The organism is Xenorhabdus sp. XBWT (genome assembly GCF_059072735.1).
In genome coordinates, this window is the sequence record NZ_CM180990.1 from 1268775 (window position 1) to 1384117 (window position 115343).

The following is a 115343-nucleotide window of genomic DNA, read 5'->3' on the forward strand; positions in this document are numbered from 1 at the left end:
TCCGAAAGTTATCGTTAAAGGCCAGCACATTTGCTGGCCTTTTTTACATTTTTAAATAACCTACCAATAAATAACCCGCCATATAGGATCTCTAATATAGGAATTAATTCAATGAACGGGCTATATTAACATTCAGATTTTTAGCTCTAATTTAGCATTACATGAATGTGCTAACTAAAACGTATCCTACCGTGCATGAACCACTGACACTAATCAATCCAGGTATAATAAAACTGTGGTTGATAATGAATTTCCCAATTTTTGTTGTACCTGAACGGTCAAAACCGATACAAGCCAGATCGCTTGGGTAAGTAGGCAAAACAAAATAACCATAGGCAGCTGGAAAGAATGCAATCAGCAGTTTGGGATCCACACCAAGTTGTAATCCCATTGGCGCTATGGCTGTTAAAGCTGCTGCCTGACTGTTAACTAATTTTGAAACTAAGAACAGCACTAGAGCGTAGGTCCATGGTTGAGTTTGGACAACATCTTCCAAGACCAGTTTTAATTCCCCTAGATGTGAATGGAAGAAAGTATCACTCATCCACGCTACGCCAAAGACAGAAAAGATCGCAACCATGCCAGCTTTGAATACTGCACTATTAGCGATTTCATTAGCCTTGACTTTGCACACCATCAACATGATGGCTCCTGCAATTAACATCATCATCTGGATCACCAGATTCATAGAGAGAGGCTTTAAAGCCCCTTTGACTTCAAAAGCTGGACGTAAATCAGTAAAGGCACCAAATAAGACTACAACTGCAATTGCAGCAAAGAAAATCCAGGTGGCCCAATAAGCCTGTTTAGGAAATACCTGATCTAATAATGTTTCTGAACTACCATAAATAAACTCACGTTGTTTTGGATCTTTGAGTTTTTCTTGGAATTCTTCATCTTTATCAAGATCTTTCCCACGATGCAAACTCCATAATGCAGAAAGGATTACCCCTGTGAGTGATGCAGGTATTGAAACCGCCAATATTTCCAAGATCCCGTAAGTTTGCCCAATCCCATGGCTGGCAGCAATAATTGACACCAAAGAAACAACGGCAACGGAAACGGGTGAAGCGGTAATTGCTATTTGAGAAGCAACAGAAGCAACTGCCATTGGGCGTTCAGGGCGAATTCCTTTTTTCAGAGCGATATCACCAATGATTGGGAACATGGTATAAACCACATGCCCTGTACCACAAAGAAAAGTTAGAGTCCAAGTTGTCAATGGTGCCAAAATAGTGATGTGTTGTGGATGACGACGCAGAAGACGTTCTGCAAACTGCATCATGATATTGAGTCCCCCTGCGGTTTGCAGTACAGATGCACAACCGATTACAGCAAGAATGGTGAGCATCACATCAACAGGGGGCTTGCCGGGTTCCAGGTCAAAAATAAATGTCAGTATAAAAAGCCCAATACCACTGATCAGCCCTAATCCCATTCCTGCATAACGCGTACCGATCAATAAGCATATAATTATTATGGAAAATTGTAGCGTTATCATATCTGTCCTTAATGAATGATTTAAAAATAAACAAAAGCTGTAATGCAGGCTTTAGAAACTGCATCACTTATACCTGTCATCGTTCAAATTGCAGCTAACAAATCTGCAATTTGAAACCTATTAGATATATCTATTCTCTATAAACATTATTTTATAGTTTCATAGAAATACTAAGAGAATACATATTAATATTATTTAAATCTGAGTATAAAAACGGGATTGAGATATAGTTTTACTAGATGATTTTAAAAAGAAATTTATATTGACTATAAATAAGATTTAGAGGGTTAATAAAATATTTATATTGTGAATGAAATTGTAAAAATCAACTTACAAAAATTTAACTTGAAAATTTATTTATATATTCATTAGTAAAATTAAACAATAATTAATTGTTTCAGAACGTACGGTATCAAAAATACAAATCTTTTATGTAAATATAAGTTTACGATAAACAGAATTAATTTACATATTTGGATTGTATTCTTTACGATGCGTGGTATGTTATCCAGCAGACACTCAAAAAACATAATATAGATATAACAAGGCAGGTAGAGAAATGATCATGCAAAAAGATGCTCTTAATAACGTTCATATTCTTGATGAACAGGTTCTTATCACTCCAGAAGAACTGAAACAGAAATACCCATTGAGTAGCAACGACCTGCATGCCATCACGAACGCGCGTAATACTATTGCGGATGTTATTCAACATCGTGATCCTCGTTTACTAGTGGTATGTGGCCCATGTTCAATTCACGATGTGGATGCTGCTCTTGATTATGCCCGTCGTTTGAAAACGCTCTCTGCTGAATTGAGTGATTGTCTGTATATTGTTATGCGTGTCTATTTTGAAAAACCTCGTACAACGGTTGGCTGGAAAGGTTTAATAAGTGATCCCTATATGGATGGTTCATTTGATATGGATGCCGGGTTACATATTGCCCGCCGTCTGTTATTAAACTTGGTCGAAATGGGATTGCCGTTGGCCAATGAAGCGCTGGATCCTAACAATCCGCAGTATTTAGGCGACTTATTCAGTTGGTCAGCGATTGGTGCGAGAACGACAGAGTCACAAACCCACCGGGAAATGGCATCGGGATTGTCTGTATCAGTTGGGTTTAAAAATGGTACTGACGGGAATTTGAACACGGCGATTAACGCGATGAAAGCAGCCTCAATGCCTCATCGTTTTATGGGCATCAATCAATCTGGTCAGGTCTGTTTGTTGCAAACTCAGGGTAATCCTAATGGGCATGTTATCCTGCGAGGTGGTGCAGCTCCGAATTACAGTGCTGAGCATGTTGCTGATTGTGAACACCAAATGATTAAAGCAGGATTAACGCCATCATTGATGATTGATTGCAGCCACGGTAATTCCAACAAAGATTTTCGCCGTCAGGGCATCGTAGTGGATTCTGTTGCAGAACAAATTATGGCTGGAAATCAATCTATTATCGGTATTATGTTGGAAAGCCACCTTAATGAAGGGAACCAATCCTCAGAGCAGACTCGTTCTGAAATGAAATATGGTGTTTCAGTAACAGATGCTTGTATTAACTGGCAAACTACGGAGCAAGTGTTAAGAAAATTGCACCAACAAATTGCACCACATTTGGTAAATCGAAGTATGATGATGGAAAAAGCAGGGTAATGAAAATGGCTGCAGAATTGTCACAATTGAGGGAACAAATTGATGAAGCAGACAAAGCATTATTGTCTTTGTTGGCAAAACGCATGAGTTTAGTCACACAAGTTGGTGAAGTTAAGAGCCAACTTGGTTTGCCTATCTACGTACCTGAAAGGGAAGCTGAAATGCTGGCTTCTCGTCGTCAGGAGGCGGAAGATATGGGTATTCCGCCTGACTTAATTGAAGATATTCTGCGTCGTATAATGCGAGAATCCTATGTCAGTGAAAACAGTAAAGGTTTCAAAAAACTTTGTACTCATTTGGGACCAGTAGTTATCGTAGGTGGTTCAGGTAAAATGGGAAAACTGTTTAGCCGTTTGTTGACGCTCTCTGGGTACGAAGTTAGAGTGCTTGAAACTGAGGATTGGAATAATGCCGAGCATATATTGGCAGATGCCGGAATGGTTATGGTCAGTGTTCCCATTCATTTGACAGAAAAAGTTATCCGACGGTTACCTCCTTTGCCAAAACACTGCATTTTGGTTGATTTGGCTTCCATAAAATACAGACCATTAAATGCGATGCTTGATGTACACCAAGGCCCTGTTTTAGGGCTGCATCCTATGTTTGGGCCTGATGTAGGTAGTTGTGCTAAACAGGTAGTGGTGTATTGTGACGGTCGTTACCCAGAAGCTTATCAGGGTTTTTTGGATCAAATATTGGTATGGGGTGCACGTTTGCATCAAATCAGCGCAGATGAACATGATAAGAATATGAGCTTTATTCAAGCGCTGCGTCATTTCACTACTTTTTCTTACGGACGACATCTTGCAAAAGAAGATATTGATTTGCAGCAATTGCTTTCATTATCGTCACCCATTTATAGATTAGAGTTGGCGATGGTAGGAAGGTTATTTGCACAAGATCCTCAGTTATACGCTGATATAATTATGTCTAGCCCTGAAAATATTGAGCAAATCCGACGTTATCACCAACGTTTTGCTCAAGCTTTGGAAATATTAGAAAATCAGGATAAATCGGCTTTCATTGAGAGTTTTAAACAAGTAAGCGAATGGTTTGGAGATGAGGCGACCCGGTTTATGAAAGAAAGCCGAGTGCTTTTGCAGCAAGCCAGTGACAGCAGAAAATAATCTATTGATAATTATACAATAAATTAAAACCGGATGAAAACATCCGGTTTTTTACTTTAGATCGGATCGATTGGAACTATATTTTCTGATGGATAACATCCCAATACTTTCAAAAAGCGCGTTATTTCTGCTAGTTCTTTAAGTGTTTGTTGCATCTTAATTGAGCGCAGATTGGTTTGCACATCAATATAAAACATTTCTTCCCACGGTTTGCCATTTATTGGTCTAGATTCCAACTTACTCATGACAATATCGTGTTTCTTCAAAATAATAAGTGCATCGACTAAAGAACCAGCTTGCTGTCCTGTTGACATGATAAACGTGGTTTTGGTGGGAACTTGCTCCGATACTTCAATCGGTTTGCGGGCAACAACAATAAAACGAGTGCTATTATTTTGCTGATTCGCTAAATCTCTTTCGAGAACTTGTAATCCATAGAGAGCGCCTCCAGCCTCACTGCCTAGTGCTGCCACTTCAGGGGAATTGAGTTCAGACACTTTTTGCATGGCGACCGCAGTGCTTTCGCAATAGATAATATTCCAGTGAGAATATTTATTGAGGTATTGATTGCATTGTTGGAAAGGCTGAGAGTGGCTATAAACCGTTTTTATCCTTGAGGTATCAGTTTGTCCGGTAATCAATAAACAGTGATTGATTGGCAGGGTTATTTCTCCGACAAGGGATAAAGGTGTATGTTGCAGTAAATCATAAACCTCATTGATTGCCCCTGAGCTGGTATTTTCCAGAGGCAGAATGCCATAATCTGCTTGCCCAATCTCAACTAATGAAAAAATGTCTGGAAACTTGTGGCAGCTGCATTCAATTAGTTGGTTAAAGTGGCGAGCCGCAAATTGACGCGCTGCAAGATGAGAATAGGAACCTTTTGGCCCTAGAAAAGTAACGCGAGCTGAGTCAAAGTGAGTCTGATTCAGATGCTGTTGTAATAACGCTTGCTGAGTAAGAACTGAATCTTCAATGATCATCTGAAATAGCCGGGTAATGTAGAATCCATCTAATCCATGGGATTTACCCTTTGTAATTAATGCATTTAGTAGTTCTTGCTCACGGTTTTTATCTCGGATAGGGCGGTGATCGAGAAGTTTTGTCTGGGCGATATTAGTTGCTAATTGTCGGCGTTTAGCGAGTAAATCCAGCAATTCAGTATCAATACTACTAATCTCTTCTCGTAAATTAACTAAATCTTGTTCCATAGCGTGTTCCTGACATTCTTATTATGGGTATAGTGTATTATGGGTATAGTCTATGGCCTGTAAAACAAAAAACCTCCCGTTAGTAGGGAGGTTTCTATTCGTCTGCTTAATTTCTTTTTAAACGAAATACCCCCTCATGAGAAGGTAAAAAAGAAAAATAAGAAAGACAGGTTGATAGCCATTTTGTTTGTTAGCACATTACTTTATGGTTTCAATAATGTACTTTAATTAACCTATTTAGAGTGGAGTGTCAACAGAAGGAGGTTGTTAACTTCATTTTTTACTCTACTACCCTATTGGTTTCAACGTATATAACTATTGTATGTAAGGACAGTTATTGGATATAAGGATAGTAAAAAACGCGCTCATTGAGCGCGTTAGATTAGAAAGAAGTGTGTTTATTATGCTTCTAAATTGAGGTTTGATTCTTTAACGCTGTTATCTGCACGTCGAGCTTCTGATTTATGTTGTACTTTATTAAGTTGGCGCTCTAATTTTGTTAGTAGCTCGTTGATGGCAGAGTACATATCTTCATGTTTTGCACTGGCAACTAATGTACCATTTGGGGTGCCAATTGTGGCATCAACTAAGAATCCCTGAGGTTCTTTTGATAGCACTATGTGTGGGTTAATTAAAGTCACTTGCCACTTATTCAACTTGCTTAGACGGTCTTCCACGTGGCTACGAATTGCGGGGGTAATTTCCATTTGTTTGCTGGTAATGTTTACTAACATATAGTTACCTCTTAATGTTACTCCGTCTTTGATGGATTCAGCATACCGCGCTTTTACGTAAAAAGAATGATCTAAATCACTTTTATTGGGTGATTTAGGACGTGAATGACAGAATTGTGACAGTCAATGAAGATGTGGAGAATATTTGTTGCGGACTGGAGCATAATGCGCCATTATCGGTCAGTTATGGTATTGTCAATTTTGTTGATAATGTCACTATGTAAACTATTTTCGATATAAAAATAACCCAAATAACCCAAATATACCAATGAGTTTCAAGATGCTGCGAGACAGTAAGGGAAGGCATTTCAGGGAAGATTGATAACTAGGTAACCTGAAAAGAGAATGATCGGAAAAAAAGGTGAGCGTTGCTGACAAAACGGCAACTTGAAAGATAATGGGTATGTCTGAATAAAAAAAACAGCAGCCGAAAGCTGCTGTTTTTGATCATAATCTTAAATTTTATTCAGGATTGGCCGCAATCAGTTTTGTCACTTTACCTGCTTCAGTTATCAGCCCTAATTTCTTATAAGCCGATTCCATATAAGAAAGTGCTTCCCGGGTTGCATGAGTATCAGGATAATCTCGTAACATTTGTTCTACGCGATTGACAACTGCCACATAAGCACTGCGTTTAGTGTAATATTTCACGACTGCAAGTTCGTATTTGGCCAAACGCTCTTTGATAAATGCTAAACGCTTAGTAGCATCGGTTGAATATTGGCTGTTTGGATAATAGCGAACGAGTTGACTGAAATCACGGAACGCGGCACGAGCATGTTCAGGGTCGCGATCCGAACGATCAATACCGAAAAAGCCTTGTAGTGCACTGTCATCCAGAGCCTGTGAGACCAAACCACGCATATATAAGACATAATCGATATTAGGGTGGGTTGGATTCAAACGCATGAAACGGTCAATTGATGCAAGAGCCAGTGGGAATTCCGCTGATTTGTAGTAGGCATAGATCAAATCAAGCTGAACCTGTTGGGAGTACGGCCCAAAAGGATAACGGTTATCAAGAGATTCCAATTGCTTGATAGCCGCTTTATAGTTACCTTCTTGCAGCTTTTCTTGCCCGACTGAATAAATTTGAGATGGTGGGATATCAGGAACAGCATCCTTATTGCTGGAGCATCCGGATAAAATCAGGCTCAATGTGGCCGCTGCCACTAGATATTTCATGCGAATCATCACGTGTTGATTATCCTCTGAGAGTTTTCTGGGAGACTGTCCGTGAAGCTCCCGGCAAAATATAGAGTTACAATAGCACACTATTTTAAATGAAACGGCTTTGCCGTCAAAACTCAACGTAAAATATAGAAGTTATATATGGCACAACAAATCCGACTCAACGCAATAGTCGCTGAATCTCAGCTTGGTCAACGTTTAGATCAAGCTTTGGCTGAATTGTTTTCCGATTATTCAAGGTCACGTATAAAAGAGTGGATCTTGGACAATAAAGTTCAAGTTAATGGTAAATTAATTAATAAACCAAAAGAAAAAGTTTTCGGAGGAGAAGAAATTTCCATCAATGCTATCATTGAAGAAGATGCTCGTTGGGAACCGCAGAATATTGAATTGAATGTAGTCTATGAAGACGACGATATTCTGGTTATCAATAAGCCACGGGATTTGGTTGTTCATCCGGGGGCAGGTAATCCTGATGGAACCATACTGAATGCCTTGTTATACCGTTATCCTGAAATAGCGGATGTGCCTCGTGCCGGCATTGTTCATCGTCTTGATAAGGATACAACGGGATTGATGGTTGTCGCAAAAACCGTACCAGCCCAAACCCGTCTGGTGGAATCTTTGCAGTTGCGTGAAATAACCCGTGAATATGAAGCCATTGCCTTGGGATGTATGACGGCAGGGGGCATGGTAGAAGAGCCTATTTCTCGCCATCCAACCAAAAGAACGCATATGGCTGTACATCCGATGGGAAAACCAGCAATTACCCATTATCGTGTTATGGAACATTTCCGGGCACATACCCGTTTGCGTTTACGCTTAGAGACGGGTAGGACACACCAAATCCGTGTACATATGGCACACATTAAGCATCCTTTGGTTGGTGATCCATTGTATGGCGGACGTCCTCGCCCTCTAAAAGGGGCATCGGACGAATTTCGAGAAGTAATGCGCAATTTTGATCGCCAAGCATTGCATGCCACCATGTTGCGCCTTTACCATCCGATTACTGGAATTGAGATGGAATGGCATGCTCCATTACCAGATGACATAGTTAAACTTGCTGAAGTAATGAAAGCGGATGCTGAAGCTTTCAAAGATGAAATGGATTGGTAAGTAAATGACTCCCCTGATTTTTCCCGATTGGCCACAGCCTGAGAATGTTGCTGCTTGCAGTACAGCCCGCGAGGGAGGTTTAAGTTTGCCCCCTTATGACAGCCTTAATTTGGGGAGTCATGTTGGGGATGAACCAGAATGTGTAGAGCGAAATAGAAAACTTCTGGTTGAATATGCTCAGTTGCCACAGCAACCAATTTGGTTGGAACAAGTACACGGAACACGTGTTATCAGGCTTGAGGGTCAGTTACTGGGAAATAATCAGGCTGATGCTGTTTACACAAATGTCCCCGGGCAGGTTTGTGCTGTGATGACAGCAGATTGTTTGCCAGTTTTGTTTTGCAGCATTCACGGAGATGAAGTTGCAGCAGCTCATGCTGGGTGGCGTGGATTATGTGACGGAGTACTAGAAAATACTGTATCTCAATTTAACGCGACACCTGAAATGATTCGTGTATGGATGGGAGCAGCTATTGGCCCTAATAAATTTGAGGTAGGCGCTGAAGTCAGGGAAGCCTTTATGTTGACCAATCCTGAACTGGAGCAAGCTTTCATACCTTATGGCGATAAATTTCTGGCAAATATTTATTTACTGGCTAAATTAAAGTTGCAGTCTGTCGGAATAACAGACATTTTTGGCGGGGCCGCATGCACTGTGACGGAGAAAGAAAGATTTTTCTCTTATCGTCGTGATGGTAACACCGGACGAATGGCAACTTTAATCTGGTTGAGATAATCTATTCCACAGGACGATCTTTGGCGTATAGCGGTAAGTTTCCAATTAACTTTTCAGAAGACCTTGAATATTTAAGGAATGACCTTATCTAATCTCCAGTAGCAAATTCTGACCAGTATTGGAGGTGTTATGCGTCTGGATCGTCTTACCAACAAATTCCAGCTAGCTCTCGCTGACGCCCAATCTCTTGCATTAGGGCGTGATAATCAATTCATAGAGCCTATCCATTTGATGTCCGCATTGCTTAATCAAGAAGGCGGCTCCATTCGTCCTTTATTGACATCGGCTGGAGTGGATACAGCGAGTTTCAATAATCAACTTAACCTAGTTCTAGATCGATTGCCGAAAGTCGAAGGCAATGGTGGAGATGTACAGGTATCCAATGAGCTTGGGCGTTATTTAAATTTGTGCGACAAACTTGCGCAAAAAGCAGGGGACAATTTTATTTCCTCCGAACTCTTTATTTTGGCAGCGATAGAGGAACGTGGAACATTAAGTGACATCCTTAAAGCTGTCGGTGTAACTAAAGATAAAATCACTAAGGCAATAGAACAAATGCGTGGTGGTGAGAAAGTGAATGATCAAGGTGCAGAAGATCAGCGCCAAGCATTAAAGAAATATACAATTGATCTGACTGAACGTGCTGAACAAGGAAAATTAGATCCTGTTATTGGACGCGATGAAGAAATTCGCCGCACAATCCAGGTCTTACAGCGTCGAACTAAAAACAACCCTGTGCTTATTGGTGAACCAGGAGTAGGGAAAACTGCCATTGTTGAAGGTTTGGCGCAACGTATAGTCAATAGTGAAGTTCCCGAAGGATTGAAAAACAAGCGTGTTCTGTCTCTTGATATGGGGGCGTTGTTAGCAGGTGCGAAATACCGTGGCGAATTTGAAGAACGTCTGAAAGGTGTTTTAAACGATCTGGCTAAACAAGAAGGTTCAGTCATCCTATTTATTGATGAATTGCATACCATGGTAGGAGCTGGTAAAGCTGAAGGTGCTATGGATGCCGGTAACATGCTAAAACCTGCTCTGGCACGTGGTGAATTGCACTGTGTGGGAGCGACGACACTGGATGAATATCGGCAGTATATTGAGAAGGATGCAGCTTTGGAACGCCGCTTCCAGAAAGTTTATGTCGCAGAACCCACAGTTGAGGACACTATTGCAATTCTGCGTGGGCTGAAAGAGCGTTATGAGCTGCATCATCATGTACAGATAACCGATCCGGCAATTGTCGCTGCTGCAACTTTATCTCATCGTTATATTTCTGATCGCATGTTGCCAGATAAGGCAATTGACCTGATTGATGAAGCCGGGGCCAGTCTGCGTATGCAGATGGACTCTAAACCAGAATCATTGGATCGCCTTGAACGCCGTGTTATTCAATTGAAACTTGAACAGCAGGCGCTGAAAAAAGAATCAGATGATGCCAGTAAAAAACGTTTAGAAATGCTAAGCGAAGAATTGGCAGAAAAAGAACGCGAATATTCTGAGCTGGAAGAAGAATGGAAAGCAGAAAAAGCTGAGCTTACCGGTACTCAGAATATCAAGGCAGAGTTAGAAAATACGCGCATTGAATTAGAAAAAGCTCGCCGTAGTGGCGACTTAGCCAAAATGTCTGAAATTCAGTATGGAAAAATTCCGGAATTAGAAAAACGTTTGGCTACGGCAACAACAGCAGAAAATCGTCATATGAAATTGCTGCGCAATAAAGTCACTGATGCTGAAATTGCTGAAACTCTTGCTCGCTGGACAGGAATTCCTGTATCCAGAATGTTGGAAAGTGAAAAAGATAAATTGTTGCGCATGGAACAAGAATTGCATAAACGTGTTATCGGGCAGAATGAAGCTGTGAATGCCGTATCGAACGCCATTCGCCGTAGCCGAGCGGGATTATCTGATCCTAATCGTCCCATTGGCTCTTTTATGTTTTTGGGGCCAACGGGGGTAGGTAAAACAGAATTGTGCAAGGCACTGGCTAATTTCTTGTTCGACAGTGATGATGCAATGGTTCGTATCGATATGTCGGAATTTATGGAGAAACACTCCGTTTCAAGACTGGTGGGTGCTCCTCCCGGATATATTGGATACGAGGAAGGAGGGTATCTGACTGAAGCGGTACGCCGCCGTCCTTATTCAGTCATATTGCTGGATGAAGTGGAAAAAGCTCATCCAGATGTTTTCAATATCTTATTACAGGTATTGGATGATGGTCGCCTGACAGATGGGCAGGGAAGAACGGTTGATTTTCGCAATACAGTTGTGATTATGACCTCTAATTTAGGTTCCGATATGATTCAGGAACGTTTTGGTTCGCTGGATTATACAGGAATGAAAAATATGCTGATGGAAGTAGTTGGTCATCATTTCAGACCTGAGTTTATTAACCGTGTCGATGAAATTGTCGTGTTCCACCCATTAGGAAAAGAACATTTGGTATCCATTGCGAATATTCAATTGCAGCGTTTATACCATCGGCTGGAAGAACGTGGTTATCTGGTTACGATGACACCTTCTGCATTGGAGAAATTGAGTGAGGCTGGTTTTGATCCTGTGTATGGTGCCCGCCCTCTGAAACGAGCCATTCAGCAAGAAATTGAAAACCCTCTGGCACAACAGATTCTTTCTGGCAAATTGATACCAGGTGAATTAGTGACCCTGGATCTGGAAAACAATAGTATTGTTGCAAAACAATAGTATTGTCTGCGTAGTAATAGCTTTTATAAGTAATCGTCTATATTTATAAGAGACTGGAAGCGGTTTTCATGACAAACAGTTTGATAATTTGTCGTGGAACAATAGAAACAGATCTTACAAAGATAAAAAGAGGTGGGAAAAACACCTCTTTTTTCTTTTTTTAGGATAAAAAAACTACAATACAAACTGTTTTGACGAAGAAGCGAGCGATTGGCGATATTTTTTAAAATAACTATTGCCACTATCATAAAACTCCCTATAATGCGCATCCGTTGTCACGACAAACACACAAATCTGTCGGGATGACAAAGTGAAAAGCCTTGAAAAATAAGGCTTGACACTGACAGAGGAAAGCGTAAGATACGCAGCCTCGCAACCCGGAAGCCACTTCCCGGTTGCCCCGCTCTTTAACAAGTTAATCAGACAATCTGTGTGGGCACTCGCAGGACTGTATCTCACGCCGCAAGGCGAAAAAGATTACCAAGTCTTGAAGAGTGAACAACAGTTAATTCATTACGAACTAACAGGATAATTCTTTGAGCATCAAACACTTTAATTGAAGAGTTTGATCATGGCTCAGATTGAACGCTGGCGGCAGGCCTAACACATGCAAGTCGAGCGGCAGCGGGAAGAAGCGTGCTTCTTTGCCGGCGAGCGGCGGACGGGTGAGTAATGTCTGGGGATCTGCCCGATGGAGGGGGATAACCACTGGAAACGGTGGCTAATACCGCATGACCTCTTTTGAGCAAAGTGGGGGACCTTCGGGCCTCACGCCATCGGATGAACCCAGATGGGATTAGCTAGTAGGCGGGGTAATGGCCCACCTAGGCGACGATCCCTAGCTGGTCTGAGAGGATGACCAGCCACACTGGGACTGAGACACGGCCCAGACTCCTACGGGAGGCAGCAGTGGGGAATATTGCACAATGGGCGCAAGCCTGATGCAGCCATGCCGCGTGTATGAAGAAGGCCTTCGGGTTGTAAAGTACTTTCAGCGGGGAGGAAGGCGTAAGCGTTAATACGGCTTACGATTGACGTTACCCGCAGAAGAAGCACCGGCTAACTCCGTGCCAGCAGCCGCGGTAATACGGAGGGTGCAAGCGTTAATCGGAATTACTGGGCGTAAAGCGCACGCAGGCGGTCAATTAAGTTAGATGTGAAATCCCCGGGCTTAACCCGGGAACGGCATCTAAGACTGGTTGGCTAGAGTCTCGTAGAGGGGGGTAGAATTCCACGTGTAGCGGTGAAATGCGTAGAGATGTGGAGGAATACCGGTGGCGAAGGCGGCCCCCTGGACGAAGACTGACGCTCAGGTGCGAAAGCGTGGGGAGCAAACAGGATTAGATACCCTGGTAGTCCACGCTGTAAACGATGTCGATTTGGAGGTTGTGCCCTTGAGGCGTGGCTTCCGGAGCTAACGCGTTAAATCGACCGCCTGGGGAGTACGGCCGCAAGGTTAAAACTCAAATGAATTGACGGGGGCCCGCACAAGCGGTGGAGCATGTGGTTTAATTCGATGCAACGCGAAGAACCTTACCTACTCTTGACATCCAGCGAATCCTTTAGAGATAGAGGAGTGCCTTCGGGAACGCTGAGACAGGTGCTGCATGGCTGTCGTCAGCTCGTGTTGTGAAATGTTGGGTTAAGTCCCGCAACGAGCGCAACCCTTATCCTTTGTTGCCAGCACGTGATGGTGGGAACTCAAGGGAGACTGCCGGTGATAAACCGGAGGAAGGTGGGGATGACGTCAAGTCATCATGGCCCTTACGAGTAGGGCTACACACGTGCTACAATGGCAGATACAAAGAGAAGCGACCTCGCGAGAGCAAGCGGAACTCATAAAGTCTGTCGTAGTCCGGATTGGAGTCTGCAACTCGACTCCATGAAGTCGGAATCGCTAGTAATCGTAGATCAGAATGCTACGGTGAATACGTTCCCGGGCCTTGTACACACCGCCCGTCACACCATGGGAGTGGGTTGCAAAAGAAGTCGGTAGCTTAACCTTCGGGAGGGCGCTGACCACTTTGTGATTCATGACTGGGGTGAAGTCGTAACAAGGTAACCGTAGGGGAACCTGCGGTTGGATCACCTCCTTACCAAACGAGCGCAGTATTGTGAAGTGCTCACACAGATTGTCTGATGAAATGAAGAATGAGCAGCGTCTGCGAAGAAGACTTGATGTCCCCTTCGTCTAGAGGCCTAGGACACCGCCCTTTCACGGCGGTAACAGGGGTTCGAATCCCCTAGGGGACGCCACATTGCTCAGGCCCTGGGTGAAAGGCGGTGCCAACGGTATTGTTAAGCGCGGCTTGCGAGCCGGTTTAGCAATATTTGCTCTTTAACAATCTGGAACAAGCTGAAAATTTGAAACGGCCCGTGATTTTACATGAAATCACGGGTGAATCTCTCAAAAACTCCATCCGAAGACACCTTCGGGTTGTGAGGTTAAGCGAATAAGCGTACACGGTGGATGCCTAGGCAGTCAGAGGCGATGAAGGACGTGCTAATCTGCGAAAAGCGCCGGTAAGGGGATATGACCCGTTATAGCCGGCGATGTCCGAATGGGGAAACCCAGTGCAATCCGTTGCACTATCCTGCCCTGAATTCATAGGGGCAGGAAGCGAACCGGGGGAACTGAAACATCTCAGTACCCCGAGGAAAAGAAATCAACCGAGATTCCCCCAGTAGCGGCGAGCGAACGGGGAACAGCCCAGAACCAGCATCGGCCCGTGCATCAGTGGAAGCGCCTGGAAAGGCGCGCAGTAAAGGGTGATAGCCCCGTACACGAAGATGCCCAGGCCGTGAGTTCGATGAGTAGGGCGGGACACGTGGTATCCTGTCTGAACATGGGGGGACCATCCTCCAAGGCTAAATACTCCTGACTGACCGATAGTGAACCAGTACCGTGAGGGAAAGGCGAAAAGAACCCCGGCGAGGGGAGTGAAACAGAACCTGAAACCGTGTACGTACAAGCAGTGGGAGCCTTGATTTATCAGGGTGACTGCGTACCTTTTGTATAATGGGTCAGCGACTTATATTCTGTAGCAAGGTTAACCGTTTAGGGGAGCCGCAGGGAAACCGAGTCTTAACTGGGCGTTAAGTTGCAGGGTATAGACCCGAAACCCGGTGAGCTAGCCATGGGCAGGTTGAAGGTTGGGTAACACTAACTGGAGGACCGAACCGACTAATGTTGAAAAATTAGCGGATGACTTGTGGCTGGGGGTGAAAGGCCAATCAAACCGGGAGATAGCTGGTTCTCCCCGAAAGCTATTTAGGTAGCGCCTCGTGAACTCATCTTCGGGGGTAGAGCACTGTTTCGGCTAGGGGGTCATCCCGACTTACCAACCCGATGCAAACTGCGAATACCGAAGAATGTTATCACGGGAGACACACGGCGGGTGCTAACGTCCGTCGTGAAGAGGGAAACAACCCAGACCGCCAGCTAAGGTCCCCAAGTCATGGTTAAGTGGGAAACGAAGTGGGAAGGCTCAGACAGCCAGGATGTTGGCTTAGAAGCAGCCACCATTTAAAGAAAGCGTAATAGCTCACTGGTCGAGTCGGCCTGCGCGGAAGATGTAACGGGGCTAAACCATGCACCGAAGCTGCGGCAGCAACATGTCAATGTTGTTGGGTAGGGGAGCGTTCTGTAAGCCGTCGAAGGTGAACCGTGAGGTTTGCTGGAGGTATCAGAAGTGCGAATGCTGACATAAGTAACGATAAAGCGGGTGAAAAACCCGCTCGCCGGAAGACCAAGGGTTCCTGTCCAACGTTAATCGGGGCAGGGTGAGTCGACCCCTAAGGCGAGGCCGACAGGCGTAGTCGATGGGAAACAGGTTAATATTCCTGTACTCGGTGTGACTGCGAAGGGGGGACGGAGAAGGCTAGGCCAGCCGGGCGACGGTCGTCCCGGTGAAAGCGTGTAGGTGGGCGGTTTTGGTAAATCCGGACCGCTGATAACACTGAGGCGTGATAACGAGGCACTACGGTGCCGAAGTGGTTGATGCCCTGCTTCCAGGAAAAGCCTCTAAGCATCAGGTCACACAGAATCGTACCCCAAACCGACACAGGTGGTCAGGTAGAGAATACTCAGGCGCTTGAGAGAACTCGGGTGAAGGAACTAGGCAAAATGGTGCCGTAACTTCGGGAGAAGGCACGCTGGCGGTAGGTGAAGGGACACGCGCCCGGAGCCGAGGCCAGTCGCAGATACCAGCTGGCTGCAACTGTTTAATAAAAACACAGCACTGTGCAAACACGAAAGTGGACGTATACGGTGTGACGCCTGCCCGGTGCTGGAAGGTTAATTGATGGGGTTATCCTCCGGGAGACGCTCTTGATCGAAGCCCCAGTAAACGGCGGCCGTAACTATAACGGTCCTAAGGTAGCGAAATTCCTTGTCGGGTAAGTTCCGACCTGCACGAATGGCGTAATGATGGCCAGGCTGTCTCCACCCGAGACTCAGTGAAATTGAACTCGCTGTGAAGATGCAGTGTACCCGCGGCAAGACGGAAAGACCCCGTGAACCTTTACTATAGCTTGACACTGAACCTTGAGCCTTGATGTGTAGGATAGGTGGGAGGCTGTGAAGTGCGGACGCCAGTCTGCACGGAGCCATCCTTGAAATACCACCCTTGAATGTTTGATGTTCTAACGCCGGCCCGTTATCCGGGTCGCGGACAGTGTCTGGTGGGTAGTTTGACTGGGGCGGTCTCCTCCCAAAGCGTAACGGAGGAGCACGAAGGTTAGCTAATCACGGTCGGACATCGTGAGGTTAGTGCAAAGGCATAAGCTAGCTTGACTGCGAGAGTGACAGCTCGAGCAGGTACGAAAGTAGGTCTTAGTGATCCGGTGGTTCTGTATGGAAGGGCCATCGCTCAACGGATAAAAGGTACTCCGGGGATAACAGGCTGATACCGCCCAAGAGTTCATATCGACGGCGGTGTTTGGCACCTCGATGTCGGCTCATCACATCCTGGGGCTGAAGTAGGTCCCAAGGGTACGGCTGTTCGCCGTTTAAAGTGGTACGCGAGCTGGGTTTAGAACGTCGTGAGACAGTTCGGTCCCTATCTGCCGTGGGCGTTGGAAGATTGAAAGGGGCTGCTCCTAGTACGAGAGGACCGGAGTGGACGCACCACTGGTGTTCGGGTTGTCATGCCAATGGCATTGCCCGGTAGCTACGTGCGGAAAAGATAACCGCTGAAAGCATCTAAGCGGGAAACTTGCCTTGAGATGAGTCTTCCCTTGTCCCTTGAGGACACTGAAGGAACGTTCGAGACGAGGACGTGGATAGGCCGGGTGTGTAAGCGTAGCGATACGTTGAGCTAACCGGTACTAATGAACCGTGCGGCTTAACCTGACAACACCGAAGGTGTTTTGGCGGGTTGTTGAGAGAGAAGACGGGGTTCAGATGACAAGAAGCAGCTTGTTCGGGATTGAAAACAGGATTTGTCTGGCGGCAAGAGCGCGGTGGTCCCACCTGATCCCATGCCGAACTCAGCAGTGAAACGCCGTTGCGCCGATGGTAGTGTGGGGTCTCCCCATGCGAGAGTAGGGCACTGCCAGACAATTATTTGCCAGAGAAGCCATCCCTTACCGGATGGCTTTTTTGCGTTTGAAGTATAGAAAATTATAGAGCATAAATTTATTTCATAGACTGATACAAACTATAACCAGTTATAGCGCCTGCTATATCATAAGCAATATCATGCCAACTCCAGCCAGTTCCAGATGGACGGCTATCATAAAATTCTTTCGCTGCCCCAAGTCCAATTGATAAAAATACACCAAATTGTGCACTGTCACGATGTTTCCAATTTTGACGATCCCCATAAGCATTTCCAGCAGCGGCCACAACCGCAGAAAATAAGAAATGTTGAGCTTTATCTTTACCGACCCAATTATCGTTAGCTTGGCGGATATTAGAACAAGAGGTATTCAATAGAAGAGGGAATATTATTAATATATTATTAATTAGGGTGGTTAAGATTTTTTTCATTGTAATTTATGCCATGATTTATATTTTGTTAAATCATAGCTATTTGATAAATAAGATACAAAAAAATCCCCTCTGCAATTGCGAGAGAGGATCAAAAATTTGATAATTATTTATCTATTTTACAGTATTCGGCTGATCAATCTATCAACCCTAATACGACGCAAACGGCGTATCAGCTTTCGAACTTTAACAGGGTAAAGTTGGATATTTTCTAATTCCTGATAATTGTTAATGATTTTCGTATGGGTACGAATGCATTCTAACTCCATAGAACGTTGGGGTTGCATTTCCTGATGAGGGTCGTGAATAAGAATAGCATTTTCCAAATCCAACCCCCATGCACGAGGATTGAGATTATTACCGGTGATCAATTGCCATTTATTATCAATCCAAATCCCTTTTAAGTGATAAGAATTGTCTTGATCTTTCCATAATCGAACGGTTAGCTGCTGGCTATCGATAAATTTTTGTAACCGACTGGTAAAACGACGCAGATTAATTTCATATAGATAAGGCAGTGCCCCGATAATCCTAAATGGTTCTTCCGGCGGAATATAAAAATCATTGGCTGTTTTGTCTCCAATGATGATTTCAACTTGTTTTCCTTGGCGAAGCAAGCGTGATATCGCTCGTACTAACACAGCAGGTAAGTTGAAGTATGGTGTGCAAATAACCAACTTATTTTCAGTACAAGCCATCAAATGACAGATTGTTTTATTCAGCAGGTTTTTCTTCCCTAAGCCAACTAGTGGAGTAACAGCTAACTCTTCGTTTGATGCTTGATTTTCAAAGTGATATTCAGCATTACGCAATGAAACACGAAATTGCCGGATTAAATTTTTAATTTCAAGATTACGGGGGCGGTTATGACTTGCTAAATTTTTTACAGCATCAGATGTAAGAATACTTTCATCTATAAATTGTTTCATGGTAGCTGCAAGTTTTGCATTATGCAGCAAATGGTAACGGTCATAACGATATTTTTCATGGCGGTGCAGATAGACATCATTAATGCTGGCTCCGCTATAAATTACCGTATCATCAAAGATAAAGCCTTTTAAATGTAAAATACCCAATGCTTCACGTGTGTTTACCGGAACACCCGAAATATGAATCTTAACATCAGGGTAGCTTTCCGCCATAGAGCAATACCAGTCTGCGTTTGTTGCCGCTGCTTTTACACCAATACGTCCACGTTGAGCACGATGCCAATCAACTAAAATTTTGATATCCAATTCAGGACGTTTTTGCTTGGCGATATATAATGCAGTCAGAACATCTCGCCCGGCATCATCGTTTTCTAAATACAATGCCGCGATATAAATATGCTTTTGAGCGTTTGCAATGTGTTCCAGTAAGGTGCTGAGGAACACTTTGGATTGATAAAGTGTCTCTATATCAGCAACTGACTGCGGGAGTTTAGGCAGTTGTGCAAGGTGTTGTTGGTGTTTTGCTTGTTTAAATTTAGACAACATCACAGTGCGTTTTTTCTCTTAGTTCAGATGGAGCAGGTTCCATCATAAGGTGTATGAATCAAAATGGTCTGGAATCATACCATTAGTTTGGCATCTTGTGAGCATGAATTAACTTTCCAGTGCTGATTGCTTTAAGTCTGTGCGATCTATCACGAAGATAGGATCTTTCGTGATCTCCAGCACTAAATTATGTTTATGCCTTATACCTTATACTAAAACTTTAATACTAAATTAACGATGCCATCTTCTAACTGAATATCAACAGTGAATCCGAGTTTCTTTGCCAGTTGGATCATATTACGATTTTCCGGCATAGTGATAGCCGTTAGTGTTTTAATACCATGTTCTCTTGTGTAATGAATCAGCTTTGTCATCAGCTGATAGCCTAACGTAATCCCTTTTAGATCTGATCGCACTAATATCGCAAATTCTGCTTCGATATTATCCGGATCAGCCATAGCACGAGCGACACCAATAATTTCGGGCGTTGTTGTCGGATGACGTATCGCAACAAATGCCATTTCTCTGTCGTAATCAATTTGGGTCATATTGGCAAGATCATCATGGGTAAACTCACTAATCTCGCTGAAATAGCGGTAATAAAGGTCTTCTTTTGTTACCTGACTGATGAATGATTTCAACAAAGGCTCATCTTCCGGCAAAATCGGGCGTAGAAGACATTTAAGATCGTCTTTTATATAGATAGTTTCTTCCAGTTCATTGGGATAAGGCCGAATAGCAAGCCGATTATGGGGGTCTCCTATTACTGGTGTTAATTCCATAACTACATCCAGTAAGGTGAATTCATTACCTGATGCAAGCAGCGGATGAATATTCATGCGAACAATTTGGGGGCAATCGATCAGGAGATTAGATACTCTGACCAACAACTGGCTGAGTGCAGGGATATCCAATGGTAACAGTGAACCACCGGATTTTATTTTGCCGCTTTTAATTGCCTGAATAACGAGATAACGGGCCAATGCCATATTGAGAGGGGGAAGAGCGACAGCGGTTTGTGTTTCACTGGTCCAATCAATTCCTCCTTCTCCGAGCATGATTAAAGGACCAAATATTTCATCTTGCTCAATAGAAATCCTCAATTCTTGTGCGCCTGCTCGGTTAGCCATACTCTGCACAAGCAAGCCATGAATTCTGGCTTGCGGGAAATTTTGTTTTACGCGTTCGATAATCGCTTGTGCTGCCGTTTTGACTTCATCGGCATTACGTAAATAAAGCATTACGCCCTGAACTTCGGATTTATGCGGAATATCAGGAGAGCGAAGTTTCAATGCCACCGGATAGCCAATTTTTTCTGCAATACTGACTGCATTATCACTGGTATGGGCAATCCAAGTTGGTAAGGTATTTAAACCGTAGGCTTCGAGTATCGGTTGCACTTCATGGGTATCCAGTTGGATATTTCCGTGATCAAGAGATTGCTGGATACATTCATGGGCACGGGCAGCATTGGAAGTCATGCCGATTGGCAGAGAGGGTGTTTCTTTGAGTTGTTTTTGGTTTCGCTGATACTCTACCATGTGCATAAACGCGGTAATTGCACCTTCTGGTGTGCGGTATGTCGGAATACCAGCTTCACTAAATAAACGTCTGGCCTCTAATGAAGAATATTCTCCACACCAATTAGTAAAGATAGTTATCCATTTTCCGCGAGGATGCTCCTTAATAGCCTGGATAACCCGGACTGCTGTAGTCTGGCTGTGGGATATGGCGCAAGGAGAATGAATAAGTAGTAACGCATCATAACCATGGTTATCTAACAGCAAATTGAGCGCTGCAATATATTGATCGGTTGAAGAATCATCACCGATATCTAAAGGATTACGTAGAAGAAGTGTTTCATGGAGTATATCAGACAATTTACTGGTCGTTTCCTCTTCCAAAACAGCGAGCTTGCCAGTTCTTCTGAGCAGCTCATCCAGTGCCATTGCCGCGGGTGCTGCGCCATTACTGACGATTAACAAGCGTTCTCCCCGCAGAGGGTGCATAAAGCTTAATGTTTCTACAGCAGAAAAAATTTCATGCGTATCTTGTACACGTAGTAGCCCTGCTCGTTGAATTGCAGCATCATAGGCAGAATCAAAATTCTGTTGTTCTCCAAGCAATTGTTGTGCTTTACGGGTACGGCTACTTTTTACAACCAGAATCGGCTTATTGCGTGAGGCACTTCGGGAAGCAGAAAGAAAACGTCGGGCATCGCTGATATGTTCTAAATGTAACAAAATAGCACTGGTCTTACTGTCTCTTGCTAAAAAATCGAGTAGATCATCAATATCAATATCAACACTATCCCCCAAAGCAATAAAATACGAAAAACCAATATTGCGATGATTTGCCCAGTCCAGAATCGTGTTTGATATTGCGGCTGACTGTGAAATAAAAGCCAGTTTACCCTTTAGGATAGGAATGGGGGAAAAACTGGCATTCAGCCCTATCCAAGGTGCCAGAATACCAAGGCTATTAGGTCCCAGAATGCGAATATGATGTTTATGGCTGTACTGTTTCAGCTCATCAAATTGTGATGGTGGTGAGGATAGAATAATAACGGTTTTACATCCGTGCTGAGCCAGCTGTCCCAGCAAAGAAAGATTACGACTGTGATGAGTGCAGAGGACAGCGAGGTCGGGGATTAATGGTAATTCATTGATGGAAGGATATGCCAGAACACTCAGAACGGAACGTCTGTTTGGTGTGACAGGAAGAATAGGCCCTGTAAATCCTCCCATCAGTAAATTTCGCATTAACATCGAACTGGCTTTTTCTGGTTTTTCAGAAGCACCAATAACGGCGATAGATTTAGGGTGTAATAACGCTTCAAGTCCGCGTTGGCTCATATCTAAAGGCTCCTTATCAGTTATCACATCAATAAACAATCGCCGTTCATCAAACAATTATCATGAATAATTTTAGCCACCATCAGTCAATTCAGTGGAAATTGTCAAGAGTTGCTGTGATTGATTACTCAGGAGAGTCCGGACGATTGGATTTTCCAGCCAGATATTGTTCACGAAAATGATTGAAATGGCTGAGCAGTGATTGTGATGCATTCAGATCTCCTGCCAATTCTAGTGTGGCAGCCGCGACTTCGGCAGTACAATGTTGCTCTTTTCTTGACGGCACTCGCAGTAAATAATCCATTTTGGCAAGATTATTAATAGATAACAGAGGAATGCCATCCAAATATGGACTTTTGCGAAACATTTTTCTTGCTTCAGGCCAAGTACCATCCAATATAATAAACAATGGTGGTTTCTGATTATCAGGAAGCTGTTGATACACCGTGCGGGGAGGCGTAGCGTAACTATCCGGAAAGATCAAATAAGGTTGCCGGGCAGAGTCACGCAACACTTCAAGCATCCGTTGATCAGGCTCGGTTCTAGACCAGAGGAAAGCGTGTGTATCCGGCAAAATATCGGCAATTAATTTTCCTGTATTACTGGGTTTCATCGGCTCAGTATCAAACATGATGAGACAGAAGCGGCTTGCCGCGTTTGCTGGTGAAATCATTTCACACAAGCATTTTTTTTGTGGTAATAAACAATGCAGGCAACGCTGCACTCGGCAACCTCTTGCCTGAAAAGGGCGGGTAGATCGGGCAAGGCGACGTTGGCGAAGCTGATAAACGGCGTTGTTATTTCTCATTTAAGAACTCAAACAGGTTCGTGGATAAAGTCAGCAAAAAATTAACGGGTATTTTAATTGATTGTCGTTGCCAGAGGTAGCTTCGGGCGCGAACATCGGGTAATCTTCGCGCCATAACGCAGTTGGAGAAACAAATGAACGATTCCTATAGTGGTAAGAACGGCAAAGTCAAAGTGATGTACGTCCGTAATGAGGACAGCAGCGATAGTCGTAAAGATGATGACCATGGTAAAAACTATGGTCGCGGTAGAAACAATGACCGCAGCAGAAATAACGATCGTCGTAAAAACAGTGACAGCCATAAAAACGATAAACGTCCATTTGGCAGAGGACGTGAGCAGGGTGAGCGTCGTCGCGACAGTGAGCGCCCAGCGTATTCAGGTGATCGTTCTCCTTGGAGAACCATTTCTCGTCAGGAGGAAGATTCTCTTCAACCAGAGCACAGTGGTATCAGTGGCAAAAGCCATATCGATCCTGAACAACTTCGTCGCCAACGTTTGGAAGAAACCCGTATTTATGGGGAAAATGCTTGTCAGGCTATGTTCAAGAATCGCCCTGATGCGATTGTTCGGGCCTGGTTTGTTCAATCAGTTACCCCGCGTTTTCGCAATGCTTTAAAATGGATGGCGGCAAATCGCAAAGCTTACCATGTGGTTGATGATGAAGAACTAACTAAGGCATCAGGTACAGAACACCATGGCGGTGTATGCTTCTTGATCAAGAAACGCAATGGCTTGGATGCAGAAACCTATTTGCAGCAAGCACCAGTAAAAGATTGTGTATTGGCATTGGAAAATGTAGGCAACCCACATAATCTTGGGGCAATTATGCGTAGTTGTGCGCATTTTGGCGTACAGGGTGTAATTTTGCAGGATACAGCAATGCTGGAATCTGGTGCAGCGGTTCGTACTGCTGAAGGGGGCGCAGAGCATATCAAAGGCATTGATGCTGATGGTTTCACAGATACGCTGAATAAATTCCGCAATGAAGGTTACTCCATTGTGACCACATCTAGCCATAAGGGTAGTGCTACACTGGCACAAGCTACATTGCCAGAAAGAATGGTCTTGGTATTGGGGCAGGAAAGTGACGGATTAAGCGACAGTACTTGGGAAGATGGTGATATTCGTCTTTCCATTGGCGGTACCGGTCGGATAGAAAGTCTGAATGTTTCTGTTGCAACAGGTATTATGCTGGCAGAATGGTGGCGTCAGAATAAGGCTTAATTTATATAATTAATGGTACTCAAGTTGCCCTAAAGAATCGTGGCTTGAAAAAAGGAGATAGTTTAATCTATCTTATTAATAAGGCTCTGACTATTTAGTCAGAGCCTTTATTTTTTCCTCCAATTTATTGAATCTGGTTTTATTGTTGTAATGAAAAATGTTTTGCCAGATTTAATAAAAATATTTGTTACTATCGTAATTTGAAATTATTTTTTGGATTTTTATAATTAGCGGGATTTTTAAATAACATATATAAAATATATGGTCGTGAGGTCGTGACATCAATTTATTGAATCATGTATAGTCTGTCTATTTGGAAAACATTCAAATGGCAAAGATTGATGTAATTTGCTCAGGGCAAACGGGTCTAAATTAACCAATGTGATTAACGTTGAACGTTCGTACCGCTAAATAGAATGAGTCGCTACTTGTGGTTTATAATCGGCTTACTTTCAATGATAACCGTAGATACTGCCATGCAAGCAACCACTCTCAGCAATGCCTTTGGGCACCTTACTGATCCCCGTGTTAACCGAACTAAACAGTATGCCCTCATCGATATTCTGACCATCTCGATTTGTGCCGTGATCTGGGGTTGTGAAAGTTTCAATGCGATTGAAGAATACGGTAAGTCCAAAGAGGACTGGTTCCGGCAGTTTCTGGCTCTGCCAAATGGTATCCCCAGCCACGATACGTTTAACGATGTGATAAACCGGCTCGATCCCCTGGAATTTGGGCAGGCCTTTACCCAATGGGTGAACAGCTTAGCCAGAATATCCGATGATATTATTGCCCTGAATGGCAAAACGCTACGGGGAACGCTCGATAAAGCTCCCGGCGCTCCCGCGCTCCACTTGGTCAGTGCCTGGTCAGTGGCGAATCAACTTTGTTTTGGTCAGGTGAAAGTCTCGGATAAATCGAATGAAATCACGGCACTGCCTAAGTTGCTGACCCTGTTGGATATTCAGGGCTCTACCCTCACGATTGACGCGATGGGTTGCCAGTACAAAATCTCGGATCAGATTGTTGGGAAGGGCGCCGGTTATGTGTTGGCGCTGAAGGGCAATCAGGGCGAGTTTCACGAAGATATCAAACTCTTTTTAGATACCCAGTTGACGAAAGATTTTAGGGGCATTGTGCACACCAGAACCCGGAGTACAGAGGGGGATCATGGTCGTATCGAACAGCGTCAGGTGTGGCTGATCAACGATGTCAATTGGTTGAAGGAACGGTATCCTCAGTGGCAGACGTTGGGCGGGATAGCGGTGTGGAGTCCTGGCGGGAAGCACAGGGAAAACCCGAAAGTTACGAGAGACGTTACTACATCACCAGTCATAGCGATAAGCCAGCCGACTTTATCGCGTATGCGATACGCAGTCACTGACATATTGAAACGAAGTTGCACTGGCAGCTGGACGTCAGTTTTGGTGAAGACAGACAGCGCCTGAGAAGTGGTCATGCCGCTGAAAACATTGCTTTAATGAATAAAATAGCGCTTAACCTGTTGAAAAATTAGAAAACGGTTAAAGTGGGTGTGAAAACCAAGCGCCAGAAAGCGGGATGGGATAATGACTATATGTTGAAAGTGCTTACGATGGGTTTTACGTCAGTCTAATTTAGACCCGTTTGCCCTGGTAACTTGCTCCTCTTGTTCCGCAGTGAAAGGGATCCATCGCAATGGGAAAAGGCTAAAATGGTGTCCGGAATTTCTTGACCATATATGGACGTCCCCCGGTTGTGCAAGCATTGAATTGATACGGTTTGCGACCATATATCCGGCGTCATTGTGGGCTGAATCACCCGCGCCATGATGTCATCCGAGCCCTGTTTCCTTATCACTACATAGGTATATGATTACCTTGGTCAAGCACAGGCTATTACAGGACGGTAGCTGTTTTCTCATCAGTGTTTGCAAACTCAGTAAACGTCTTTTTTAATCGGTTAATTCACGGCTTTCTTCATCATAAAATCAACATCATCCTTTAAAATTCGCCAGATAATACGCACCCGTTTGTTGGCCAAGGCGACGGTTGCCTTCATGAAGCCACAGCGGGCAATTAATTTTCTTAACCATCCGTCCAGAACATCCTCACGTTTTTGACAACAGCGCATCACCGCACGGGCACCGTGAATGATTAACGTTCGCAAGTGACGGTTGCCCTGTTTGGTCATGCCAGACAGACGGTTTTTTCCCCCGGAACTGTATTGGCGTGGAACCAGTCCACACCAGGCTGAAAGCTGACGACCATTTTGGAATTGTTCTGCATTGACTTCACTGACAAAAGCGGCGGCAATCAGTGGCCCCACACCGGGAATGGTCAGTAAATGGGCGTAACCCGATTGCTGGCTTGAAACGGCCTGAATGTCTTTATCCATGTTGTAAATACGGACATCAAATCGCTGCATATCTTCCTGCAACGCATGGAGAAGGCGGCGCAGAACAAAGGATAAGGCATTGTTTCCCTCTTCCAGAATATCAGGCAGGGCGTGCCATCGCCGATTTTAGCAATGAGTGTGACGTATGATAGATTTGGTTTTACAGGTATTTGGCTCTGAGGTGCGGCCCATTGATTGTCTCCACGTCCGTACTTCACCCATCCCTTAGCAACAATCGATATAACATCTCCCTTTTTGAGAATAAGCCCTGTAGGTTGACCTTTTTCGGCTTTTCCTGGCACAGCTCCAGACCAATCGTACATAGTATTACCTCCAATCATTATATTTTGAAAGTGACTTTTATCAGTCTATGAAGGCGGGTTACTTCTCCGCCAATGAACATCAATCAAATAGGTTCATCAATACTGGAGAGTACGGCTTGACTAATATTTGATAGGTAGCATGTTTTGATGGCAGGATGACATAAAATGACAGGTGGAGAATTAATCTAATTTGTCAGATCACTGATAGTATTTAGTATGTCTAAAAAAGGACAATTCTCCTCTTTAACCCAACCTCTCAATATTCCCACCATCAAAAAAACCACCATTCCCACCCTGAGCAGGAATAACACAAAATCAGCCACTTACCTAAAGGTGGGGTTTTCTCACCTTTTAACCACTCCTCCGTTTTAAGCGTAGCGATTAAATACTGATCAACCTGATGAAGTCAAAGTGAGGACCTCCAAATAATCAATGGGTTAATCAACTATAGAGCAAATCTCTATTGTGAAAATCACATGCAGGACGGCTTGAAATTAAGCGCTCATCCAAAGTGGGATATCCCACTTTGGATATGGTGATTTCCGCAATACCTTTTGTATTGTGCAGATACCCTATATGTTAAAGGGCAGGGTTCTGACTGATAGTGATTACTGTCCTGCCTTAAAATCCATCTCCATCTTTCCTATTTAACCAGTGTAAAATCTATTGTTATGTGCGGTATTGAGTACGTTTTATGTTTGTACATGGTTGTGTGCATATATTGATTTTTTAAGTTTTACAATCATATTATTCATTTGTTTTTAAAAGATTATTTTATTATCATATGTATTTACACCAAAAATTAAACGATGTTGCTTGAACCGCCTGCAAATTGCTAATAATAGACAGATGCTCGATTTATCTGATCCTGTCCAAAGCTTAAAATTTGCGGATGATTTACTTAACCCAATCGTGGTGTTTACTAATTACTCTGCAAATACTATTTAATTGGAATTCTTTGTATGAAATATTCAAAACCTCGCTGACTTAAGTGAGGTTTTTTATCCTTATGACGGGAGCATTAGCTCCCGTTGATGCGGTTATATCCAATGGACTTAATGTGCTCCTCCTTGATCTTTGCCGCTGGCAGAAAATGGTGGCTTTGCCATCCAAACCAATAAAGTTAGGATCAGGAATACAGCGGCTGACAGCCAAAAAATTTCATTGGCTGAGATAATTAACCCTTGATGAGTGATCTGTTTTGCCAGATAAGCGGAGATCTGCTGGTCATTCATACCTAACTGAGTCAGTTGGTAATGAACCTGCTGATAATTAGGATTATATGGATTGATGTACTCTGAAAAATTGGAATGGTGGATAGATTCACGGTGTGTCCACATTGTGGTTGTAATGGATGTTCCTATTGAACCTGACAATATACGGATAAAATTTGACAGGCTAGATGCAGAAGCCATTCTTTCTGGTGATAATCCTGACAATGTGATGGTTGTCAGTGGCATAAAGAAGCACGCCATAGCAAACCCCTGAACGAATTGAGGCCATGCTACAGCAGTAAAATCCATGCCTGACTCGAATGTATATGCCCGCCAATAGAAACAGGCAGTATAAATGATGAAACTGAATGTCACGAGATAGCGCATATCTATTTTATGCCCAAATTTACCGATAATTGGAGCAAACAGTAATGGTATCAATCCTATAGGTGCGGCAGCAAAACCAGCCCAAGTTGCTGTATAGCCAAAAACTTCTTGTAATAACTGCGGTAATAAGACAATCGTACCAAAATACAACATAAAGGCGAGGCTAATACTTAGCGTGCCGATACAAAAATTACGCTCTTTAAAGAGTGATAGATCGATAATTGGATGATCGTCCGTTAACTCCCAGACAATAAGAAGTACTAGTGCGAGAACGGCAATGATTGTAAGGACGATGATCTCAGTAGAGTTGAACCAATCGAGTTCTTTGCCTTGGTCGAGCATAATTTGTAGACAGCCTATGCCAACCACTAACAAAAATAATCCCACAATATCGATCGGATTAATTTCTGTTCGCGTTTCCCGGTCACGCAATAGCTGCATTACAACAAAGATAATAGCGATACCAAGGGGAATGTTAATGAAAAAAATCCAGCCCCAATGGTAGTTATCACTGATATATCCTCCAAGGATCGGTCCGCATATGGGGGCAACAACAATCATCATAGACCAAAGCGCCAGTGCCATATTTCGTTTAGCAGGCGGATAGTTATTTAACAGCAAACTTTGGCACAGGGGCAGCACGGGGCCTGCGGCTATTCCCTGAATAACACGAAAGAAGATTAGCATGCCAAGGCTGTTGGAAATACCACATAACCAAGATGAAAGAGTAAAAAGTGCAGTAGACCAGAGGAACAACTTCACTTCACCAATACGTTTAGCCAACCAACCCGTGATGGGAATGGAAATTGCGTTTGCGACCCCAAAGGAGGTAATGAGCCAAGTTCCCTGCGAGTTAGAGGCACCTAAATTACCTGCAATCGTCGGTATGGCGACGTTGGCAATGGTAGAGTCGAGAACAAGCATGAAAGTTGCCATTGAAAGCGAAATAGTCAGAAGAGCCAGTTTCGCGCCAGTAAGAGGTTCTCTTTTTACCATGATGCCCCCTTAAATGTTATTTCCTGAGTTACTATTAATAATGTCAGTAACTATTTTGTTAGCAGGAGTCATATCTACCGTCAGAGCATTGGTGTGATATGCAGGGTGTTGACGCTCAGTGGTCGCCAGAGTAAGTCCATTGGTATTTTCTGTATCCACTGTGACTTTTGTTGATAAGCCAATTCGCAGAGGATGTTGTTTTAGTTGTTCAGAAACAAGCTCAATACGGACAGGCAGACGCTGGACAACTTTGATCCAGTTGCCACTGGCATTTTGTGCCGGTAATAGAGAAAAAGCGCTGCCGGTTCCCATATCAATACCTATGACCTTGCCTGTGTAAATAACATCACTACCATAAAAGTCGCTGGTGACTTTGACGGGCTGCCCGATCCGCATGTTTGCAAGCTGAGTTTCTTTGAAGTTAGCCTCAATCCACATGTTATTGGTAGGTACGATAGACATCAATGGTGTTCCTGAATTGATGCGGGATCCGACTTGAACGCTACGGCGTGCAACATAACCATCAACAGGGCTGACAATTTCGGTTCTCTGTAAGGTGAGCCAGGCATCACGAACACCAGAAGCTGCTTTTTCTATGGCAGGTTGCTTTTCCAGAGGGGTATCCAAAATAATGGCTTGATTGCTTTTGTATTGGGCAACAGCGATATCTAAATCTGCCTGAGCAGTGGCGACAGTTTCCCGAATATGCTGTAACTCTTCTTTGCCGATTAAATCTCTGATCCCCAGAAACTCCCTCCGCTTGAGATCATTTTGGGCTTTCCTGAGCGCAATTTTTTTTAGCTCAATAGTCGCTTGATATTTTTTACTGTCAGTCATGTACTGATGAGTGGTTCGAACCGTATTAGCTAACTCATTTTCAGCTTTTTTCAAGGCTAATTCGGAGTCACGGGGATCAAGTTGTACCAGAGCCTGACCGCTTTTGACAAAATCAGTATTGTCAAAATTGACGGTAGTAACACTTCCTGCAATTTGCGACATGATCTGTACCTGATTACCTGCCACATAGGCATTGTCTGTCTCTTGGTGATGGCGCGAAAAGAGAAACCAGTAAACAGCATAAATTGTGATTGAGATAAGGAGGAATAACGTCATTAATATGGTGATATTGCGGCGTTGTCGTTTTTTATTTGGGAATTTTAGGCCCGATGGGAGTTGCGTTTTCTCATCAATACTCATAGAGAATCTCCATTTTTGCTCTTAGCTTAAATTACTATGTGGTAATTATGGGACAAAAGTGTTTCCAGTAGTGTGTTGTCACACTACTGGAAAACGAACGATATGGATTTGAATATTATCTGAAGATAATAGTTAGCCATATGAATTATCAGATGATATTGGCTAACGGAAAAGCTTTTTTAAATCATCTTGCCATAGCGTATTTCATTGATTCAAATCTGTTCGGGGCAGAGAGAATCACTTACTCAAACAATCCCCAATGCTATCTAATTGATTCAATATTTTACGCATCAATTTCTCTAACTGTTTTTTCTCCTCTTGATCAAGCGCAGACCAAAGTTTAATCAGGCAATCATGTTGAGGCGGAAGCAAACCATTCAAGAAACTTGAACCTTTTTCTGTCAGATGAAGATGGAGACAACGGCGATCGTTATGGCTCTCTTTTCTTTCTATCCAGCCCTGCTTTTCTAATTCATCAGCAATACGAGTTGCATTTGTACGGGAGGAACCCAATGCAGCGCTAAGTTCTGATGGCTGAATGCTACGACTTTCTTTGGTATCCAGAATCATCAGAGCCATAAACAAGGTTTCATTGATTCCTTGCGATTTCAGCATGTTATTGCGATTTTCCAGAATTTTACTCTGGACATGCATCGATAAGCGAGTGAGCAATATTTCTTGATAGGGAAAACTTTTTTGCTGTGCTACACGGCAATTAAGTAACTCTTCTGTGGGAGTGAATGAACTTTCCATTGTTTAGATACCTTATTAGTTTCAACCGGTAAAGTAACTTCTGTTAAAAACCATACAAATACTATATTAAAAGTTAAATTTAGCAATTGTAGTTATTTATTATCATCATATTTCTTTTGATATTGATACCTAATTCATAAATACCTTGAATATTATTCCAAAAACAATAGCACCAGATAGTGTGGAAACGATGATGCTTCGGGTTTTATAAAAGAAAAAACAGATAGCCATGCATCCGATTAGCGTTGGGAAAAATTTATGGTGCTCTTTCATTACATCAGGAATGCTTGAAATGATGAGTAATGAACAAATCGATGCGATACCAATGCTATCGAGTATGACTCCCATTTTTCCCGTTGTTCCGGCTGATGAACGATTAGCTCCCAAACGTAATGGCAGGTAGCGGAACAAAAAGTTCGCAGCGCCTACAACAAGGCCGATAAAAAGTATCTTATTATCAATCATGTTATGTTCTGTTATTTAATGGCGTGCTCTTAGTTTGCAGAAGTGCTGCTAAACAGCCGCTCATAATTCCTGTAAGAATGGCAATTGGGATTGAGAAAAAGGTAATTCCCATCAATGCGCCCGATAAAGCAGCGGTAACGCAATAGCTATTTTGTTTTTTGAAAGAGGCTAATAAAAAACTTAAAAATAGAGCTGGAAGCATAAAAGCCATGGCCGCTTCAACGGCAGGATATGAATCCAGATAACCGTTGCCCAGTACTGTCCCTGCTACAGTACCTAATACCCAAGATAGCCAAGAACATACCGAAATGGCGACCATCCAGTTTTCACTCCAGCTACGCTGGTCTTTAATCAGTTTCGTCGTCGCTGCGGCAAATACCTCATCAGTCAGGCCAAAAGCCCAAATCATGGTTTTCTTTTCCGATAATGTTTGCTTAATGCGATAACGTAACGCAGGGCCATACAAGATATGGCGAATATCCATTGCCATCACGGTCAAGGCAGAAACCCACAATGACATTCCTGCGCTAAGTAAGGCGGTGATAACAAACTGGCTGGCTCCTGCATAAATGATGCATGAGAAAAATATGGCTTCTAAGGGAGTAAAGCCCAGTTTGACCGCGCTGAGACCAAATGCAAAAGAGATAGGAATATAACCAATGGCAATAGGGAGACTGTCAAAAATACCTTCTTTAAATGAAGAGGCCTTATATGGTAGGGGGGACTCAGGTATTGATGTATCAGATATGGGTATATCGGGCACTGATCTATCTGGTGTTTGCATGGGAAATTTTGTTTTTTTGTTAACAGGTAAAACAACATTAACAAAATATGATGAAAGTGAAAATATTAAATGACAAAATTATTTAATTAATATTATTTAGAACAATAGCTTTAGTGGGTTGTGAAGGGATTTTACAGGAAGTTATGAAATTTTATTAATATCTTTATACATTCGTGTAATTGGCGAAAAAGAGTACAACTTACAAATCGTTAGACAGAAAAATGGTTCATTTGTCTTAGTGGGCCGTTTTTTTGCAGGGTCGGCTGAATTTATGATGATTTTATGTACTATTTTTTTAGTGGGAATTTGATATTGTTAATTTTAATGTTGTGTTTCCGTTAATGTTGTCGGTTACATCTGTCATGTTGGTTGTAAAGTAACTCCTGTTGGCTTCTATGCCTGTTGTTTTTCAAGTTGTATTTTTGTTGATTGCACTCGTTCATCCCGGTCACATCGTTATCTATGTGACCGGGAATTCACTTTCTTGCCACCTTGAGGCAACTCTAAATCCATTGGGCATATAACACGGTTGCAATGAAATTCTGGGGTAGGTTTACCTGCATCAGATAATTATATGAGTAAAAAGATCTTTTTCTTCAATGTTCAAATTGATATCTTTGAATACCAAAGAACACCTTTATTTTTCAAATAATCGCAACTGGTAGAAATAAGAAAGTTATTTTTTAATAATCAGAATTATAAGAAAGTATTTTATGAAAATTTTAACTTTAAGTATGATTTCTGAAAAAAACAATATTTTATTATTATTTTGTATTTTTCTGAGGGGCGTAAATTAACTCTCACTATTTTTATCTTAATTGGTTGAAAGTAAATGGAAATTAAATTTCATTGGTTTCTGAATGACAGAATTTATTGTTATGTAATGTTGAAATGACCAGTTAAATTATTTTTATTTTAATTAATCATTATTGAAAGTTAAGAAACTAAAAATTTATTTTTATTTGTTGGTTTGTTTTTTAAATCTATTTTTAGAACAATGAATGGATTTTGCTATTTTCCTTAATATAAATAAAGTTTTTTTATATTAAGGAGCATGGGAAATACTAATAATAATGAGAAAAGATAGAGTTTGCCATCATTTATAGGCGGTTTTTATCACTGCTTACTATGAAATACGATGATTAACAACGATAACTGGTTTCTTTTCATGTCATTGATTAATTGCCAGTAGTGTATACCTTTTATCTTTCAGACTGATGATTCTAATTCTAGTCACTCGATTATTAGGGAGGTTATACACATAGAGATACCCTGAAATTCGAAATCTATTGGATACATATCATTGTGTTTGCCATAAATAATCACAGATCTGGTAAAAATTCTTAGTGGTATAGAAGCTTAATAATAATAAAAACTAACATTTGTGTATTATATCGAGATAATTATTTTATGAAATAAACGCTATATATGGTTTTTATTGGTGTTTTTTTGTCTACATATGGTATTTTTACATTTTTTAAATGAGCGGCATTAAAAATAAGGTGTCATATCTTATTGGCAGAGCCATAATTTTAATTATCAGAGGGCGGTATGGTTTCTTTATCAAATTGTCAGATGTGTAACCGAATTCATCATTGCAAACTGATGAAAGAGAGATCTAGGCTAGTACAGAAATTTTTAACAATAAATTAAATGGAGGCAGTTTATGTACCATCATTACCTAAATACTCCAGAAGGATTTCCTAAGCCTTATGTACATATCACTGCGGATGATGAAGGAGTAACCAGTATTTATTTTGTTAATGAAAAGAAAGAATCGGAATCTAAAAACACGATTACGAAACAGTGTGTAAAAGAGTTACAGGAATATTTCAAAGGAAAGAGGCTGACATTTACAGTTCCTTTAAGCATGCAGGGAACTGAATTCCAAAAACGTGTTTGGCAGCAGCTCTGCACCATCCCTTATGGTGAAATGTGGAGTTATAAACAATTAGCATTAACGCTGGGGTCGGTAAATTATTGTCGTGCGGTTGGTATGGCAAATTCTCGTAATCCCATTTCATTGATTGTGCCCTGCCATAGAGTGATTGGTCATGATGGTAAATTAGTTGGCTATACTGGCGGGCTGGACATCAAAGGATGGTTGCTGGAACATGAAAAGGGCAAGAAAGCGAAAAGTAAACAAAATTAAAATAAAACGCTAATTTATTTGTGAAATCACTATTGGTGTATAAAATCAATCAGTGTGATTAAGCGAGATTTTCGTTTTTTACATTTTGTTATTATTTCGTGATCTATGTTGCAGACAGTGAACTAAATTATTTGTTGTACTGTACGTGACGCTAAGTTTGTGTCTTTTTTTATTAAAGGTAAGTTTGATGTCAAAAATTAAAGGTAATGTTAAGTGGTTTAATGAATCCAAAGGATTCGGTTTTATCACTCCGGAAGATGGTAGTAAAGATGTTTTTGTTCACTTTTCCGCCATTAAAGCTGACGGATTCAAAACGTTGGCTGAAGGCCAAAAAGTAGAGTTTGAAATTACTGAGGGTGAAAAAGGTCCATCAGCTGCGAACGTTGTCGCAATCTAATTTCGAATCACGTATTTTTAAAACCCGTCATAGAAGACGGGTTTTTTTCGTATTAATTTTTAATCAGAAAGTAAAAGTAGGCTGTTACAGTTTATTCATAACCGCAAAAGCAAGAGCTGTCATCAGTAACGAACCTATTATATTCGCCAGAATGCCTGCCAGTGCCCAACCCACTTTACCTGCTTGCAGTAAATAAACGACTTCAGCAGAAAAAGTGGAAAAGGTGGTCAGCCCACCGCAAAAACCTGTGGTTAGCATCAGTTTCCAAACGGGATCAAGGTGTGTGGCTTTATTGAAATAAGCTAAGCCCAAGCCAATAATAAACGCACCAATGCAATTAGCCGTCAGCGTACCAACGGCAATCGGGAAAGCTGGATTGTTCAGGCGGAGGCTAATGAGCCAGCGTAATACGCTACCCAAGCCACCACCGATAAATACAGCGAACATAATATTCATTATGATGGCGGTGCGACAGATTATTTAACTTCTACGCCTTTAGCCTGCAAGTCAGCATGATAGGAAGAGCGGACAAATGGGCCACATGCAGCATGGGTAAAGCCCATCTCTAGCGCGGCTTCTTTCATTTCTTCAAATTCATCTGGGCTAACATAACGCTGAACTGGTAGATGATGGCGGCTTGGTTGCAAGTATTGACCAAGTGTCAGCATAGTAACGCCATGGCGGCGCAAATCACGCATGACTTCTAAAATCTCTTCGTTAGTCTCGCCCAATCCCACCATCAAGCCGGATTTGGTTGGGATATCTGGGTGAACTTCCTTGAATTTTTCCAGTAGTTTCAATGACCAATCGTAGTTAGCACCTGGACGAACTTGACGATAAACCCGTGGTACGTTCTCTAGATTGTGATTAAACACATCAGGAGGTGTAGCAGTCAGAATTTCCAGCGCACGATCCATGCGGCCACGGAAATCCGGCACCAGAGTTTCGATCTTAATCGATGGATTTTTTTCACGAATAGCAGCGATACAGTCAGCAAAATGCTGTGCACCGCCATCACGCAGGTCATCACGGTCAACAGAAGTGATCACGACATAACGCAGCCCCATATCCTGAATGGTCTGCGCAAGCTTGATGGGTTCATTGGCATCAGGTGCATTCGGACGGCCATGTGCTACGTCGCAGAATGGACAGCGACGGGTACAGATGGCACCAAGGATCATAAAGGTGGCGGTTCCGTGGTTAAAACACTCAGCAAGGTTAGGGCAAGAGGCTTCTTCACAGACGGAATGCAACCCATTTTTGCGCATTGCAGCTTTAATGCCCTGAATGCGGCTGGAGTCTGCAGGAAGTTTGATTTTCATCCACTCAGGTTTACGCAAGAGTGCTTCGCGTTCTGTGGTGACTGTCTTCACAGGGATCAAAGCCATCTTGTCTGCGTCGCGGTATTTGACACCGCGTTCCATCTGAATTGGTTTACTCATAATCGTTGCCGGTTCCAGTTATATTCTTCAGATTGTGACTTACTGCCCGATGCTCATCACAGAAACATTGGGGCAATAAATCCATTCAAATTTTTTTGAAAAATGTTAAAAAATTATATCATCTTTCATCGATGAGTTGGAATCCCAAGATCTGACAGAATTTTTCCACCAGAACGGGTTGTACATCTTCAATGGTCACTCCGGTGACGAAGTCACTGAGTTGGATCATTTGCATGCCCGCATAACCACATGGATTAATACGTAAAAATGGCTGCAAGTCCATTGCAATATTTAGTGCCAGACCATGGAAAGAGCACCCTTTGCGGATACGCAACCCAAGCGAACATATTTTGTTACCTGAGACATAAACTCCGGGAGCATCGGGGCGGGCATATGCTTCCACGCCAAAATGAGCCAGAGTTTCGATCACGGTATTCTCAATTGTAGTTACCAACTGGCGAACCCCAATTTTTGACCGTTTCAAATCAATCAAAACATACATGACCTGCTGTCCGGGGCCATGATAGGTGACTTGACCACCCCTGTCCGATTGGATAACGGGAATGTCACCTGCTGCAAGTACATGCTCGGTTTTACCAGCCTGACCTTGCGTAAACACTTTTTCATGTTGGACAAGCCAGATTTCATCAGGTGTTTCCGCAGTACGCTGCTCGGTGAACTGATGCATGGCATCAGAAACTGGCTCGTAAGGCTGAATACCTAACTGGCGTAAAATAACGGTGTTATGTTGCAATTGGAACTTCATCATTTGTTAACAAAAATTGTCCGCCAGTATAACGCCCTAAGATGATTCCCACCAGTTTGAGAATGCTTCAATTCAATAATATTGTTAATTAGACGAATATATTTTTATTTTATATTATTATGGTTATATATCTTGATGATTTCCCTTTAATCTCTGTTTGAGTTACAGATGGTCAAAAAAAACCAATTCCTGATTGTTGGGTATCTTTGCAGCTTTCTGGTGCTTCTATACAGTTTCTCAATGTTGCTGCCTATTTTTGTGGCTCTATTTTATAAAGAAAAAAGCGTCTTTGCTTTTTTTGAAACATTTATCATAGGGTTAGTTGTTGGAGGTGGAGGTTGGTATTTAACCCGCAAAACTAAAGCACAGCCCAGTACGCAAGATGGATTTCTTATCATCGTGTTATTTTGGCTGCTGTTTTCGTTGCTCAGTGCGTTACCTTTTGTTCTCGACAAAAGTCTGAATATCAATCTGGTCGACGCAATGTTTGAGGGAATATCAGGTATTACTACTACAGGGGCAACGGTACTGAATGATGTCTCTACGTTGCCTAATTCCATTCTCTATTATCGTGCCCAGCTTAATTTTATCGGTGGATTGGGAGTGATCGTTCTTGCCGTCGCTATCTTGCCATTACTGGGTATTGGTGGAGTCAAACTGTATCAATCAGAAATGCCCGGCCCTTTTAAAGAGGAGCGCTTAACCCCACGTCTTGCTGACAGTGCTAAAAGCCTGTGGGTTGTTTATCTGTTGCTGGGAGGCCTGTGTTCGGCCAGCTTCTGGGCTGCGGGCATGTCGTGGTTTGATGCCATCTGTCACGGAATTTCAACTGTTTCGTTGGGAGGATTTTCAACCCGCAATGAAAGCCTTGGTTATTATGACAGTGCGGCCATTGAAATGGTGGGCGGTATTTTTTCGATACTGTCAGCCGTCAACTTTACCCTTTATTTTGTTGCTCTGACGCGCAGGAGCTTTAAACCGTTATTAAAGAATGCAGAATTGCAATTTTTCTTGCTGGTACTTGCAATAATAGTTGGCATTATCTGGTTGGAATTATACCGTTCAGGAATGTATGACGTGAAAGATGCCTTTGTTCACGGTTTTTTCATGACCAGCTCTATGATGACTGATAACGGTTTGGCAACCTCTGATTATGCCCAGTGGCCTCCTCATACTATCCTGCTGCTGCTGGCGGTCAGTTTTTTTGGTGGCTGTGTGGGTTCCACTTGTGGTGGCATCAAAGCGCTTCGTTTTATGATTCTGGCAAAACAGAGTTTCAGCGAAATTAATCAACTCATTCATCCGAATTCCATTTCAACGATTAAAATTGGTAAATCTGTGGTTCAGGATAGGGTGTTGCGCTCTGTCTGGGGCTTTTTTTTCCTTTATGTCTTTTTTAGTTGTTTCTTTATCTGGGCATTGAATTTGCTTGGCTATGATTTGGTAACTTCATTTGCCACTGTCGCAGCTTGTATCAATAACATGGGGATAGGATATGGGACTACAGCACAAGGTTTTGGTAACCTTGATGCGGTGGCAAAATGGATGATGTGTGCGGCAATGTTATTGGGAAGGCTGGAGATCTATCCAATCCTGATCCTGTGCTCGAAAGCATTCTGGCGCTTTTAACCTGATAACAGATAGTTGAATATGATGTATCTATATTTGACTGTCCATCTATATTAGTTACCTGAATTAATCACTAATAAAACGCTGACTAAAAATCAGCGTTAATCATAGGTATAATTACAGTACAACGCGTACCAGTTCTAACGCCCCTAATTCTTCATACAATATCTCAACCTGCTCAATATGAGTCGCGTTGATGGTAATGGAAACGGAGTGGTAATTGCCTTTGCTGCTTGGTTTCACGATTGGAGAGTAATCGCCCGGCGCATGGCGCTGAACCACTTCAATAACTTGATCCACCAGCTCAGGTTGAGCTAAGCCCATTACTTTGTAAGTGAATGAGCACGGGAACTCAAGCAGTTCGTTTAATTTTGTTTTCATGGGCGTTCCTCATGTATTTGCCACAGCTGAATGGTTAATTCACCGTGGCATGATAATTTTCTAACAATGTGTAACTAATATAAGGCTCAATGCTTGATTTTCAAGAAATTAACCAAACCAATGATGGAACATCAGTCTGATATAGTCGATCATGCGGCTGAAGAAGCCACCTTCTTTCACTTCTTGCATCACGACTAATGGACGTTGCTCAATCGTTTTGCCATCAAGCTGGAAGTTGATGGTGCCAACAACTTGATTTTTAGCAAGTGGAGCATGCAGTTCAGTATTGTTTAATACATAGCTGGCTTTCAGATCTTTCAAACGACCACGGGGGATCGTCAGGTAAACATTTTTATCAACGCCCAACTGGACTTTATCAGTATCCCCAAACCAAATTGGTTCTGAGGCAAATTCTTTACCTACTTGCAGCGGTGAAACGGTTTCGAAGAAACGGAAACCCCAAGTCAGCAATTTTTTACTGTCAGTCTCGCGGCCTTTAAAGGTTGGACTGCCCATTACGGCAGAAATCAGGCGCATGTTGCCTTCAGTCGCAGAGGAAACAAGGTTATACCCTGCGCCATTGGTGTGGCCTGTTTTAATTCCGTCGACATTCAGGCTCTTATCCCATAACAAGCCATTACGGTTGGGCTGACGAATATTGTTATAAGTAAATTCTTTCTCTTTGTAGATGGCATATTCATCCGGCACATCGCGGATCAGAGCCTGCCCAATCAGTGCCATATCACGGGCAGAACTATGCTGACCGGCAGCATCCAAACCATGTACGGTTTGAAAGTGTGTGTTTTGCAGCCCCAGGCTCTGTACGTATTTGTTCATTAAACTAACGAACGCGTCTTGGCTGCCTGCTACGTAATCAGCCATCGCAACACAGGCATCATTGCCGGATTGCAGGTTAATACCACGGGAAAGCATGGCAACAGACACCTGATCACCAGGCTTTAAGAACATTAAGGAAGAGCCTTTAAATATCGGATTACCTGTTGCCCAAGCGTCCTTACCGACAGTAACGATGTCATTCGGGCCGATTTTTCCTGATTTAATGGCTTGACCTATCACATAGCTGGTCATCATTTTGGTTAGACTGGCTGGATCACGGCGAACATCCGCATTTTTTTCAGCTAATACCTTTCCTGAGTTGTAATCAATCAGAATATAGGCTTCTGAATCCAGTTCGGGAACACCGGGGATCATGGTTTTGAAATTATCATCCGTGTTGGCGAACGTAGAAACGCTGGCAGCCAGAGCGATGCCTAAGGTGGCACTTTTAATAAAGCGGGAGGTAACTATGTATTTCATGATTGATTAGATAACATCCGTGAGAAAAGGATTAATAATAAGCTACATAATAACAAATGAAAAAAAGGCTGACATTAAACAAAATTCAGTGAGTTGAAGGTTTACACTGCTTGACCCAAACACAACGATTTTATCTACCTGCTGATAGGAATAAGAGAATTCAATATCAGCAGGCAATGATGCTATTCATCTTTGCTATAGCAAATCAGGGCACAATAATAAAAGAGGATTGATGCATCTGATCGGTTAATTGCTTTTGTAGCTCCAAAGCTTTTTGTCGGCTATTGAATGGTCCTAGTTGGACGCGATAAATATTGCCAAATTGAATAATGCGGCCTTGTACATTAAAGCGTTGGCTCAACGATTGTTGCCACTCTTTGGCTTTTTGTTCAACGCTGACAGCACCTACCTGTACCATATAATTACCCGTTAATATTGAACTTGGGGTACTTGGAGTTGATGTAGATGACGTACTTGAATCAGGTAATGTTGCCGCAGGAGGTGAAGTAACGGGCTGCTCTACGGTATTTCCAGATAGATTTTGTTCGGTAGCTGGTTGCTCCAGGGTATTTTGTTCAGGGGCATTGCCTGTCGCGGATGGTTTATTTGATGGCTGAGAACTAATAACGGGGCGGTCAGGCAAAGCATAACTCTGTTTGACGATTGTTGAGCCTTCTGTTCCCAAGCCAGATAGTGAGCTATCTGGAGCGACCTGAATACCATCCAGCTTTACTCTGCTTTGTGGCATTAAATTCAAGCGTTCTGCCGCTGAACGTGATAATTCAATGATTTTACCTGATTTATTGTAAGGACCTCTATCATTGATCCTGACAATCATCATGCGTCCGTTGCTTAAATTAGTAATACGTACATAACTTGGAATAGGTAGTGTTGGATGAGATGCCGTCAGCGAATAAGGGTTGGCTTGTTCACCAATAGCTGTCAGTTTGCCATTGGCTTCTTCCCCGAACCAACTGGCATAACCAGTTTGGGTAAAGTGAGCAAGATCTTGCACGATGCGATATGTTCGTCCATCCCTTTGATAATCCTGATTGGCGCTTGGATGATAAGGCTCATATTGAGGCTCAGCTCCCAAGACATCACGAGTCGGGACAGGGGGCAGAGAAGGTGCCCGATTATTGCCTGTTATTGTACAGCCTGATATCAGTACCGCTACGATGCTAAATATAAGCCATTGTTGATGCATGACACTTTTTCCTCATAAACTTTTGGACAATAACTTACGATGCGTATGTATCGACATAATAATGCCAAACCCCGCCATTAGGACAATTAATGCAGAGCCTCCATAACTAATCAGCGGCAAGGGAACACCAACCACGGGCAGAATGCCGCTTACCATGCCGATATTTACGAAGACATAGACAAATAAAATCAGTATTAACCCCCCGACTATCACTCGACCGAAAGTATTCTGTGCCTTAGCAGCAATAACCAGGCCACGCATAATGATCAGCATATAGAGTCCGAGCAAAACAAGAACACCTATCATCCCCAGCTCCTCAGATAGAACAGCGAAAATGAAGTCTGTATGTCTTTCAGGCAGGAATTCCAATTGTGATTGTGTGCCTTGCAGCCAACCTTTCCCAAATAATCCACCTGAACCAATAGCAATTTTAGACTGAATGATATGGTAGCCTTTGCCTAATGGATCACTTTCGGGATCAAGTAGCATCATAACGCGGGCACGCTGATAGTCGTGCATCAGAAAGAACCATAGTATTGGAATGAAGCAGGCAAGTAGTAAAACAGCGATACCGATTAGCTTCCAATTCATTCCTGCCAGAAACAGAATGAATAACCCAGAGGCGGCAATCAGGATGGATGTCCCCAAATCGGGTTGTGCTGCTACCAGCAGAGTAGGAACAAAGATCAAAACCAATGCAATGCCAGTATTTTTCAATGAAGGAGGGCAGAGATCTCGGTTCATAAAACGCGCAACCATCAAAGGAACGGCAATTTTAGCAATTTCTGACGGTTGGAAACGCACAATGCCGAGATCTAACCAACGTTGTGCCCCTTTACTTATTTGGCCGAAAACATCAACCAGAATGAGCAATATTACACACCCAATATAGAGATAAGGTGCCCAATTCTCGTATATGCGCGGAGGGATTTGTGCCATAAAGAACATGACTATGAGGCCTATGAGAACTTGCCCGACTTTACGTTCCATCATGTCGACATCCTGTCCACTGGCGCTCCACATAATAAAAAGGCTGTAGACCAGTAATGCCAGGACAAATAGTAATAATGGAATATCTATATGTATGCGGGTCCAGAAAGGAACCTTGTTTTCAGAGTCTGTCATGGCTTTGCTCAATTAGCTTGTGTTCTGGTCGCCTGTTTTCTTGTTGCGGCAGAAGAGGTGGTATTCTTATCCCTGAGTAAAATATGATCCAGGATTTGACGCACTATAGTACCGACAGGTGGCCCAGAGCCGCTGTTTTCCAGAATGATAGAGATAGCAACTGTGGGGTTGTCATAGGGTGCAAAGGCTATCATCAGCTTATGGTCACGCAGGTGTTCAGCAAGTTTGCTTGCATTATAGGTTTCATAACTGAAAACTTGGGCAGTACCTGACTTAACTGCCGCTTTGTAAGGTGTGCCAGCAAAGGATCTGCGGGCAGTGCCATTCGGGGCATTGGCAACACCATACATGCCATCTTTGGCCATTTCCCAGTATCCAGAGTGAATATCTCCAATTGGTACACTGACCGGCGGTTGGTAAGGTTGCATTTCGCCATTTACGCGTGTGTTCATCAAGAAATGCGGTGTTTTGACCTCCCCATCATTGATCAACGTCATCAGAGCTTTTACCATCTGCATAGGTGTCGCTGTCCAGTATCCCTGACCGATACCAACAGAAATGGTATCACCTTGATACCACGGTTTTTTATAGCGCTTGAGCTTCCATTCACGAGTCGGCATATTGCCTGGGCTTTCTTCTTTTAAATCAATGCCTGTAAATTGGCCATAACCGAATTTTGACATCCACTCGGACATCCTATCGATACCCATATCATAGGCAACCTGATAGAAAAAAGTATCCGAAGATTCGACAATTGATTTATGTACATTCAGTTTGCCATGCCCCCAACGCTTCCAGTCGCGGTAACGTTTTTCTGATCCCGGTAGTTGCCACCAGCCGGGATCATTTATCGTCGTATTCTTTGTGATGACATCACTGCTAAGGGCTGCAACGGCAATAAAAGGTTTCACTGTGGACGCGGGCGGATAAGCCCCTTGTGTTGCCCGGTTAATCAACGGGCGGTTGGGATCGTTAAGCAGGGACTTATAGTCCTTGCTGGAAATACCATCAACAAATAGATTCGGATCATAGCTTGGGTTGGATACCATGGCTAAAACGTCCCCTGTCCGGGGATCGGTAACAACAACACCCGCCCGACTGGTTGTCAATATCTTTTCAATATAGGCTTGTAGCTCTAAATCGATTGATAGGTAAATATCTTTACCGGCTTGTGGAGGTTGTTCATGCAACTGACGAATGACTCTGCCACGGTTGTTGACCTCCACTTCTTCATAACCCGGTCTGCCATGCAGTGTGGACTCATAATAACGCTCAATGCCCAGTTTCCCGATATCATGGGTAGCCGCGTAATCTGGCAAAAGATCTTCTTTGTCGAGCCGTTCTACGTCTTTATCATTTATTTTGGCGACATAGCCGATGACATGGGTCAGGGCTGAACCATACGGATAATAACGCCGCTGGTATCCCTTGATTTCGAGTCCCGGAAAGCGATATTGGTTGACTGAAAACCGGGCAACTTGAACTTGAGTCAGAGGCGTTTTCAGAGGAATAGAGGTAAACCGACGTGCGCGTTGGCGCTCTTTTCTGAATGTTTCGATATCTTCATCAGTCAGCCCGATGACAGAACGCAATTCCTCTAATGTCTTATCAAGATCGGAAACTTTTTGAGGTACAATTTCCAATTGGTAAATAGTTCGGTTTGCTGCCAGTGGTATGCCATTGCGGTCATAAATAATACCCCGGCTTGGAGCGATGGGAACGAGCTTAATGCGGTTCCCATTTGATCGGGTTTGGTAATCTTCGTGGCGAGTAATCTGGAGATTATAGAGATTGGCGACCAGTATCCCTATTAAAATAATCATACCAATGAACGCCACGAGTGCGCGGCGTATAAACAGGGCTGATTCAGCCGAATGATCTCGAAAAGGGGTTCGTTTATTCTTCATCCCATTGCCAGAATTCACGGTGATAGATTACTCAATTTATTCCCGGTGATAAGGGTGGTTAGTTGTTATGCTCCAAGCTCGATAGAGGCTCTCTGCAACCAGAACCCGCACAAGAGGATGTGGCATTGTCAGAGGAGATAGTGACCAGCTTTGTTCCGCTGCTGCTTTACAGGCAGGAGCCAAACCTTCAGGGCCGCCAATCAGCAAGCTGACATTCCTGCCATCCAGCTTCCAGCGCTCAAGTTGTTGCGCCAATTGTGGGGTATCCCAACGAGAGCCGGGAATATCCAGTGTCACAATACGGTTGCCTTTACCGACAGCGGCCAGCATTTGTTCACCTTCTTTTTCCAGTATGCGTTTGATGTCAGCATTTTTGCCCCGTTTTCCCGCCGGAATTTCAATCAGTTCAAAAGGCATATCCTTAGGAAAACGATTCAGATAATCCATAAAGCCGGTCTGAACCCAGTCCGGCATTTTTGTTCCTACAGCGACCAGTTGTAACTTCAAACTCAGCTCCAGAGTTTTTCCAATTCGTACATGCGACGGCTGTCTTCTTGCATCACATGCACTATGATCTCGCCAAGATCGACAACTATCCAGTCTGAAATGCCTTGCCCTTCAACACCCAGGGGCATGATTCCAGCTTGGCGGCAATCATCAACCAGATTATCTGCCACAGACATCAGGTGGCGGCTTGATGTTCCGGTACAGATAACCATGCAGTCAGTAATACTGGATTTTCCACGAACGTCTATAGAAACAATATCCTGTGCTTTGGAATCTTCAAGTTTATCAATAACAAATTGTTGTAGTTCTGTGCCTTGCAAAAGGATCACCTTTATTTCATAAAATTGGTTGAGTAACACAGCATAATAACATGCCAATATCTGTAAAAGTAAGCAACTTAGCGGCAAATCAACGCATGATTTTGTTATTGTATGTATAGCCCTTGTGAATCGATATAATTTTGTATCTCTGAAGGAAGCAGGTCATCACAGCTTAACCCTTGCTGGTGGCGTTGACGAATATCAGTTGCCGAGATGTTTAATAATGGAGTAGCAGCCAAATAAATATAACCATTTGGTTTTTGGCTCAATGGAGATGGAGTTTCAATTTGATGCCTTTCAAGCCATTTTTGCATGTCTGCGGTTGAAAGCTGGCGTTGATAACCCGGACGGGAACAGACCAGTAAATGACAGATATCGAGTAGCTCTTCCCATTTATACCATGTGTGGATAGTTTGTAATGAATCCTGCCCAATGATGAATGCCAATGGGCGTTGTTCACCGACTTCCTGACGAAAGGATTTCAATGTTTCTATCGTGTAAGAGGGGGTTTGACGCTCCAGTTCGCGGGCATCTACAGTAAAAAGAGGATTGTCTTGTACAGCCAAACGAACCATTTCCAGCCGTTGCTGTGGTGTCGCCTCTGGCTGAGGACGATGTGGCGGAACATGATTAGGCAATAAAATAACCTGTTTGAGTCCGACTTGTTTTGCCAATGCCTTTACAGGACGTAAATGACCATAATGGATGGGATCGAATGTACCGCCAAATAGAGCTTGAATAACAGGGGAATCCGTATGGGGTATTGAATGAGTCTTTTTAAAAACAGCGTGCTGATGCTCGATGCCTTGTGAATCGATATGTTGTGAGTCAATATTTTGCGAATCAATAGAATCAAGCATTCAAAAAGCTCTTTGGTAATGGTTTTCCGCATAACAGCATGGAAAGCGTTTCCAGGTCAGCCCAAATGGATTGGCTATAATCCTGTTTGACGCGCAGTTCCATCTGGGTCAACAAATGTATGGCAGATTGCAGATCTTGTTGCGATAGACGCTGTAATGCGGCTGTCAGTAATGGCCGACGGTTTTGCCACACTTTGTGTTGATCAAGCAATGTTCTCAGGGGGACGGTTCTGCTTTGACGTTTAATTATCAGCAGCAACATTAGTTCCCGCTGTATAGTACGGATCAGAATGACACTCTCTGTATCTTCCTGTCGCAGTTGTTTCAGTATATGCCATGCCCGTTTGATTTTGTTTGCCAATAAGGCATCGACCCAATGATAGGGTGAAAAATGGGCCGCATCATTGACTGCCTCTTCAACGCGGTGCAGGGTCAGCCGATTATCGGGGTAGAGTAGGGAAAGACGTTCCAGTGCTTGAGCCAGCGCTAATAAATTCCCTTCATAGCAATAGCACAATAGTTGGTTGGCTTCCTCCTCCAGTGTCAGTCCCATGCTTTTGGCTCGTTGCGATACCCATTGAGGCAGACGATTTTGTTCTGGTGTCAGGCAACTGATGTATACACCATTTTGCCCGATAGACTTAAACCACGGGCTATTTTCCTGTGCTTTGGTGAGTTTATATCCACGTAGTATCAGCAGGATATCTGTATGCAGCAATTCCGTAAGCTTGGTCAGCCGTTCTGCCATTGCGGCATTAGGGCCATTTTCCGGAAGTAGCAGAGTAAGAGACTGGCGGCTTGCAAATAAGCTGAGTGACTGACATAAGCTGAAGATTTCATCCCAATCGGTATGGTTATCCAATGAGAAAGTAAAATGTTCCATAAAACCATGCTGTTCAGCCACTTTGCGGATGCTGTCCTGACTTTCCTGCAATAGCAACGGCTCGTTACCCCATAGCAGGTAGCTATTTCGCAGCCCTTCATTGAGCTGCGAAAGGAGTTGTTCAGGATACAGTCGGATCATGGCTTCTGTGTAGCCGCCATTTTCTGTTTTTCTTTAGCTTTCAGGAGTTCTGCACTATGAACGCTCAACAATTGACGCATAAGCTGATGGGCTGCTTGTTCGCGCATTTCCTGCTGAACCAGTTCATTTTCAGCATCTTTTGCCAATGCTTCCAATGGGTTATCAAAGAAAGAACGATCAACTCTCGCCTGTAATGGATAGATGCTGCCATCCGGCATCAGAATTTGAGCATCAACATTCAGCACTAACAAACGTTCAGCCGATTTACCATCCTGAAAGATTGAAACAGTCTCTTTATGTTCATTAGAGCTTAAAAGTTTCAAGATAGGTATTGAAGCATCTCCATGGTCAATGATTCTGACATCATTCAAACGAAGTTGCTGGCGCACTGCCCGTGCCAGAGGCCCGTATGGATCACTGGTACTTAACTGTAATGTTTGAAGCTCTTTTGGTACTTGTGTTGTACCACGAAGGTGGAAACCGCAGCCAGCGGTGACCAGCACCGCCAACCCGAGCAACAACGTAAGAATACGAAGCCGCAGATTATTTTCCACCACGCTTTTTACTAAATTTTTCAGCACAAACATGGTCTCCTGTTATCAGCCAACGACCAGATTCAGTAATTTACCTGGAACATAAATGACTTTACGAATGCTGACGCCTTCAAGATATTTCGTCACGCTATATTCTTGTGTCGCCATTTCTTGAACGAACTCTTTTGTTGCATCTGCTGGTACAGTAATACGACCACGAACTTTACCGTTAATCTGGATGATTACCAGTTTAATATCGTCTACCATGGCTTGTTCATCTGATTGTGGCCATTGTGCAATATCAATATCGTTTTCGTTGCCCAGCGCTTTCCACATTACGAAACAAGCGTGTGGAGTGATTGGTGAAAGCATGCGTACAACTGCGGTCAATGCTTCTTGCATTAGCGCCCGATCTTGCTCAGTTTCCTGTGGTGCACGCGTCAATTTGTTCATTAATTCCATGATCGCAGCAACGGCGGTATTGAATGCCTGGCGGCGACCAATGTCATCGGTAACTTTTGCAATGGTTTTGTGCAGATCACGACGCAGATCTTTCTGCTCAGTGGTCAGGTTGCTGGTATCCAGCGGCTGGGTTGCCCCTTTGTTGCTGTGCTCATGAACCAGACGCCAAACGCGCTTCAGGAAGCGGTTAGCTCCTTCTACGCCAGATTCCTGCCATTCCAGAGTCAATTCTGGTGGAGCAGCAAACATCATGAACAGACGAACGGTGTCAGCACCGTATTTATCAACCATAACCTGCGGGTCGATACCGTTATTTTTGGACTTCGACATTTTGCTCATGCCGGTGCAAACCAGTTCATGGCCTTCTTTATCTGTCGCTTTTACGATACGACCTTTCTCATCACGCTCAACAATGGTGTCAGCTGGGGATACCCAGACTTTTTCTCCACTGTTACCTGTGTAGTAGAAGGCATCAGCCAGAACCATACCTTGACACAGCAGGTGTTTGGCCGGTTCATCGGAATTGACCATACCGGAATCGCGCATCAGCTTGTGGAAGAAACGGAAATACATCAGGTGCATAATGGCGTGTTCAATCCCGCCGATGTATTGATCTACTGGCAGCCAGTAGTTAGCCGCAGCCGGGTCCAGCATGCCTTTATCATAATCTGGGCAGGTATAGCGTGCGTAATACCATGAAGATTCCATGAAGGTATCAAAGGTATCCGTTTCACGCAGTGCAGGTTGGTTATTGATAACTGTTTTTGCCCATTCTGGGTCAGCCTTGATTGGGCTTGTGATACCATTCATCACAACATCTTCTGGCAGGATCACTGGCAGTTGATCTTCCGGGACAGGAACAACAGTGCCATCTTCCAGTGTTGCCATCGGAATTGGTGCACCCCAGTAACGTTGGCGAGAAACACCCCAGTCACGCAGGCGATAATTGATTTTGCGTTGACCAACACCCATAGAAACCAGTTTGTCCGCGATAGCATTGAAGCCGTCTTCGTTGCTCAACCCACTGAATTCTGCAGAATTAACCAGAGCATTCTTGTCTGTCGCTGCTGCATCCTGAATATCTGGCAGGTTGCCTTCGTTGTCCAGAATAACGGCTTTCATTGGCAGATTATACTTGGTAGCAAATTCCCAGTCGCGCTGATCATGGGCAGGAACAGCCATAACAGCACCGGTTCCGTATTCCATCAGAACAAAGTTAGCAACCCAGATAGCAATTTTTTCGTTAGTCAATGGATGGATAGCAAACATGCCTGTTGACATGCCTTTTTTCTCCATTGTTGCCATATCAGCTTCAGCAACTTTGGTATTGCGGCATTCATTGATGAACTCAGTCAGTTCTGAGTTATTTTCAGAGGCTTGTTTAGCGAGAGGATGGCCCGCAGCGACAGCAACATAGGTCGCACCCATGAATGTATCTGGACGGGTAGTGTAAACAGTGAGTTTTTCTTGGCTGTCAGCAACATCAAAAGTGATTTCAACACCTTCGGAACGGCCAATCCAGTTACGCTGCATGGTTTTGACCTGTTCAGGCCAATCTTCCAGCTTATCCAGATCGTTCAGCAGCTCCTCTGCGTAGGCAGTGATCTTGATGAACCACTGTGGGATCTCTTTACGCTCAACCTGACTATCACAACGCCAGCAGCAGCCGTCAATCACCTGCTCATTTGCCAGAACAGTCATATCATGCGGGCACCAGTTAACCGCAGACGTTTTTTTGTATACCAACCCTTTTTCGTACAATTTTGTGAAGAACCACTGTTCCCAGCGATAGTATTCTGGCGTACAGGTCGTGACTTCACGATCCCAATCATAGCCAAACCCCAGAGTTTTCAACTGGTTTTTCATGTATTCAATATTGGAGTAAGTCCATGGAGCCGGTGCGGTATTATTCTTGATCGCAGCACCTTCTGCCGGCAGGCCGAATGCATCCCAACCGATAGGTTGTAGCACGTTTTTGCCCAGCATGCGCTGATAGCGGGAAATCACATCACCAATGGTGTAATTACGAACATGGCCCATGTGTAGTCGGCCAGAAGGATAAGGTAGCATGGACAGGCAATAATATTTTTCTTTGTCATTGTCTTCTGTCACTTTGAATGTTTGCTTCTCTTGCCAATGAAGCTGGACTTGTTGCTCTATGTCTTCTGGACGATATTGTTCTTGCATGGCACCGATAATCCTATGGTGAGTAGTAAAGCTACGCCTTTAGCGAGCATTGTTTATTTATGGAATCCAAGATCGCATAGCATAGCTGATAAGGGATAGGTGCAACAACTCTTGTTAAAGGAGGAATGCTGAAAATTACTTATTTTTGAGGGGAAATTTAAAATCGGCGGTAGCTGTTGCCATCCGCCGACAGGGAAAGATCAGTGCAAAATTTTCGCCAGAAAATCACGGGCGCGTTCTGATTTAGGGTTAGCGAAGAAATCTTCTTTCTTGCTGTCTTCGACAATTTTGCCTTCATCCATGAAAATAACACGGTGTGCCACTTTTTTGGCAAATCCCATTTCATGGGTTACAACCATCATGGTCATGCCTTCATTTGCCAGCTCAACCATGACATCCAGCACTTCATTGATCATTTCAGGATCGAGTGCGGAAGTCGGCTCATCAAACAACATGGAGATAGGGTCCATGCAGAGTGCACGAGCGATGGCAACCCGTTGTTGTTGACCACCGGAGAGTTGTGCTGGGAATTTATCGGCATGGCTGGATAATCCAACTCGCTCCAACAGTTTTAACGCTTTTTCGGTAGCGGTTTTCTTATTGCGTTTTAACACTTTGATCTGGGCCAGTGTCAGATTGTCAATAATGGACAGATGGGGGAACAATTCAAAGTGTTGGAATACCATTCCTACTTTGGAACGCAATTGTGCCAAATTAGTACTATTGTCATTGACTTTCGTGCCGTTTACCAGAATTTCACCCTGCTGGACAGGTTCAAGGCCATTGACCGTTTTTATTAGTGTGGATTTACCTGAACCAGAAGGTCCACAGACCACAACTACTTCGCCTTTTTTGACCTCAGTCGAACAATCAGTCAGAACCTGAAATTGGCCATACCATTTGGATACATTTTTCAGGGAAATCATCACACAGTCCTTTTCTTTAAATAGTTAACCAGCATGGAAGCGGCAAAACTAATCACAAAATAAACAAATCCGGCAAACAGAACCATTTCAACCTGAGTACCGTCTCGTTCACCAATATTCGTTGCTGTACGGAAAAAATCCGCCAGACTCAGCACATATACTAGAGAGGTATCTTGAAACAATACAATACCTTGAGTTAATAGTAATGGGGTCATCGCTCGGAATGCTTGCGGCAGAATAACCAGACGCATATTTTGCAGATGCGTCATCCCCAGTGCCAGCGCCGCAGAAGATTGCCCACGGGAAATGCTCTGAATACCCGCCCGAATAATCTCTGAATAATAAGCGGCTTCAAAGAGCGAGAAAGCTACCATTGCAGAAATCAAACGAATATCGTTTTTCGGCGATATGCCTAGAACATTTTGTAATAAGTTAGGCACAATCAGATAAAACCATAACAGTACCATCACCAACGGAATTGAACGGAAAAGGTTAACATACAGGGCAGCAAACCAGCTCAGAGCTTTGATGGATGAGAGACGCATCATCGCCAGAATAGTTCCCCAGAGAATGCCAACAATAACCGCTATTCCGGTGATTTTAAGTGTGATCACCAACCCATTGAGGAGAAAGGGCAGGCTGGGAATAATCGAACTCCAGTCAAACTGATACATTTTTTATCGTCCCCCCATATTGCCCGGTAAACGCACTTTTTTCTCAAGTATACTCATGAGCAGCATGATAACGAGGTTGATACCTACGTAAGCCAGTGTGATTGCTGTAAATGACTCATAGGCATGAGCGGAATAGTCCAGTAACTTACCAGCCTGGGCTGCCATATCAACTAGCCCGATTGTAGAAGCAATGGCAGAGTTTTTTACCAGATTGAGCATTTCCGAAGTCATTGGGGGAATGATCACTCGATAGGCGTTTGGCAACAGAACATAGCGGTAGGTTTGTGGCAAGGTCAAACCCACTGCCAGTCCTGCGGCCCGTTGACCTCTTGGGAGAGACTGAATTGCGGCTCGAACCTGCTCACATACACGAGCGGCCGTAAATAATCCCAGACAAATGACAGAAGAAATAAAAAATTGAATATTGGGATCTAATTCCATTTTGAACCAATTACTCAAATTTTGGGGCAGAAATTCGGGTACTACCAGATACCACGTAAAAAACTGGACGATCAGAGGGACGTTGCGAAATAACTCAACATAACAGGTTCCAATCCCGGAAAGGAATTTATTCGGGACAGTGCGGAGGATACCGAATAGTGATCCGACAATAAATGCAATGATCCAGGCACAGATAGAAAGAGTAATCGTTACCTGCAATCCAGAAATAAGCCACCCCAGATAGGTGGTATTACCAAAGGGGGCAGCTTGTAAGAAGATGCCCCAATTCCAATCAACAGACATAACCGTGCTCCCTGAAGTGGGATTAGCTGTAACGCCTAAAAACGATCCATTCGTTGTAATTTATTGAGTCAAAAAATGAGCTAAAAAAATGAGGTAGGGAACGACTACCTCATACCCGTCACGCCTATAAAATCGGGATCTCTCAGTTCGTTCGTTAATTCAATGCCTTATCACTTGGAGACTTAAACAACGTCTTCATTTCATCAGTCATGGAGAAGTTCATGTTCAGATTTTTGGGTGGAATCGGTTCTTTGAACCAGCGATTAAACATTTTTTCTGCTTCACCGGAGATTTGTACTTTCGCAATGACATCATCCATCAGCTTTTTAAATTGAGGATCATTTTTACGCAGCATACAACCATAGGCTTCTTCTGATTGTGGTTTGCCGACAATGATCCACTGATCCGGTTTTTTCGCTTTTGCACGTTCGCCCGCGAGTAGCGCATCATCCATCATAAACGCGACAGCACGGCCTGATTCTAGTGTACGGAATGCATCACCATGATCTTTTGCACTGATGATGCGCATTTTCATCTGCTTTTCATCATTGAGTTTATTCAGCAGAATTTCAGAAGTGGTGCCAGAAGTTACAACGACATTTTTTCCGGCCAGATCGTCAAACCCTTTAACACCTGGATCTTTGTTGGTCAACAGGCGAGTACCAACGGAAAAAATTGTATTGGAGAATGCCGCTTGTTTTTGTCTTTCAAGGTTATTGGTAGTAGAACCGCATTCAAAATCAAATGTACCGTTTTGCAGCAGAGGGATGCGATTCTGGGAAGTAATGGGGATCAGTTTGATTTGCAGGTTAGGCATATCCAGTTTTTTCTTCACGGCATCGACAATCAAGTTGGAATAATCTTGAGAGTAACCAACGACATTTTGCTGGTTATCGTAGTAAGAAAATGGAACGGAAGATTCTCTGTGCCCAACAACGATAACGCCATTACCTTTAATTTTTTTCAGTGTTCCAGTTAACTCCTCAGCATGGGCAGCTCCTACCGCGCTAAGCAACATTATAGTTAACATCAAATTACGCATATACAGCTCCTTTATAATTTAATGATTTTTTACGAAATCGGGTTTTCTTACAGATATTTGTGTTTCTACATTTATGCATAAAACTATTTAGTAGGAACGTTTTTCTAAATTTCTTTGTTTATATACTGTAAAAAAGTAATTCATAATGTTGTTTTTTTGAAACTATAATGTTTCTGTTTCGCGACACACCTCGCACTATAAATAAACAATTTAACTTATGCATAGTAAAAATCGAATAATATTGAATCTTGTTCACAGTTTGTTCCATTTGGTTTTTTATTTTCATTTTGTTTGTTTTTTAGATTTTATATCCTGTTGTTTTTATATTTTACGGAATTTAAATGTAATATTTAGAGGGGGATTTGTTGAAATTACCTGTGTTTTTTTCTGTTTGAATTACATAAAAAGCATATAAAATCAGAGCATATTATTAATGCTCTGATTTCTTTTAGAGATATTCGCTAAGGCCAATAGAGAAAATTAAGTTTTACGGCGTTTTTTTATAAAAGCAAAGATGAGAAACAGTACTGTAGTTCCCCATACTGGCCCATTACCAATACGGAAATAAGGCGTTACACCTGTGGCGGGAGTGACTTTGGCTTCCAAGACCTGCCGGGTAAATTGTGGAATTTCAGCCTGAATGGAGCCATCTGGATTGACTACCGCTGTAACACCGTTATTCGTTCCTCTTAGCAGGGGACGACCTAGTTCAAGAGAACGCATTCTGGCCATTTGGAAGTGTTGCCATGGGCCAATGGAGCGTCCGAACCAGGCGTCATTAGAAACAGTCAGTAGAAATTCTGTGTCAGGCTTGAAGTTATCACGAACTTGTTCACCCAAAATAATTTCATAGCAAATAGCCGCAGTAATATTATGTCCGGCAACAGAAAGCTGGGGTTGAATATAATCACCACGGCTAAAGGAGGACATCGGCAAATTGAATAAAGGGGCCAATGGACGCAATATTGATTCCAGCGGAACAAACTCGCCAAACGGTACAAGATGATGTTTGTCGTAACGGGTAGAGGCTGGGTATTGGTAAGGAGTTTTATCCCCTAATACAATAATGCTGTTATAGAATTTATAGCCTTTCAGAGTTGCTCGGGCATCAACAACACCAGTAATCAGGCTGGTATTGTGCTGTCTCAGTAAGGTATCCAATTTGATGAGGAAATCTTTCTGGTTGTATTCGTAATCAGGAATCGCTGATTCCGGCCAGATGATGATAGGTGCTTTGCCAATAAAAGGACGGCTATTATCTAGATAAATATCTAGCGTTTTTTCAAGTACAGCGGGGTCCCATTTTATTTCCTGGGGAATATTGCCTTGAATCAGAGCGATATAGGTGGTTTTTTCCGGCTGTAGGGTATACCACTGATAGTCTCTCATTGGCCATGGTAACAGCAATAGGATAGTGGCAATGATGGCTGATGATAGCTTTTTGTGAACGACAGCAAAAACCAGCAGCCCACTTATCATCATAAGTATGAAAGTAATGCCTTCCACACCCAGAATAGGGGCAACAGCTTTCATTGGACCGTCAATCTGGCTGTATCCGAACTGTAACCACGGAAATCCAGTTAATACCCAACCACGTAAGAATTCTGTTAACTGCCATATTGCCGGGCTGGCAATAATAAGCCTGATGCTGCTGGAAGCCGGAAAAAACCGATTCAGAATACCCGAAAATAAGGCGGGATAAAGGGCAAGATAAGCCGATAGCAGGATCACCAAAAAGATATTAATGGCTGTCGGCATTCCACCAAAGTTGGCGATGCTGACATAAACCCAGTTTGCTCCACTGCCAAATAAACCAAGCCCCCAGCACAAGCCAATAAAGAAAGCCTGACGGATGGCTCTGTTTAAGGTAAGGATTTGCAGGCCAAAAAGAGAAATAAGTGCAGCAGGCCAGAAATCAAAAGGTGAAAAAGCCAGCGTTCCACTGGCTCCGAATAAAAGTGCCAGCACAACACGTAGCCGCTGGCAACTCAGTAATGAGGCTTTGTTCATCTAGATCCTATTATTGTTTGTCAATGCTAGGAACTTCAGCATCATCCGGTATTTTTACATGAACCTGAATGATTTTACGGCTATCAGACATTGCTACTTTGAAAAGATAGCCATTGATGGTGATGGATTCTCCACGGGAAGGCAGATGACCAAATGCCTGCATAACTAACCCTCCAATAGTATCAACCTCTTCATCGCTGAAATTGGTTGCGAAAACGTCGTTGAAATCCTCAATTTGAGTTAATGCCCGCACTGAATAGGAATGGCGGCTTAGAGCACGAATATCGTTATCATCATCATCATCGTATTCGTCTTCTATTTCACCCACAATCAGTTCAAGGATATCCTCGATTGTGACCAAGCCGGAAACACCGCCAAATTCATCAATCACAATCGCCATATGATAGCGTTGAGAACGAAATTCTTTTAGTAGACGGTCAACACGTTTACTCTCCGGCACTACAACAGCCTGACGAAGTACTTTATCAATGCTGAAAGGTTCTGCATTCGTACGCATAAACGGCAGCAGATCTTTCGCCATTAATATACCTTCGATGTGATCTTTATCTTCGCTGATCACAGGAAAGCGTGAGTGTGCCGAATCAATAATAACATCCAGACATTCGTCCAGAGATTGATTGCTTTTTAAGGTAACGATCTGTGAGCGTGGGATCATAATGTCACGCACGCGTTGGTCAGCAATATCCATTACTCCTTCGAGCATTTCTCGGGTGTCAGGATCGATCAGGTCATTCTGTTCAGAATCACGAATCAGTTCAACCAAATCATCACGGTTTTTCGGTTCACCGTGAAAAAGCTGATTAAGAAGCGCAAAGAAGCTTTTCTTAGGGCCAGGGCTATCGTTACTTGAAGGATGGTCGTCGCTCATGGAGTTTTAATGAAAGTTCCCATTAATAAAATCGTGGATTGTAATATTTAACATAAAAATGCTGTCAATGGTTATTCTTTTTCCGTCAGATAAGGATCAGGATAACCCATTATTTTTAGAATTTCTGTTTCCAGAGACTCCATTTCCTCTGCTTCATCATCTTCGATATGATCATACCCCAGAAGATGGAGACTGCCGTGAACGACCATATGTGCCCAGTGTTCTTCGACAGTTTTTTGTTGCTCTTCTGCCTCTTTTTCAACAACCTGCCGGCAGATAATTAAATCACCCAGTAATGGCAATTCAACTTCAGGTGGTGCTTCAAATGGGAAGGATAACACATTGGTTGGTTTATCTTTCCCACGATAAGTGAGGTTTAAATCGTGGCTTTCTGCTTCATCAACCAAACGGATTGTGACTTCACTTTCAGCCTGAAATTGAGGCAAAACACCTTCCAGCCAGCGCTGGAACAGGGCTTCTTCAGGAAGCCCTTCTGGGTTTTCACATGCAATTTGCAAATCTAATATGACTGAACTCATTGTGCTTCCTGTCTGCGCTTTTCGTTTAGCTCTTGTTTACGCTTCTGCTCTGCTGCTTCCCATGCTTCATAAGCGATAACAACTTTTGCAACCACCGGATGGCGGACAACATCTTCGCTATGCAAGAAGTTAAAGCTTAGTTCATCAACATCAGACAAAACTTCCACTGCGTGGCTTAAGCCTGATTTTTGTCCCCTTGGCAAGTCAATCTGAGTTACGTCCCCCGTAATGACAGCTTTAGAATTAAAGCCAATACGTGTCAGGAACATTTTCATCTGTTCGATGGTGGTATTCTGGCTTTCGTCGAGAATAATAAAGGCATCATTCAGGGTGCGTCCACGCATATAAGCCAGTGGAGCTACTTCAATAACATTTCTTTCGATCAGTTTCTCAACTTTTTCAAATCCCAGCATTTCGAACAGTGCATCATAAAGCGGGCGTAGATAAGGATCGACTTTCTGGCTCAGATCTCCCGGCAAGAACCCCAATTTTTCACCGGCTTCAACCGCAGGACGTGTCAGCAAAATACGGCGGATTTCCTGACGTTCCAGTGCATCAACCGCAGCAGCAACTGCCAGATAGGTTTTCCCTGTTCCCGCAGGTCCGACTCCGAACGTAATATCATGAGTCAGGATGTTGGAAATATACTGCGCCTGATTGGGAGTACGGGGTTTAATAACCCCCCGTTTGGTTTTGATATTCACGGCCTTGCCATATTCAGACACGCTTTCTGCTACTTGCTCCAGTATGCGGCTTTCGGTGATAGCCAAATGAACCTGTTCAGGCTCAAGATCAGGTATTACGCCACGCACAGGAGTGGTTTCGACATAAAGGTGACGCAGAATTTCGGTTGCCGCACTAACGCACAAAGGCTTACCTACCAGTTTGAAACGATTGTCACGACGGTTAATTTCGATACCCAAACGACGCTCAATTTGTTTCAGGTTATCATCAAGCGGTCCGCACAGACTCATCAAACGTTGATTGTCTAAGGGTTCCAGAAAGATTTCTTGTGTTGTTGTTTGTGGGTTTATTTGTGTCACTGATTATCTCTATAATTAGGGCCTATTAAGGCTGGTAAAGGCCGACGCCGAGTTCATCTTCCTTACGAGTACGGGCAATGACTGATTCAGGGGATTCGTGAACGCGTAGATCCATTTCATCTTCAGTTCTAATGACTTGACCACGCAGAGAGTTGGCGTATACATCAACAATTTCGACATCAACGAATTTGCCAATCATGTCAGGTGTACCTTCAAAATTAACCACACGGTTATTTTCAGTACGACCAGAAAGTTCCATGATATTTTTACGGGATGGCCCTTCAACCAGAATACGCTGTGTGCTGCCGTGCATTGCGCGGCTGAAGCTCATGGCTTGTTGATTAATACGTTGTTGTAACAAGTATAGGCGCTGTTTTTTCTCTTCTTCACTTACATCATCCGGCAAATCAGCGGCAGGTGTTCCCGGACGTGCTGAGTAGACAAAGCTGAAACTCATGTCGAAATTAACGTCAGCAATCAGCTTCATAGTTTTTTCGAAATCATCCTGTGTTTCTCCCGGGAAACCGATGATGAAGTCAGAACTGATGAAAATATCAGGACGAGCCTTGCGCAGACGGCGAATGATGCCTTTGTATTCCAGCGCAGTATGGGCACGCTTCATCAACGTCAGAATGCGGTCAGAACCACTCTGGACAGGTAAATGCAGGTAACTTACCAATTCCGGCGTATCTTCATAAACAGAGATGATGTCGTCAGTAAACTCAATCGGATGGCTGGTGGTGAAACGGACACGGTCGATACCATCAATGGCTGCAACCAAACGCAGCAGTTCTGCAAATGTGCAGATATCACCATCAAACGTCGCACCTCGGTAGGCATTTACGTTTTGACCGAGTAAGTTAACTTCACGTACTCCTTGTGCCGCAAGCTGGGCAATTTCAAACAGGATATCATCACAAGGGCGGCTGACTTCTTCCCCGCGCGTGTAAGGAACAACACAGAATGTGCAGTATTTATTGCAGCCTTCCATGATGGAGACGAATGCGCTCGGGCCTTCAGCACGAGGCTCCGGCAGACGGTCAAATTTTTCGATTTCCGGGAAGCTGATATCAACAACGGGGCTGCGAGTGCCTTTAACATGATTAATCATTTCAGGCAGACGGTGCAGGGTTTGTGGCCCAAAGATAATATCGACGCTAGGTGCGCGCTGACGAATAAAATCCCCTTCCTGAGAGGCTACGCAGCCACCAACACCTATAATGACTTCAGGATTTTTGTCTTTCAGACCTTTCCAGCGACCAAGCTGGTGAAAGACTTTTTCCTGCGCCTTTTCACGGATTGAACAAGTATTCAGGAGTAAGACATCTGCTTCTTCGGCGACATCGGTTAACTGATAACCGTGAGTGGTTTCCAGTAGGTCGGCCATCTTGGATGAATCGTATTCGTTCATCTGACAGCCCCAGGTTTTAATATATAGTTTCGACATTTTATGTTCCGGTGTTTCCAGTGGAATGATGCTTCAACACTGAAAAGCGCAATGTGTTGCACATAGTGTATTTAGCATAATTTTGTTGGCTATTGTAGTCATTTGAGATACCAGTGACCAGACTGTAACATCGGATATTCACAGCCGGAAAGGGAAAATTCCGGTACACTGCTTTAATCAATAAGTTAATAACGTGATGAATATGAATAATCCACAACAAAAATTCGATATCGTTGTCGTGGGGGCGGGCATGATTGGCGCCGCAACTGCATTGGGATTAGCGCAGGAAGGGTGGCGAGTTGCATTATTAGAACATCAGCCACCGGAACCTTATATTGCTGGCAGTGAGCCTGATATTCGTGTATCTGCAATTAGCTGTACTTCCGTGGACTTATTGAAGCAAGTGGGGGCATGGGAAAATGTATTGAACATTCGCAGTGCTCCTTATCGGAAGCTGGAAACGTGGGAACAAAATGATTCCAATGTTATTTTTGAGGCTAAGAACTTAGGGTTGCCAGAATTGGGCTACATGGTGGAAAACCGGATCTTGCAACTGGCATTGTGGCAGGAGTTTGAGCGTTATCCAAATCTGACATTGTTTTGTCCCACCACCCTGAAATCGATGCAGCGCCAGCATGAAACTAAATCATGGCTGGTGGCATTGTCAGATGGAACGGAAATTGGTACTCGTCTGATTATTGGTGCCGATGGTGCCCGTTCTCAGGTTCGCCAATTCGCAGGCATTGGCAGCAGAGGATGGCAATATCGTCAGTCATGTATGCTGATAACCGTCAAAACTGGGCAACCTCAACAAGATATAACATGGCAGCAGTTTTTTCCTTCTGGTCCCAGAGCTTTTTTGCCACTGTTTGATCAATGGGCTTCATTGGTTTGGTACGATTCTCCAGCCCGTATTCGCCAATTGCAATCAATGACAATGGCACAGCTTGAGCTAGAAATTTTTCAGGCATTTCCCAGCCGTTTGGGTAAAGTCACACCAATTGCAGCAGGTTCATTTCCTCTGGCCCGTCATCATGCCAGCCATTATGTTCAAGAAGGATTGGTCTTATTGGGTGATGCGGCTCATACCATTAATCCACTGGCAGGGCAGGGAGTGAATTTGGGATATCGGGACGTTGATGTTTTGCTTAAGGAACTGACTAAGGCTAAGGAAGTGCTGGAAGAGTGGGATTCATTGGCAGTTTTGATGCGTTACCAACGTCGCAGGATGCCGGATAATTTGGTGATGCAAGCGGGAATGGATCTCTTTCATACTACATTCAGCAGTAATTTACCGGGATTGAAAACAATGCGTAATTTAGCATTGATGGCGGCTCAACATTCAGGTTCAATAAAAAATCGCGCACTGAAATATGCATTGGGATTGTGAGTGATTCTCTCTATCGTCAAGCAACCGTGTTGCTTACTGATGACTTGAAGCGTAATTAGGATTTGAAATCATCAGCCCTTATTGGGCTGATTTTGTTGGTTTTATAAGGATATTAGCGGGAATTCCAAACATATTATTCAGGTTTCGTATCATAGGTAGTGTCAGATTACGCTTACGATTGAGAATCTCATAAACACGATTGGATTTACCAATGGCTGGTTCCAAGTCTTTAACAGTTAAACCTGATTGCTCCATTTTATATTTAATGGCTTCAATGGGGTCGGGTGGATCGATTGGATAATGTTCTGCTTCATAGGCTTCTATTAGCAACACCATAACTTCCATGTAATCAAATTCAGGTGTTCCAATTTCAGGCTGATTATCAAACAATGGAGCAATGGTTTTTAACGCATATTGATAATCTTGTTCTGTTCTAATAGGTTTAATGTTCATAGTTCACTCCGGCTCAAAGATAGAAACTATAAGTCGGTAGTCATTCCCTTTGATGTTGAATACCACACGATTATTTTTCAGGATACTTGCATTGCGGTATTGCGCTTTAATTTCAGCAGGTGTTTTCCAAGAAGCTTTTTTAGCTCCATCAAACCATGCTTTTAGTGGTTGTTCCGCCTCAGGATACTTTTCCCAAAAAGCTTTTAGTGATGCAATGGATATTATTTTCATAAACTCATGCTGGTCCCGTTTTGAGACTCATGCAAGTGATAGTATGATTTTTGCACCATGCTACTTAACGATATTTTCGTATTATTTAACCGTCATTTTTCAAGTAGCAAATATTGTATTTATTGATGATTGAAAAGTATGTAGGTACTGGGATACAGCTATAGATAATGACATGATTTTTTGGGTGGCAGAAAAACAAAAAAACCACCTTGAGGTGGGATTCTTTCCAATATATTGCTGCTTAACTCATTGATAAATATGGCTGGGGTACCAGGATTCGAACCTGGGAATGCCGGAATCAGAATCCGGTGCCTTACCGCTTGGCGATACCCCAACTTAATTTGTAAATGGTGGCTACGACGGGAATCGAACCTGTGACCCCAGCATTATGAGTGCTGTGCTCTAACCAGCTGAGCTACGTAGCCATTTACAACTTAATTGTAGATTTTGTGATAACCTTCGGTGATATGGCTGGGGTACCTGGATTCGAACCAGGGCATGCCAGGATCAAAACCTGGTGCCTTACCGCTTGGCGATACCCCACCTGAATGGTCATCATTACAACCTTCGTTATGCTTAGACTTTTAATTCAGGAACAATTGTTTTAATCAACTGTTTCATTTAAGAATGGCTGGGGTACCTGGATTCGAACCAGGGTATGCCAGGATCAAAACCTGGTGCCTTACCGCTTGGCGATACCCCACCTGAAACAACATACTAAAACTTAAAACGTTACGAATGTAAATTCTAAGTACAACCCGATAAAGAAAATGGTGCGGGAGGCGAGACTTGAACTCGCACACCTTGCGGCGCCAGAACCTAAATCTGGTGCGTCTACCAATTTCGCCACTCCCGCAAAGATGGTGGCTACGACGGGAATCGAACCTGTGACCCCAGCATTATGAGTGCTGTGCTCTAACCAGCTGAGCTACGTAGCCATCTTTTTTCGCTTTGCCTTCATCGGCGGTGCGGGGCGCATTATGCGTATATCAGACAGATGCGTCAACTGCTTTTTTAAAGAAATATGCACTAAATCGTTTGTTTGTTTGTCTTGTAATCACTTTGCCGACAAAGCCGACAGAATTGGTTGAAATTATCCTCCAAGTAGATGTTGCAACAGTACACCATTAAGCATGGCGCGTTTCGTAAGTGCGAATGCTCCAATTGCAGAGCAGTGATTTAGCTCAGAAACGACAACTGGCAGCTCTTCACGAAATGCTTTTAACACTTGTTTATTGATGCAGTTCTGAATAGCAGGAAGCAAAACCTGCTCGGCTTCCGCGATTTCGCCAGCAATAACCACTTTCTGGGGATTAAATAAGTTAATCGTTATCGAGATAGCCTTGCCAAGATAGTGCCCTGCTTGCCGGATAATTTCGGTTGCCAGAGGATCACCTGCATTGGCTGCGAGGCAGATCGCATGAATATTGCAATTATTCAAAGTGAGCTGGCTTGGAAAGCCCTGACGTAACTGATGCTGTACTCTGGACTCTATCGCTGAGTTAGATACGATAGTTTCCAGACAGCCAAAATTACCGCAATGGCAGCGTTCACCCAGAGGCTCGATTTGAATATGGCCTATTTCGCCCAAATTGCCGCGTTTGTTGAGCAGGATATTGTTATTAACGATAACACCGGCACCAGTTCCGCGATGGATGCGTACTAGAATGGAGTCCTCACAATCGCGGGTTGCTCCAAAATAATTTTCTGCTAATGCCAGACTACGAATGTCATGACCAATAAAACAGAAGGTCTTGAAGTGATTTTTGAGATTATAAACCAGAGGCCAGTTTTCCACTTTGATATGTGGCATATAGCGGATAATGCCTTCATCGGGGTCAACAAGACCGGGGATAATCACTGAAATTGCGATCAACTCCCGAATCCGACGCTGATTTTGGTCAATGAAACTATCAATGGCGGAAATAATCCGCTTTTCGACTTCCTGCTGCGTATTTTCCAGTATAGCGTAGCGCTCTTCCGTCAGCGTTTTACCGCTCATATCGAATAGTGCTAAAGTGGCATCATGGCGCCCGAGCCTAATCCCAATAGTATGGAAATGTCTGCTTTCAGTAACAATAGAGATAGCACGCCTTCCTCCGGTGGAAGCTTGGTGCTCAACTTCTTTAATCAGGCCACGTTCCAATAGCTGACGAGTAATTTTGGTTACACTGGCGGGAGCAAGCTGGCTTTCTTCTGCAATTTGAATACGTGATATGGGGCCATGCTGATCAATCAATCGATAGACCACAGCTCCATTTAATTGTTTAACCAGATCAATATTACCGATTTGCTTCTGTGTATTCTCATTACCCATCAGTTTTTATACTCACGATAGTTTGACTTCATTTCCGTTAACAATGGTCTTGCAGATTTTGAAATCGTGAGTAAATGCGGTCAGATTCGCTACCTTACCAGATTCAATCGTGCCGAAATGTTTATCAACACCGATAGCTCGGGCAGGGTACAGCGTCGCCATCCGCAACGTTTCATCTAAAGCAATACCAACGTGTTCAACACTATTTTTGATGCTACCAATCATTGTGATTGATGAGCCGCTTAGCGTTCCATTTTCGTCGACACATAAACCATTTCGATAATATATTGTTTTGTTGGCAAAGGTAAATTGCTGCATTGCGTCAGAAGCGAGTCCGGCAGGGACGATAGCATCCGTTACCAAAATCAGTTTTTCATTTTTCAATTTCTTGGAATTACGGATATTTGGCCATGATACATGCATTCCATCACAGATAATGCCGGCATAGATTTCTGATGAGTCATAAATGGCACTGATTAGGCCGGGCTGACGGCCTGAAATTGCAGGCATTGCATTATATAAGTGGGTAGAAAAAGTAATGCCGTTTTGGAAACCATGGCGTGCTTCTTCATAAGTGGCATTGGAATGACCCGCAGAAACAACAATACCAGCTTCGGCTAATTGCTGAATATATTTGCTTTCAACGATTTCAGGGGCAAGAGTAATCTTAGTAATAACATCCGCATTAAGACACAGGTAATTCATCATTTCTGGTGTAGGTTTACGGATATATGCCGGATTGTGAGTCCCTTTTTTAACGGGGTTAATATAAGGCCCTTCCAGATGTAGCCCTAAGGCCTGATTGGGGTTATTTTTGATATAAGAGCGCATTACTTCGATGGCTTTAATCATTAATTCATCGGGACCGGTAATAAGGGTAGGAAGAAAACTGGTACATCCGTAGAGCTGGTTGGTTGCCTGCATGACATGCAGAGTATCTTCGGAGATATCTTCCAACCGTTCATTAAACTGGACACCACCACAACCGTTGACTTGCAGATCAATAAATCCGGGAGCGAGGTTTGCGTCATGTAAATCGCGCTTCTCAATCTTTTTTGGCAACTCATCGACCGGACAAACCTGCTTAATCAAACCATCCGCAATGATAACTGCATGATTATCAAGCCTGTCATATCCGGTATAGATAATACCGTTGGTTAATGCGTACATATTAGTCTATTAACTCCTGAAATAAGTTCTGGCTGACGAATTCATTGATAGTGTCAGCTTCTAACTGACGGAAATACTTAACTGTTTTCACCTTTAATTCCATTGTTGCTGGTTCATCACAGACAATAAGTGATTTGGGATGCATTTGGAGACAACTGATTGTCCACATATGGTTGATATGCCCTTCTATTGCGGCTTGCAGAGCTTGTGCTTTATTCATTCCGGTTGCCAGAATCATAATTTCTTCGGCATCCATCAGGGTTCCTACGCCAACGGTCAAAGCATATTTGGGAACTTGTTTTACGTCATTATTAAAGAAACGGGAATTTGCTGTTCGAGTTTCAATAGTCAGGGTTTTGATGCGTGTGCGCGAAGAAAGAGAAGATGCAGGTTCATTAAAGGCAATATGCCCATCATTACCTACACCGCCCATGAATAAATGGATTTTGCCATATGCTTTGATCTTATTTTCATAACGCTGGCATTCAACATCAATATCTGTCGTATTTCCGTTTAACAAATTGATATTTTCTTTTGGGATATCAATATGACTAAAGAAATTTTGGTGCATAAATGAGTGGTAGCTTTGAGGGTGATCTTCCGGCAGGCCGATGTATTCATCCATATTAAAAGTCACAACGTGCTTGAAGCTCACTTTTCCAGTCTGGTACAGAGAAATCAATTCCCTATAGGTAGCCAGTGGTGTACTGCCCGTGGGTAGCCCCAGTACGAAAGGGCGCTCTGCCGTTGGATTAAATTCATTGATTTTAGATGCGATATAGTGAGCAGACCATCGACCAACATCACTTGCCGTAGTTAGGGGAATAAGCCTCATGATTACCTCTTAAAAATTTATTCATTAATTTAATTATGAGGGCTATGCACGATATACGCGATATCCGAGATATCGATGTCATGTGCGATAGCTGTAGGGTAAAAACGCACATCATACCTGTTCTGTGTCAGGCCGTGTCCCATTTCAATGGGATAAAGATATTTCATATGATAAAATAAGTTGAGTTGGGTAGCTAGCTGTTTAGCTATTTAAGCACTTGATATGGTTTCTTAATGAGATTTAAAAGACTGTTTTTTTATTTTGAAAAAAAAGTATTATGTTTTTATTTTACTTTTTTAAATGCAATTTAATGACGTGATTTTAGTAAAGGAGAAAGGAACGTGATTACGTTCCTTTTTGGAGTAGCAGATAGAATATTATTCAATTTTGTTTGCGTTGCTTGATTTTAGCTGGATTTTGACCTGTTCTGCGATGTTTTCAGCTTGTGGGCCAAGAATGACCTGAATACTCTGTTTACCTATTTTTAAGACTCCTTTAGCACCTAATTTCTTTAATTGAGCTTCATCTAACTGAGTATTATCTTTCACCGTTAAGCGGAGCCGGGTGATGCAAGCATCGACAGTACGAATATTCTGGGCACCGCCGAGGGCTTTGATGTAATGTGTGATAGCTTCTTTATCTTGAGATGCAGAGGTTGCTTTATCAGTATTTTCTTCTTCCCTACCTAATGTATTGAGATTGAAAATCCGGATCATTAAGGTAAAAGAGGCAAAATAGATAATGAAGAATAAGGCGATAAGAGGAACGAGTATCCATGGTTTTGTTGCCAGTCCCCAGTTTAATCCAAAATCGATGAGTCCGGCAGAGAAGCCGAATCCGTGTAAAACGTCCAAAGAGTTAGTGATTACCATACTGATGCCTGAAAGCACCGCATGTAAAACATAGAGAACGGGAGCCAAGAACAGGAATGAAAACTCTATGGGTTCAGTGATCCCTGTAAGGAATGATGTTAAGGCGACGGAAAACAGCATACCACCAATCTGAGGACGGCGTTCTTTCGGAGCGGCTAAATACATCGCTAAAGCTGCGCCAGGTAAACCACCCATAAAGATTAGATAGGCCCATGCCATATAAACACCCGCTTTAGGGTCACCGGCAAAGAAGCGGTTGAGATCACCACGGGCGAGTTCACTCGCTATTTGTGTGATGCTTGAACCTTCTATTCCGGGTACGGTTGCTCCAATAGTGAGCGAGCTTACTACATCTGGAGCCAAACAAATATTGTGTATCGATCCAGCCAGATCGTAAGTAATTTTCAAACAGTCGCCTAAACTGAACCAGAAAACGGAGTGCAAGATATAATGAAGGCCAAATGGAATAAGCGCACGGTTAAGAACACCATATGTAAACCATCCTGCCATCCCGCTTTTTGATACCAAAAGACTAAAATTATCAATGCCATGTTGTATATATGGCCAGATATGCCCGCAAATCCATGCAAGAAAAAGACAAATAATACCGTTTATAATGGGAACTAAGCGTTTGCCGGCAAAAAATGCCAAAAACTCCGGCAATTGAGTTTCAGAAAAGCGGTTATAACAATGCCCGGCAACGATACCGGCAATAATACCCGCGAAAAATGACATATTGATTTTAGGATCAATAACCGCAGTTGCTTTTGTTAGAATAAAAAAACCTACAACACCAGCGAGTGCAGCCGCCCCACCATTGTCTTTCGCAAGACCGACAGAAATACCCAATGCGAATAATAAAGGCAAATTTTCAAAAATTCCGCCACCCGCACTGGCAATAAAAGCAATATTGAATACATCGGGTTGACCAAGCCGCAATAGTAACGCGGCTACCGGAAGTGGAGCGATTGGAAGCATGAGAGCTTTTCCCAATCGCTGCAAGTAACTAAATATACCCATGGCGCTCACCTATTGTAATAAATATTATTGGAGACTTTTCATTATCATCATGACTTATTTTTAATTGAAAAATAATGAAAAGCCACAGGTAAATAAGTAATTGTGATCATTGTAACGATATTAGTGAAAAATGAGGAAGTAAGCAGAGAAATCACGAGATAATTTCTTTTTATCCAATTTAATTAAAATGCATATATTTAAATTTTAGGATTTTAATTTATTTAATTAAAATATATCGGAATTTAATTTCGAATTTGGTCTTTTTTGTAAATTTTACGGAGTGAAATTTGATATGAGCACATTTCTGTGCTCACTTGGTGTAACTATTTATGATTGTGATTATAAGGGGTGTTTGGCGTGGTCGGGAATTTTAATGAGATAATGCATTGAAATTTCATCATAAATTTTATTCATGCTTTGTTCAAAGATACTTTGTGACAGCAAAGTATTGAGAAGTTGTTGTTGTGTATTGGATGTAAATGACTTTTTCACATATACAGAGATTATTTTTTCTACCAGTGATGCTATGTCATACTCAAACTTATCTTTCGGTAAAAAATAAGTTGAAGCCTCTACTACATCTAGGTTTGGAACGATTGAGTAGATGCCATTTAATGCAGCTTCTAAGGGAGTAATACCCAAAGTTTCATAGCGGGATGAGCATACAAAAATAGCCTTTTTTTTGATTGCATTAAATATACCTAATAAGTCTGATTGGGGTAGCTTATGTAAAATTAAAAAGTATTTCCTGTATTCTATAGGGATCATAGAAAACAGAGCATTTCTTCTGATACTATATTGCTCATCATCACCTAAAATTAATATTTTTACCGGGATACTCTTTTCCAATAAGCTAAGAGAGGCATTAATTAATAACTCTATGTTTTTAAAATAATCCAATCGGGCAACCGCGGTGAATAATAAAATTTCCTCTTTTTTTATTTTTATGAATTCATTGATATCTTGATGTAATATACTGAATTCTTTATTTTTGCTAGAAAACATAGGTGGATTGATCTGTTTTATTTTTTCTTGGCGAACGCCTTTGCTCAATAAATAATTACCCTGAAGAGTTGAATGTTGTATAATAAAACACTCTTGATTGACTAAAGTATTAATTCCTAAAGCTTGTTGTTTATAAAGATGAACAGCCTTTTCTTTATTCTCAAACGCTAGGTAAGACTCATCTTGGGAATAATTATTTTGGAAGTCCTCGACAAAAGGCCCATGATGCGTTACCCCACAGGGTATATTTTCTGGGTGATAAGGAATAAGAGTATCTGTTTGATAATAAGTAAAAATATTTGATTTCTTTTGCATATCACCTTGGGCGAGAAGTGATAGGCATTGATCTAAGGCATCTTTAATATCTTCTGGATTCATAGAGAAATTGAAAAATAATTTAACATACTTTATGCCATTTTTTTCTAACTGATTAATTTTAGGAACTAATAGAGACTCATCTCTTTTATAGAGTATAAATCCAGCAAATAACTGCTTATCTATGAAGAAATCAGCTATTTTTATAGTGAATGATGTTGCTCCTACTTTAAAACCATCTGCATAGTGGTTTGATATGTATTTCTCATTAATGACTATCGCGATAGTCATTTTTTCATTATCTGACAATTGATGTTTCATTTGTATACTCATCTGATATCTATAGTTATTTTGATATTGGGTAGTGATAATAGTAAAGGCAAAATTCCCGGTTACGCAGATATGCTGAAAAGCATAAATATCAAGCGACAATTTGCTAAGAGCCGAATGAAATAGGCTTTTATTTTCTGGGGTTAAAGTAGACTGATAGCAATAATAGTCTTTTTCATTAAATCAATTCATTGATACTACTCATAATGAAACCATGGAATTGTTTTTTAGATATACTTATGTAACGGATGAAATTAAATTATTTTTTATATTAAAGGTGTATTTAATTTTGTTATTAATTTATTTTAAATGGTTTTCATATGTTACCATCACATTATATAATAATTATTATTTTTAATAATTCTTTAGATTATTTAATTTATATTATTCAGTGCATTATTTATTTTGGATTTTATTTGGATCTTAAATTTTTTATTTGAATTTTATTTGGATTAAGGTAATTTAATTTAAGTCGATTTGACGTAATTTTATTGATAATCTTACTTATTATTTAATAATTTTTTTTCATTGATATTAATCTTATATAGGCAGTAAAGTAAAATGTCTCAGGTGTTTTTTGTTGACAAAATGGAACAGTATTTGAAAGATTGGAATGAAAATGGATATATCATTATTGAGTCTGCTATTAGCAAGGAGATGGCAAATAAGACAGTAGATACAATATTTAATTTTCTGGAAATGAATAAAGAAAAAAACAGTGATTTTTATGATACAGAAATACGCTCTCGATCAGGAATAGATGAAATGGGGCGTATTCCTTTCTATCATCATCAAACTTTATGGGATAATCGCCAGAATCAGGCGATTTATTTGGTATATGAGAAAATATTTGGCACAAAGGATCTTTTAGTAAGTATTGACCGGGTAAATATGAATCCACCTATTACCGATAGTTGGGAATATGAAGGATTTATTCATTGGGATATTGATGTATCAATGCGGCCATTAGAAACGAAAATACAAGGTTTACTGAGTTTGACGGATGATGATGGTACTTCTGGCGGGTTTCAGTGTGTTCCTGGCTTTCATAAAGTCATTGATGAATGGTTAGCCAAACAACCCAAAGGCTATAATAGCCGGTTTCCTGATACAACAGGAATGAAAATAGAATCCATTCCGTTGAAGGCGGGAGATTATGTTATTTTTCATGGTGCATTACCTCATGGTAATAGGCCAAATACGTCTGGAAAACCAAGATTAGCTCAATATTTTTGCTATTTTCCCCGTATTGAATTGTCGGAGCAGAAAATTAGAGAACGTATTTTGGCATATAAACAAGGATTACCGACAACATCTATCACAGGTAAATCTTTTCCAAGAAAGAAAGCCGATCAACAAAATACCTCTTATATTAAACTAACAGAACTAGGTAGGCGGCTATTAGGGTATGCACGATAAGTTTTCGGCTTCCTATAATTGAGGTTTTTTTAATGGTGAAAAGGGCATAATGGATGGAGAGAAAATGATATATTACGTAGAGAATAATATTGATGTTTCAATTATTCTTCCCAGGTATCATGAATGTTATTCAGTTATTGAAAAAACAATACAGAGAATCAGACAGATTCAAAACGTATTAAAAGTGCAAATAATTATTGTTAATGATTCAAATAAAAATAGTTTTCATGATTCAGATATTTTAAAAATAAAGAAACAGTATCCAGATATTTTGGTTGTTTCTAATTGTGGGAATTATGGCAAGGGCTATAGTATTCGGCGAGGTGTTGATTTGGCAAAGGGGAAATATGTTTTCTATACAGATATTGATTTCCCGGTAAGAGAACATGATTTTTTTAACGCATACCGAAAAATTGAAAAATCTAATATTGATTTAGTAATTGGAGAACGTTTTTCAAAGAATAAATCTAAAGCGAATATTTATCGAAAAATAACAAGTAAATGTTTTTTAAAGATAGTTAACCTGTTATTAAGATGCAAAGTATCTGATTCACAATGCCCATTCAAAATGATGAAATCCGAATTGGCAAAAGAAATATTTTCTAAACAAAAAATAAAGGGATATGCCTTTGATGCTGAAGTTATTTATCTGACAAAAAGACTGACTAAAACTTTACATCAGCTTCCTGTTGTTTGGGAAGATACAAGAGAAAACTGGAATTTAATTAAAACGTTACGTAATTATGGTGTGATGATTTTTGAAGTATTTTCCATAAAAATATATTGGATTATTAATGATCCAAAGATTAGCTAACTTTGTTTTTAAATAAAAAGCATTAAATAATAAAGCGTTGAATAAAAATCCATCATAAAAACTTTAAGGAACATTATTATGAATTTCCCTCACTGGCCTTGCTTTGCAGAAAAAACGCTTAAAGATATTCAAGTTCCACTTTTGTCTGGACAAGTTAATTATTGGACTGGAAAGGAAGGCATGGAATTTGAAAATAAATTTGCCAGTTGGATTGGTGCAGAAATGGCAATTTCCTGTAACTCAGGAACTTCTGCCGTGAATATTGCAGTTGGTGCATTGAATATTGGCCCGGGCGATGAGGTGATAGTCCCTTCTTATACTTTTATTGCCACCTCTTTTGCAGTTTTACAATGTGGAGCCATTCCTGTTTTTTGTGATACGACAGAAGAGCACACTATTGATCCTGACAAAATCGAGTCGCTGATTACTTCTCGCACTAAAGCGATCATTGTTGTCCACCTTTATGGCGTGGTATGTGATATGGATCCTATTATGGCTATCGCACGCAAACATAATCTCAAAGTGATAGAAGATAGTGCGCAATGTTTGGGTGGAAAATATAAAGGACAATCAATCGGTACAATCGGTGATGTTGGAACTTTTAGCTTTTGTCAGTCAAAACATTTTACGACAGGCGGAGAAGGGGGCATGGTTGTCACCAATAATACGGAAATTGGTTGGGAATGCCGTGCCTATCGCGATCATGGCTTTGATGTAAGGAAAAAGTTCGATCTTCTCGCTTTGGAGGAGGTTTCATGGCATGTACATAACCGTATTGGTTATAACTATCGCATGACTGAAATTCAATCGATCATCGGGATTAATGAACTGGAACGATTTGATGATTGGAATATGAAAAATCGTCAGCAATATGCCAAGATTTACGATGAAAAATTAGCCGATATTGATTTGATTGATAGTTTACCTTTAAATTCTGAGGACAGATGCAATGCTTACTGGTTATATCCGATAATTTTTGATCTGAGCAAATTAGATTGTACGGCTGAAGTTATTCTGAGTGACTTGAAAAAGATAGGTGTTCCTGCGTTTAAGATCCAGTGGCCGGAAGCTTATGGAGAAAAAGTATTCCGGGAATTGCGTGGTTTTGGTTCATCGAATTTCCCTTTCCATTCTACAGAATACACCTCACCGGAATCGGTCAATTACTGTGAAGTAGTGTGTGAAACAGCACGTTCTTTATTGCCCAGAACAATCAGCCTGTATTTGCATCCTAGCTGGAGTGAAGAACATATTGTTTATTGTGCGGAGCAATTGATTACTGTATTGAACAGTCACCGAGTTGGTTGATTTTGTAGCGGGAAGGGTTTTGGCTTCCCGCTTTTACACATTAACTTTCACCATTCCGCCATTTCCCACGAACAAAGTATTGTTTATCGGTTCAGCTTATTGGATTATAGAGGATTATGTTAAAGCGCTTTTTGCATTGAGGAAAAAACGATGAGTGAGGCAGATGCCCGTCCGACAAACTTTATTCGTCAGATTATTGACGAAGATCTGGCAACGGGTAAACATACATCCGTACATACCCGTTTCCCACCTGAACCCAACGGTTATCTGCATATCGGTCATGCTAAGTCGATCTGCCTGAATTTCGGCATCGCTCAAGACTATCAGGGACAATGCAACCTACGTTTTGATGATACAAACCCGGTTAAAGAAGATATCGAGTACGTTGAGTCGATTAAAACTGATGTTCAGTGGCTGGGTTTCCAGTGGAGCGGCAATATTCGTTACTCTTCTGACTATTTCGATACTCTGTATCAATACGCCATTGAGTTAATCAACAAAGGACTGGCGTATGTCGATGAATTGAGCGCCGACGAAATCCGTGAATATCGTGGGACTTTGAAACAACCGGGTAAAAACAGCCCGTATCGTGATCGTAGTGTGGAAGAAAATTTCGCCCTATTTGAAAAAATGCGATCTGGTGAATTCGGAGAAGGTAAAGCGTGTCTGCGAGCCAAAATCGATATGGCATCTCCGTTCATCGTGATGCGCGATCCGGTGATCTATCGCATTAAATTTGCAGAGCACCATCAATCGGGCAATAAATGGTGTATCTACCCGATGTACGATTTCACGCACTGTATTTCTGATGCACTGGAAGAGATCACCCATTCCATCTGTACACTGGAATTCCAAGATAACCGTCGTCTGTATGACTGGGTATTGGATAACATCACGATCGATTGCCATCCGCGCCAGTACGAGTTTTCTCGCCTGAATCTGGAATATGCGGTGATGTCGAAGCGTAAACTGAACCAATTGGTGACAGAAAACATTGTTGATGGTTGGGATGATCCGCGTATGCCAACCATCTCTGGTTTGCGTCGCCGTGGCTATACTGCTGCATCTATCCGTGAATTCTGCCGCCGCATTGGTGTAACGAAGCAGGATAACAATGTTGAAATGGCTTCATTGGAATCTTGTATCCGTGATGACCTGAATGAAAATGCACCGCGCGCGATGGCGGTTCTTGACCCCGTTAAACTGGTGATTGAGAACATGCCGGAAGGTGAGGTGATCCTGACGATGCCTAACCATCCGAACAAACCGGAAATGGGTAGCCGTGAAGTTCCATTCAGCCGCGAACTTTGTATTGACCGTGCGGATTTCCGTGAAGAAGCAAACCGTCAATATAAGCGTCTGGTGCTGGGGAAAGAAGTGCGTCTGCGTAATGCGTATGTGATTCAGGCTGAGCGTGTTGAAAAAGATGCAGAAGGCAACATTACAACGATTTATTGCCGATATGATGAACAGACCCTGAATAAAGATCCGGCTGATGGTCGTAAAGTCAAGGGAGTTATTCATTGGGTAAGCTCTTCACATGGTGTACCAGCGGAATTTCATCTGTATGACCGCTTGTTCAGCGTACCAAACCCGGGTGCGGAAGATGACTTCCTGTCTACTATTAATTCAGAATCGCTGGTGATCCGTAAGGGCTTTGTGGAGCCTGGTTTGGCAAGCGCATTGCCGGAAAAAACCTACCAGTTTGAGCGTGAAGGTTACTTCTGTGCTGATAGCCGTCTCTCAAGTGCTGATCGTCTGGTGTTTAATCGCACGGTTGGTCTGCGTGATACTTGGGCAAAAATCTCACAGGGATAATACAGCTCAGGTTAACTCGCCTGTGACACTAAAAAAGCGTGATTATTTCCACGCTTTTTTTTATGTTTAAAAGCATTGTAATGAAAATTAACTCGTCCAGTTAAGATTAAAAGTTGCCTTATAGTCACATATTGTTTAGGGTTATTGCCTGTTCAGGTTTGTACAATATTTACCCAATGAAAAGAATAATAAATTCGGACGAGGTAATTTATGAAAACCGTTAAATTACGTACTTTGGCAGCACTCATCACGGTAGTTGGATTTATTGGAAGTTCTCATGCGGAAATGTCATCCTCAGCATCACTACGGATGTCACCACAACAAGTAGTGGATTCACTGAGCCAGTTAAAAGTTAATTTTAAAATCATTGATAATCAGGCCGGATCACATGGCACAGATTGCGCCATACTTGGTGCGGATTCGGCTGCTTGTAATCGGGTTAATATCACCTTGATTAATGGTAATCAAGCGATCCATTCTGCTGATTGGGCGATCTATTTTCACAGCATTCGCCAGATCCTGAAACTCGATAATGACCAATACAAAATCACCCATATTACGGGGGATTTACATAAATTGGAGCCGACAGAGAAATTCAATGGCATCAACGCGAATGAAAAGATTGTCCTGCCAATAATCGGAGAGTATTGGCAAATTTACAGTACAGATTTTATGCCTCGCTGGTATGCGACTTCCGGCGATGCCGTCCCTAAGATACTGGCGAATACCGATACAGAAGACATCAGTCAATATTTATCTGATCTGGAAGGTGAGCTGTGGAAACGTATCACGGAAGATCATAATACTCTGATGACACCTGAAAATCGTTTTGCGAAAAACCAATCGGTGGTAAAAGCGAGCGAGGGTAAACTGCGTGGACAGATTATCCCCACACCGAGAGAACTTTCCATTCATTCTCAGGATGTCGATTTATCCCGGGGCGTGAAATTAGAATTGGGCGGGGTGGGTGATAAATCTATTAAGGTGATCAGAGACCGTTTCAAATCCCATCATATTCCATTAGCGGATAACGGCTATCATATTGCGACTCAAATTAATGCAAACAAATTCACCGGTAACTGGCGAATAAAGGGCGCTTATTCGTTGGAAATCACAACCAAAGGAGCACAGATAGTTGCATTTGATCAATCTGGTGTCTTTTATGGTCTGCAATCTCTGTTTTCCTTATTGCCCGCCAACGGCACACCTAAAATAGCCACATTGAGGGCAAAAGATGCGCCGAGATTTGAATACCGTGGCGTGTTCCTTGATGTAGGGCGCAATTTTCACAGCAAAAAAGCCGTTTTGCGTCTGCTCGATCAAATGGCTAACTACAAGTTGAACAAATTCCATTTCCACTTGAGTGATGATGAAGGTTGGCGTCTGGAAATTCCCGGCTTACCGGAACTGACAGAAGTTGGTAGCCAGCGCTGCCATGATCTAAGCGAGACTAAATGCGTATTGCCACAATTGGGATCTGGGCCGAATAACAATAACATGGGCAGCGGTTATTTCAGTCGTCAGGATTACATTGATATTCTGAACTACGCTAAAGCTCGCCAGATAGAAGTGATCCCGGAAATTGATATTCCGGCTCATGCCCGTGCCGCTGTTGTATCAATGGAAGCGCGTTATAAGAGGTTAATGGCACAGGGTAAAGAACAAGAAGCCAGTGAATATCGTTTGCTTGATCCGACTGATACCTCAAACACCACATCCGTACAGTTTTACGATCGCCGGAGTTACCTTAATCCGTGCATGGATTCCTCCAAGAAATTTATCGATAAGGTAATAAGCGAAATTGTTGCCATGCATAAAGAAGCCGGATTGCCGTTAACTACATGGCACTTTGGTGGGGATGAAGCAAAAAATATTCGTTTGGGCGCAGGGTATCAGGATAAAGACGGTCCAATTGTGCCGGGAAAAGGGATTATTAACAAAAAAATCGAAGACAAACCGTGGGCTAAATCCAAGGCTTGCCAGAAGATGATAGCGAAGGGTGTGATTAAAGATGTTGATGAACTCGCCAGCTACTTTGCCATTGAAGTCAGTAAGATCGTCAATACTCACGGTATTGACACAATGCAGGCATGGCAGGACGGCTTGAAGCACGCCAAATCAGCCAAAGACTTCGCCACTAAACATATTGCGGTAAACTTCTGGGATACCCTCTACTGGGGGGGCTATGATTCGGTGAATGACTGGGCAAATAAAGGTTATCGGGTCGTTGTTTCCAATCCTGATTATGTCTATGTCGATATGCCGTATGAAGTTAATCCGAAAGAGCGTGGTTATTATTGGGCAACTCGGTTTAATGATGAGGAGAAAATTTTCAGCTTTGCTCCGAATAACCTGCCACAAAATGCAGAAACATCGGTAGATCGCGACGGCAATAACTTCAATGCCCACAGCAATAAACGCTGGCAGGGTGCTTATGGAATGTCAGGGCAATTGTGGAGTGAAACAGTACGAACGGATGAACAGATGGAATATATGATTTATCCGCGTTTACTGCCGTTGGCGGAACGGGCATGGCATCGAGCGGGTTGGGAGTTGGATTATCAGCAGGGAAGAGAATTTAAAGGCGGAATAACGCGTTATGTCGATATGGCTGAGTTTCATCATGACTGGGTACGTTTTGCCAATCTGATAGGGCAGAATGAACTGGCTAAATTGGATAAGGCCAATGTTTCGTACCGTTTGCCTGTGCCGGGTGGCAGAATTGTTGGGGGAGTCTTTGAAGCCAATATTGCATTTCCGGGTGTTGTTATCCAGTATTCATTGGATGATGGCAAAACATGGCAGGTTTACGATGACAGGCAGCGCCCCTATGTCACTGATAATGTGAAAATTCGCTCAGTCAGTACCGATGGGAAACGTTTTAGCCGGATAGAAGAAGTAAAATTTTAACGCATAAAGCGAACTGCCGATTAGCTTAGCTAATCGGCAATTGCTATTCAAACTAAATGAAATACCAAAAGCAAATTACATCATTACTTCTCTATTACATTTACTTTTTATGAATTTTCATCATGCAGAGCGCTATCTTTGCGACAATCACCAACAGCACAGTGACCGTATAAATAAAGGCTATGGTTTGAAAGCTTAATTTTATAACGGTCAGCAATGATTTTCTGACGTTCTTCGATAAACTCGTCATTAAATTCAATGACTTTACCGCAATCAAGGCAAATCAGATGGTCATGGTGATGTTGCTGAGTGAGTTCAAAAACCGATTTACCACCTTCAAAATTGTGGCGAGTGACAATGCCGGCATCATCGAACTGGTTCAACACGCGATAGACAGTGGCGAGGCCAATCTCTTCACCGATATCAATCAGTTTTTTGTAGAGATCCTCCGCACTGACATGATGGCATTCTGGGTCCTGTAGCACTTCCAGAATTTTTAGTCGTGGAAGTGTTACTTTAAGTCCAGCATTTTTCAATGCTTTATTGTTGTCGGTCATGCGGATTCAGTCCTGTAACTTGAGTTAAGTGAAATTATGATACTTAGGTGTATCGTGAGGGAATCATAATTCTGTTTCACGTTGCTGATTATAGGCATGGATATTCAAAATGAAAACCATGCCAGACCTGATATCATGACACATTATGCAAGAATAATCCTGCGGGAAAGGGAAACTTATGCCCCCAAAATCTCTGATAGACTCATTTCGGTCTTGATTTTCTGCACCCAAGCTTCAACTCGTTCATCAGTCAATTCTGGCTGACGATCTTCATCAATGGCCAGACCGATAAAGTGATTGTCATCGGCCATGCCTTTAGAGGCTTCAAAGTGATATCCTTCGGTCGGCCAGTGGCCTACGATAATGGCGCCATTAGGCTCAATAATATCGCGAATGGTGCCCATAGCATCACAGAAATACTCTGCATAATCTTCCTGATCACCACAGCCGAACAGAGCAACAAGTTTTCCTTCAAAGTTGATCTCTTCCAATGTCGGGAAAAAATCATCCCAATCACATTGAGCTTCACCATAATACCAAGTTGGGATGCCAAGCAGCAGAATATCAAAGGATTCAATGTCTTCTTTGCTGCTTTTGGCAATATCGCGGACTTCAGCAACATCAGCACCGCCCAATTTTTCTTGGATCATCTTGGCGATGTTCTCTGTGTTGCCTGTATCGCTGCCGAAGAATATACCTATTATTGCCATAAAATGGGTTAACCTCTTGTTTTATATGTGCATTAAGCCTATGCACATTGCGCTGAAATCAGCAGGAAAAATGTTAGTTTTAATAAAATGAAAAGCGTTATTTTGACCAAACATCCATGACAAATCTGTCAGATTTGTGTGGTGATAGCGTTTCATTGCTGTTGAGTAAAATCAGTTAATCGGCAAGGTGATTTTTTTCTGCCAGTTGAGCTAACAGCATCTGTTCAATCAGCTCACTGCGACTAATATTGCGCTGTTTTGCCAGATGATTCAGTGCATAGACAGCATCTTCGTTGAGCTTGAGTTCTACTCGACGCAGTCCTTTGACTTTATCCCGTCGCAACTGATTACGTTTATTGATCCTAAGCTGCTCATCTCTGGACAGCGGATTTGTTTTAGGTCGCCCTGGCCTGCGTTCATCTGCGAACAAATCCAGTGTGGTGCGATCAGTTTGTTCTTTTGCCATAAATTCAATTGATAAAGGGCGTGTACCAATAATATAGCGGGCAATAATACCTTAGCTGGACGCGTGTCGCTACTGGTTGATGGGGGAGATTGTTAGAATCAACATTTATGATGTAAGCATTTTTCGTATCATGCGGGTAAGAAAATCAAATCATTTATTAGTGTTGCTAATTATTTGCAAAGTGCAAAATTAGTTGGCAGAAAAAAACTTAATGGTGATATTTCTGGCGATACTCTTTTGGTGTCAGCCCATTGTAACGTTTAAATAATTCCCTGAAATAACGGGTATCTTCATAACCCACTTCATGGCTGATCTCTTCAATGGTTTTTTGGGATTTTTCCAGCCAGAGTTTTGCCTGTGACAAACGGATCTGCTGGATATACTGGATTGGTGTTTTTCCTGTGGCGATTTTGAAGCGGCGTTTCATTTGCCGCTCACAAAGATGGATCTTATTGGCTAAATCAGTGACGGATAAAATTTCAGAAGGAAAAGCATGCATCCAGTCTTGCAGTTTGTGGATCAATACATCGTCATGTTGGCGATATGGCGTAAAATTGACGGAATCTGACGATAATTCGCTGTCATTTTCACCTAACAGAAATTTTGCACATTGATCTCTGGCATATTGTCCATAAATTAACTCCACAATATTTAACATACAACTACCACCGCCGTAAGCGTTCGAGATACAAAAACGGTGATTGTCACGAATGACCTTTTTATCACTATAAAGCGGAATATGAGGAAACAACGTTTTGAATTCAGAGGCAAAATGAGGGTGAATGGTTGCACTTGCCTGCAATAATCCTGCTTTTGCCAGCATGAAAGTGCCTGAACATATTGAAACGATGGGAATGTGTTTTTTATCCATAGTCCTGAGCCATTCCATGATTTCCTGTGAACAATGCCGTGGTTCCCATTCAGGAAAACCCAATGAACCGATCAGAATGATATCGGGTTTCAGATCCTTTAAGTGGAGAGAATTGGGAAGAGGGGGGTAAAGAATACGGTGGGGAGAACTGTCGGTATCATTACGGAAGGAAGTATAATCAGCCACCATAAATAGACTATTGGTGTCATTTATTTGTGGGTTTGCAGGGGAAATAATGTTGACATGGGGAATAGCGCCGCCAATGGTGTTGGCGGCAATGGTCAGTATTTCAATCGGCATGGCAACCGATGTAACAGATGTGTGAGAAAAAACCAATGCAGTGATAGCGACTTGTTTCATATTTATATTCTCTTCCTTAAGAACATTCTGTTATATTAATTTCAGAATGAAATTAATTCTAAGGGGAAATAAGCCTTATGTCTCCAATGAATTTTCCGTCTTGATAATCACTTAGTCTGCTGATGCCAAAGTTGGGCGTATAAACCGTCTTGCTGCACAAGGGCATCGTGTGAATCTGATTCAACAATTTTTCCCTGATCCAAAACGAAAATTTTATCGGCATGGCGAATGGTATTCAGCCGATGGGCAATACTGATCACTGTTCGGTTTCGGCATATTTCATCCATATTGCTCATGATGGCAGCTTCAGATTCATAATCCAGTGCAGAAGTGGCTTCATCAAGGATCAGGATCTTTGGGTTACTCAGCAATGCCCTTGCCAGTGCGATACGTTGGCGTTGCCCGCCAGAAAGGTTATTCCCTTTTTCACCAACAGGGTGGGCGAACTTATGGGGAAATGTACTGATGAAATCAGTCGCCCCTGCTAAGGCAGCTGCCTGATAGACTTCTTCATCACTGGCATTGGGTTTGCATAAGCGAATATTGTCCGCGATGCTGCCGGAAAATAGAATGCTTTCCTGTAAGACAACACTCATGTTGCGTCGCAGCGATACAGGATCAGCAATCGCCAAATCCATGCCATCCACCAAAACCTGACCATGTTGTGGCACATATAGGCGCTGTAATAATCGGGTCAGCGTACTTTTGCCTGAACCTGACGGCCCTGTAATGCCGATAAATTCTCCGGCCTCAATTGCCAGTGACAGGTTCGCCAGAACTTCAGGTGTATCAGTATGATAGCGGAAGCGAATATTTCTGAATTCAATCTGGCCTGCCAGTTCGGGTGCCGATGCCAGCCCTTGCTTACTGTGTTCCATAGGTTCATCAAGAATATCGCCGACCCGTCGCAGGGCGATCAGCGTATGCTGAAAATCTTGCCAGACCTGAGCCAACCGCAGGATCGGCTGGGTAACGTGCCCCGCCAGCATATTGAAAGCAATCAATTCACCCGGAGACAAATCACCATCAAGCACACCTCTGACACCCCACCACAAAAGCAGTGCCGCAGCAACTTTCTGGATCAGACTGATTCCTTGTCCTGCTACCAGTCCGCTTTTCTGGGCGGAAAAACGTTGGATCAACTGTTGACTCAACACTTTTTTCCATTGGTACAAAAAGCGTTTTTCCGTTGCGGTAGTTTTGATGGTTTCGATGCCTGTAATGGCTTCGGTCAGGAAACTAACGGCATTGGCATCAGATTCATACTCTTTTTCTACCTTTCGCCGAATGATTGGCCCGATGGTGATCCAGAGCAGGAAATAGAGCGCCAGAGAACTTATCACGATCCATGTCAGCAGGGAGGAGTAATGAAACATGACTCCCAGAAACAGAATGATGAAAATCAGATCAAGCAGCAGCATAAGCGTAGAGCCAGTCAAGAACTGACGGATCTGTGTCATTTCCCGGACGCGGGAGATAATTTGGCCTGTCTGACGTTGCTTGAAATAGGGCAGGGGTAATCCCACTAAATGGCGGTAAAGCCTGCCGGAAAGTTCCGAATTGACTTGGCTGGCCATATGCCCAAACACGGTGTTGCGAAGGAAGCTGTATAAGGGTTCAGCCAATGCCAGTGACAGCATCGCCATACCGAGGACATGCAGACTAGAGATACTCCGCCCGACCAGTACCTTATCAATAACGTTTTCAAACAGCAAAGGTGATGCCAGTGCGAAAAGCTGCAACACAATGGCAAACAGGAAAATATCCCGCAATTGGTTTTTTTGCCTGAAAATGGAAGGATAAAACCAGCTCATTCCGAATTTGACCTGTTGCTTGGTCAGGGACTTATCTGCCACCAGCAGTATTTTATATTCGCTCAGTTCTTTGGGTTCACTTAGCGCTTTATGCTTTTTGGGTAAGTGATGTATTTCTTGTTTTCCGGTAGTGGGATCAAACACAGTAAATCCGTCAGAATGGATTTCTGATAATATCCACCAGCGCTGTTCCAACTCAATTAATGCAGGTAAAGGTATTGTGGCAGCAGTTGCGGGAGTCAGGCGATCAAATTTGCTGTGTAGTCCGAGCGAATCAGCGGCTTCACGTAGTTGCGGATCTGTCAGCATCAGGGAATCCAGCCCCAGCACATGGTGTATTTGTTCGACAGAAGCCACTTTGTGAAATTGTTTCCCCAAATAGGCAATGCACTCCAAAGCATGATTTTGCAGAGTGGAATCCGCGCCACTGGTAAAGGAAAAATTGTCAGTCATGATTATTTCTCCCTCAATGCTTCAGATTGATATTCCTGAATCGGGCTGAGCAGATAATCAATAACCCGCCGCTGATCCGTTTTGATTTCCGCAACGATGGACATACCTGCCGTGATTTCGACTGGTTTTCCATCCACCATAATATTGTTCTTCCTGAGGCTGATTTGGGCAGGGAAAACCAGACCCAATCGCTCATCCGTGGCGGAATCCCGTGAAATACTCAATAACTCTCCCTCAATCGTGCCGTAGCGGGTATAAGGGAAAGCATCGACCTTGACCGTGACATGCTGTCCGGCGCGGACAAAACCGACATCTTTGTTCAGGATCTGGACTTCAGCAAGCTGGACATGATCATCCGGCGCAATCACCATCAAATTCTGGGCAGGCTGTAGAACTGCACCGAGAGTATGGACACTCAATTGCTGGACTGTGCCGGTTACAGGAGAACGTACAATCTCCAGTTCTTCCCGCTCCTGTACTTTGGACATTTCCTGTTTCAGTACAGCCAATTGCATTTCGGCCTGTTTTCTTTTCTCAAACCATTCCCGCTCTTTTTGTACTTTTACACTTTTTAAACGTTCTTCCAGACTTTTGTATTGAGTGATTAGAACACTCAGATCCGATTTTTGCTGGGCGATCAGCCTTTCTGTTTCCAGAAATTCCTTCTCTTGTTCCAGATATTCCACCTTGCTGATGACCTGCTTTTGGCTCAAGGTTTTTCGCGCCTGTAAACGCTGGCTGATGTTTTCGCGCAGATTTTTCAATGACTGAATATCACTATCCCGCGCTTTCTGAGAAGTGACATTGATCTCCATTTCTGCGTAGATATTGGTGATGCTTGAATCGAATTCCTGTTTTTCGTGTTGATAATGCTTCAGGATCTTTTCCTGTCTGCCCTCAGGTTGTTGCTGGAAAAGTGGCAGGGATTTGGGATCATGTTTTCCGAGCAGGGCCTGATAGCGAATCTCTTCTTCTGTCAGATAATCACGTTGTTCGATCAGACGGGCAATATCCTGATTAACCCCCAGTGTGTGGAGTGTAATCAACGGCGCACCTTTCTCAATGTGCTGCCCATTTCCCACATGAATGGCAATAATGCGACTCTGTTCATAAGCCTGAATGATTTGGGAACGGCCAGAGGCAATCAGTTGTCCGGTTGCGGTGGCCTGTACGTCTAATTTCCCCAGACAGGCCCAGAGCAGGGCACCCAGAACTCCAATACTCAGGGTTATCGCTGTATAACGGGCGAACGGGGAAGGCGGACGTTGTGATAACGCCAAATGCGTCGGCAAAAAATCATAATCGGGGGAAGGCGCACGTAACCTTTCCATTCCTTTGCGTAACATAACCTTAGACATGGAAATGGCTTTAAGTGTGGAAATAGCCTTAAGTGTGAAAACCGTCTTAAGCGTAAAAATCGCTTTAAGCATGGGAAGGCTCCTCTTGCTTTAATTCTTGTTGTAATTGCCAAAGTTTCCGGTAGTGCTTGCCCTGTTGCAGAAGTTGTTCATGGCTGCCTTGTTCAATGATTTGGCCTTGGTGCAATACAATAATCCGGTCACATTGACGTACCGTGGAGAGTCGGTGTGCAATGGTGATAACTGTCCGGCCCTGGGAAATATCTGCCATATTGGATTGAATAACGGCCTGTGATTCGTCATCCAGCGCGCTGGTGGCTTCATCAAGGATCAGGATTTTTGGATCTGAGAGCAGCGTCCTGGCAATGGCCAGACGTTGCCGCTGACCGCCTGATAAGGACTGACCACCTTCAGCAATCACCGTGTCATAGCCCATTGGCAGCTTGAGAATAAAATCGTGTGCACCCGCGAGCTTTGCAGCCTCAATCACTGCGGACAACGGGGCATCAGGGCATGATTGTGATAAATTCTCATAGACTGTTTTATTGAACAGAAAATTTTCTTGCAGCACGATACCGATCTGCTGTCGGATAGATTCAATATTGAGATTCTGTAAAGGAATGCCATCCAACATGACGGCCCCACTTTCCGGGGCATAAAGCCGCAGCAGCAAACGTGCAAGAGTACTTTTACCCGAGCCGGAGGTTCCCACGATACCCACGGTTTCACCCGCCCGGATATTCAGCGTGAAATGGTGAATAGTGGGGGGTAAATCGGGTTGATAGCGGAAGACAATATCAGAGAGTGAAATGGCTCCCTGTAATTTAACTTGTTCATTTCCTGCTTGATATTCTGTCGGCAGGTTCAGCATATCTCCCAGTTTATCAATGGCGATGCGAGAACGGATAAATTGCCCCCAGAGCTGCACCAGTTTGGACAATGGTTGTTGGGTATGGCTTACCATCATATTGAAAGCAATCAGCTGACCGATGGTCATATGCAGGGAAAGAACTTCTGAAGCGCCAAGCCAGATAATCACGGCGCTGGTGACTTTTTGTAACATCATCACAATATGACCGGAGCGATTATCCCATTGCTGTACATCATAGCTGGTGCTGACCATCTTTTCAGTCTGGCTATCCCAGCGACGAATAAAGCGAGGTTCAGCCGCAAGGCTTTTCAACGTCTCGGCACCCGCGACGGTTTCGGTCAGGAAAGAAGTATTAATTGCTGCATGAGTGAACTGTTTTTCCACCGCCTTTTCGATTTTTGGGGTAACCCACCACGCAAGCAGAACATAAGCAGGTATGGTCAGCAGAAAAAGCAGGGTCAGCATACCGGACAGCAGGCTCATGACGTAGATAAAGACAAACATGAACAAAACATCGATACACAGTGTGAACATGGAGCCGGTTAAAAACTCCCGAACGGTTTCCAGTTCCCGTACCCGTGTCACAATTGCTCCCACTTGACGGGTTTTGAAAAACAGTAATGGCAGGCCGAACAGGTGCTGAACCAGTTTCAGTCCCAGTTTTATATCAATCCGGTTGGCGGTGTGGGCATACTGGTATTCGCGCAGCCCCTGAAGGATCACTTCAATCAACCCGGCAACCACCAGCCCAAAGATCAGTACATCCAGTGTAGAAAATGCCTGATGGACGAGAACCTTGTCCATGACCACTTGCACCACCAGAGGAGAAATAAGTGCCAGAATCTGGAGAACGAAAGAAAACAGGAGTATCTCCGTGAGGTTTTTCTTTTGTCTGACAAATTCAGGAATAAACCAACGAATATTAAATTGGCTACTTTTTTGTTTTATTTTCATCCATCTGCCACTCCACAAATTGATAAATTCTGCTTTATCTAATATCTCTGGTTTTTCCTGATAAGGTTTTTGAATCAATACCCGTTGTTCATCATATTTTGCCAGAATGAAAGGCTGACCATCAATGCCGAATAAAATAGCAGGTAGCGAAATGGCTTCTAACTTCTTATTTATAGAATATTTATTTTTAATTTTAATATGATATTCTTTTTGTATTTTGTTTAAGGCAGAAATATAATCATCATTATCACTTAAGCTTTTATTGTGTGTGTCAGTATGATTTCTATTAGATATCATTATTATTAATTTAATTAATGATATTGTTTTTCTTTCTGTTTTATTCATTAAAGGAAATCTATTTTTAATAACAATCGAATCTCCGGTTAAGGAGATAACCTGAAAATATTATGGCATTTTTTTATAAAATAAGTTAAATAAATCCTGCAAAGTACATTATCTGCTATCAAGGAGTCTATGAGTGTTGGTCATTAGGACAAAATGCAGTGGTTAAACAGACATTTTGCACTTTATGTCTTGATTTTATCAGGTGAATAGATATATTTTCGGTCAAAGTAGTCTGCAAATCATTTTATTTATCAGCGCATATTTTACTTACCATTTTGCTTTTTGATTCAGCTTATTCTGCTCAGGAAGTTGTAACAATAAAGTTAAATCATAAATGAAACCATAATAAATATGGGGTTCATTTATGATTTAATCAATTTAATTTAATGCAAATTTAACATTATATTAATATTTATTTAATTGGATAATAATATGTCTGAGAAATTCGTACAAACCATTTCAAGTGTTAATTACAATAAAGGGGTTTTCTCTCTTTATTTTGTTGGGCAAGAACCTAATAGAATGGCCAATGGTACACTGGCAGAAAGCGATCAGGAGTTACAACTGAAACAAGTTATTCACATGCCTGCGTCCGGTTTTATGTATATGGTTTCCATGGTGAAAAATATGCTTGAAGATCCGAGAATGGAAGCTGAAATCAATAAGCTGATCGCCGCTGGTTTTTTACCTGTGCCTGAACTAAATTCTGAGATAAATGAAGGAGAGGCGCCTGTCGCGGCAGAACCTGCTGTTGCAGAAACCATTGAGCCTAAAAAACGCGTAACCCGCAATTCTGAAACATCAAAATAATATCAGTAGAACGCTTATCAGGTAGTTGCTAACCTATGATGATTACACATCAACCAGCAACACTGAGTACTGCTGAGATACAGGCAATGATTGGTGGGGTGATGTTGCTTTGTCAGCACTCCCCTTTGCACCGACGCTACTTAGTTGCAGAGTGGCAACAGCGTATCTTGCCGTCGTTCCAGTTTAATCAGTTTTGCTATTACGAAGATAAACATCAACGCCCAGTTGCTTTTTGTAATTGGGCTTTTTTATCTGACCGTAGCCGGGACGTAATTCTTGCCGGAGAGCGAGAAATATCACTAGAAGACTGGTGTTCCGGTCAGCATATCTTTTTTCCAGAGATGATTGCCCCTTTCGGACATGCTCGTGCCATTGCCTGTGATCTTCGCCGGCGTGTCTTTGCGGCATGGAAAGGGCAAAAAGCCTGCACAGTCAGGGGAACTCTGGATGTTCAAAATGACCACTGTATCCGCAAAGTACAGTGGTTCTCAGTTTAATTTTTTTATCTAACACCAGGATTATTTATGGGGAAATCATCTAACCGTAGTGCGGAATACTTCTTTACGGGTAAATATGAAGATGATAACGATGGAAACGACATAACTGCTATCAATCTCTACATGGGCGGAGTTATTAACGCTTATGGCGGGAATGATCACATTGTTATCGCCAGTCTTAGCGCAACAGTCAATACAACGTGGGGAAATGACACGATTGAGGGGGGAGCAGGGTATCTCTTCGTTAATAAAACGCATAATGGCTCCGTAGAATTTACCGGTGCTGCCGGTGGGTTGGAGATCAATCACACAGGTGATAACGGTAACATCGATTATACAGGGGGATCCGGATACAACAACATTGTGCGCAAAGGCGTACAGGGTGATATTCGGTTTGAAGGTGGGGGTTTTTATAACAGCCTGTACTCTGATGTTACACATGGCGATATCCATTTCACGGGAGCCGGTGGCTATAACAAAATTACCCGCAAGGGAGCCGGCAATGACTTCAGTGGGAAAGGGCTAGAATACGCCAAAGCTGAAGAGATCATACTGAGAGAAGCGACCATGAATGGTTCATGGATTGGAAGCGACCATCAGGTAAGCGGTATTAAATCGGCACAGGAGCCGAACACCTATCTGTTTGCATTTGCGGATAATGATCATACCAAAATCAATAAAGTCCAGCTTCGCAATGATCCGGAAACAGGCCGATTAAAATATTACACCACCTCTTGGTATAAAGCGGGTAAGCACCTCAATGACCTCGAAAAACAGGATATTTCTGGTCAGGGCGGTTTTGTGGCCGTCAATCAAGATGGTGCCTATACCCTGTCAAATCTGAATGTTGAACGTCAACAAGCTGTTACGCAACATGCTGTTGAGAAAAAACTAACAGAGAATGCTTGGGTAACTTATGGCGATGGTGCCTTGGTTAAAGCATCGGATATCACGTTGTCAGATGCCAAAATGGGCGGCGATGCGATATACAGGGATGGGACAACCGTCGATGTACAAGCGGTGAAATCCAATCGTATGATGCCGAATACTTATGTGTACGCTAAGAAACTGGGCATACATACAAAAATCGTTGTGGTTGAGCTGAGAAACGATCCCAAGACCGGCGTGCTGCAATACCTTGCACGTCCTTGGTATAAGGAGGGGGATCACACGGCTAATCTGGCGAATGAAGTTATTTCTTACAGCAATGGCTACCACGATATGGGAACCGGCAGCTATTCGCTGAGTGACCTTCATTACAGTACCAATGTGGTTCTTTCTGCTTCTGCGCGTGTTGCCAATATGCACGAATACAGCGAATCAGATTTATTTGGGTCTGCGGAAGGTGGCAATAAAGAAAGTTCCGGTGATGTTCATTTTAACGGAGCGGGTGGCGGCAACGTTATTCAATCCAACGTAACACGCGGCAATGTGTACTTTAATGGTGCGGGTATTGCCAACATCATTGAACATAGTTCTGCGTTTGGCAATACAAAATTCAACGGCGCTGGTGGTGCAAACGTCATCATCAAAAAAGGTAAAGAAGGAAACCTGAGCTTCGATGGTGTCGGTATTGCTAACGTACTGCTTCACCAAAGCCAGCGCGGTGACATGAATGTCAATGCGGGCGGTGCAGCAAACGTGCTGGTCCGCATTGGAGATGGTCGCTATCTTGCCCATCTTCTGGCCGTCGGCAATATATCTATTCACAAAGGTCATGGTAACAGCCGCATCTCTATGGGCGGTGGTTTCAATACCCATACACAGATTGGTAATGGTGATGCCTTCTGGTCTGGTGTCGGTGGTGCGAATGTTCTGACCCAAATGGGGAACGGCAATGTTTCCTCAATACTGGTTGGCGGGGTAAACGTTCTGACCAAGGTGGGTGAAGGCAATCTGGAATCCGCCATGTTTGGCGGTGCCAACGTCATTACCCATATCAGCAACAATCATAGTTCTTCCGATACAAAAGCTTTCAATACAAAAGCCATTGCCTTGGGCGGTGCCAATGTCCTGACGAAAAAAGGCAGGGGCGATGTACAGGCGGTCATGGGGGGTGGTGCTAACGTACTGACACATGTTGGTGATGGCAAAACCACCGGTATCATGCTGGGCGGCGCGAATATCCTGACTAAAGTCGGCAACGGTGATACCACAGGCATTATGTTGGGTCTGGGGAATGTGCTGACCCATGTGGGTGATGGACAAACACTCGGTATCATGGGCGCTGCGGGCAATATCTTCACCAAAGTGGGTGATGGTACTACGATTGCCGCGATGGTAGGTGCAGGCAATATTTTCACCCATGTTGGTGAAGAGAATGCCTGGGCGCTGATGGGTGGTGCAGGCAATATCTTTACTAAAGTCGGTAACGGTGATGCTCTGGCGCTGATGCTGGCATTCGGCAATGTGTTCACCCATGTTGGTGATGGCATGAGTGTTGCCCTGATGATCGCCAAAGGTAACGTTGCAACGAAAGTCGGTAACGGTGATGCGCTGTCTGCCATGATTGGCAAAGGCAATATCTTTACCCAAATTGGTCATGGTTCCACTTTTGCCGCCATGATTGGCGGGGCAAATGTGCTGACCAAAGTCGGCGATGATCTGACGGCAGCCTTGATGATAGGTGAAGCCAACATTTATACCCATGTCGGAAAAGGAACCAGTATCGGTTTATTTGGCGGTTCAGCTAACATCATGACGAAAGTGGGTGATGGTACAACGCTGGCGGCCATGTTCGGCAAAGCCAATATCATGACCCATGTTGGTGATGGTCTGACGGGAGTACTGGCGTTAGGCAAAGCCAACATCGTGACGAAAGTCGGTAATGATTTCATGGGAGTAGTGGCGGCTTCCGAAGCCAACGTAATCACCCATGTCGGCGATGGCACAACGGCGACTTTATTGTCAGGCAAAGGCAATATCCTGACTAAAGTGGGCGACGGAACAACGGTCGGTTTACTGATTTCCAAAATCGGCAACATCATGACCCATCTTGGCGATGGAACCACAGTCGGGTTCGTAAAAGGCGAAGCTAACATCATCACCAAAGTGGGTGATGGATTGGGCATCAACGCGGCTTGGGGGAAAGCTAACGTCTTGACGCATGTCGGTGACGGCGATCGCTATAACTTTGCCAAAGGTGAAGCCAATATCATCACCAAAATCGGCGATGGTCAGGAAGTGACGGTCGTTCAGGGGCAAGCCAATATTGTCACTCATGTAGGCAATGGTGATGACTATACCGGAGCTTGGGGCAAGGCCAACGTGATCACCAAAGTGGGTAATGGCCGCAATGTGGTTCTCGCCAAAGGTGAAGCCAATATTGTGACCCAAATAGGTAACGGGGACAGCTTTAACGCATTGTGGAGCCAGGGCAATATCGTCACCAAAGTGGGTGATGGTATACAAGTCACTGCCGCCAAAGGCAAGGGCAACATCACAACTACCGTCGGTGATGGTCTTAGTGTGACGGCTACTCATGGCGATCTGAATATCAATACTAAAGTCGGAGATGGTGTTTCCGTCAATGTGGCGTGGGGTAAATTCAACGTCAATACCAAAGTGGGTGATGGTCTGAATGTTTCCGTCATGAAAGGTAAGGGCAATGCCAATATCCATGTGGGTGACGGCTTAAACGTCCACGCCTCTTATGCCCGCAACAACGTGGCAATTCAGGTGGGTAACGGTGATTTCTACAACCTTTCAGTAGCGGAAAGCAACACTGAGAGCAATAAACTGGACACGCTGTTTAGCAATATCAAGCAAACCTTGCTGGGAGTAGCAGGCAGCCAGGGGATCAACTACCTGGTAAATGGCGATGAAGCCAATACCTCAGGAACCCATAAGGGACGTGGTGCCATTGACCTGCCAGAAATCTCTTCCCTGAATGGTTTTAAACTGACAGAAATCGATGAAATCACTTCTGATTTGAAGGGCAGTCTGAAAGGTTCTGTGACGGGTGTTGATGCCCCAGATATTGGTAGTATCGAGAATGCACTCGGCAATGAAAAACGCCTGAATCCAAATCAGTCACGTAACTTGATCATCAATGGTGATTTTGAACAAGGGGACAAGGGATGGCAGCACACCAACGGCATTGAAGCCAGCCATTCAGCTAAGTCATACGGTCTCAGTGTTGAAGGGCATGGTGAGCGTGTCAGTGAGCTTGATGTTCAGAATAATACCAGTATTTATCAGGATATTCGTAATCTCACCGCGGGTGAATCCATCAAACTCAGCTTTGACTTTGCAAGGCGTACCAAGAGTTCCAATGATAATGGTATGCGGGTGCTATGGAATAAGAAGCTCGTGTTCTCGGATTACGCGGGTGAAGCCAAATGGCAATCCCACACATTGACTCTGACGGCACAGGCGGGCAGCAACCGATTGGAGTTTGTAGGTACCGGCAAGAGTGATGGTTTTGGTTACATTCTGGATAACATTGTTGCAAAATCTGAGTTATCGGACAGCGGTATTGCTGATCATATGAAGCAAGATAAAGCAGCACAGAATGCGTTGCAGGATAAAGCACGGGCAGAAACCGATCGCCAGCGTTTGGTACAGGAACGTGATAAACACCAGGCGTCTATCTCTGCTACACAAGCCCAACTGGAAAACACAGATCTGGATGCACTGAACGCTAACGGACAGACCCAGCGCAATGCGATTCAGGATGAAGCTCAGGCAGAAACCGATGAACTACAGGCAAAAGTCAAAGGATTGGAAGCGCTGAACAGCCATGCCATCTATCATGGAGAATCCGGTGAACAGAGTCGCGATAGGTTTGCTCATGGATTGTTGAAAAGTGTTCAGACCGAATTGGACAAAGCAGACGAGACTGTACGGAACCAATTAGATAACGCACAAAAAGCGGCAGCGGGGCGTCTGGGCGATATCAAGGATGCGGTTGCCAAATCAGAAGCGGGCAAGCTCAAAGGTGAGCAAAACCAGCAGCATGCTGAGCAGGATATTGAAAAAGCTCGCCTCCAGGCCGAAAACCGGAGAAAAGAAGCCTTAAACCATGAGCAACGGGCTAATCAGGCGGGAAGTGATGGCAAATCGGCTGCGCTGAAGGCAGAACAGCGTGGTCAAAATGAGGCTTCTGCGGCAGACAGTAAAACTGCGCAAGTACAAAATGATGCCAAAAATTCCAAGCTTGATGGCAGCTATAAGCCGAAGCGCACAGGTGCAACCGGCAGCGGCCTGTCAGGTAAAGCTTATGAATCTAATTATTCTGAACACATTGAAAAAGCAGAACAATCCAAGAGTAGTATCAATCCTGAATCGACCGTTCAGGCTAATGGTGGATTCAGTGAAAAATTGCAACATTTGGATGAAAATCTGAACGAACTTGCCGATGCAAAAAAAGCGCTGGATCGTTTACAGATCAATGCGGGAATACGGGTTAAGAAATCTATACTGACATCTGGCCATAGAGAAATGTCAGTGCATCAGCCGGTTAGCCAGCCTGCTGATGGCGTGACTGAATGGGCCAGAAGCACACCGAAAATTTCAGGGTTGGATCTCAGTGGCCTGCAAGCACTGGGCGAACCGCATGGTCAGCCAGAATCGGCTGATGGGTCAGAAAGAGCTTCTTCCACAACCGTGAGAGCAAGAGCGCAAAAAGTTGCGGATATCTACCGTTGGCTGGATAAAGGCCATAGCTGGAATAAAGACAACGGCATTGCAATCGATAAATATATCCCTGTGCCGGGATTTGATCGCATTGATACAGACATTTCGAATGATGTCAGGCAGGAGATGATTGATAATATTAAGGAATATATTAACAATCCGAAAAATAAAAACAGTGTACCGAAAGAACAGGTTGCTTCGTTGGCAGAATTGTTCGTCAATGCCACGATTGACTATGACTGGAATAAGCGTGTTGAGTTTATTTCAATGCTGGAGCGCTACGGTTATAGTTTTGAACCTGCATATGGTGATAAAAGTATTGTGTCGTTCTGGTCAGGTAAAAACCGCAAAGGTTACCGTGAAGCTCTGGATTCATCAAATCCCGACGGCAAGAAAGTGGTTTACGATACTAGTATAAAAGGTAACTCTTTTGCCCTTGAACTGAACAGGAGACTGATAAGTTGGGGCATGCAGTCCGATACGGCTAAAAAACATGACTTGCTATCTGTTGTCAGGGCTTCCGCATATAGTAATACTGGATTCTGGAGTTCACTCTATGCGACTGGAGCACGTAATGATGTGTATGTCATGTCGGAAGGTGGTATTCGTCTTGGCAATTACTTCTGGAATGTTGAACTGCCAGTATTGCGTCAATTGCAACGTGAAGGGCTGGTGGGAGAAATTCGCCTGCTGGATAAACCAGCCAGTGAATATCAGGGCGTATCGCCGGAATCTATTGGCCGCCGTCTGACCGATGCGGGTGTTTCTGTTAAAGCGCGCTTTGACTCATTCAGTTCCGACGAGCAGAAAAGACTGGAGGAATTGAATCCTGGTGAGTATCAGCCGGCTACATTGATTGATCTGAATATCACAACCAGTGCGATTGACAGCCTGCTGAATAAGGCATTGCCATTTTATAGCCTGCGTACAGAACGTAATTTGCTGGTGCGTAAATCAGAGGATGATTCAGGCTTTGAAGTCCGTCCGTGGCCGGATAATAACGGCGATGCGTTCAAAAAAATCATTGTGGAAGGCTCCGAAGGATTGGCTCAAATCAAATCCATTGAACGCTTTATCCTTGCCAACTATGACAATTACGATCAACTACCTGATGCGTTGAATCTGGTGGACGATCGCATTGTTTCCCACGATCAGGGACGTGCCTATATTGTGGCGAAAAAAGTAGAGGGTAGCTGGAGCTATAAACCGAAAGCTGAGCCGATATCTGCGGCTGAATTGCCATTTTATGATCTGCGTGAAGAGCGCAATTTGCTGGTGCGTAAATCAAAGGATTATTCAGGCTTTGAAGTCTGTCCGTGGCTGAATAATAACGGCGATGCATTCAAAAAAATCATTGTGGAAGACTCCGAAGAACCGGCTCAAATCAAAGCCATTGAACGCTTTATCCTTGCCAACTATGACAATTACGACCAACTACCCGAAGCGTTGCATCTGGTGGACGATCGCATTGTTTCCCACGATCAGGGGCGTACCCGTATTGTGGCGCAAAAAGTAGAAGGTAGCTGGAGCTATAAACCGAAAGCTGAGCTGATATCTGCGTCTGAATTACAAGAAGCGGCTTATGTTAAGGGTAAAATCCTGGGTGACAGTTACCGGAATGTTCTGGATGCACTCAAGGGTTATGAAAATACGCTGCAAAACAGCAAAGACTATGACTTGTACGCAATAGAAAAACTGACCTACTTGCATCACCAGGTTGAGGGGTATTTGTTGGGGCACCCGGATTCTGCGCGAATTCCAGTATTGAAAAACTTGCTGTCGCAGATCAATGTGCGGATGGAAGAATCCCTGATACTGGCGGAACCGACGCTGGAGAGCGCAGGAAAAGGTAATTTCAGCGAGCTTTACAACAAACTGGGTAACGCCAAACTCAAAGATTCCAAGCATCTTTATCTTGATGAGCAGGGTGATTTTGTTACCCGTGGTAAATCCAACATTCAAACTGGCATAAAAGCGGAAAGTGCAGAAAAAGCTGTTGAGCAGATTAAAGCTGCCGTGACCAGAGAATATGGTCAGTCTGTGACTGATGCAGTCTTCGCAAACCTGAATACCCGTGATTTGGCGAAAGATGGTAAGGGAATTGATGTCTCTGGCTTGAAAAAAGTACATCATGCGATTGAACAACAATTGTCTCCGGTCAGCGCAACCCTGTTTGTCTGGAAACCGAGTGATCATAGCAGCTTGGGGCATGCCGCATTACAGATTGGACAAGGACGCACCCAAATCAGTGCAGAAAATGCCGGTGAATTCAACGAGAAAAATTACGTCAGCTGGTGGCCGAAAGGGAGCAAATCTTCCGATATTCGCAACATTTTCAATGTTTCTTCTGAGCGCTATCCGGATATGAGGCTGCGTTGGCGTGATCTCAGCCAGCCTGCCCGCCAACACACCTTACTGCAGACTGATGTTGCTTTTGAGGAAGGCGATAAATTTGGCATGCAGGATGGAAGCTATAAGCTGGCGAAATTTAATAAAGAACTTGAGGTTGCCAAAGAGGGTTATGCAAGATTTGCGGATTTCAGTGAAAACACTGCCATAACGATGCTTGAGAATCCTAGGTTTCTGCAATCCGCAGGGATACCGGAGTCCATCTCCCGGTCTTTTGTGGAACGGGTGGAAGCTGGCGGCGCTGATGTGTTTGAATTAGGCAAAGAATTTGCTGAAGCACTGCGTACGGCTGCGAAACAACAACACACTCCTGAACTGGCAGAAGAACACACTGCTAATATCATTCGTCAGTTTGCAGAACATGAGCTGAGTGATATCCAAGACTTCAAAACCAGTGAGGCGGATCAGGGGCGTGTCTTCCGTATCAATCTGGCTGGATTGGATGCGGCGGCAATGCAGGCAGAATGGCAGAAAATCAGTCAGAATCCGGATGCCCGTTATCAGCTGTTAAACGGCAACTGTTCAAGTATCGTAGCTAGAGTGCTCAAGGCAGGGGGCGCTGATAAAGTCATCGGGCATACATGGCAGCCAAAATTTGGGGTTTGGACACCAACTGAATTATTTAATTTTGCGCAAAAATTACAAGAAGTGCAGCTTGAAACGGTAGCAAAAAAACAACACTACTCTCCTGTGGAGGAGTTAGCCGCGTTATCGGGTAAGAATAAGACACTAGAAACGGTCATCGCGGAGAATGATGGCACTCCATCGCTGAATGAACTTATTACTAAGGATGGCTTACGTAAAAAAGCCTCAGTTTTTGCCAAACCGATTGGTCCTTCTTATCAGACAATTCTTGATAAACTTGACCATATTCATAACCTGACTGGAAACGAGCAGTTATCAGCAGGATTCGAACTGTATCAACATATTACCCGTTACCTTAATGAACATCCTGATTCTAAACGCAATACTGCCTTGAGCGGCGTACAGACGCAACTGGGAGATATTATGTTTAGAGGTGCATTACAGGAAGTACGTAGCCCGTTGCTGGAGATCGCCCAAACTCGACCTGAAATGGCATTGCGAATCTACCAAATTGCCCGTAATGAAGCCCGTGGGGATACACCAGGACTGACAGATCTGATGGTGCGTTGGGTGAAGGAAGATCCTTATCTTGCTGCTAAGCTGGGTTATCAAGGGGAAGTTCCCACTGATCTCGCTTTTAATCCTAAATTCCATGTGGACTTGGGTGATCAGTTTGATGATTTCAAACAATGCCTGAGTAAAGCTCAAGATAAGGGATTGCTGATTAATGCCCGGATAGATGAGCAGAATAAACGGGTTCATCTTGGCTACAGTTATAATGAACTACTAGATATGACCGGATCTGAAAATGTGAAGATGGCGGTCTATTTCCTTAAGGAAGTCGCTAAACAAGCGGATCCAAATTTCGCTGGTTCACACGAAGCGATTTTACTTAATCGGTTTGCTAACCCTGCCTACTTGGTACAGTTGGAACAGGGTAGGCTGGCACAGATAGAAGCGATATATCACAGCTCCCATCAGACAGATATCACAGCTTGGGACAAACAATATTCCTCAGACGCACTGACACAACTCAACCGTCAGCTTAGTGACGGGACAGATCTGAATAGCCAGTTGTCGTTGCTGCTTAAGGATCGCCAAGGATTGCTGATCGGTGAGAGTCATGGTTCAGATCTTAATGGATTGCGTTTTGTTAATGAGCAGATGGATGCGTTGAAAACTCATGGCGTAACCGTTATTGGATTGGAGCATTTGCGTTCGGATTTGGCTCAGCCGTTGATAGATAAGTTCTTGGCCGGTGGAGATATGCCCGCTGAGCTGACCGCTATGATTGAAACCAAACATTTGTCTGTTGACTTATTTGAGCAGGCCAAAAGTAAGGGGATCAAAATCATTGCATTGGATGACAACAGCACAACTCGTCCGGTAATAGAAGGATCACAACATGGCCTGATGTATCGTGCTGGTGCGGCTAATAATGTGGCGGTTAAGCGTTTGGGACAATTAGCTGAGGGAGAGAAATTTGTTGCCATTTATGGTGATGCCCATCTGCAATCCCATGAAGGTATTGATCATTTTGTACCTGGTATGACTCATCGTCTTGGTTTACCGGCCCTTAAAGTGGATGCAAATAACCGTTTCACGGCTCAGGCGGATGATATCAGTCTGCGCAAGCATTATGACGATGTACCACAGCTTGAAAAAAATCTTTATAAGCCGAATCGAGTTGTCGGTGGAGATCTAGAAGCTCTGGGTCATTCTGACGAATCAGAAGTCCTTAAGGGCACAAAAAGCGTCCTGAAACGCTATCTTGAAGTCCTGAAGCCTGAGGAAAACCACATTCATGTAAACAACCACGATGTTGGATCCTGGGAAAATATTACGGTCAAACCACAGCCTGAAAGTGGTGATAGTCGCTTTAGCGGTCAGATTATTATCCAGACGGAAAATGATTCGGTTGCGGCGAAAGCTGCTGCAAATCTGGCCGGTAAGCACCCTGATTCCAGTGTGATTGTCCAGCTTGATGCAAATGGTCAATATCGTGTGGTGTATGGCAACCCTGATAAATTACAGTCCGGTAAATTGCGCTGGCAGATTGTGGGTCATGGTCGTGAGGAATCTGCACAGAACCACACACGCATAAGTGGCTACAGTGCGGATGAACTGGCTCTGAGACTGAAACAGTTCAGCACTGATTTCAAACAGGCCGATACGCCTGATCATATCAGCCTTGTGGGTTGCTCTTTGATTGGCGATGACAAGCGCAATGGTTTTGCCCGTCGCTTTATCTCGGCATTAGGTGAGCAAGGTGTCCGCACGACTGTATCGGCGCGTAGCAGTGAAGTGGCAGTAGACAGCATTGGCCGCAAATATACAAAAGATGCGCAGGATCAGTGGGTACACAAGCTCACGGATAACAAAATTGTCTTGGGATGGAATGATAAGGGCGAAGTCGAAAGTCACTCTGAACGCGTTCGCCGTGGTATCTCTGAGAATGACATCACCTTGTCTCGCGTGGGACACACCGCAGTTGATGCAAAAGCTCAGGGCGCTATTGCGGATAACGTGGAGACATTCCATGCACCTAAGAAACGCAATGAAAACGATGAAAATAATCTTGCCACTTCATCGAAATCAAATAAGCAGCTGAGCTATTCCGGCAATATTCAGGTACATCTTGGTGATGGAGAATTTACCACCATTAACTGGGGAACCAGCAATCTCGGTATCAAGGTCGGTATAGGCGGCTTTAAGTCTCTGGCCTTTGGTGACAACAACGTAATGGTTCACTTCGGCGACGGTAACAGCAAGCACAGTGTCAATATTGCGGGCTATCAGGCACTGGAAGGCGCGCAACTGTTTGTGGGCAACCGGAATATCAGCTTTAACTTGGGACGCAGTAACGATCTGATCGTGATGTTGGATAAATCCATTCCGACACCGCCATTGGTGAATCCATTTGATGGTGCTGCCCGTATTTCCGGGGTATTGCAGAACATTGCCGGTTCATATGATTCACCGGATTGGCTGACTGCCCAAAATCAGCAATGGACATTGGAAAGCGCGAAGAAATATGTCAGTGATCTGTCTGGTCTCGATTTGACCAGCAGTGTGGATTATGAAACCCTGACTGATCTCGACTCGCAAAATGAACGCAGTAGCCGTGGCTTGAAGAGCGATCTTGAAAGCACACTAAACAAGAAATACAACCAGTGGTTGGGAAAAAGTGGTAATACCCCTGACATGGGTAAAATCAGTCGTGCGGATAAATTCCGTCAGGCGAATGAAAAACTGGCCTTCAACTTTGCTGTTGGTGGGCAGGGTGCTGATATTCAGGTAACGACGGGTAACTGGAACTTTATGTTTGGTGACAACATCCAGTCAATTCTGGATACCAACTTGGGTTCACTGTTCGGTCTGATGACGCAGGAATACACTTCCACGGGCATGGCAAAAACGACATTTACCTTTAGTCCTAAAGACCTGCCACGTCAGATCAAAAATAAACTACTGGGTAACCTTGCTGGTGTCAGTGCGGATACCACGCTGGCGGATATCTTTGGCGTGGATTATACCCAGAATGGCGGTATTGTCTCCCGTTCAGGCCAGCCCATAGGGGGTACAGAGGCTATCGCCATTCTACGTGAAATGCTGGAAATCATCGGTGAGTTCAGCGGATCACAACTGCAAGCTTTCACCGATCCGGCAAAATTGCTCGACAGCCTGAAAGCAGGGTTGAAGACGGGAGCCGACGGTGTGAAATCTTTTGCTAAAAGCCACGGACTAAAAGCGGCAGCGCCTGATGAAAACCAAGAAGGGCATGTTTCCATCAATGAAAAAAATAAACCTGTATCGACAACCGAAGAATTACAGGCAGACCGGGCTCTTGGACTTAACTCTCTGAACCTGCCAAATCTGTTTGCAACACTATTCAGTAAGAATAAGCAAACGGAGATGAAATCTCTGGTGACTAACCTGAAAGAGAACCTGACAGCTGATTTGCTGAACATACAGGATAAAACGTTCGATTTCCTGCGCAATAGCGGTCATCTGCAAGGTGATGGTGACATCAACGTCTCCCTCGGAAACTACAATTTCAACTGGGGTGGTGACGGTAAAGATCTGGGGGCTTATTTAGGAGATAACAACAACTTCTGGGGTGGTCGTGGCGATGACGTCTTTTACTCTGTAGGAACATCAAATATCTTTACGGGAGGTGAAGGTAATGATGTCGGTGTTCTGATGGGGCGTGAAAACATGATGTCTGGCGGTGCAGGCAATGACGTTGCTGTATTGGCCGGACGCACTAACTACGCCTTCATGGGAGATGGTGATGATCAGATCTTTGTCTTTGGTGAAGGTGGCGTGATTCATGGCAACAAGGGACGCGACTATATCGTGGCTTCCGGTAACTTTAACCATATTAGTGCCGGAGAAGGTCAGGATTACGTTGTAACCATTGGCAACAACAATCAGGCAGATTTGGGAGAAGGTAACGACTTTGCCACCGTATTCGGCAACTATAACCGGATCGATGGTAATTCGGGCAATAACTCCATCAAACTGATGGGATATCACGCGGTAATCAACGGTGGAACAGGTAACGACCATCTGATTGCGGATGTAGTTTCCAAGTTCAGTCAGTTTAATGGTGGTGACGGTGATGACTTACTGGTACTGGGCGGATATCAAAACCGCTTCAAGGGTGGCTCGGGCGTCAATAGCTTCGTGGTCAGCGGTGATGTGATTGATAATGTGGTTGAAGATATCAAGCAAAGCGACAAGATTGTTTTCAACGATATCAACTGGCAAAACCTGTGGTTCCAACGCAGTGGTTATGATTTGGTTCTGTTGACGCACCGCAATATCAAAGATACCTCCGCACAGGGGCAGTTTGAAGCAATGGGTTCTGTCACCTTCAACAATTACTTCAATGGCAACCGTGCGGATCTCATTACCCAAATGGGAGATAAAGACATACAGGGCGAGCGTGGATACACATCACTCTCTGCTAATGCAGTGGATTCTTTGGTACAGGCCATGAGTGGGTTTGCGCCTAAGATGGGTGACAGTGGATTTATTGACTCGCTTGATAGCCAGATGAAATCAACAATCGTGACTGCTTGGTCGGATACAACGAATGGGAAATCCAAACTGGTTTAATTAACATAAATATAAAATTATAAATAAGTTATACTGATGAAAATGGCTCACAATAGTGGGCCATTTTTTTATGCAATTCTGAATTGATTGAGCTTGGATTCGCATGATAAGTTCAAATATCCATTTGGAATAAAAAATTAATTAAAGAAATTATTAATTATAAAAAAATATTTGAATTTGTACTAAATTTAAAAGTACTGTGTTACTTAATGATGTTTAGTTCTTCATGAATTTGATGCCCAGAAAAAATATCGCCTACTCATGGTTATTAGAAATTTATACAGGAGTAGTGATTCTGAAAAAACAGATAAATTATCGGGGTTATGACGGAAAAATATAGGTGGTATATATGATTTTCGTTACAATATTAATGTTTTCAGGGGAAGAAAATTATCAATGGAGATATGATACTCATAGTGAAGAATCAAAAAGATTATTGTATATTTTTCATGGTTTCATGAAAGGAATCAATATTGGAAATCACAAAGATAAACTAGGTTTCTCTGGAGTTCTTGTTGAGTTTGATGGTGAAACTGTGGGTGAAGCGGCTAAGTATGGAATACCTGATTCATTCTATCTATGTGATGGGTATGTGTTAAATCTATGGGAAAGTCAATATATTGCCTGTGAATTGATTGAAAGTTCGAACTTAAATGAGTTATTGAAATATGAATTAAATAAGATGATAAATAATATTAAGGAAACAGAAATTATTAAGAAAGGTACAGAGGGGTTTTCTAAAGACTTAATCGAAGATGAAGATAATCATATAATAGTAGGAAGACGTAAATTTTTACATGATGTAGGAAGTAAGGGGAATCTCGATATTAATTTCGTTAATCCTATTACTAATATTTCTTATTCTGTTCAAACTGGGTTATTCAGTAAAATGTTCTGGAATGTCCCCGGCCGTATTGAGCATAATAACTGCTATGCTTACGCGTGTAATTATGCATCCGGAACTTTCCCCAGTCCTGGCCGGTATTCTGGTAAACCACATAAAAGAACCATCTATTCTCTGATAGATGCCGTTATTGCTGATGGATTAATTCCGTTGGAAGAGTATAAAATTCAAGAAAATACTCCGAATTATGTTATTGCTCTTTATTGTATTCCTTCCACTTCCAGTGTCATTCTTGACAATATTTTTTGGGATTATCATTTTTATCGGTTGGTCGTAGGTAGGGGTAGTAAGCATTCTCAATTTTGGGGGCATAAACCAGGCCAAGGAACAGCCAGAAAAAGAGATGATAAAGGAAAAATCATATATGATCCTAACAAATGTGAACGTGGGGACTATACTGAATTTGCGGGTTATTTTATTGTTAATAATCAGGTTAAGATAAAATAAGGATTGAGGGGAATCCGAGCCTTGTCTGATCGTGAAATGCGCATAGATCGTCTCTTCTTGTTACCTACCGTGCTCTTAGTCTGGGGAGTGCATGGCGTCCTTTACGAAACTTACTTTTCAGGTTCAGCGTTAGTAATGATGGGAATTGGTTTGGTTATTGGTATCACTATTGGTTGGCTGCTTTGGAAATCCCAGCCACGGTTAAAAGAAAAAGCGGGTAGCACATTGATTATCCGTTCGGGTACTCCGTTGACATTGGTATTGATTGTGATTACGTTTGTGGGCAAATTTATTATGACGACCATGTTAAACTCTGAGCCAACATTGTTGCATTCCTTACATTATAATCTGCTGTTCGGTTTATTCAGTGGTGTTCTTGGTGGTATTTTCTGGGGCGGAACACTGAATCTTTTTATTTCATGGTATAAAAACAAGAATAAGGATAGGCAATAAATAAAATAAGAAGATGTGACCGTTACTCTGCAATACGGGAATGCGGCTGTTTTGTTGTCTGCAAAGTAAGTTCCTGTCCTGATGAAAATGGCTATGTGTCAGTTCAACTGCTTTTGGCGAGTATTCCTTATTATTCCATCTTGGAATTCTGTCTTTTTTCTTTGTCCGCGGATATACTGTCGCTTTATTTTTACCGGTTAGTTCTAAATGATAAGAAAATTACTATTACTATCTGTGTTTGCGATTGCCGGATGTTCTGCCGGAAGGGTGCCAACAGATCATCTTGTATTACTTAACAACGACAAGCTTTGTCGTGCTCTCGGAGAAAATTCCGATAACGGAGATATCACCACCAGGATATTGAACGAAATATTATCCAGAGGTGATTCGATAGATATGCAAGAATGTTATTCTATTGAAAGATTTGTAAAAAGTAGCCGAATGCCTTCGACTCATGATTTTTGGTTTAACAGTATTAACCAAATGAATACTGAGATAATGAAAAGTATAGTACAAATGAAGGCCGACGGTAAATTATAATCTGTTTATAGCGCATTCTATTCTGAATGCGCTGATTATTGTGGTGATAGAGAAAGAGTTTAAATTATAAATAAAATGAAATCCCATCCCGATCCAATCGCCTGCTCTTATCATCTACCTTATAGGTATCTATGCTTCGGCTTTGCCATCGTGCCGTAAACTTTCCATCTAATATTGCTTGTAATGAACAAGGGTTTCAATGGAAAAAGGATTTTTCATCTATGTTCTTGATCAGGTATTCCCTTAAGTCAACTTCGAAAATTATAAATATCCGCTAATTTTAATTTTATATCTGTGACTCAAATATATTTATAACTTTTTGAATAGTAAATTTTTTATTACTTGTGGGATAAGGTTTTTTCGCGTTAAAAACATCTTTTATTTATAAATAAAATAATTTAAATCTAATTTTATTGGCATTTTTAGGACATCAGTATCAAACTTTATTCAACAACAAAAAGAAATCATATGATGAAAACTATGCTATTAGAACTTGACCATCAAGACGGTAGCTTATTATGTGAATGCAAGACTGTTATTTGAATCCAGGGATTTATTTATCGACGATAATATTTTTTGTATTTTGTGATAAGCATATCCAGAAGATTAATAATTCCTGTTGCTTATTTGTGAATGAATATATTTTGGTTTTTTGTTAAATTTGTTAACTAATATTTAATTTTATATTTCATAGTTGTTTGTTTAAAATTTATTTGGTTGTTTTTTGAAAAATATTATAACTATCTGTTTGAAACATATGTTGGTATTTTCCCAGACGATAGCCTGTTGATCTGAGTAATTGAATAAAATTTAGAATTATTTCGGTATCATTCAGGTATGTACTGGCATATTTTATTAACTAATAACTTATGTAATTATCACCATTGATCTGTTTTTAGATCGAAAATGGTCCTTATCGATCTTATGGGGCGATTTTAGTCAAAAACTAACTATGCCCTATGGATTTCGAGTTGCTCTGAGGCGGGAAGGGAGTGTAGCCAACAAAGATGCAACTTGAAAGGCGATGGGTATGTGTCTGATTAATCTCAGGTAGCCGTCACAAAGCAGCGATCTGAAAAATTCAAGGCATGAATGATGGTAGGAGAGTGATATGAAATTGTTATCAGAAAATCGCAAACCAAATGACACAGAAAGTGAAGTATTGAGAATATGTCAGGAAGTTCTTCGTGTAGAATCAATGGACGTAAAGGATGACTTCTTCAGTCTTGGGGCGGACTCTATCTCGTTAGTTGAGATACAAATCTTCATTGAGCAAGATTTAGGCAAAAAAATAGATTGGAGTGATGTGCTCAGATTCAGAAATGTTGAGTCTCTTTCAGCCTTCATTGACTCAACTGATCGTCTTCCACCCCAGGATAAGAGAGAAATTGAATGGCGTGGAATAAAATATGCCTTTCGTGTAATTGGTGATATCAGCACAACAAGTGTAGTACCAAAATTAATTGTCGCTGGTGGCTTTCAAGACATGTATTCATTACCGCATCTTGAATACCTTCTCAAAGATGACGGCCCGATAATTATGGTTGATTTACCGGGAACGGGTTCAGCGGATGATATTCCAAACGATGAAAGTTTCGAATTTCTTGCCGAGTGTGTCAAACATATTTTAGATGTTATTTCTTTGCAAACTATAAATTTAATTGGTATTTCTTATGGTGGTGCTACTGCCCTAGAGTTTACTTATCGATGGCCGGAAAGAATTAATAAATCAGTATTAATTGGTACTGCATTAACCCAACCCCCTCATATTCAAGGCAGAATAAATACAGCGTTGAAATTCTTAGATGAAGGAAAATATGAGGAGTTTATAGAGACAATTATTTCAAGTATTCTCTGCCTTGAACCCGGCTCAGATGTATGGGGAAGAGATACAACATACAGACTTATAAAAACAACATTACTGGAATCAACTCTACATCAAGGAGAGCGATATGAGCATCTCCAAAGACGTTTCATGAATCAGAAGAAATATAAAAGAGCTGAAAATTTTAATAAACCTATTCTATTTACAACTGGTGAATATGATATCATCACACCGGCTGAAAATATCAAAACTTGTGCATCTATTTTTCCAAACGCAATGTTTACCACAATCAAAAAATCGGATCATCTCGTTATGGCAGAGCGTCCAGATGTGCTGGCTGATCTGCTTATTCGATTTTTCAATGGAAAAGATCTTACAAATACAGATTACTTAAATAATATTGAATATATAAATTAACAATATTTTTAAATGTTAGTTTTTGGGTATGTGCTGATAATTTTTATTGGCATATATATCTAATGGATTTCAAGATTTATAATTAAATCGGAATTCTAGTTTATCATATGTTAGTTGTTAAATAAAGAATTGTCTGGGATTTGTAGGTGAATTTTTAATTAATATATTTAATTAAAATTATAATAATAAATTTGTCAAAGGATATTCCCCCTAAAATTATAAGGGGGAATTTTGTTAAAATTCACAGATAAATCCAGTCTCCCAACAATTTTTTTGGTGAACATCCCAAAAGCCAGCAGGATAACGCTTAATGTCACTTTCTATCAGCATAGGTTTTCGCCATTCGAAGCGTTTGAATCCCGCTTTATTCATTGCACTTTCATAATATTCGCGACCCCAACCGTAAAAAATGAGTGGGCTTGGTGGATCAGTGATAAACTCAGCTTCATAACGGAATCCACCTTTCCAGGGGGTTTCACTAAGAATATCGACTTCATAGGGACGATAGTTATTACGCTTATCTAATCGATAATCGGGTTCAATCGTATAAGCAACTAATTTTCCGGAAGGCTTAAGGTTATCAGCCGCTACCCTGAACATTGCATCAAGTTCTTCAATGGATTCTGCATTACAGAATAACCAGCCTGCAACAATGATGTCGAATTTTCCAAATGACTCCATTTCACTGATATTTCTAACATGAAACTTGATATCAGCCCCCTGTTTTTGTGATTCTTCCTTGGCTATCTCTATCATTTTTTCTGATATATCGACACCTACGATTTTGGAAGCACCAAGCTTTTTGAATTGTAGTCCAAAATAACCTGTGCCACAGGCTAAATCTAAGACTGATTTTCCTTGTATATCTCCGGCTAAATCCAGAATAGTTCGCATTTCAAGTATGCGTAGTGGGCCTTTATCTGAAAAGCTATTATAACGTTCTGCAATCGGCTCATAGGAGGTATCTTTTATTTGCATTACCCTATCCTCTTTTAAATAATTTAGAATAATTATGGAATTTAAGCTATTTAGGATAAGTTAGATATAATGATTTTTGTTGATTAACTATTCTATTTATAATTGCAATTTTAATTATTCCCTTAATATTTAATATTTATTCTTAGCTGTAACCAGAGATTTATTTTCTTTAAAATCTTGCAGGAAATTATACCCAATGAATTTCAAGTTGCTGCGTAGCAAAAAACGCAGAAACTTGAAAAATTAAGTAAATACAGTAGCGTTGAAGTCACTGGTAGAAAAGGCTTATGGGAGCTGGCAGATAAGTCCGGCGTGCATACAATTTTTCTGATAATTATCCCAGAAACTAGGAGGGTAACTTTCTATATCACTTTCTAATAAGGTAGGTTTTATCCATTCTAATTGACTGAAACCAGCCTTATGAATCGCATTCGCATAAGTTTCACGACTCCAGCGATAGAAAGTTAACTGTATCGGAGGTGTGGTAATAAATTCGACTTGATGAATAAATCCACCTTGCAATGGTTCTTCAGTGAGAACATTCAGACCATAGTTATGGCAATTTCCTTTTGTTAATTGATAATCGGGTGAAGCCATATAAGCTATTAGCCTGCCAGAAGGTTTTAAATGGTTAGCAACAGAACGAAACATACTTTCGAGTTCTTCAATTGATTTTGCATAGTGAAATAAAAATGTTGCGGTGACAATATCGAATTTTTCAAATAACTGCATGTCACTTACATTGGCTACATGGAATTCAATGTTATCCTCATATAGCTTTGATTTTTCTCTGGCTAGCTCGATCATCTTTTCGGATATATCTATACCAACGACTCTTGATGCACCAAGGTGGTATAGTTCACGACCAAAATAACCATACCCACAAGCTAAATCTAGGACTGATTTTCCCTGAACATCACCAACCATATTAAATAATGCACGAACTTCTACTTTGCGTTGTGGGACAGAATTGTAGAAGTTTTCATAATTTTCTCCAATGTGATCATAGTGTATTTCTTCTTGCATAATAATGACTCCTTTGTTAATGGTTAGGATGTTAATTGTCGTTATTTTATATTCTTACACCTCGGTTAAGTACAGTAAAATAACAATCTAACATGAGAAATAATTATTTTTATTATTGGAGGAACTATTATTATTTTATAAAAAATAAAAATAGGGCTGACTAGTAAACGCGTTTTTTCAGAAAAGTGAATTTGATTATAGTAGGCTATTAGGTTGATTTAGAATTGTTAAATAGAATCTTTCTTTTATACCTGTCGTCTTTCAAGTTGCCGCTTTGTTGGCTGCGCTCACTCAACCCGGTCACATAGTTATCTATGCTCCCGGGGATTAATGAAAGGCTCCTGCCTTTCACCGGAGGCCAGCCTTTGGCTGGGCAAATTCGTTCCCGACGAATTTGTCATTCCCTTGCCGTCGCGATGCATCTTGAAATCCAATGGGTATATACCCGCCATTTTTTAAGTTTCAGTTTAGATAATTCCCCGTAGTTTTACGGGGAATTATTCTGTTAAAATTGACAAACAAGCGCTGTATCAAGGCAGTTTCGTTGAAAATCATTCCAATAACCGGGGGGTTGACTGACAATATCACTTTCCATCAGCATCGGTTTATGCCATTCAAAGTGTTTGAAACCCGCCTTATTGATAGCATCTTCATACTGTTCACGGCTCCAGCGGTACATTGTGAAAGGACTGCGGGGAGTGGTAAGAAATTCAGCTTTCACAAGCGTCGTATCTTTTACTGCCTCTTCACTAAGTACTTTTATGGAGTAATTCATGTAATTGCCTTTTTCCAATCGGAAGTCGGGTTCAAATGTATAAGCTACAAATTTACCGGAAGGCTTAAGATGATCGGCAATAACACGAAACATTGTGCTAAGGTCTTCAAGTGATTCAGCATGACAGAATAACCAGGCTGCAACAATGAGATCATATTTTCCAAATGACTCCATTTTGCAGACATCTCTTATGTGAAATTCGATACCATCGTTATATTGTTGCGATTTATTTCTGGCAATTTCTATCATTTGATCAGATATATCGATACCAATAACTTTTGAAGCTCCGAGTTTTTTAAATTTCCGACTAAAAAGACCATATCCACAGGCTAAATCTAACACTGATTTCCCTTGTACATCACCGGCTAGATTAAGGATAGTACGAATTTCTACGTCGATATGGGGGGTTGAGTCTGAAAAGCTTTCATAAAGATGTGCAATCGGATTATATAAAATATTATCGGTCATTACTTTTATCCTTAATTAAATTCAAAATGTTATATTTACTTGTTTAATACGGGTGTAATAGTTAATAACTGTTTTTTATCAGTATATATTAAGAGGTTGTCAGTGGAACAGGTATAACTATTTTTATACCGGTTATACTTTTTAGGAAGAGTAAAAATAAAAATGAAATTATTTTTGAATGGACTGATTTTTCAGTAATTTTGAAAGAATATTATTTTTATCAACCCACATTCGGTGGGTTGATATTATCATTATTCTGTTCCTAAAAATCGATGAATTGCCCTGAGCACAGTTTCAGGTTTTTCTGCGTGAACCCAATGTCCACAACCGGCTACAACCCATGCTGTAGCTTGTGGAAACTGTCTGCTAATATCGTCCCGATATTCTTCAGTGATGTAATCAGAATTTCCACCACGAATAAACAGGGCAGGTTTGTACCATGCAGGAATAATTTCCCAACCGATAATTTTTTCATATTCTTTTTGCAAAACAGGCAGATTGAATTTCCATTTCCCCTGGCGGAATGATTTCAGCAAAAACTGAATAACACCATCTTCCCGAATATCCTGACGCATGATGTCTGCCGCTGTTTGCCGGGTTTCTGCTCCTGCTTCTATAACTTTGTTCAGTGCTGAGAAAATATTGTCGTGACGGCGGATTGCATAAGCAACAGGAGCCATATCAATAACTACAATTTTCTCAATGCGTTCTGGTGCAACCGCTGTCATGGTCATGGCGATTTTTCCGCCCATGGAATGCCCGATGATTGTAGCTTTTGGCACATTAAGCTCATCAAGGAGAGTCAAAACATCCTGCGCCATATCGTGGTAATCCATGTTCGCAATTCGTGGTGAAATACCGTGGTTACGCACATCGATTTGAATCACCGGATAATATTGCTGTAAATCGCGCCCCAATATCCCAAGATTGTTTAAATCCCCAAAAAGGCCATGAATCAAAACAATGGGCGTGGGTGATTTCGGATTTTCCGGTGTGTGAAAATGATAATTTAATTGACTATTTGACTTCATGATTTGCCTGAACTTAATGTCATTTATGCAATGTTTAATATTGAGATGCTTAATATCATGACACGCAGTCAGTGACAAATCCAATGGGATGAAAATGAGATGAAATAGTTGTAACTGATTGATTTATTTTAAAGGAAAAGTCACTTTTTTAAAAATTACTAATTTTAGAAAGAGTCACTTTAAGTTATTGAAAGTTTAATTGTTTTGTTTTTTGGCATTATATCTTATAATCGCAAGATAATTTTTTCATTAAGAACAGTACTGGATAGAAATGAAAACGATAGAAGTTGATGAAGACCTTTACCGCTTTATTGCAAGCCAAACTCTGCATATCGGTGAAAGTGCATCTGATATTTTACGGCGCATACTGAAATTGGACGCCGGGCAGCCAGTACAAATTACACCGCCTGCCAACGATCCCGCACCTGCTGTTAAAACTCCCGTATCCCGCTCCCGTGATGCTGTTCGCGTTGTTCGCGAGCTATTGCTTTCCGACGAGTATGCAGAAAAGAAAAAATCTGTTGAGCGCTTTATGCTGATCCTGTCTACGCTATATAGCCTGAACGGTGAGAGTTTTTCTAAAACAACAGAAGCGATGCATGGCCGTACCCGCACCTATTTTGCTGGAAATGAGCATACATTACTGGCCAGTGGCAAGCAGACCAAGCCACGTCATATCCCCGGCACTCCTTTCTGGGTGATTACCAATACTAATACTGACCGTAAACGCAGCATGATCGAATATGTTATGCAGGATATGAAGTTTCCGGCAAATTTGATTGAAAAAGTGTGCGGCACTATTTAGTTTAGTTAGCAGCTCTAATCCGCTGAACTTATTTATACTGCGCTGGCGGGTAAGCCAGTGCAGTCTCTCAGGAGAAATAAAGTGGCAATTCACCCAAGAGCCGGGCAACTTGCCCAGCAGTACGATTTAATTAATGTTGCTCAGCTCACATCACAGTATTACACCCTACAACCACACCCTGAAAATCCGACACACAAGGTCAAATTTGGTACTTCTGGCCACCGTGGCAGTTCTGGACGCAACAGTTTTAACGAAACTCATATTCTGTCTATTACTCAAGCGATAGTGGAAGTCCGTTCGCAGCAGGGGATTACCGGGCCATGCTATGTGGGTAAAGATACTCACGCACTTTCTGAAGCGGCTTTTATCTCTGTATTGGAGGTATTAACGGCGAATGGCGTAGATGTGATTGTGCAGGAAAATAACGGTTTTACACCAACGCCGGCTATTTCTCATGCCATCTTATGTTATAACCGTCAGGGAAAAAATCTGGCTGATGGAATTGTGATCACGCCATCGCATAACCCGCCAGAAGACGGTGGTATTAAATATAATCCACCTAATGGAGGGCCTGCCGATACTGATCTTACTGCCATCATTGAACGTCGTGCCAACGAATTACTGGCAGGTGATCTTAATGGCATTAAGCGATTGCCTTATGAACAGGCATTGAAAAGTGAATATTTGCATCCTCAGGATTTAATTGATCATTATGTCACTGCATTAGGCGAAGTTGTCGATATGGCCTCTATTCAGAAAGCGGGGCTGAAAATTGGGATTGATCCATTAGGGGGTTCCGGTATCGCTTATTGGCAGCGGATTGGCGAGTACTACAATCTCGATTTGACACTGGTTAATGATAAAGTCGATCAGACATTCCGTTTTATGACACTGGATCATGACGGTGTGATCCGCATGGATTGCTCATCCCGTTGGGCAATGGCGGGTTTGCTGGAGTTACGTGGTAAATTCGATCTGGCCTTTGCCAATGATCCTGATTATGACCGCCATGGGATTATCACACCAGCTGGCCTGATGAATCCTAACCATTATCTGGCAACGGCAGTGGATTATTTATTCCGCCACCGCCCACAATGGTCTGAAAAGGTTGCTGTAGGCAAAACGTTGGTTTCCAGCGCCATGATCGACCGCGTTGTTGCTGATTTAGGCCGTGAATTGCTGGAAGTTCCTGTCGGCTTCAAGTGGTTTGTAGATGGGCTATATAAAGGCGAATTGGGCTTTGGTGGTGAAGAGAGTGCTGGCGCATCTTTCCTGCGTTTTGATGGCACACCGTGGTCAACTGATAAAGACGGCATTATCCTTTGTTTGCTGGCGGCTGAAATGACCGCAATTACTGGTGAGAATCCACAACAGCGCTATGACAAACTGGAAGCTCGTTTTGGTACGCCAAGCTACAGCCGCATTCAGGCAGCAGCGACTCATCAGCAAAAAGCATTGCTGTCCAAACTATCACCAGAAATGGTGAAAGCCGGTACATTGGCAGGTGATCCAATCACTGCTCGCCTGACAACCGCATCGGGGAATGGTGCTTCTATTGGTGGTTTGAAAGTGATGAGTGATAACGGTTGGTTTGCTGCTCGCCCTTCTGGAACGGAAGAAGCCTACAAAATCTATTGCGAAAGTTTCCTCGGCGCTCAACATCGAGAGAAAATTGAGCAAGAAGCACAGGAAATTGTTAATCAGGTATTTGCTGCGGGTTAATTAATTCCTGACTTAAACAGTGAAAGCCGCAGCAACTTCAACTGCTGCGGCTTTTCTGTTTTGATGTCTCTGACGTTTGGATTACCCCAAAGCAACCATCAAAGCACCTATGGTAATCAATGCGATACCTGTGGCTGCTCCCAAAGAGATTTTCTCACTAAATAAAATTACTGCCAGAATGACCGCAAATACCACGCTTAATTTATCGATGGGAGCCACTTGGGAGACATTGCCATGTTTGATCGCGAGAAAATAAAACAACCAAGAGAGAGCACCAGCTATCCCGCTTAATAGGATAAACAGTAGTGCCTTGCGATTGGCGAGGATTTCGCTGATAAGATTTAACTTTCCCTGCACAATAACAACTCCCACTAGAAACAATGCCATAATGACTGCACGAATGGCGGTTGCTGTATTGGCATCCAGATTCTGTAGCCCAATTTTACCAAAGATAGCTACCAGTGCTGCTGTTAGTGCGGAGAGTAAGGCATAAATCAACCATGTACTCATATGCAATTATCCTATGTGTTCCAATTCATCCTTTATTCTCCTCCCATATTTATTGATAAAAGGATGAGGTAAGAATGTTCAATACAATATTTAATTATTATTCCCATTTTTATTAAAAATAAAATGGTCGATGTTATCTTTTTTGTTAAAAAGGGTTGGCAATGACACCTCACTTTTGGAAAAAGATTTATCTTATTTTATTCAATGGATTACTTATTTTATTACTTGTAAGTTGCTCCCAAAACAAAAATAATTTTTTCAATATTCAGGAGAAACCGATGGTACAAAATTTGAATCAGGTATTGGGTGGGCAAATTTATCGGCACACTGAAGCCTCTGACTCAGAACCAGAAATTTCTCAGGCATCTGCACATTGGGTTGATAGACAAACATTATTATGGCCGGAGGGTGCTGGTCAGCCCATTGTCCGCTTATACCACAATCAAAACAAAAAAGTAGAAACCAATGAACAAGGTTATTTTACTGATAACTATCTGATACTCACACCGACAATTTTGAGTCAGGAAACCGCAAGAAAGTTTCCTCATTTGGCTGAATGGACAGCATTCGGCTTGCCGGAAAATGCGGAAATTGATCGGCTGCTGACAGGGGATTTAGTTGTTCTGGCTGCTAATAAGCAAGGTGAATTACTTTCATCGGCTCAGGTTCAGACAGCGGGAGTGCTGGATGACCGTTTTGCTGATGCTGCTGAAACATTAAAATATGGTGCTTTAGTCAGTGATAAGGGAATACTTTTCCGCCTTTGGGCACCTAGTGCGCAAGAGGTCAATATATTAATTTATAATCAAAACAAACAGATTATTGCTAATCATGTAATGCAACGTGACGCAGCAAGTGGCTCTTGGTCATGGCAGGGTGATAGGGCATTGATGGGTTCCTATTACCGCTATGCGTTAACTGTGTACCACCCCCAATCCCGCAATGTTGAACATTATGAGGTTACTGATCCCTATTCGTATAGTTTGTCCACCAATTCGGAATATAGTCAGATTGTCAATCTGGATGATGGAGCATTGAAACCGCAAAACTGGGATAA

General features: G+C 42.6%; 82 protein-coding genes, 7 tRNA genes, 3 rRNA genes and 2 pseudogenes (1 of these 94 only partly in view). 31 read left to right on the forward strand and 63 right to left on the reverse strand.

Annotated features, from left to right (window positions below; all coding sequences use genetic code 11):
- Window positions 1-157: 157 nt before the first annotated feature.
- Window positions 158-1501: an anaerobic C4-dicarboxylate transporter gene (locus tag AC5JQI_RS05755; RefSeq protein ID WP_493914019.1), complete on the reverse strand. Its 1344-nt coding sequence runs from the start codon at window positions 1499-1501 to the stop codon at window positions 158-160.
- 559 nt (window positions 1502-2060) lie between these two features.
- Here AC5JQI_RS05755 and AC5JQI_RS05760 point away from each other — a divergent pair.
- Together AC5JQI_RS05760 and tyrA are read left to right on the forward strand one after the other, a co-directional pair.
- Window positions 2061-3155, forward strand: coding sequence for a 3-deoxy-7-phosphoheptulonate synthase (locus AC5JQI_RS05760; protein ID WP_493914020.1), 1095 nt, complete (start codon window positions 2061-2063; stop codon window positions 3153-3155).
- A gap of 5 nt (window positions 3156-3160) precedes the next feature.
- Window positions 3161-4282 carry a bifunctional chorismate mutase/prephenate dehydrogenase gene (tyrA, locus tag AC5JQI_RS05765; RefSeq protein WP_493914021.1) on the forward strand — a complete coding sequence of 374 codons (1122 nt, stop codon included), beginning with the start codon at window positions 3161-3163 and terminating at the stop codon, window positions 4280-4282.
- Between the two features lie 56 nt (window positions 4283-4338).
- On the opposite strand, the gene pheA is transcribed toward tyrA, so the two are convergent.
- Window positions 4339-5493, reverse strand: coding sequence for a bifunctional chorismate mutase/prephenate dehydratase (gene pheA / locus AC5JQI_RS05770; protein ID WP_493914022.1), 1155 nt, complete (start codon window positions 5491-5493; stop codon window positions 4339-4341).
- 401 nt (window positions 5494-5894) lie between these two features.
- Window positions 5895-6227, reverse strand: coding sequence for a ribosome-associated translation inhibitor RaiA (raiA, locus tag AC5JQI_RS05775; protein ID WP_237386633.1), 333 nt, complete (start codon window positions 6225-6227; stop codon window positions 5895-5897).
- Window positions 6228-6328: 101 nt separating this feature from the next.
- Here raiA and AC5JQI_RS05780 point away from each other — a divergent pair, with 101 nt between their 5' ends.
- Entirely contained in the window at window positions 6329-6451 is a 123-nt protein-coding gene (locus AC5JQI_RS05780) for a hypothetical protein (protein WP_275382615.1), read from the forward strand.
- Between the two features lie 238 nt (window positions 6452-6689).
- Here the strand turns inward: AC5JQI_RS05780 and bamD are convergent, their stop codons facing one another.
- Window positions 6690-7421, reverse strand: a complete 732-nt coding sequence (gene bamD / locus AC5JQI_RS05785) for an outer membrane protein assembly factor BamD (protein WP_493914626.1) — start codon at window positions 7419-7421, stop codon at window positions 6690-6692.
- Between the two features lie 138 nt (window positions 7422-7559).
- On the opposite strand from bamD, the gene rluD reads away from it, so the two are divergent.
- From rluD to rrf, 7 genes are all read left to right on the forward strand, one after another.
- A complete protein-coding gene (gene rluD, locus AC5JQI_RS05790) occupies window positions 7560-8537 on the forward strand; it encodes a 23S rRNA pseudouridine(1911/1915/1917) synthase RluD (RefSeq protein WP_493914023.1) in 978 nt (325 codons plus the stop codon).
- Window positions 8538-8541: 4 nt separating this feature from the next.
- Window positions 8542-9273 carry a purine nucleoside phosphorylase YfiH gene (yfiH, locus tag AC5JQI_RS05795; RefSeq protein WP_493914024.1) on the forward strand — a complete coding sequence of 244 codons (732 nt, stop codon included), beginning with the start codon at window positions 8542-8544 and terminating at the stop codon, window positions 9271-9273.
- Window positions 9274-9402: 129 nt separating this feature from the next.
- The gene (clpB, locus tag AC5JQI_RS05800) at window positions 9403-11976 is read left to right on the forward strand and encodes an ATP-dependent chaperone ClpB (RefSeq protein ID WP_493914025.1); all 2574 of its coding nucleotides are present in this window, start codon (window positions 9403-9405) and stop codon (window positions 11974-11976) included.
- A 553-nt stretch (window positions 11977-12529) separates the two neighbouring features.
- Window positions 12530-14072, forward strand: a 16S ribosomal RNA gene (locus AC5JQI_RS05805).
- Between the two features lie 84 nt (window positions 14073-14156).
- Window positions 14157-14232 (forward strand) — tRNA-Glu (locus AC5JQI_RS05810).
- Window positions 14233-14419: 187 nt separating this feature from the next.
- Window positions 14420-17329, forward strand: a 23S ribosomal RNA gene (locus AC5JQI_RS05815).
- 92 nt (window positions 17330-17421) lie between these two features.
- A 5S ribosomal RNA gene (rrf, locus tag AC5JQI_RS05820) occupies window positions 17422-17537 on the forward strand.
- Together the 16S, 23S and 5S rRNA genes with 1 tRNA gene alongside form the textbook arrangement of a ribosomal RNA operon.
- 77 nt (window positions 17538-17614) lie before the next feature.
- On the opposite strand, the gene AC5JQI_RS05825 is transcribed toward rrf, so the two are convergent.
- The 4 genes from AC5JQI_RS05825 to AC5JQI_RS05840 all read right to left on the reverse strand — a co-directional run bounded on the left by AC5JQI_RS05825 (window position 17615) and on the right by AC5JQI_RS05840 (window position 23106).
- Complete coding sequence (locus AC5JQI_RS05825; protein WP_493914026.1) at window positions 17615-17968, reverse strand: YfiM family lipoprotein; 354 nt, start codon at window positions 17966-17968, stop codon at window positions 17615-17617.
- A 119-nt stretch (window positions 17969-18087) separates the two neighbouring features.
- Complete coding sequence (pssA, locus tag AC5JQI_RS05830) at window positions 18088-19446, reverse strand: CDP-diacylglycerol--serine O-phosphatidyltransferase (RefSeq protein ID WP_323856268.1); 1359 nt, start codon at window positions 19444-19446, stop codon at window positions 18088-18090.
- A 209-nt stretch (window positions 19447-19655) separates the two neighbouring features.
- Complete coding sequence (locus AC5JQI_RS05835) at window positions 19656-22298, reverse strand: bifunctional acetate--CoA ligase family protein/GNAT family N-acetyltransferase (RefSeq protein WP_493914027.1); 2643 nt, start codon at window positions 22296-22298, stop codon at window positions 19656-19658.
- 124 nt (window positions 22299-22422) lie between these two features.
- Complete coding sequence (locus AC5JQI_RS05840) at window positions 22423-23106, reverse strand: tRNA-uridine aminocarboxypropyltransferase (RefSeq protein ID WP_493914028.1); 684 nt, start codon at window positions 23104-23106, stop codon at window positions 22423-22425.
- Window positions 23107-23240: 134 nt separating this feature from the next.
- Between AC5JQI_RS05840 and AC5JQI_RS05845 the strand changes: the two genes are divergently transcribed.
- Both AC5JQI_RS05845 and AC5JQI_RS05850 read left to right on the forward strand, forming a co-directional pair.
- Window positions 23241-24332: a tRNA/rRNA methyltransferase gene (locus tag AC5JQI_RS05845; RefSeq protein ID WP_493914029.1), complete on the forward strand. Its 1092-nt coding sequence runs from the start codon at window positions 23241-23243 to the stop codon at window positions 24330-24332.
- A 455-nt stretch (window positions 24333-24787) separates the two neighbouring features.
- Window positions 24788-25780: an ISAs1 family transposase gene (locus tag AC5JQI_RS05850; RefSeq protein ID WP_493914030.1), complete on the forward strand. Its 993-nt coding sequence runs from the start codon at window positions 24788-24790 to the stop codon at window positions 25778-25780.
- Window positions 25781-26273: 493 nt separating this feature from the next.
- Here AC5JQI_RS05850 and AC5JQI_RS05855 read toward each other — a convergent pair whose 3' ends face one another.
- The 7 genes and pseudogenes from AC5JQI_RS05855 to AC5JQI_RS05885 form a co-directional block, all read right to left on the reverse strand.
- Window positions 26274-26816: an IS110 family RNA-guided transposase gene (locus tag AC5JQI_RS05855; RefSeq protein ID WP_493914627.1), complete on the reverse strand. Its 543-nt coding sequence runs from the start codon at window positions 26814-26816 to the stop codon at window positions 26274-26276.
- A gap of 20 nt (window positions 26817-26836) precedes the next feature.
- A pseudogene (locus tag AC5JQI_RS05860) lies at window positions 26837-27049 on the reverse strand (LecA/PA-IL family lectin); the annotation flags it as partial.
- 1037 nt (window positions 27050-28086) lie between these two features.
- Window positions 28087-29628 carry a multidrug efflux MFS transporter permease subunit EmrB gene (emrB, locus tag AC5JQI_RS05865; protein ID WP_493914031.1) on the reverse strand — a complete coding sequence of 514 codons (1542 nt, stop codon included), beginning with the start codon at window positions 29626-29628 and terminating at the stop codon, window positions 28087-28089.
- Window positions 29629-29637: 9 nt separating this feature from the next.
- Complete coding sequence (emrA, locus tag AC5JQI_RS05870; RefSeq protein ID WP_493914032.1) at window positions 29638-30825, reverse strand: multidrug efflux MFS transporter periplasmic adaptor subunit EmrA; 1188 nt, start codon at window positions 30823-30825, stop codon at window positions 29638-29640.
- 237 nt (window positions 30826-31062) lie between these two features.
- The gene (gene mprA, locus AC5JQI_RS05875; RefSeq protein WP_323855572.1) at window positions 31063-31578 is read right to left on the reverse strand and encodes a transcriptional repressor MprA; all 516 of its coding nucleotides are present in this window, start codon (window positions 31576-31578) and stop codon (window positions 31063-31065) included.
- A gap of 129 nt (window positions 31579-31707) precedes the next feature.
- Window positions 31708-32040: an L-valine transporter subunit YgaH gene (gene ygaH / locus AC5JQI_RS05880; protein ID WP_493914628.1), complete on the reverse strand. Its 333-nt coding sequence runs from the start codon at window positions 32038-32040 to the stop codon at window positions 31708-31710.
- A 4-nt stretch (window positions 32041-32044) separates the two neighbouring features.
- Window positions 32045-32827 carry an AzlC family ABC transporter permease gene (locus tag AC5JQI_RS05885; RefSeq protein ID WP_493914033.1) on the reverse strand — a complete coding sequence of 261 codons (783 nt, stop codon included), beginning with the start codon at window positions 32825-32827 and terminating at the stop codon, window positions 32045-32047.
- Between the two features lie 1666 nt (window positions 32828-34493).
- Here AC5JQI_RS05885 and AC5JQI_RS05890 point away from each other — a divergent pair.
- Window positions 34494-34979: a methylated-DNA--[protein]-cysteine S-methyltransferase gene (locus AC5JQI_RS05890; protein WP_237385934.1), complete on the forward strand. Its 486-nt coding sequence runs from the start codon at window positions 34494-34496 to the stop codon at window positions 34977-34979.
- A 187-nt stretch (window positions 34980-35166) separates the two neighbouring features.
- Window positions 35167-35376, forward strand: coding sequence for a transcription antiterminator/RNA stability regulator CspE (cspE, locus tag AC5JQI_RS05895; RefSeq protein WP_092550757.1), 210 nt, complete (start codon window positions 35167-35169; stop codon window positions 35374-35376).
- 84 nt (window positions 35377-35460) lie between these two features.
- Here the strand turns inward: cspE and crcB are convergent, their stop codons facing one another.
- From crcB to lipB, 3 genes are all read right to left on the reverse strand, one after another.
- Complete coding sequence (gene crcB, locus AC5JQI_RS05900; RefSeq protein ID WP_493914034.1) at window positions 35461-35832, reverse strand: fluoride efflux transporter CrcB; 372 nt, start codon at window positions 35830-35832, stop codon at window positions 35461-35463.
- Between the two features lie 20 nt (window positions 35833-35852).
- A complete protein-coding gene (gene lipA, locus AC5JQI_RS05905; protein ID WP_237385935.1) occupies window positions 35853-36818 on the reverse strand; it encodes a lipoyl synthase in 966 nt (321 codons plus the stop codon).
- 118 nt (window positions 36819-36936) lie between these two features.
- The gene (gene lipB / locus AC5JQI_RS05910) at window positions 36937-37584 is read right to left on the reverse strand and encodes a lipoyl(octanoyl) transferase LipB (protein WP_237385984.1); all 648 of its coding nucleotides are present in this window, start codon (window positions 37582-37584) and stop codon (window positions 36937-36939) included.
- 168 nt (window positions 37585-37752) lie between these two features.
- Here lipB and AC5JQI_RS05915 point away from each other — a divergent pair, with 168 nt between their 5' ends.
- Entirely contained in the window at window positions 37753-39213 is a 1461-nt protein-coding gene (locus AC5JQI_RS05915; protein WP_493914035.1) for a TrkH family potassium uptake protein, read from the forward strand.
- 117 nt (window positions 39214-39330) lie between these two features.
- Here AC5JQI_RS05915 and ybeD read toward each other — a convergent pair whose 3' ends face one another.
- From ybeD to miaB, 20 genes are all read right to left on the reverse strand, one after another.
- Entirely contained in the window at window positions 39331-39594 is a 264-nt protein-coding gene (gene ybeD, locus AC5JQI_RS05920; RefSeq protein ID WP_092550766.1) for a DUF493 family protein YbeD, read from the reverse strand.
- Window positions 39595-39702: 108 nt separating this feature from the next.
- Window positions 39703-40911, reverse strand: a complete 1209-nt coding sequence (gene dacA, locus AC5JQI_RS05925; RefSeq protein WP_493914036.1) for a D-alanyl-D-alanine carboxypeptidase DacA — start codon at window positions 40909-40911, stop codon at window positions 39703-39705.
- Window positions 40912-41116: 205 nt separating this feature from the next.
- Window positions 41117-42118, reverse strand: a complete 1002-nt coding sequence (gene rlpA, locus AC5JQI_RS05930) for an endolytic peptidoglycan transglycosylase RlpA (protein ID WP_493914037.1) — start codon at window positions 42116-42118, stop codon at window positions 41117-41119.
- A 12-nt stretch (window positions 42119-42130) separates the two neighbouring features.
- Window positions 42131-43243 (reverse strand): peptidoglycan glycosyltransferase MrdB, encoded by a 1113-nt coding sequence (mrdB, locus tag AC5JQI_RS05935; protein ID WP_493914038.1) that lies wholly within the window; start codon window positions 43241-43243, stop codon window positions 42131-42133.
- An 8-nt stretch (window positions 43244-43251) separates the two neighbouring features.
- A complete protein-coding gene (mrdA, locus tag AC5JQI_RS05940; protein WP_493914039.1) occupies window positions 43252-45150 on the reverse strand; it encodes a peptidoglycan DD-transpeptidase MrdA in 1899 nt (632 codons plus the stop codon).
- A gap of 36 nt (window positions 45151-45186) precedes the next feature.
- On the reverse strand, window positions 45187-45657 hold the full coding sequence (gene rlmH / locus AC5JQI_RS05945) for a 23S rRNA (pseudouridine(1915)-N(3))-methyltransferase RlmH (protein ID WP_047769160.1): 471 nt from the start codon (window positions 45655-45657) through the stop codon (window positions 45187-45189).
- Between the two features lie 2 nt (window positions 45658-45659).
- Window positions 45660-45986 (reverse strand): ribosome silencing factor, encoded by a 327-nt coding sequence (gene rsfS, locus AC5JQI_RS05950; RefSeq protein WP_237385942.1) that lies wholly within the window; start codon window positions 45984-45986, stop codon window positions 45660-45662.
- A 95-nt stretch (window positions 45987-46081) separates the two neighbouring features.
- Window positions 46082-46837 carry a nicotinate-nucleotide adenylyltransferase gene (nadD, locus tag AC5JQI_RS05955; RefSeq protein ID WP_493914040.1) on the reverse strand — a complete coding sequence of 252 codons (756 nt, stop codon included), beginning with the start codon at window positions 46835-46837 and terminating at the stop codon, window positions 46082-46084.
- Window positions 46830-47861, reverse strand: a complete 1032-nt coding sequence (gene holA / locus AC5JQI_RS05960; protein ID WP_493914041.1) for a DNA polymerase III subunit delta — start codon at window positions 47859-47861, stop codon at window positions 46830-46832. The genes nadD and holA overlap by 8 nt, the downstream gene beginning before the upstream one ends.
- Entirely contained in the window at window positions 47858-48403 is a 546-nt protein-coding gene (lptE, locus tag AC5JQI_RS05965; RefSeq protein ID WP_237385985.1) for an LPS assembly lipoprotein LptE, read from the reverse strand. The genes holA and lptE overlap by 4 nt, the downstream gene beginning before the upstream one ends.
- Before the next feature lie 57 nt (window positions 48404-48460).
- Entirely contained in the window at window positions 48461-51043 is a 2583-nt protein-coding gene (gene leuS, locus AC5JQI_RS05970; protein WP_493914042.1) for a leucine--tRNA ligase, read from the reverse strand.
- A gap of 200 nt (window positions 51044-51243) precedes the next feature.
- The gene (locus AC5JQI_RS05975; RefSeq protein ID WP_493914043.1) at window positions 51244-51969 is read right to left on the reverse strand and encodes an amino acid ABC transporter ATP-binding protein; all 726 of its coding nucleotides are present in this window, start codon (window positions 51967-51969) and stop codon (window positions 51244-51246) included.
- Window positions 51969-52643, reverse strand: a complete 675-nt coding sequence (gltK, locus tag AC5JQI_RS05980; RefSeq protein WP_493914044.1) for a glutamate/aspartate ABC transporter permease GltK — start codon at window positions 52641-52643, stop codon at window positions 51969-51971. The genes AC5JQI_RS05975 and gltK overlap by 1 nt, the downstream gene beginning before the upstream one ends.
- A gap of 3 nt (window positions 52644-52646) precedes the next feature.
- On the reverse strand, window positions 52647-53387 hold the full coding sequence (locus AC5JQI_RS05985) for an amino acid ABC transporter permease (RefSeq protein ID WP_237385948.1): 741 nt from the start codon (window positions 53385-53387) through the stop codon (window positions 52647-52649).
- A 154-nt stretch (window positions 53388-53541) separates the two neighbouring features.
- Entirely contained in the window at window positions 53542-54429 is an 888-nt protein-coding gene (locus AC5JQI_RS05990) for a glutamate/aspartate ABC transporter substrate-binding protein (RefSeq protein WP_493914045.1), read from the reverse strand.
- Between the two features lie 480 nt (window positions 54430-54909).
- Window positions 54910-56439 (reverse strand): apolipoprotein N-acyltransferase, encoded by a 1530-nt coding sequence (lnt, locus tag AC5JQI_RS05995; RefSeq protein WP_493914046.1) that lies wholly within the window; start codon window positions 56437-56439, stop codon window positions 54910-54912.
- Between the two features lie 10 nt (window positions 56440-56449).
- Window positions 56450-57328, reverse strand: a complete 879-nt coding sequence (gene corC, locus AC5JQI_RS06000; protein WP_493914047.1) for a CNNM family magnesium/cobalt transport protein CorC — start codon at window positions 57326-57328, stop codon at window positions 56450-56452.
- Between the two features lie 71 nt (window positions 57329-57399).
- Window positions 57400-57867, reverse strand: coding sequence for an rRNA maturation RNase YbeY (gene ybeY / locus AC5JQI_RS06005; protein WP_323855560.1), 468 nt, complete (start codon window positions 57865-57867; stop codon window positions 57400-57402).
- On the reverse strand, window positions 57864-58841 hold the full coding sequence (locus AC5JQI_RS06010; RefSeq protein ID WP_493914629.1) for a PhoH family protein: 978 nt from the start codon (window positions 58839-58841) through the stop codon (window positions 57864-57866). Before AC5JQI_RS06010 ends, ybeY begins: the two co-directional genes overlap by 4 nt.
- Window positions 58842-58935: 94 nt before the next feature.
- Window positions 58936-60357 (reverse strand): tRNA (N6-isopentenyl adenosine(37)-C2)-methylthiotransferase MiaB, encoded by a 1422-nt coding sequence (gene miaB, locus AC5JQI_RS06015; protein WP_323855559.1) that lies wholly within the window; start codon window positions 60355-60357, stop codon window positions 58936-58938.
- 202 nt (window positions 60358-60559) lie between these two features.
- Between miaB and ubiF the strand changes: the two genes are divergently transcribed.
- Window positions 60560-61747 (forward strand): 3-demethoxyubiquinol 3-hydroxylase, encoded by a 1188-nt coding sequence (gene ubiF / locus AC5JQI_RS06020; RefSeq protein ID WP_493914048.1) that lies wholly within the window; start codon window positions 60560-60562, stop codon window positions 61745-61747.
- Between the two features lie 78 nt (window positions 61748-61825).
- Here ubiF and AC5JQI_RS06025 read toward each other — a convergent pair whose 3' ends face one another.
- From AC5JQI_RS06025 to AC5JQI_RS06085, 13 genes and pseudogenes are all read right to left on the reverse strand, one after another.
- A complete protein-coding gene (locus tag AC5JQI_RS06025) occupies window positions 61826-62200 on the reverse strand; it encodes a helix-turn-helix domain-containing protein (protein ID WP_493914049.1) in 375 nt (124 codons plus the stop codon).
- A gap of 18 nt (window positions 62201-62218) precedes the next feature.
- Window positions 62219-62431 (reverse strand): annotated as a pseudogene (locus tag AC5JQI_RS06030) (type II toxin-antitoxin system HigB family toxin); the annotation flags it as partial.
- 259 nt (window positions 62432-62690) lie between these two features.
- Window positions 62691-62765 (reverse strand) — tRNA-Gln (locus tag AC5JQI_RS06035).
- Between the two features lie 14 nt (window positions 62766-62779).
- A tRNA-Met gene (locus AC5JQI_RS06040) sits at window positions 62780-62856 on the reverse strand.
- A gap of 43 nt (window positions 62857-62899) precedes the next feature.
- Window positions 62900-62974, reverse strand: a tRNA-Gln gene (locus tag AC5JQI_RS06045).
- A gap of 85 nt (window positions 62975-63059) precedes the next feature.
- Window positions 63060-63134: transfer RNA gene (locus tag AC5JQI_RS06050), tRNA-Gln, on the reverse strand.
- 68 nt (window positions 63135-63202) lie between these two features.
- Window positions 63203-63287 (reverse strand) — tRNA-Leu (locus AC5JQI_RS06055).
- 5 nt (window positions 63288-63292) lie between these two features.
- Window positions 63293-63369: transfer RNA gene (locus AC5JQI_RS06060), tRNA-Met, on the reverse strand.
- A gap of 155 nt (window positions 63370-63524) precedes the next feature.
- On the reverse strand, window positions 63525-64748 hold the full coding sequence (gene nagC, locus AC5JQI_RS06065) for a DNA-binding transcriptional regulator NagC (RefSeq protein ID WP_493914050.1): 1224 nt from the start codon (window positions 64746-64748) through the stop codon (window positions 63525-63527).
- A gap of 12 nt (window positions 64749-64760) precedes the next feature.
- Window positions 64761-65918: an N-acetylglucosamine-6-phosphate deacetylase gene (gene nagA / locus AC5JQI_RS06070; protein WP_493914051.1), complete on the reverse strand. Its 1158-nt coding sequence runs from the start codon at window positions 65916-65918 to the stop codon at window positions 64761-64763.
- A gap of 1 nt (window position 65919) precedes the next feature.
- Window positions 65920-66753, reverse strand: coding sequence for a glucosamine-6-phosphate deaminase (gene nagB, locus AC5JQI_RS06075; protein ID WP_493914052.1), 834 nt, complete (start codon window positions 66751-66753; stop codon window positions 65920-65922).
- A 377-nt stretch (window positions 66754-67130) separates the two neighbouring features.
- Window positions 67131-68645 carry an N-acetylglucosamine-specific PTS transporter subunit IIBC gene (gene nagE, locus AC5JQI_RS06080; protein ID WP_493914053.1) on the reverse strand — a complete coding sequence of 505 codons (1515 nt, stop codon included), beginning with the start codon at window positions 68643-68645 and terminating at the stop codon, window positions 67131-67133.
- A 339-nt stretch (window positions 68646-68984) separates the two neighbouring features.
- On the reverse strand, window positions 68985-70286 hold the full coding sequence (locus AC5JQI_RS06085) for a glycosyltransferase (RefSeq protein WP_493914054.1): 1302 nt from the start codon (window positions 70284-70286) through the stop codon (window positions 68985-68987).
- A gap of 570 nt (window positions 70287-70856) precedes the next feature.
- On the opposite strand from AC5JQI_RS06085, the gene AC5JQI_RS06090 reads away from it, so the two are divergent.
- The 5 genes from AC5JQI_RS06090 (at window position 70857) to AC5JQI_RS06110 (ending at window position 78564) form a co-directional block, all read left to right on the forward strand.
- A complete protein-coding gene (locus tag AC5JQI_RS06090) occupies window positions 70857-71714 on the forward strand; it encodes a phytanoyl-CoA dioxygenase family protein (RefSeq protein ID WP_493914055.1) in 858 nt (285 codons plus the stop codon).
- A 49-nt stretch (window positions 71715-71763) separates the two neighbouring features.
- Window positions 71764-72528 carry a glycosyltransferase gene (locus AC5JQI_RS06095; RefSeq protein WP_493914056.1) on the forward strand — a complete coding sequence of 255 codons (765 nt, stop codon included), beginning with the start codon at window positions 71764-71766 and terminating at the stop codon, window positions 72526-72528.
- Window positions 72529-72606: 78 nt separating this feature from the next.
- Window positions 72607-73836, forward strand: coding sequence for a DegT/DnrJ/EryC1/StrS family aminotransferase (locus AC5JQI_RS06100; protein WP_493914057.1), 1230 nt, complete (start codon window positions 72607-72609; stop codon window positions 73834-73836).
- Between the two features lie 150 nt (window positions 73837-73986).
- Window positions 73987-75654, forward strand: coding sequence for a glutamine--tRNA ligase (glnS, locus tag AC5JQI_RS06105; RefSeq protein WP_493914058.1), 1668 nt, complete (start codon window positions 73987-73989; stop codon window positions 75652-75654).
- Between the two features lie 210 nt (window positions 75655-75864).
- Window positions 75865-78564 carry a beta-N-acetylhexosaminidase gene (locus AC5JQI_RS06110; protein ID WP_493914059.1) on the forward strand — a complete coding sequence of 900 codons (2700 nt, stop codon included), beginning with the start codon at window positions 75865-75867 and terminating at the stop codon, window positions 78562-78564.
- 107 nt (window positions 78565-78671) lie between these two features.
- Here AC5JQI_RS06110 and fur read toward each other — a convergent pair whose 3' ends face one another.
- The 7 genes from fur to AC5JQI_RS06145 form a co-directional block, all read right to left on the reverse strand.
- Window positions 78672-79121: a ferric iron uptake transcriptional regulator gene (gene fur, locus AC5JQI_RS06115; RefSeq protein WP_323854288.1), complete on the reverse strand. Its 450-nt coding sequence runs from the start codon at window positions 79119-79121 to the stop codon at window positions 78672-78674.
- Between the two features lie 176 nt (window positions 79122-79297).
- Entirely contained in the window at window positions 79298-79831 is a 534-nt protein-coding gene (gene fldA, locus AC5JQI_RS06120) for a flavodoxin FldA (RefSeq protein WP_237385969.1), read from the reverse strand.
- 175 nt (window positions 79832-80006) lie between these two features.
- Window positions 80007-80297, reverse strand: a complete 291-nt coding sequence (gene ybfE, locus AC5JQI_RS06125) for a LexA regulated protein (RefSeq protein WP_237385970.1) — start codon at window positions 80295-80297, stop codon at window positions 80007-80009.
- Window positions 80298-80505: 208 nt separating this feature from the next.
- Complete coding sequence (locus tag AC5JQI_RS06130) at window positions 80506-81528, reverse strand: GlxA family transcriptional regulator (protein WP_493914060.1); 1023 nt, start codon at window positions 81526-81528, stop codon at window positions 80506-80508.
- Between the two features lie 107 nt (window positions 81529-81635).
- Window positions 81636-83795, reverse strand: coding sequence for a type I secretion system permease/ATPase (locus AC5JQI_RS06135; protein ID WP_493914061.1), 2160 nt, complete (start codon window positions 83793-83795; stop codon window positions 81636-81638).
- A gap of 2 nt (window positions 83796-83797) precedes the next feature.
- Window positions 83798-85225, reverse strand: coding sequence for an HlyD family type I secretion periplasmic adaptor subunit (locus AC5JQI_RS06140; protein WP_493914062.1), 1428 nt, complete (start codon window positions 85223-85225; stop codon window positions 83798-83800).
- A complete protein-coding gene (locus tag AC5JQI_RS06145; RefSeq protein ID WP_493914063.1) occupies window positions 85218-87323 on the reverse strand; it encodes a peptidase domain-containing ABC transporter in 2106 nt (701 codons plus the stop codon). The genes AC5JQI_RS06140 and AC5JQI_RS06145 overlap by 8 nt, the downstream gene beginning before the upstream one ends.
- Before the next feature lie 432 nt (window positions 87324-87755).
- Here AC5JQI_RS06145 and rtxH point away from each other — a divergent pair, with 432 nt between their 5' ends.
- The 7 genes from rtxH (at window position 87756) to AC5JQI_RS06180 (ending at window position 106971) form a co-directional block, all read left to right on the forward strand.
- Window positions 87756-88133 (forward strand): protein RtxH, encoded by a 378-nt coding sequence (gene rtxH, locus AC5JQI_RS06150; protein WP_323854282.1) that lies wholly within the window; start codon window positions 87756-87758, stop codon window positions 88131-88133.
- 35 nt (window positions 88134-88168) lie between these two features.
- Window positions 88169-88630, forward strand: a complete 462-nt coding sequence (gene rtxC, locus AC5JQI_RS06155) for an RTX toxin-activating lysine-acyltransferase RtxC (RefSeq protein ID WP_493914064.1) — start codon at window positions 88169-88171, stop codon at window positions 88628-88630.
- Between the two features lie 27 nt (window positions 88631-88657).
- The gene (rtxA, locus tag AC5JQI_RS06160) at window positions 88658-102385 is read left to right on the forward strand and encodes an MARTX multifunctional-autoprocessing repeats-in-toxin holotoxin RtxA (RefSeq protein WP_493914065.1); all 13728 of its coding nucleotides are present in this window, start codon (window positions 88658-88660) and stop codon (window positions 102383-102385) included.
- A 349-nt stretch (window positions 102386-102734) separates the two neighbouring features.
- Window positions 102735-103736, forward strand: a complete 1002-nt coding sequence (locus tag AC5JQI_RS06165; RefSeq protein WP_493914066.1) for a hypothetical protein — start codon at window positions 102735-102737, stop codon at window positions 103734-103736.
- 21 nt (window positions 103737-103757) lie between these two features.
- Window positions 103758-104189, forward strand: a complete 432-nt coding sequence (locus AC5JQI_RS06170) for a hypothetical protein (RefSeq protein ID WP_493914067.1) — start codon at window positions 103758-103760, stop codon at window positions 104187-104189.
- A 207-nt stretch (window positions 104190-104396) separates the two neighbouring features.
- A complete protein-coding gene (locus tag AC5JQI_RS06175; protein ID WP_493914068.1) occupies window positions 104397-104729 on the forward strand; it encodes a hypothetical protein in 333 nt (110 codons plus the stop codon).
- A 1111-nt stretch (window positions 104730-105840) separates the two neighbouring features.
- On the forward strand, window positions 105841-106971 hold the full coding sequence (locus AC5JQI_RS06180; RefSeq protein WP_493914069.1) for an alpha/beta fold hydrolase: 1131 nt from the start codon (window positions 105841-105843) through the stop codon (window positions 106969-106971).
- Window positions 106972-107205: 234 nt separating this feature from the next.
- Here AC5JQI_RS06180 and AC5JQI_RS06185 read toward each other — a convergent pair whose 3' ends face one another.
- The 4 genes from AC5JQI_RS06185 to ybfF form a co-directional block, all read right to left on the reverse strand.
- Entirely contained in the window at window positions 107206-107949 is a 744-nt protein-coding gene (locus AC5JQI_RS06185; RefSeq protein ID WP_493914070.1) for a class I SAM-dependent DNA methyltransferase, read from the reverse strand.
- 285 nt (window positions 107950-108234) lie between these two features.
- On the reverse strand, window positions 108235-108975 hold the full coding sequence (locus AC5JQI_RS06190) for a class I SAM-dependent methyltransferase (protein WP_493914071.1): 741 nt from the start codon (window positions 108973-108975) through the stop codon (window positions 108235-108237).
- Between the two features lie 505 nt (window positions 108976-109480).
- Window positions 109481-110218 (reverse strand): class I SAM-dependent DNA methyltransferase, encoded by a 738-nt coding sequence (locus AC5JQI_RS06195; protein WP_237387466.1) that lies wholly within the window; start codon window positions 110216-110218, stop codon window positions 109481-109483.
- Between the two features lie 251 nt (window positions 110219-110469).
- Window positions 110470-111249 carry an esterase gene (gene ybfF, locus AC5JQI_RS06200; RefSeq protein WP_493914072.1) on the reverse strand — a complete coding sequence of 260 codons (780 nt, stop codon included), beginning with the start codon at window positions 111247-111249 and terminating at the stop codon, window positions 110470-110472.
- 271 nt (window positions 111250-111520) lie between these two features.
- Here ybfF and seqA point away from each other — a divergent pair, with 271 nt between their 5' ends.
- Window positions 111521-112054 (forward strand): replication initiation negative regulator SeqA, encoded by a 534-nt coding sequence (gene seqA, locus AC5JQI_RS06205; protein WP_237387468.1) that lies wholly within the window; start codon window positions 111521-111523, stop codon window positions 112052-112054.
- Between the two features lie 81 nt (window positions 112055-112135).
- On the forward strand, window positions 112136-113776 hold the full coding sequence (gene pgm / locus AC5JQI_RS06210) for a phosphoglucomutase (alpha-D-glucose-1,6-bisphosphate-dependent) (RefSeq protein ID WP_493914073.1): 1641 nt from the start codon (window positions 112136-112138) through the stop codon (window positions 113774-113776).
- A gap of 81 nt (window positions 113777-113857) precedes the next feature.
- On the opposite strand, the gene AC5JQI_RS06215 is transcribed toward pgm, so the two are convergent.
- Window positions 113858-114286: an EamA family transporter gene (locus AC5JQI_RS06215; protein WP_493914074.1), complete on the reverse strand. Its 429-nt coding sequence runs from the start codon at window positions 114284-114286 to the stop codon at window positions 113858-113860.
- 278 nt (window positions 114287-114564) lie between these two features.
- Between AC5JQI_RS06215 and pulA the strand changes: the two genes are divergently transcribed.
- A protein-coding gene (gene pulA / locus AC5JQI_RS06220) for a pullulanase-type alpha-1,6-glucosidase (RefSeq protein ID WP_493914075.1) crosses the window boundary here: on the forward strand, window positions 114565-115343 show its start. The gene runs 2029 nt beyond the window's last position; 779 of the gene's 2808 nt are visible here — the first part of the coding sequence; it begins with the start codon at window positions 114565-114567; its stop codon lies off the right edge, out of view.

Bases quoted from the DNA above. Each gene is read 5' to 3' on its own strand.
- AC5JQI_RS05755 (WP_493914019.1), bottom strand. From the start codon at position 1,501: ATGATAACGCTACAATTTTCCATAATAATTATATGCTTATTGATCGGT.
- AC5JQI_RS05760 (WP_493914020.1), top strand. From the start codon at position 2,061: ATGATCATGCAAAAAGATGCTCTTAATAACGTTCATATTCTTGATGAA.
- tyrA (WP_493914021.1), top strand. From the start codon at position 3,161: ATGGCTGCAGAATTGTCACAATTGAGGGAACAAATTGATGAAGCAGAC.
- pheA (WP_493914022.1), bottom strand. From the start codon at position 5,493: ATGGAACAAGATTTAGTTAATTTACGAGAAGAGATTAGTAGTATTGAT.
- raiA (WP_237386633.1), bottom strand. From the start codon at position 6,227: ATGTTAGTAAACATTACCAGCAAACAAATGGAAATTACCCCCGCAATT.
- bamD (WP_493914626.1), bottom strand. From the start codon at position 7,421: ATGATTCGCATGAAATATCTAGTGGCAGCGGCCACATTGAGCCTGATT.
- rluD (WP_493914023.1), top strand. From the start codon at position 7,560: ATGGCACAACAAATCCGACTCAACGCAATAGTCGCTGAATCTCAGCTT.
- yfiH (WP_493914024.1), top strand. From the start codon at position 8,542: ATGACTCCCCTGATTTTTCCCGATTGGCCACAGCCTGAGAATGTTGCT.
- clpB (WP_493914025.1), top strand. From the start codon at position 9,403: ATGCGTCTGGATCGTCTTACCAACAAATTCCAGCTAGCTCTCGCTGAC.
- AC5JQI_RS05825 (WP_493914026.1), bottom strand. From the start codon at position 17,968: ATGAAAAAAATCTTAACCACCCTAATTAATAATATATTAATAATATTC.
- AC5JQI_RS05835 (WP_493914027.1), bottom strand. From the start codon at position 22,298: ATGAGCCAACGCGGACTTGAAGCGTTATTACACCCTAAATCTATCGCC.
- AC5JQI_RS05840 (WP_493914028.1), bottom strand. From the start codon at position 23,106: ATGAGAAATAACAACGCCGTTTATCAGCTTCGCCAACGTCGCCTTGCC.
- AC5JQI_RS05845 (WP_493914029.1), top strand. From the start codon at position 23,241: ATGAACGATTCCTATAGTGGTAAGAACGGCAAAGTCAAAGTGATGTAC.
- AC5JQI_RS05850 (WP_493914030.1), top strand. From the start codon at position 24,788: ATGATAACCGTAGATACTGCCATGCAAGCAACCACTCTCAGCAATGCC.
- emrB (WP_493914031.1), bottom strand. From the start codon at position 29,628: ATGGTAAAAAGAGAACCTCTTACTGGCGCGAAACTGGCTCTTCTGACT.
- emrA (WP_493914032.1), bottom strand. From the start codon at position 30,825: ATGAGTATTGATGAGAAAACGCAACTCCCATCGGGCCTAAAATTCCCA.
- mprA (WP_323855572.1), bottom strand. From the start codon at position 31,578: ATGGAAAGTTCATTCACTCCCACAGAAGAGTTACTTAATTGCCGTGTA.
- AC5JQI_RS05885 (WP_493914033.1), bottom strand. From the start codon at position 32,827: ATGCAAACACCAGATAGATCAGTGCCCGATATACCCATATCTGATACA.
- AC5JQI_RS05890 (WP_237385934.1), top strand. From the start codon at position 34,494: ATGTACCATCATTACCTAAATACTCCAGAAGGATTTCCTAAGCCTTAT.
- cspE (WP_092550757.1), top strand. From the start codon at position 35,167: ATGTCAAAAATTAAAGGTAATGTTAAGTGGTTTAATGAATCCAAAGGA.
- crcB (WP_493914034.1), bottom strand. From the start codon at position 35,832: ATGAATATTATGTTCGCTGTATTTATCGGTGGTGGCTTGGGTAGCGTA.
- lipA (WP_237385935.1), bottom strand. From the start codon at position 36,818: ATGAGTAAACCAATTCAGATGGAACGCGGTGTCAAATACCGCGACGCA.
- lipB (WP_237385984.1), bottom strand. From the start codon at position 37,584: ATGAAGTTCCAATTGCAACATAACACCGTTATTTTACGCCAGTTAGGT.
- AC5JQI_RS05915 (WP_493914035.1), top strand. From the start codon at position 37,753: ATGGTCAAAAAAAACCAATTCCTGATTGTTGGGTATCTTTGCAGCTTT.
- ybeD (WP_092550766.1), bottom strand. From the start codon at position 39,594: ATGAAAACAAAATTAAACGAACTGCTTGAGTTCCCGTGCTCATTCACT.
- dacA (WP_493914036.1), bottom strand. From the start codon at position 40,911: ATGAAATACATAGTTACCTCCCGCTTTATTAAAAGTGCCACCTTAGGC.
- rlpA (WP_493914037.1), bottom strand. From the start codon at position 42,118: ATGCATCAACAATGGCTTATATTTAGCATCGTAGCGGTACTGATATCA.
- mrdB (WP_493914038.1), bottom strand. From the start codon at position 43,243: ATGACAGACTCTGAAAACAAGGTTCCTTTCTGGACCCGCATACATATA.
- mrdA (WP_493914039.1), bottom strand. From the start codon at position 45,150: ATGAAGAATAAACGAACCCCTTTTCGAGATCATTCGGCTGAATCAGCC.
- nadD (WP_493914040.1), bottom strand. From the start codon at position 46,837: ATGCTTGATTCTATTGATTCGCAAAATATTGACTCACAACATATCGAT.
- holA (WP_493914041.1), bottom strand. From the start codon at position 47,861: ATGATCCGACTGTATCCTGAACAACTCCTTTCGCAGCTCAATGAAGGG.
- leuS (WP_493914042.1), bottom strand. From the start codon at position 51,043: ATGCAAGAACAATATCGTCCAGAAGACATAGAGCAACAAGTCCAGCTT.
- AC5JQI_RS05975 (WP_493914043.1), bottom strand. From the start codon at position 51,969: ATGATTTCCCTGAAAAATGTATCCAAATGGTATGGCCAATTTCAGGTT.
- gltK (WP_493914044.1), bottom strand. From the start codon at position 52,643: ATGTATCAGTTTGACTGGAGTTCGATTATTCCCAGCCTGCCCTTTCTC.
- AC5JQI_RS05985 (WP_237385948.1), bottom strand. From the start codon at position 53,387: ATGTCTGTTGATTGGAATTGGGGCATCTTCTTACAAGCTGCCCCCTTT.
- AC5JQI_RS05990 (WP_493914045.1), bottom strand. From the start codon at position 54,429: ATGCGTAATTTGATGTTAACTATAATGTTGCTTAGCGCGGTAGGAGCT.
- lnt (WP_493914046.1), bottom strand. From the start codon at position 56,439: ATGAACAAAGCCTCATTACTGAGTTGCCAGCGGCTACGTGTTGTGCTG.
- corC (WP_493914047.1), bottom strand. From the start codon at position 57,328: ATGAGCGACGACCATCCTTCAAGTAACGATAGCCCTGGCCCTAAGAAA.
- ybeY (WP_323855560.1), bottom strand. From the start codon at position 57,867: ATGAGTTCAGTCATATTAGATTTGCAAATTGCATGTGAAAACCCAGAA.
- AC5JQI_RS06010 (WP_493914629.1), bottom strand. From the start codon at position 58,841: ATGAGTCTGTGCGGACCGCTTGATGATAACCTGAAACAAATTGAGCGT.
- miaB (WP_323855559.1), bottom strand. From the start codon at position 60,357: ATGTCGAAACTATATATTAAAACCTGGGGCTGTCAGATGAACGAATAC.
- ubiF (WP_493914048.1), top strand. From the start codon at position 60,560: ATGAATAATCCACAACAAAAATTCGATATCGTTGTCGTGGGGGCGGGC.
- AC5JQI_RS06025 (WP_493914049.1), bottom strand. From the start codon at position 62,200: ATGAACATTAAACCTATTAGAACAGAACAAGATTATCAATATGCGTTA.
- nagC (WP_493914050.1), bottom strand. From the start codon at position 64,748: ATGGGTAATGAGAATACACAGAAGCAAATCGGTAATATTGATCTGGTT.
- nagA (WP_493914051.1), bottom strand. From the start codon at position 65,918: ATGTACGCATTAACCAACGGTATTATCTATACCGGATATGACAGGCTT.
- nagB (WP_493914052.1), bottom strand. From the start codon at position 66,753: ATGAGGCTTATTCCCCTAACTACGGCAAGTGATGTTGGTCGATGGTCT.
- nagE (WP_493914053.1), bottom strand. From the start codon at position 68,645: ATGGGTATATTTAGTTACTTGCAGCGATTGGGAAAAGCTCTCATGCTT.
- AC5JQI_RS06085 (WP_493914054.1), bottom strand. From the start codon at position 70,286: ATGAAACATCAATTGTCAGATAATGAAAAAATGACTATCGCGATAGTC.
- AC5JQI_RS06090 (WP_493914055.1), top strand. From the start codon at position 70,857: ATGTCTCAGGTGTTTTTTGTTGACAAAATGGAACAGTATTTGAAAGAT.
- AC5JQI_RS06095 (WP_493914056.1), top strand. From the start codon at position 71,764: ATGGATGGAGAGAAAATGATATATTACGTAGAGAATAATATTGATGTT.
- AC5JQI_RS06100 (WP_493914057.1), top strand. From the start codon at position 72,607: ATGAATTTCCCTCACTGGCCTTGCTTTGCAGAAAAAACGCTTAAAGAT.
- glnS (WP_493914058.1), top strand. From the start codon at position 73,987: ATGAGTGAGGCAGATGCCCGTCCGACAAACTTTATTCGTCAGATTATT.
- AC5JQI_RS06110 (WP_493914059.1), top strand. From the start codon at position 75,865: ATGAAAACCGTTAAATTACGTACTTTGGCAGCACTCATCACGGTAGTT.
- fur (WP_323854288.1), bottom strand. From the start codon at position 79,121: ATGACCGACAACAATAAAGCATTGAAAAATGCTGGACTTAAAGTAACA.
- fldA (WP_237385969.1), bottom strand. From the start codon at position 79,831: ATGGCAATAATAGGTATATTCTTCGGCAGCGATACAGGCAACACAGAG.
- ybfE (WP_237385970.1), bottom strand. From the start codon at position 80,297: ATGGCAAAAGAACAAACTGATCGCACCACACTGGATTTGTTCGCAGAT.
- AC5JQI_RS06130 (WP_493914060.1), bottom strand. From the start codon at position 81,528: ATGAAACAAGTCGCTATCACTGCATTGGTTTTTTCTCACACATCTGTT.
- AC5JQI_RS06135 (WP_493914061.1), bottom strand. From the start codon at position 83,795: ATGACTGACAATTTTTCCTTTACCAGTGGCGCGGATTCCACTCTGCAA.
- AC5JQI_RS06140 (WP_493914062.1), bottom strand. From the start codon at position 85,225: ATGCTTAAAGCGATTTTTACGCTTAAGACGGTTTTCACACTTAAGGCT.
- AC5JQI_RS06145 (WP_493914063.1), bottom strand. From the start codon at position 87,323: ATGAATAAAACAGAAAGAAAAACAATATCATTAATTAAATTAATAATA.
- rtxH (WP_323854282.1), top strand. From the start codon at position 87,756: ATGTCTGAGAAATTCGTACAAACCATTTCAAGTGTTAATTACAATAAA.
- rtxC (WP_493914064.1), top strand. From the start codon at position 88,169: ATGATGATTACACATCAACCAGCAACACTGAGTACTGCTGAGATACAG.
- rtxA (WP_493914065.1), top strand. From the start codon at position 88,658: ATGGGGAAATCATCTAACCGTAGTGCGGAATACTTCTTTACGGGTAAA.
- AC5JQI_RS06165 (WP_493914066.1), top strand. From the start codon at position 102,735: ATGATTTTCGTTACAATATTAATGTTTTCAGGGGAAGAAAATTATCAA.
- AC5JQI_RS06175 (WP_493914068.1), top strand. From the start codon at position 104,397: ATGATAAGAAAATTACTATTACTATCTGTGTTTGCGATTGCCGGATGT.
- AC5JQI_RS06180 (WP_493914069.1), top strand. From the start codon at position 105,841: ATGAAATTGTTATCAGAAAATCGCAAACCAAATGACACAGAAAGTGAA.
- AC5JQI_RS06185 (WP_493914070.1), bottom strand. From the start codon at position 107,949: ATGCAAATAAAAGATACCTCCTATGAGCCGATTGCAGAACGTTATAAT.
- AC5JQI_RS06190 (WP_493914071.1), bottom strand. From the start codon at position 108,975: ATGCAAGAAGAAATACACTATGATCACATTGGAGAAAATTATGAAAAC.
- AC5JQI_RS06195 (WP_237387466.1), bottom strand. From the start codon at position 110,218: ATGACCGATAATATTTTATATAATCCGATTGCACATCTTTATGAAAGC.
- ybfF (WP_493914072.1), bottom strand. From the start codon at position 111,249: ATGAAGTCAAATAGTCAATTAAATTATCATTTTCACACACCGGAAAAT.
- seqA (WP_237387468.1), top strand. From the start codon at position 111,521: ATGAAAACGATAGAAGTTGATGAAGACCTTTACCGCTTTATTGCAAGC.
- AC5JQI_RS06215 (WP_493914074.1), bottom strand. From the start codon at position 114,286: ATGAGTACATGGTTGATTTATGCCTTACTCTCCGCACTAACAGCAGCA.